Annotated in this window: 96 protein-coding genes, 1 tRNA gene and 2 pseudogenes (1 of these 99 cut by a window edge); 36 read left to right on the forward strand and 63 right to left on the reverse strand. The window is 70.4% G+C overall.

The annotated features are described in order from the left end of the window. Positions 1 to 66 (reverse strand): annotated as a pseudogene (locus O3W51_RS48410) (pyruvate formate-lyase-activating protein); its annotated part reaches 135 nt to the left of the window's first position; the annotation flags it as partial. Between O3W51_RS48410 and O3W51_RS48415 the strand changes: the two are divergent. Continuing rightward, the gene (locus O3W51_RS48415) at positions 31 to 153 is read left to right on the forward strand and encodes a hypothetical protein (protein WP_331284054.1); all 123 of its coding nucleotides are present in this window, start codon (positions 31 to 33) and stop codon (positions 151 to 153) included. The pseudogene O3W51_RS48410 and the gene O3W51_RS48415 overlap by 36 nt on opposite strands. A 170-nt stretch (positions 154 to 323) precedes the next feature. On the opposite strand, the pseudogene O3W51_RS48420 reads toward O3W51_RS48415, so the two are convergent. Continuing rightward, positions 324 to 419, reverse strand: a pseudogene (locus O3W51_RS48420) (hypothetical protein); the annotation flags it as partial. Between the two features lie 529 nt (positions 420 to 948). Between O3W51_RS48420 and pta the strand changes: the two are divergent. The 3 genes from pta (at position 949) to pyk (ending at position 5,736) form a co-directional block, all read left to right on the forward strand. After that, the gene (gene pta / locus O3W51_RS09160) at positions 949 to 3,060 is read left to right on the forward strand and encodes a phosphate acetyltransferase (RefSeq protein ID WP_138357117.1); all 2,112 of its coding nucleotides are present in this window, start codon (positions 949 to 951) and stop codon (positions 3,058 to 3,060) included. After that, positions 3,057 to 4,238 (forward strand): acetate kinase, encoded by a 1,182-nt coding sequence (locus O3W51_RS09165; protein WP_269285108.1) that lies wholly within the window; start codon positions 3,057 to 3,059, stop codon positions 4,236 to 4,238. The genes pta and O3W51_RS09165 overlap by 4 nt, the downstream gene beginning before the upstream one ends. 67 nt (positions 4,239 to 4,305) lie before the next feature. After that, positions 4,306 to 5,736 (forward strand): pyruvate kinase, encoded by a 1,431-nt coding sequence (pyk, locus tag O3W51_RS09170; RefSeq protein WP_138357119.1) that lies wholly within the window; start codon positions 4,306 to 4,308, stop codon positions 5,734 to 5,736. Positions 5,737 to 5,910: 174 nt separating this feature from the next. Here pyk and O3W51_RS09175 read toward each other — a convergent pair whose 3' ends face one another. The 4 genes from O3W51_RS09175 to O3W51_RS09190 all read right to left on the reverse strand — a co-directional run bounded on the left by O3W51_RS09175 (position 5,911) and on the right by O3W51_RS09190 (position 10,065). After that, a complete protein-coding gene (locus tag O3W51_RS09175) occupies positions 5,911 to 7,173 on the reverse strand; it encodes a hydrogenase expression protein HypF (protein ID WP_269285112.1) in 1,263 nt (420 codons plus the stop codon). Continuing rightward, entirely contained in the window at positions 7,163 to 7,750 is a 588-nt protein-coding gene (locus tag O3W51_RS09180) for a DUF6114 domain-containing protein (RefSeq protein ID WP_232485221.1), read from the reverse strand. The genes O3W51_RS09175 and O3W51_RS09180 overlap by 11 nt, the downstream gene beginning before the upstream one ends. A gap of 92 nt (positions 7,751 to 7,842) precedes the next feature. Further along, a complete protein-coding gene (locus tag O3W51_RS09185; protein ID WP_138357121.1) occupies positions 7,843 to 8,484 on the reverse strand; it encodes a DUF6230 family protein in 642 nt (213 codons plus the stop codon). Positions 8,485 to 9,090: 606 nt separating this feature from the next. Beyond that, positions 9,091 to 10,065 (reverse strand): tetratricopeptide repeat protein, encoded by a 975-nt coding sequence (locus O3W51_RS09190; RefSeq protein ID WP_138357122.1) that lies wholly within the window; start codon positions 10,063 to 10,065, stop codon positions 9,091 to 9,093. A gap of 273 nt (positions 10,066 to 10,338) precedes the next feature. Here O3W51_RS09190 and O3W51_RS09195 point away from each other — a divergent pair, with 273 nt between their 5' ends. After that, a complete protein-coding gene (locus O3W51_RS09195; protein WP_269285117.1) occupies positions 10,339 to 10,971 on the forward strand; it encodes a TetR/AcrR family transcriptional regulator in 633 nt (210 codons plus the stop codon). A 13-nt stretch (positions 10,972 to 10,984) separates the two neighbouring features. On the opposite strand, the gene O3W51_RS09200 is transcribed toward O3W51_RS09195, so the two are convergent. Both O3W51_RS09200 and O3W51_RS09205 read right to left on the reverse strand, forming a co-directional pair. Continuing rightward, positions 10,985 to 12,001, reverse strand: coding sequence for a GDP-mannose 4,6-dehydratase (locus O3W51_RS09200; RefSeq protein WP_269285119.1), 1,017 nt, complete (start codon positions 11,999 to 12,001; stop codon positions 10,985 to 10,987). Beyond that, positions 11,998 to 13,128, reverse strand: coding sequence for a UDP-N-acetylglucosamine--N-acetylmuramyl-(pentapeptide) pyrophosphoryl-undecaprenol N-acetylglucosamine transferase (locus O3W51_RS09205; protein ID WP_138357125.1), 1,131 nt, complete (start codon positions 13,126 to 13,128; stop codon positions 11,998 to 12,000). Before O3W51_RS09205 ends, O3W51_RS09200 begins: the two co-directional genes overlap by 4 nt. Positions 13,129 to 13,192: 64 nt before the next feature. Between O3W51_RS09205 and O3W51_RS09210 the strand changes: the two genes are divergently transcribed. Both O3W51_RS09210 and O3W51_RS09215 read left to right on the forward strand, forming a co-directional pair. Then, positions 13,193 to 13,891 (forward strand): response regulator transcription factor, encoded by a 699-nt coding sequence (locus tag O3W51_RS09210; protein ID WP_138357126.1) that lies wholly within the window; start codon positions 13,193 to 13,195, stop codon positions 13,889 to 13,891. Further along, positions 13,888 to 15,336 (forward strand): sensor histidine kinase, encoded by a 1,449-nt coding sequence (locus O3W51_RS09215; RefSeq protein ID WP_138357127.1) that lies wholly within the window; start codon positions 13,888 to 13,890, stop codon positions 15,334 to 15,336. The genes O3W51_RS09210 and O3W51_RS09215 overlap by 4 nt, the downstream gene beginning before the upstream one ends. Here O3W51_RS09215 and O3W51_RS09220 read toward each other — a convergent pair. The 9 genes from O3W51_RS09220 to murJ all read right to left on the reverse strand — a co-directional run bounded on the left by O3W51_RS09220 (position 15,333) and on the right by murJ (position 23,679). Further along, positions 15,333 to 15,497, reverse strand: coding sequence for a DUF397 domain-containing protein (locus O3W51_RS09220; RefSeq protein ID WP_138357128.1), 165 nt, complete (start codon positions 15,495 to 15,497; stop codon positions 15,333 to 15,335). The genes O3W51_RS09215 and O3W51_RS09220 overlap by 4 nt on opposite strands. 108 nt (positions 15,498 to 15,605) lie before the next feature. Then, on the reverse strand, positions 15,606 to 16,190 hold the full coding sequence (locus tag O3W51_RS09225; protein ID WP_269285121.1) for a Uma2 family endonuclease: 585 nt from the start codon (positions 16,188 to 16,190) through the stop codon (positions 15,606 to 15,608). A gap of 119 nt (positions 16,191 to 16,309) precedes the next feature. Further along, the gene (locus O3W51_RS09230) at positions 16,310 to 18,010 is read right to left on the reverse strand and encodes an acyl-CoA mutase large subunit family protein (RefSeq protein WP_138357130.1); all 1,701 of its coding nucleotides are present in this window, start codon (positions 18,008 to 18,010) and stop codon (positions 16,310 to 16,312) included. A gap of 149 nt (positions 18,011 to 18,159) precedes the next feature. Further along, positions 18,160 to 18,498 (reverse strand): DUF3817 domain-containing protein, encoded by a 339-nt coding sequence (locus tag O3W51_RS09235; protein WP_138357131.1) that lies wholly within the window; start codon positions 18,496 to 18,498, stop codon positions 18,160 to 18,162. Between the two features lie 62 nt (positions 18,499 to 18,560). Continuing rightward, on the reverse strand, positions 18,561 to 19,073 hold the full coding sequence (locus O3W51_RS09240) for a MarR family winged helix-turn-helix transcriptional regulator (RefSeq protein WP_138357132.1): 513 nt from the start codon (positions 19,071 to 19,073) through the stop codon (positions 18,561 to 18,563). 146 nt (positions 19,074 to 19,219) lie between these two features. After that, entirely contained in the window at positions 19,220 to 20,473 is a 1,254-nt protein-coding gene (locus O3W51_RS09245) for a L,D-transpeptidase (protein WP_244809436.1), read from the reverse strand. Between the two features lie 14 nt (positions 20,474 to 20,487). Continuing rightward, positions 20,488 to 21,420 carry a hypothetical protein gene (locus O3W51_RS09250; RefSeq protein ID WP_269285123.1) on the reverse strand — a complete coding sequence of 311 codons (933 nt, stop codon included), beginning with the start codon at positions 21,418 to 21,420 and terminating at the stop codon, positions 20,488 to 20,490. Beyond that, entirely contained in the window at positions 21,413 to 21,922 is a 510-nt protein-coding gene (locus tag O3W51_RS09255; protein WP_138357135.1) for a SigE family RNA polymerase sigma factor, read from the reverse strand. Before O3W51_RS09255 ends, O3W51_RS09250 begins: the two co-directional genes overlap by 8 nt. Positions 21,923 to 22,023: 101 nt before the next feature. After that, positions 22,024 to 23,679, reverse strand: a complete 1,656-nt coding sequence (gene murJ / locus O3W51_RS09260) for a murein biosynthesis integral membrane protein MurJ (protein ID WP_269285179.1) — start codon at positions 23,677 to 23,679, stop codon at positions 22,024 to 22,026. 301 nt (positions 23,680 to 23,980) lie between these two features. On the opposite strand from murJ, the gene O3W51_RS09265 reads away from it, so the two are divergent. Beyond that, complete coding sequence (locus O3W51_RS09265) at positions 23,981 to 25,165, forward strand: lipid II:glycine glycyltransferase FemX (RefSeq protein WP_138357136.1); 1,185 nt, start codon at positions 23,981 to 23,983, stop codon at positions 25,163 to 25,165. 83 nt (positions 25,166 to 25,248) lie between these two features. Here the strand turns inward: O3W51_RS09265 and O3W51_RS09270 are convergent, their stop codons facing one another. Beyond that, the gene (locus O3W51_RS09270; protein WP_138357137.1) at positions 25,249 to 26,547 is read right to left on the reverse strand and encodes an MFS transporter; all 1,299 of its coding nucleotides are present in this window, start codon (positions 26,545 to 26,547) and stop codon (positions 25,249 to 25,251) included. 70 nt (positions 26,548 to 26,617) lie between these two features. Between O3W51_RS09270 and O3W51_RS09275 the strand changes: the two genes are divergently transcribed. Next, positions 26,618 to 27,601, forward strand: a complete 984-nt coding sequence (locus tag O3W51_RS09275) for an ArsR/SmtB family transcription factor (RefSeq protein ID WP_138357138.1) — start codon at positions 26,618 to 26,620, stop codon at positions 27,599 to 27,601. Positions 27,602 to 27,610: 9 nt separating this feature from the next. Here the strand turns inward: O3W51_RS09275 and O3W51_RS09280 are convergent, their stop codons facing one another. The 3 genes from O3W51_RS09280 to O3W51_RS09290 all read right to left on the reverse strand — a co-directional run bounded on the left by O3W51_RS09280 (position 27,611) and on the right by O3W51_RS09290 (position 29,550). After that, positions 27,611 to 27,940, reverse strand: a complete 330-nt coding sequence (locus O3W51_RS09280; RefSeq protein WP_138357139.1) for an MTH1187 family thiamine-binding protein — start codon at positions 27,938 to 27,940, stop codon at positions 27,611 to 27,613. Next, positions 27,937 to 28,278, reverse strand: a complete 342-nt coding sequence (locus tag O3W51_RS09285; protein WP_138357140.1) for a DUF3817 domain-containing protein — start codon at positions 28,276 to 28,278, stop codon at positions 27,937 to 27,939. Before O3W51_RS09285 ends, O3W51_RS09280 begins: the two co-directional genes overlap by 4 nt. A gap of 69 nt (positions 28,279 to 28,347) precedes the next feature. Further along, positions 28,348 to 29,550 carry an RNA-guided endonuclease InsQ/TnpB family protein gene (locus O3W51_RS09290; protein WP_198357681.1) on the reverse strand — a complete coding sequence of 401 codons (1,203 nt, stop codon included), beginning with the start codon at positions 29,548 to 29,550 and terminating at the stop codon, positions 28,348 to 28,350. A 395-nt stretch (positions 29,551 to 29,945) separates the two neighbouring features. Between O3W51_RS09290 and O3W51_RS09295 the strand changes: the two genes are divergently transcribed. From O3W51_RS09295 to O3W51_RS09315, 5 genes are read left to right on the forward strand one after another with little or no spacing between them, the layout of a single operon-like run. After that, positions 29,946 to 30,755 carry a DUF2127 domain-containing protein gene (locus O3W51_RS09295; RefSeq protein ID WP_198357680.1) on the forward strand — a complete coding sequence of 270 codons (810 nt, stop codon included), beginning with the start codon at positions 29,946 to 29,948 and terminating at the stop codon, positions 30,753 to 30,755. 2 nt (positions 30,756 to 30,757) lie between these two features. Next, the gene (locus tag O3W51_RS09300) at positions 30,758 to 31,396 is read left to right on the forward strand and encodes an AIM24 family protein (RefSeq protein WP_138357143.1); all 639 of its coding nucleotides are present in this window, start codon (positions 30,758 to 30,760) and stop codon (positions 31,394 to 31,396) included. Continuing rightward, positions 31,396 to 32,046, forward strand: a complete 651-nt coding sequence (locus O3W51_RS09305; RefSeq protein WP_138357144.1) for an AIM24 family protein — start codon at positions 31,396 to 31,398, stop codon at positions 32,044 to 32,046. The genes O3W51_RS09300 and O3W51_RS09305 overlap by 1 nt, the downstream gene beginning before the upstream one ends. A gap of 5 nt (positions 32,047 to 32,051) precedes the next feature. Then, positions 32,052 to 32,840 (forward strand): AIM24 family protein, encoded by a 789-nt coding sequence (locus tag O3W51_RS09310; RefSeq protein ID WP_138357156.1) that lies wholly within the window; start codon positions 32,052 to 32,054, stop codon positions 32,838 to 32,840. 55 nt (positions 32,841 to 32,895) lie between these two features. Further along, entirely contained in the window at positions 32,896 to 33,372 is a 477-nt protein-coding gene (locus O3W51_RS09315) for a MarR family winged helix-turn-helix transcriptional regulator (RefSeq protein WP_138357145.1), read from the forward strand. Positions 33,373 to 33,451: 79 nt separating this feature from the next. On the opposite strand, the gene meaB is transcribed toward O3W51_RS09315, so the two are convergent. Both meaB and O3W51_RS09325 read right to left on the reverse strand, forming a co-directional pair. Next, on the reverse strand, positions 33,452 to 34,408 hold the full coding sequence (gene meaB, locus O3W51_RS09320; RefSeq protein WP_138357146.1) for a methylmalonyl Co-A mutase-associated GTPase MeaB: 957 nt from the start codon (positions 34,406 to 34,408) through the stop codon (positions 33,452 to 33,454). Positions 34,409 to 34,428: 20 nt separating this feature from the next. Further along, the gene (locus O3W51_RS09325; RefSeq protein ID WP_198357703.1) at positions 34,429 to 35,604 is read right to left on the reverse strand and encodes an acetyl-CoA C-acetyltransferase; all 1,176 of its coding nucleotides are present in this window, start codon (positions 35,602 to 35,604) and stop codon (positions 34,429 to 34,431) included. A 163-nt stretch (positions 35,605 to 35,767) separates the two neighbouring features. Between O3W51_RS09325 and mce the strand changes: the two genes are divergently transcribed. From mce to O3W51_RS09360, 7 genes are all read left to right on the forward strand, one after another. After that, positions 35,768 to 36,196, forward strand: a complete 429-nt coding sequence (mce, locus tag O3W51_RS09330; protein ID WP_138357147.1) for a methylmalonyl-CoA epimerase — start codon at positions 35,768 to 35,770, stop codon at positions 36,194 to 36,196. Between the two features lie 175 nt (positions 36,197 to 36,371). Then, entirely contained in the window at positions 36,372 to 39,923 is a 3,552-nt protein-coding gene (gene scy / locus O3W51_RS09335; RefSeq protein WP_443048259.1) for a polarized growth protein Scy, read from the forward strand. Between the two features lie 103 nt (positions 39,924 to 40,026). Further along, entirely contained in the window at positions 40,027 to 40,965 is a 939-nt protein-coding gene (locus tag O3W51_RS09340) for a cellulose-binding protein (protein WP_138357149.1), read from the forward strand. 115 nt (positions 40,966 to 41,080) lie between these two features. After that, positions 41,081 to 42,100 (forward strand): ABC transporter ATP-binding protein, encoded by a 1,020-nt coding sequence (locus O3W51_RS09345; protein WP_269285129.1) that lies wholly within the window; start codon positions 41,081 to 41,083, stop codon positions 42,098 to 42,100. A 2-nt stretch (positions 42,101 to 42,102) separates the two neighbouring features. Beyond that, positions 42,103 to 42,876: an ABC transporter permease gene (locus O3W51_RS09350; protein ID WP_138357151.1), complete on the forward strand. Its 774-nt coding sequence runs from the start codon at positions 42,103 to 42,105 to the stop codon at positions 42,874 to 42,876. Between the two features lie 110 nt (positions 42,877 to 42,986). Continuing rightward, positions 42,987 to 44,315, forward strand: a complete 1,329-nt coding sequence (locus O3W51_RS09355) for an ABC transporter ATP-binding protein (RefSeq protein WP_269285132.1) — start codon at positions 42,987 to 42,989, stop codon at positions 44,313 to 44,315. After that, positions 44,312 to 45,205, forward strand: coding sequence for an ABC transporter permease subunit (locus tag O3W51_RS09360; protein ID WP_138357357.1), 894 nt, complete (start codon positions 44,312 to 44,314; stop codon positions 45,203 to 45,205). Before O3W51_RS09355 ends, O3W51_RS09360 begins: the two co-directional genes overlap by 4 nt. An 11-nt stretch (positions 45,206 to 45,216) precedes the next feature. Here O3W51_RS09360 and O3W51_RS09365 read toward each other — a convergent pair whose 3' ends face one another. Beyond that, entirely contained in the window at positions 45,217 to 45,543 is a 327-nt protein-coding gene (locus O3W51_RS09365) for an ATP/GTP-binding protein (RefSeq protein ID WP_138357356.1), read from the reverse strand. Between the two features lie 195 nt (positions 45,544 to 45,738). On the opposite strand from O3W51_RS09365, the gene O3W51_RS09370 reads away from it, so the two are divergent. Next, complete coding sequence (locus O3W51_RS09370; protein WP_269285135.1) at positions 45,739 to 46,767, forward strand: LLM class flavin-dependent oxidoreductase; 1,029 nt, start codon at positions 45,739 to 45,741, stop codon at positions 46,765 to 46,767. Positions 46,768 to 46,806: 39 nt separating this feature from the next. Here the strand turns inward: O3W51_RS09370 and O3W51_RS09375 are convergent, their stop codons facing one another. Further along, positions 46,807 to 47,199 carry an SCO5389 family protein gene (locus O3W51_RS09375; protein WP_138357354.1) on the reverse strand — a complete coding sequence of 131 codons (393 nt, stop codon included), beginning with the start codon at positions 47,197 to 47,199 and terminating at the stop codon, positions 46,807 to 46,809. Positions 47,200 to 47,423: 224 nt separating this feature from the next. Here O3W51_RS09375 and nucS point away from each other — a divergent pair, with 224 nt between their 5' ends. Next, positions 47,424 to 48,086 (forward strand): endonuclease NucS, encoded by a 663-nt coding sequence (nucS, locus tag O3W51_RS09380; RefSeq protein WP_198357678.1) that lies wholly within the window; start codon positions 47,424 to 47,426, stop codon positions 48,084 to 48,086. A 93-nt stretch (positions 48,087 to 48,179) separates the two neighbouring features. Here nucS and O3W51_RS09385 read toward each other — a convergent pair whose 3' ends face one another. From O3W51_RS09385 to O3W51_RS09400, 4 genes are all read right to left on the reverse strand, one after another. Then, positions 48,180 to 50,615 (reverse strand): ATP-binding protein, encoded by a 2,436-nt coding sequence (locus tag O3W51_RS09385; protein WP_269285139.1) that lies wholly within the window; start codon positions 50,613 to 50,615, stop codon positions 48,180 to 48,182. 171 nt (positions 50,616 to 50,786) lie between these two features. Beyond that, the gene (locus O3W51_RS09390) at positions 50,787 to 51,086 is read right to left on the reverse strand and encodes an STAS domain-containing protein (protein ID WP_138355950.1); all 300 of its coding nucleotides are present in this window, start codon (positions 51,084 to 51,086) and stop codon (positions 50,787 to 50,789) included. Between the two features lie 130 nt (positions 51,087 to 51,216). After that, on the reverse strand, positions 51,217 to 52,065 hold the full coding sequence (locus tag O3W51_RS09395; protein ID WP_138355951.1) for a 3-hydroxyacyl-CoA dehydrogenase family protein: 849 nt from the start codon (positions 52,063 to 52,065) through the stop codon (positions 51,217 to 51,219). A gap of 80 nt (positions 52,066 to 52,145) precedes the next feature. Next, positions 52,146 to 52,691, reverse strand: a complete 546-nt coding sequence (locus O3W51_RS09400) for a TetR/AcrR family transcriptional regulator (protein WP_244809423.1) — start codon at positions 52,689 to 52,691, stop codon at positions 52,146 to 52,148. Between O3W51_RS09400 and O3W51_RS09405 the strand changes: the two genes are divergently transcribed. The 3 genes from O3W51_RS09405 to O3W51_RS09415 are packed head-to-tail and all read left to right on the forward strand — an operon-like array spanning position 52,596 to position 54,738. After that, positions 52,596 to 53,327 (forward strand): ABC transporter ATP-binding protein, encoded by a 732-nt coding sequence (locus tag O3W51_RS09405; RefSeq protein WP_381586219.1) that lies wholly within the window; start codon positions 52,596 to 52,598, stop codon positions 53,325 to 53,327. The two genes, O3W51_RS09400 and O3W51_RS09405, sit on opposite strands and share 96 nt — an antisense overlap. 14 nt (positions 53,328 to 53,341) lie before the next feature. Beyond that, the gene (locus O3W51_RS09410) at positions 53,342 to 54,151 is read left to right on the forward strand and encodes an ABC transporter permease (protein WP_138355953.1); all 810 of its coding nucleotides are present in this window, start codon (positions 53,342 to 53,344) and stop codon (positions 54,149 to 54,151) included. A gap of 14 nt (positions 54,152 to 54,165) precedes the next feature. Beyond that, the gene (locus tag O3W51_RS09415; protein ID WP_138355954.1) at positions 54,166 to 54,738 is read left to right on the forward strand and encodes a cob(I)yrinic acid a,c-diamide adenosyltransferase; all 573 of its coding nucleotides are present in this window, start codon (positions 54,166 to 54,168) and stop codon (positions 54,736 to 54,738) included. A gap of 219 nt (positions 54,739 to 54,957) precedes the next feature. Here the strand turns inward: O3W51_RS09415 and O3W51_RS09420 are convergent, their stop codons facing one another. Then, complete coding sequence (locus O3W51_RS09420) at positions 54,958 to 55,506, reverse strand: hypothetical protein (RefSeq protein ID WP_164293371.1); 549 nt, start codon at positions 55,504 to 55,506, stop codon at positions 54,958 to 54,960. A 154-nt stretch (positions 55,507 to 55,660) separates the two neighbouring features. On the opposite strand from O3W51_RS09420, the gene O3W51_RS09425 reads away from it, so the two are divergent. The 3 genes from O3W51_RS09425 to O3W51_RS09435 all read left to right on the forward strand — a co-directional run bounded on the left by O3W51_RS09425 (position 55,661) and on the right by O3W51_RS09435 (position 59,691). After that, entirely contained in the window at positions 55,661 to 56,872 is a 1,212-nt protein-coding gene (locus tag O3W51_RS09425; RefSeq protein ID WP_269285143.1) for a sensor histidine kinase, read from the forward strand. Continuing rightward, positions 56,869 to 57,519 carry a response regulator gene (locus O3W51_RS09430; RefSeq protein ID WP_198357675.1) on the forward strand — a complete coding sequence of 217 codons (651 nt, stop codon included), beginning with the start codon at positions 56,869 to 56,871 and terminating at the stop codon, positions 57,517 to 57,519. The genes O3W51_RS09425 and O3W51_RS09430 overlap by 4 nt, the downstream gene beginning before the upstream one ends. 150 nt (positions 57,520 to 57,669) lie before the next feature. After that, positions 57,670 to 59,691 carry a glycoside hydrolase family 18 chitinase gene (locus O3W51_RS09435; RefSeq protein WP_198357674.1) on the forward strand — a complete coding sequence of 674 codons (2,022 nt, stop codon included), beginning with the start codon at positions 57,670 to 57,672 and terminating at the stop codon, positions 59,689 to 59,691. Positions 59,692 to 59,877: 186 nt separating this feature from the next. Here O3W51_RS09435 and O3W51_RS09440 read toward each other — a convergent pair whose 3' ends face one another. From O3W51_RS09440 to O3W51_RS09560, 25 genes are all read right to left on the reverse strand, one after another. Further along, a complete protein-coding gene (locus O3W51_RS09440) occupies positions 59,878 to 60,330 on the reverse strand; it encodes a DUF2550 domain-containing protein (protein WP_138355959.1) in 453 nt (150 codons plus the stop codon). 97 nt (positions 60,331 to 60,427) lie between these two features. After that, positions 60,428 to 60,802, reverse strand: a complete 375-nt coding sequence (locus tag O3W51_RS09445; protein WP_187145018.1) for a F0F1 ATP synthase subunit epsilon — start codon at positions 60,800 to 60,802, stop codon at positions 60,428 to 60,430. Between the two features lie 164 nt (positions 60,803 to 60,966). After that, complete coding sequence (gene atpD / locus O3W51_RS09450; protein WP_269285147.1) at positions 60,967 to 62,409, reverse strand: F0F1 ATP synthase subunit beta; 1,443 nt, start codon at positions 62,407 to 62,409, stop codon at positions 60,967 to 60,969. A 5-nt stretch (positions 62,410 to 62,414) separates the two neighbouring features. After that, positions 62,415 to 63,341, reverse strand: coding sequence for a F0F1 ATP synthase subunit gamma (locus O3W51_RS09455; protein WP_138355962.1), 927 nt, complete (start codon positions 63,339 to 63,341; stop codon positions 62,415 to 62,417). A 2-nt stretch (positions 63,342 to 63,343) separates the two neighbouring features. Further along, complete coding sequence (gene atpA / locus O3W51_RS09460) at positions 63,344 to 64,915, reverse strand: F0F1 ATP synthase subunit alpha (RefSeq protein WP_138355963.1); 1,572 nt, start codon at positions 64,913 to 64,915, stop codon at positions 63,344 to 63,346. 124 nt (positions 64,916 to 65,039) lie between these two features. After that, positions 65,040 to 65,855: a F0F1 ATP synthase subunit delta gene (locus tag O3W51_RS09465; RefSeq protein ID WP_138355964.1), complete on the reverse strand. Its 816-nt coding sequence runs from the start codon at positions 65,853 to 65,855 to the stop codon at positions 65,040 to 65,042. Next, on the reverse strand, positions 65,852 to 66,397 hold the full coding sequence (locus O3W51_RS09470) for a F0F1 ATP synthase subunit B (RefSeq protein ID WP_138355965.1): 546 nt from the start codon (positions 66,395 to 66,397) through the stop codon (positions 65,852 to 65,854). Before O3W51_RS09470 ends, O3W51_RS09465 begins: the two co-directional genes overlap by 4 nt. A 33-nt stretch (positions 66,398 to 66,430) precedes the next feature. Beyond that, on the reverse strand, positions 66,431 to 66,667 hold the full coding sequence (gene atpE, locus O3W51_RS09475; protein WP_138355966.1) for an ATP synthase F0 subunit C: 237 nt from the start codon (positions 66,665 to 66,667) through the stop codon (positions 66,431 to 66,433). A gap of 66 nt (positions 66,668 to 66,733) precedes the next feature. Beyond that, the gene (gene atpB, locus O3W51_RS09480) at positions 66,734 to 67,549 is read right to left on the reverse strand and encodes a F0F1 ATP synthase subunit A (protein ID WP_187145017.1); all 816 of its coding nucleotides are present in this window, start codon (positions 67,547 to 67,549) and stop codon (positions 66,734 to 66,736) included. Positions 67,550 to 67,771: 222 nt separating this feature from the next. Beyond that, positions 67,772 to 68,185 (reverse strand): hypothetical protein, encoded by a 414-nt coding sequence (locus O3W51_RS09485; protein ID WP_138355967.1) that lies wholly within the window; start codon positions 68,183 to 68,185, stop codon positions 67,772 to 67,774. A gap of 261 nt (positions 68,186 to 68,446) precedes the next feature. After that, positions 68,447 to 69,751, reverse strand: a complete 1,305-nt coding sequence (locus O3W51_RS09490) for an MraY family glycosyltransferase (RefSeq protein WP_138355968.1) — start codon at positions 69,749 to 69,751, stop codon at positions 68,447 to 68,449. 160 nt (positions 69,752 to 69,911) lie between these two features. After that, positions 69,912 to 71,213: a serine hydroxymethyltransferase gene (gene glyA, locus O3W51_RS09495; protein WP_269285153.1), complete on the reverse strand. Its 1,302-nt coding sequence runs from the start codon at positions 71,211 to 71,213 to the stop codon at positions 69,912 to 69,914. 128 nt (positions 71,214 to 71,341) lie between these two features. Beyond that, a complete protein-coding gene (locus tag O3W51_RS09500; protein WP_138355970.1) occupies positions 71,342 to 71,980 on the reverse strand; it encodes an arsenate reductase/protein-tyrosine-phosphatase family protein in 639 nt (212 codons plus the stop codon). Beyond that, a complete protein-coding gene (locus tag O3W51_RS09505) occupies positions 71,977 to 72,624 on the reverse strand; it encodes an L-threonylcarbamoyladenylate synthase (protein WP_138355971.1) in 648 nt (215 codons plus the stop codon). Before O3W51_RS09505 ends, O3W51_RS09500 begins: the two co-directional genes overlap by 4 nt. Positions 72,625 to 72,682: 58 nt before the next feature. Beyond that, a complete protein-coding gene (gene prmC, locus O3W51_RS09510; RefSeq protein ID WP_138355972.1) occupies positions 72,683 to 73,528 on the reverse strand; it encodes a peptide chain release factor N(5)-glutamine methyltransferase in 846 nt (281 codons plus the stop codon). A 56-nt stretch (positions 73,529 to 73,584) separates the two neighbouring features. Then, positions 73,585 to 74,673, reverse strand: a complete 1,089-nt coding sequence (gene prfA, locus O3W51_RS09515; protein ID WP_138355973.1) for a peptide chain release factor 1 — start codon at positions 74,671 to 74,673, stop codon at positions 73,585 to 73,587. A gap of 108 nt (positions 74,674 to 74,781) precedes the next feature. Next, positions 74,782 to 75,009 (reverse strand): 50S ribosomal protein L31, encoded by a 228-nt coding sequence (rpmE, locus tag O3W51_RS09520; protein ID WP_138355974.1) that lies wholly within the window; start codon positions 75,007 to 75,009, stop codon positions 74,782 to 74,784. Positions 75,010 to 75,210: 201 nt separating this feature from the next. Then, the gene (locus tag O3W51_RS09525) at positions 75,211 to 76,332 is read right to left on the reverse strand and encodes an LCP family protein (RefSeq protein ID WP_138355975.1); all 1,122 of its coding nucleotides are present in this window, start codon (positions 76,330 to 76,332) and stop codon (positions 75,211 to 75,213) included. Positions 76,333 to 76,561: 229 nt separating this feature from the next. Then, the gene (rho, locus tag O3W51_RS09530) at positions 76,562 to 78,670 is read right to left on the reverse strand and encodes a transcription termination factor Rho (RefSeq protein WP_187145016.1); all 2,109 of its coding nucleotides are present in this window, start codon (positions 78,668 to 78,670) and stop codon (positions 76,562 to 76,564) included. A gap of 373 nt (positions 78,671 to 79,043) precedes the next feature. Continuing rightward, a complete protein-coding gene (gene thrB, locus O3W51_RS09535; RefSeq protein WP_138355997.1) occupies positions 79,044 to 79,967 on the reverse strand; it encodes a homoserine kinase in 924 nt (307 codons plus the stop codon). Positions 79,968 to 80,279: 312 nt separating this feature from the next. Beyond that, the gene (thrC, locus tag O3W51_RS09540) at positions 80,280 to 81,371 is read right to left on the reverse strand and encodes a threonine synthase (RefSeq protein WP_232485219.1); all 1,092 of its coding nucleotides are present in this window, start codon (positions 81,369 to 81,371) and stop codon (positions 80,280 to 80,282) included. A 6-nt stretch (positions 81,372 to 81,377) separates the two neighbouring features. Beyond that, entirely contained in the window at positions 81,378 to 82,670 is a 1,293-nt protein-coding gene (locus O3W51_RS09545) for a homoserine dehydrogenase (RefSeq protein ID WP_138355976.1), read from the reverse strand. A gap of 112 nt (positions 82,671 to 82,782) precedes the next feature. Beyond that, positions 82,783 to 84,174, reverse strand: coding sequence for a diaminopimelate decarboxylase (lysA, locus tag O3W51_RS09550; protein WP_138355977.1), 1,392 nt, complete (start codon positions 84,172 to 84,174; stop codon positions 82,783 to 82,785). Between the two features lie 14 nt (positions 84,175 to 84,188). Continuing rightward, a complete protein-coding gene (nrtL, locus tag O3W51_RS09555) occupies positions 84,189 to 85,208 on the reverse strand; it encodes an ArgS-related anticodon-binding protein NrtL (RefSeq protein ID WP_138355978.1) in 1,020 nt (339 codons plus the stop codon). Between the two features lie 113 nt (positions 85,209 to 85,321). Continuing rightward, positions 85,322 to 85,789 (reverse strand): response regulator, encoded by a 468-nt coding sequence (locus O3W51_RS09560; protein WP_244809421.1) that lies wholly within the window; start codon positions 85,787 to 85,789, stop codon positions 85,322 to 85,324. Between the two features lie 222 nt (positions 85,790 to 86,011). Between O3W51_RS09560 and O3W51_RS09565 the strand changes: the two genes are divergently transcribed. Continuing rightward, a tRNA-Arg gene (locus O3W51_RS09565) sits at positions 86,012 to 86,083 on the forward strand. A gap of 216 nt (positions 86,084 to 86,299) precedes the next feature. Here the strand turns inward: O3W51_RS09565 and O3W51_RS09570 are convergent. The 6 genes from O3W51_RS09570 to metK all read right to left on the reverse strand — a co-directional run bounded on the left by O3W51_RS09570 (position 86,300) and on the right by metK (position 96,198). After that, on the reverse strand, positions 86,300 to 87,982 hold the full coding sequence (locus tag O3W51_RS09570) for a hypothetical protein (RefSeq protein ID WP_198357672.1): 1,683 nt from the start codon (positions 87,980 to 87,982) through the stop codon (positions 86,300 to 86,302). Positions 87,983 to 88,067: 85 nt separating this feature from the next. Next, positions 88,068 to 89,513, reverse strand: a complete 1,446-nt coding sequence (gene ahcY, locus O3W51_RS09575; RefSeq protein WP_138355981.1) for an adenosylhomocysteinase — start codon at positions 89,511 to 89,513, stop codon at positions 88,068 to 88,070. Continuing rightward, entirely contained in the window at positions 89,491 to 90,414 is a 924-nt protein-coding gene (gene metF, locus O3W51_RS09580) for a methylenetetrahydrofolate reductase [NAD(P)H] (RefSeq protein ID WP_138355999.1), read from the reverse strand. Before metF ends, ahcY begins: the two co-directional genes overlap by 23 nt. A 65-nt stretch (positions 90,415 to 90,479) precedes the next feature. Beyond that, positions 90,480 to 93,968, reverse strand: coding sequence for a methionine synthase (gene metH / locus O3W51_RS09585; protein ID WP_443048260.1), 3,489 nt, complete (start codon positions 93,966 to 93,968; stop codon positions 90,480 to 90,482). Further along, on the reverse strand, positions 93,965 to 94,957 hold the full coding sequence (locus tag O3W51_RS09590; RefSeq protein ID WP_138355983.1) for a carbohydrate kinase family protein: 993 nt from the start codon (positions 94,955 to 94,957) through the stop codon (positions 93,965 to 93,967). The genes metH and O3W51_RS09590 overlap by 4 nt, the downstream gene beginning before the upstream one ends. Before the next feature lie 41 nt (positions 94,958 to 94,998). Then, positions 94,999 to 96,198, reverse strand: coding sequence for a methionine adenosyltransferase (metK, locus tag O3W51_RS09595; protein ID WP_138355984.1), 1,200 nt, complete (start codon positions 96,196 to 96,198; stop codon positions 94,999 to 95,001). A gap of 211 nt (positions 96,199 to 96,409) precedes the next feature. Here metK and O3W51_RS09600 point away from each other — a divergent pair, with 211 nt between their 5' ends. Further along, a complete protein-coding gene (locus O3W51_RS09600; RefSeq protein ID WP_198357670.1) occupies positions 96,410 to 96,976 on the forward strand; it encodes a hypothetical protein in 567 nt (188 codons plus the stop codon). Between the two features lie 216 nt (positions 96,977 to 97,192). Here the strand turns inward: O3W51_RS09600 and O3W51_RS09605 are convergent, their stop codons facing one another. Continuing rightward, a complete protein-coding gene (locus O3W51_RS09605) occupies positions 97,193 to 97,444 on the reverse strand; it encodes an acyl-CoA carboxylase epsilon subunit (protein WP_138355986.1) in 252 nt (83 codons plus the stop codon). A gap of 5 nt (positions 97,445 to 97,449) precedes the next feature. Further along, positions 97,450 to 99,078: an acyl-CoA carboxylase subunit beta gene (locus O3W51_RS09610; protein ID WP_187145015.1), complete on the reverse strand. Its 1,629-nt coding sequence runs from the start codon at positions 99,076 to 99,078 to the stop codon at positions 97,450 to 97,452. A gap of 294 nt (positions 99,079 to 99,372) precedes the next feature. Between O3W51_RS09610 and O3W51_RS09615 the strand changes: the two genes are divergently transcribed. The 5 genes from O3W51_RS09615 to O3W51_RS09635 form a co-directional block, all read left to right on the forward strand. Further along, on the forward strand, positions 99,373 to 100,266 hold the full coding sequence (locus O3W51_RS09615) for an ACP S-malonyltransferase (protein ID WP_232485217.1): 894 nt from the start codon (positions 99,373 to 99,375) through the stop codon (positions 100,264 to 100,266). Position 100,267: 1 nt separating this feature from the next. Continuing rightward, entirely contained in the window at positions 100,268 to 101,941 is a 1,674-nt protein-coding gene (locus O3W51_RS09620) for an AMP-binding protein (RefSeq protein WP_138355988.1), read from the forward strand. 22 nt (positions 101,942 to 101,963) lie between these two features. Further along, on the forward strand, positions 101,964 to 103,496 hold the full coding sequence (locus tag O3W51_RS09625) for an AMP-binding protein (protein ID WP_381586323.1): 1,533 nt from the start codon (positions 101,964 to 101,966) through the stop codon (positions 103,494 to 103,496). Further along, entirely contained in the window at positions 103,493 to 104,770 is a 1,278-nt protein-coding gene (locus O3W51_RS09630; RefSeq protein WP_138355990.1) for a type III PLP-dependent enzyme, read from the forward strand. Before O3W51_RS09625 ends, O3W51_RS09630 begins: the two co-directional genes overlap by 4 nt. Further along, the coding region (locus O3W51_RS09635) for an acyl carrier protein (RefSeq protein ID WP_269285171.1) at positions 104,770 to 105,705 on the forward strand (936 nt) is incomplete at its 3' end. The genes O3W51_RS09630 and O3W51_RS09635, both read left to right, overlap by 1 nt.

Genomic DNA, 105,705 nt, shown 5'->3' on the forward strand with positions numbered 1-105,705 from the left:
GCCGAGGAAGCCGGAGGTGTCCAGGGCGGTGTGCAGGCCGAGTTCGTGCCGGAAGCGGTGCAGCAGCTCACCGGTGAAGTCCGGCTGCAGCAGCGGTTCGCCGCCGCTGACGGTGGCGCCGCCGCCAGCGGCGGGGATGAACGGGGTGAATGAACGAGGCGGCCTTCTCGACGATCTCGTCGGCGGGGGTGCGGGTACCGCCGCGCATCGGCATGGTGTCCGGGCTGTGGCAGTACAGGCGGCTCAGCGGACAGCCGGCGAGGCTTGGGCATGATCGCGGGCTTGAGCGGGGCGTCGGTCCGCAGCCCGACGATCAGGTCGAGGTCCTCGTCGATGCAGCCGGGGGCGAACGCGTCGATGGCGGAGGGCGTCCGCACGTCCACGTCGTGGATGCCGCGGGCGATCTCCTGCGGGAGCATCCCCAGCACCCGGTGCCAGACCTCACCCGGTGCCAGACCTTCTCGGTACGCTCGGTCGGACCAGCCAGGAAGGAGCCGTCGCCCTCGTGGGGCGTGCAGTTCGACCGGATGACGTCACGGACGTCGACGGCGTCCCGCCACAGTCCGCCCCTGAAGCCCTCCCAGGGCGCGGGGGGCTGTGTCCCGGGTGCCCGGGCGGCTGCCTTCTCCGGCTGCGTCGCGGTCATGTCCGACTCACCTGTCCTTGCACTGGAGCTGTTCCGCTGGTGGACTTTTCCAGTCTCCTCCCGGTGTTTTCGCTGGTGAGCAGGCGAATGGCATCGTGGGGAGGGTCGAAGGGCACCTCCGCGCGGGCCCTGTGCCGGCAAGCGACGGCACCAGCGTCGCGTTAGCGTCTTGGAGTAGGTACGAACGGGAGAGCGGCCGCACCGGGAACGGAGCGCGGCACGAAGAGAGCAGTGGCGGGAAGCAGTGGTGAGCCGGCAGCGATGAGCAGCAACCCAGCGCGACGATGGATCGGAGAACGCGCGTGACGCGCAGCGTCTATGTAACGGGGATCGGCCGCGGCGACGGCCGCCAGGTGGTCGAACTGGGGGTGATGGAGCTCCTGACCCGCCAGGTCGACCGGGTGGGGGTGTTCCGGCCGCTGATGCACGACGGGCCCGACCGGCTGTTCGATCTGCTGCGCAGCCGCTACCGGCTGTCCCAGGACCCGTCCACGGTCTACGGCATGGGGTACGCGGAGGCGGCGGCCCTCCAGGCCGAGCAGGGGCGCGACGCGCTGACCGCCCGGCTGGTGGACCGGTTCCACGAGGTCGCCCGGGAGTACGAGGCGGTGCTGATTCTCGGCTCCGACTTCGCGGAAACGAATCTTCCGGCGGAGCTGGGCATCAACGCCCGGCTCGCCAACGAATGCGGCGCCTCCGTGCTGCCGGTGATCGGCGGCATCGACCAGACGGCCGAATCGGTGGTCGCCGAGGTCCGCAACGCCTACCTCGCCTACACCAACCTCGGCTGCGACGTCATCGCCATGGTCGCCAACCGCGTCGGCCCGGCGGAGGCGGACGAGGCCGGCCGCCGGCTCGCCCGCCGGCCCGAGGTGCCCGTCTACGTCATCCCCGAGGAGCCCGCGCTGTCGGCGCCCACCGTGGCGCAGATCGTCGAGGCACTCGGCGCGGACGTCCTGCTCGGCGATGACGCCGGGCTCTCCCGCGACGCGCTGGACTTCGTCTTCGGCGGCGCGATGCTGCCGGCCTTCCTGCCCGCGCTGACCCCCGGCTGTCTGGTGGTCACCCCCGGGGACCGCGCCGACCTCATCATCGGCTCGCTCGCCGCGCACTCGGCCGGTGCCCCGCCGATCGCGGGCGTGCTGCTCACCCTCGACGAGCGGCCGGGCCCGGACATCCTGGCGCTGGCGGCGCGGCTCGCGCCCGGCACCCCGGTGATCGCGGTCGCGGCCGGCAGCTTCCCCACCGCCGCCGAGCTGTTCGCGCTGGACGGCAAGCTCGGCGCGGGCACCCCGCGCAAGGCGGAGACCGCGCTCGGGCTGTTCGAAACCCACGTGGACACCGCCGAGTTGACGGAGCGGCTGTCGGTCGCGCGCAGCGAGCGCGTCACCCCGATGATGTTCGAGCACACCCTGATCGAACGGGCCCGCTCCCAGCGCCGCCGCATCGTGCTGCCGGAGGGCGCGGAGGAGCGCATCCTGCGCGCCGCCGAGGTGCTGCTGCGGCGCGGAGTGTGCGACCTGATCCTGCTCGGCGACGAGGACGCGGTCCGCAAGAAGGCCGCCGACCTGGGCATCTCCCTCGACCAGCCGGGCGTCACCGTCGTCGACCCGCAGACCTCACCGCTGCGGGAGCGGTTCGCCGAGCAGTACGCGAAGCTGCGCGCCCACAAGGGCGTCTCCTACGAGCTGGCCTACGACGTCGTCGCCGACGTCTCGTACTTCGGCACCCTGATGGTGCAGGAGGGCCTGGCCGACGGGATGGTGTCGGGCGCGGTGCACTCCACCGCGGCCACCATCCGCCCGGCCTTCGAGATCATCAAGACCGCGCCGGGCGCGGCGATCGTCAGCTCGGTGTTCTTCATGTGCCTGGCCGACAAGGTCCTCGTCTACGGCGACTGCGCCGTCAACCCGGACCCGGACGCCGAGCAGCTGGCGGACATCGCCATCCAGGCGGCGGCAACCGCCGCCCAGTTCGGTGTGCAGCCGCGGATCGCGATGCTGTCGTACTCCACCGGAACCTCGGGCTCCGGCGCGGACGTCGACAAGGTCCGCAAGGCCACCGAGCTGGTGCGCGAGCGCCGCCCCGACCTGGCCGTCGACGGTCCGATCCAGTACGACGCGGCCGTCGAACCGTCGGTCGCGGCCACCAAGATGCCGGACTCGGCGGTGGCTGGCCAGGCCACCGTGCTGGTCTTCCCCGACCTCAACACCGGCAACAACACCTACAAGGCCGTCCAGCGGTCGGCCGGCGCGGTCGCGGTCGGTCCGGTGCTGCAGGGCCTGCGCAAGCCGGTCAACGACCTGTCGCGCGGTGCTCTGGTCCAGGACATCGTGAACACGGTCGCCATCACGGCCATCCAGGCGCAGGGCGAATCCCCGGCGCGGCAGCAGGGCGAAGGAGACACCCAGTGAGCAGCCCCGCAGGACCGGCCGGCAGCCCCTCCCGCGTCCTCGTCCTCAATTCCGGCTCGTCCTCCGTCAAGTACCAGCTGCTGGACATGGCCGCCGGTCCCGGCGCGGACAGCCGGCTCGCCGCCGGGCTGGTCGAGCGGATCGGCGAGGGCGAGGTCGCCGACCACGACGCCGCCCTGCGCATCATCGCCGCCGAGCTGGACGGGCAGGGCCTCGGCCTGGACTCCTCCGAGCTGGCGGCGGTCGGCCACCGCGTCGTGCACGGCGGTACCCGCTTCACCGAGCCGACGCTGATCACCGACGAGGTCGTCGCGGCGATCGAGAAGCTGGTGCCGCTCGCCCCGCTGCACAACCCGGCGAACATCACCGGCATCAAGGTCGCCCGCGAGCTGCGCCCGGACCTGCCGCAGGTCGCGGTCTTCGACACCGCGTTCCACTCGACGATCCCCGAGCACGCCGCCCGGTACGCGATCGACACCGGGACGGCGGACCGTTACGAGATCCGCCGCTACGGCTTCCACGGCACCTCGCACGCGTTCGTCTCGCGCGCCGCAGCGGAGCTGCTCGGCAAGGAGTCGTCCCAGGTCAACGTCATCGTGCTGCATCTGGGGAACGGCGCCTCCGCCTCCGCGGTGGCGGGCGGAACCTGCGTGGAGACCTCGATGGGGCTGACGCCGCTGGAGGGTCTGGTCATGGGCACCCGTTCGGGCGATCTCGACCCGGCGGTAGTCTTCCACCTGGCGCGCGTAGGTGGAATGACGGTGGACGAGATCGACACCCTGCTCAACAAACGCAGTGGCTTGCTCGGCCTGTGCGGTGACAACGACATGCGCGAGATCGGACGCCGCATGGCCGAGGGCGACAAGGCCGCCCGGCTGGCGTTCGACATCTACATCCACCGCCTGCGCAAATACATCGGCGCGTACACCGCCGTACTGGGCCGGGTGGACGCCATCGCCTTCACCGCCGGGGTCGGGGAGAACTCCGCCGCGGTGCGCGAAGCGGCCCTGCAGGGCCTGGAGACCCTCGGTATCGAGGTCGACGCCGTGGGCAACGCCGTCCGCGGCCATGCCGCGCGGCTGATCTCCACGGACACCAGCAGAGTCGCGGTGGCCGTGATCCCCACCGACGAAGAGCTCGAGATCGCCCGTGCCACCTATGCGCTCGCCCAACGCTGACCTCGCTTCATACCCACGACGCCCCAGGAATATTCCGGAGCGGAACAAACCCGATAGGATTGCGCCCATGCGCCGAGCAAAGATTGTTTGCACCCTGGGACCCGCCGTCGACTCCTACGACCAGCTGAAGACGCTGGCCGAGGCCGGCATGAACGTGGCCCGTTTCAACTTCAGCCACGGAACTCACGCCGAGCACGAGGAGCGCTATCAGCGCGTGCGCAAGGTCGCCGAGGAGACCGGCCGTGCGATCGGCGTCCTCGCCGACCTGCAGGGCCCCAAGATCCGGCTGGCCAAGTTCGCCGACGGACCCGTCGAGCTGGTCTCGGGTGACGAGTTCACCATCACCGCCGAGGACGTCCCCGGCGACAAGACCATCTGCGGCACCACGTACAAGGGCCTGCCCGGCGATGTCAGCAAGGGCGACCCGATCCTGATCAACGACGGCAACGTCGCCCTGCGGGTCATCCAGGTCGAGGGCCCCCGGGTGCGGTGTCTGGTCGTCGAGGGCGGAGTGATCTCCGACCACAAGGGCATCAACCTTCCCGGCGCGGCCGTGAACGTCCCGGCGCTGTCCGAGAAGGACATCGAGGACCTGCGCTTCGCGCTGGCGATGGGCGTCGACATGGTCGCCCTGTCGTTCGTCCGCGACGCCTCGGACGTCAAGGACGTCCACCGCGTCATGGACGAGGAGGGCCGCCGGGTCCCCGTCATCGCCAAGGTGGAGAAGCCGCAGGCGGTCGAGAACATGGAGGCCGTGGTCATGGCCTTCGACGCGGTCATGGTCGCCCGTGGCGACCTCGCCGTGGAGTACCCGCTGGAGCGGGTGCCGGTCGTCCAGAAGCAGCTCATCGAGCTCTGCCGCCGCAACGCCAAGCCGGTGATCGTCGCGACCCAGATGATGGAGTCGATGATCACCAACTCGCGCCCGACGCGCGCCGAGGCCTCCGACGTCGCCAACGCGATCCTCGACGGCGCGGACGCGGTCATGCTCTCCGCCGAGTCCTCCGTGGGCAAGTACCCGATCGACACGGTCAAGACGATGTCCCGCATCGTCGAAGCCGCCGAGGAGGAGCTGCTCAAGCGCGGCCTGCAGCCGCTGGCGCCCGGCAAGAAGCCGCGCACCCAGGGCGGCGCCGTGGCCCGCGCCGCGGCCGAGCTGGCCGACTTCCTGGACGCCAAGACCCTGGTCGCGTTCACCCAGTCCGGCGACACCGCCCGCCGGCTGGCCCGCTACCGCGTCCCGGCCCCGGTGCTGGCGTTCACCACCGACCCCTCGACCCGCAACCAGCTCGCGCTGACCTGGGGCGTCGAGACGTACGTGGTCCCGTACGTCGACAACACCGACGCCATGGTGGACGTCGTCGACACCGAGATGCTCAAGCTCAAGGAGTACAACGCGGGTGACACCGTGATCATCACCGCCGGTTCGCCCCCCGGCGTCCCCGGCAACACCAACATGGTCCGGGTGCACCACCTGGGCGACGACATCCGCAAGTAGCCGCCCGGCACGCGACGCCGCCGCACACGGCGTCGCGGCACGGAGGTCGTGGCACGGAAGGTCGTGGCACGGAAGGTCGTGGCACGCAATGCGCCGAGGGCGCCGAACCCCTGACGGGTTCGGCGCCCTCGGCGTTTGTGCGGCTCCCGGACGGGTCTCTGGGGGCGCCCTCGGTTACGGGTAGGTGCCCTTGGTGATCGACTGGTGCAGGTTGCTGATGTGCAGCGTGCCGCCGAACTGTCCGGCCTGGCGGATCTTGACGTTCGTGAAGACCGCCAGCGGAACGTTGATCGGCGGGGGCGTGTCCGGGCTGAACGTCACCGGGATGAGGCCGAAGAGGTTGCCCTTCAGCTCCTCGGTGTACATCGTCACCGTGCCGTTCTGGATCGTGGACGTCGTGCCAGGACCCTGGACGTGGTGGACGTAGCCGGGGCCGTTGACGAGCTGGTGCAGATCCTTGATGTCCAGCGAGGACGCGGTGAACTTCAGGACCTTCTTCATCGTGCCGTTGGTCGTCCGGACCGTGACGATGCCCTTGTAGTCCAGGCCCTTCAGCGTCAGCACGCTGGATTCCAGGTACCAGGGCTGGTCCGGGAGCAGACCGTGCTCCGTCTCGTACGGCGCGTCGGCCAGCGCCTTGGCGTCGTGCGTCGGACACGGGAACGGGGTCTTGCCGTCCACGGTGGTCGGGGTGGCCGACGGGGTGGCGGTGGCCGACTTCTCGGCCGCCTTGGCCGCCGCGTCCGCCGCTGCCTTGGCGGACTTCGCCGCCGTGGTCGCCGTGGACGACGGCTTCGCCGCCGGTGCCTTGGCAGGAGTCGTGCTCGGCGCCTTGGGCGGTGCCGTCGTGGGTGCGGTCGTCGGCGGTGCCGTGGTGGGCGCCGTCGTCGGGGCGGCCGGCTTGTTCAGACCGAGGACGTCCTTGATCGCGTCACCGACACCCAGCGGGTCCCACGGGTTGTAGGACTTCGTCGGGCTCGGCGTCGCCTTCGGAGCCGTGCTCGGCGTGGCCGTCGGCCCGGTCTTCGGTGCGGTCGTGGGCACGGTCTTCGGCAGCGCCTTGAGGGCGCTCTTCGGCTCGGCCGTGCTCGCGGACGGGCTCGGCGAGGAGCTCGGCTTCGTGCTGGGCGCGGAGCTCTCCGTCGCGGAGGGCGTCGCGCTCGGCTTGGCTGTGGTGGCATCCGGTGCCGGCGTGTCGGACTGCGTGACACACGGACCGGGAGCGTAGGGGTTCTTCGGCATCTCGTCGGCGAGGGCGAGATGCGGGGTTATGCCCATGCCCATCAGTACCGCTGTGGGCATCGCGGCGATGGCTATCGCCTTGCCCGCGGGCATCTGGAGCTTGGTGAAGAGCGACTTCCTCGGCGCCGCGTGGCGCGGCACCAGTCTCGTACGGGGTCCGTCGCCGTCGGCCGGCAGAGCCTCGTCACCCCGCACTACGCCTCCCATGGTCGTCTGTGGTCACTTCGTCCACTCCGGCACCCGGCGACACCGAGTGCTTCTCCAGCTGTGGTGCGGGGTGGTACTCGGGCTCCGGGCCGGAGTCGTGGCCACCGGTCGGCGCACCGTCCGGCAGTTGGGCCGACTGACCGGGAGCGTCGGCCGCCGGAACTCCGGGCGCCCAGGCGATGCCGAGGGAACCGCCCACCAGGCCCAGCAGAAAGCCGATCAGGAATCCGCCGAAGTTGGACACGGGGATCGACACCAGTGCCAACAGGATCGCGGCGACACCCGCGAAGATGCGTACGACCGGCTGGAACCACATGGTCAGCCCGAGCACCATCAACAGGATGCCGATGATCAGCGACCCGGCGCCCGCCGTGGTGGACATCCGCACGGTGAGCTGGCCGAGGGTCAGGTTCGCGTACGGAAGGTACGCGATGGGGATGCCCCCCAGGAGGGTCAGCAGGCCCGCCCAGAACGGCCGCTGCCACCGCCAGTTACGGAAACGCGTGTGGGCGGTATGGAAGGCGTTTGGTTCGTGACCCTGCAGCCCTGTCGACTCGGCACTCATGGAACAGCTCCCTGGGACTGACTTTTTTGCGCAAGAAAGTTGGAGGGCGACCGGGTGAGGGGCGCAAACCCCTCACCCGACCGGTCAAGTGCCTAGTAGCACTCGTTACTGCCCTTCTTGACCGACAGGCTCAATCCGCTGAGCTTGAAGGTGCCCGCGCTGGTCGCCCAAGCGGTCTGCTGCACCTTGGTCAGCGTGGCCTCCTGGGCCTCCTGGGCGAAGGCGCCCGGGTTCTGCGGACCCTGGCCGGCCTTGTGCGGGCCGTCGATGCCCGTGGCGTCCTTGTTGTTGCCCGCCGCGCCTGCCGGAACACCGATGTTGATGTTCGTGAACGACGCGTCCGCGTTGAGCTGGTCCAGGTCGATGTACAGGTTCTCGGCGTGGACCGGCGTGCCCTTGCCACCGGCCTCCAGCCGCAGCGTCACATCGCCGAAGACCGGGACATGCGTGATAACGGACTGGCACATCTTGGTGATGTCGGCGGAGTGGAAGCCCGAGACCGCGACCGGCACAGTGGTGCCGCCGACCTGGGCGTCCATCGCGCCGTACTGGACGAACCCGAAGCCGTGCAGCTCGTCAGCGCTGACCTTGAAGTTCTGGCCGGACACTGCGAACGACGCGGCGAGCGCGCCCTGTGCGAGCGCCATGCCGATCACTGCCGTGGCAGCAATACCCGGCACCATGACAACGGCGAACCGCTTCCACTTGGTGCCGCCTCTAACGACCGACTCCATGACTTTCCTCCTGATCGGACGTACACATCCGGCCGGATATGGAGATCCGGGGCCGGGATGGGGAGAAGAGCTACGTCCTCGGGAAAGGGAGCGCCGTCATCGAAGGCCGGTCCGCGGGTATGCGGACGGCGCAGTCCGAATCATCAGCGATCACCCCCGAGCGACAACCACTGGCCACGCTCTCGCGCAACCTGCTGGACAGGCCCTGCTGGGTGGGCAGAGACCCCCCTGTCCGGAAGCGGCGGCAGTTACGCCGTGCACTTCCACTCGGTGGGGACCCTCCCCCGGCTACCGCTGGGGGTCGCCCCCAGCCGCACCAGCTGGCTGCCGGATGGTCGGGGGAACAGGACCGAGCTTGGCCGATGGTGGTCCATTCCCAGCCGCTGCACAAGAGGTCTCGTTACCAGCGAGTAACGGAAGGATGTCGAGAGCGCGATCATCAAACGTCGCGATATCACGCAGCGTAGTTGCGGCGAGGGCGTGAATGTCCGACAAAGAGAAAGATTTCCGGAAGAAAAGGGGTCACTCTCTTACCGGAAGTAACAGCGACCGCACTTCATCACGATTGCGTAAAGTGCGGTCGCCGTATCGATGAATCAGCTGCGGTCAGAACAGGACGCGAGCCAGTGCGACACGCGCTGTCACCACGCGGGGGTCGTCGGTGCCGATGACGTCGAAGAGTTCCAGCAGACGCAGCCGTGCCGCGTCCCGGTCGTCACCGGCCGTACGGCGCACGGTGTCCACCAGTCGCCCGAAGGCGTCCTCGACATGCCCGCCGACGAGGTCGAGATCCGCCGCGGCCAGCTGGGCCGGCACATCGGCGGGGTTGTCGGCGGCGGCCTTGCGGACCGCCTGCGGGTCGGCGTCCTGCACCCGCTGCAACAGTTCGGCCTGGGCCAGGCCGAGCTTGGCCTCGGCGTTGGCCGGCTCGTCCGCCAGCACATTCCGGTACGCCTGGACGGCGCCGCCCAGATCGCCCGCGTCCAGCGCGTCGTGCGCGGCGGACAGCGCCAGCTCCTGCGGAGTGGCGGGCCGGGGCTCGGGGGTGGCGGCGGCGGCCGGAGCCGCGCCCGCCTCGACCGGAGCGCCGACGATGCCGAAGCGCTGCTCGCCCACGGCGATCAGCTGGTCCAGCACCTCGCGGATCTGGTCGTCGGCGGCCGCACCCTGGAAGAGCGGCATCGCCTGACCGGCGAGCACCGCGAAGACGGCCGGCACGCCCTGGGCGCCGAACTGCTGGAACAGCAGCTGGTTGGCGTACACATCGGCGCGGGCCAGCAGGAAGCGGCCGGCGTACTCGCCGACCAGCCGTTCCAGCGTCTCGTTGAGCTGCTTGCTCTGCTCGGCCTGTTCGGCCCAGAAGCTGATGACGACCGGGACCTCGGAGGAGCGCTGCAGTACTTCGCTCTCGAAAGTCTCCTCGGTGACATCGATGACGAGCGGGGAGGCGGCGGAAGGGGCGGGGGCGCCGGCGTCCTGCCGTTGCGCCCTGGCCTGCTCGGCCTTCGCCTTGGCCTCACCGGCCGCCTTCAGCGCGGCGAGGTCGACCACGCCGCTCATGGACATGTTCCGTGGCTGCATGAGGTCAATCCTCCCCCCTCGTCGTAAAAAAGTGTGAACGGCCCCCGAACCGTCCGCCGGATCGCGGACAGCCGGGAGCCTCCACCGCCGTTCCAGAGTGTCCTTCTCGGCGTGGGTCCCCACCTGCGCCAGTGGTCATCGCTCTTTCGCTACGAGTCGTAGCGTAACTCCAAACTGTCCGGTCCCCGCAAGCTTCAACCCCGCGGGGCGGCGTGATCCCGGTCACGGAGCGGTCGCGGGCCACCCGGCGTACTGGCCGGTATGGTCCCAGCCATGCACAACGGCACTTCAGCGAAGAAGACGGGCCGCCCCCGCAGCGCCGACGCCGACCACGCGATCCTGGAAGCCACCAGGGCCGCCCTGGTCGAACTGGGCTGGGGCGGGCTGACGATGGGCGATGTCGCCACCCGGGCCGGCGTCGCCAAGACCACCCTCTACCGTCGCTGGGCGGGCAAGAACGAGCTGGTCGTCGATGCGGTCGCAGTGCTCTTCGACGAACTGGAGCTGCCCGACCGGGGAAGCCTCCAGGCCGACATCGAGGACGTGGTGCTGCAGTTCGCGGCGCTCCTGGCCCGCCCCGAGGCCAGGACCGCCCTGATGGCCGTCGTCGCCGAGTCCACCCACGACGAAGCCCTGCGGCGGCGGATCCGCGAGGCCATCGTGGACCGGCAGAAGTGCCTCGTGGTCCTCGGCCGCCGGCGCGCCCAGGAGCGCGGCGAACTCCCGCCGGACGGCCCGCCGCTCGGCCCCCACGGCACGGACACCGCCACCCAGATCGACCTCATCTTCGACGTCATCGCCGGCGCCGTCGTCCACCGCACCCTGGTCAGCGGCGAACCGGTGGACGCGGCCTGGGCCCGCACCTTCACGACGTTGCTGCTGGGCGGCCTGGCGGCCATCCGCTGACCCGGGGCCGCCTCTACACCTGGTAGCGGTCCGTCGCGAAGAGGTTCAGGTTCTCCGCGACCCACTCCGAGGTGCGGCGCAGTCCCTCCTCCAGGGACACCTGTGGCTCCCATCCCGCCCACTGGCGCGCCCGGGAGTTGTCCGACAGCAGGCGCTGGACCTCGCTGCCCGAGGGGCGCAGGCGGGCCGGGTCGACGACGATCTCCGCTTCTCGGCCGGAGGCGGCGATCAGGGAGCGGGCGAGGTCGCCGATGGAGACCTCGCGGCCGGTGCCGAGGTTGACGACCTCGCCGAGGGCCCGGTCGCAGCCGGCCAGGGCCAGGAAGCCGGCGGCGGTGTCGGTGGCGTAGGTGAAGTCGCGGGTCGGCGCGAGGGATCCGAGCCGGATCTGCCGGGCGCCGGAGTGCAGCTGGGCGAGGATCGCCGGGATGACGGCGCGCGCGGACTGCCGGGGGCCGTAGGTGTTGAAGGGCCGGACGACCGTGACGGGCAGCTCGAAGGAGTGGAAGTACGACAGCGCCGTCATGTCCGCGCCGATCTTCGAGGCGGAGTACGGGGACTGCGGCTGCAGCGGGTGGCTCTCGCTGATCGGCACGGTGAGCGCGCTGCCGTAGACCTCGCTGGTGGAGGTGTGGACGAGCCGGCGCACTCCGTGCCGCAGACAGGCCCCGGCGACGTTCTGGGTGCCGGCCACGTTCGTCTGCACATAGGCCTCGGGGGCCTGGTAGCTGTACGGGATGCCGATCAGTGCCGCGAGGTGGAAGACGGTGTCGCAGCCGTCGACGGCGTCCATGACGCGGCCCGCGTCGCGGACATCGCCCGCGAGCATCTCGACGGGGCTGTCCGGCCGCAGATAGCCGGCGAGGTGGCCGCGTTCGCCGTAGGGCTTGTAGTGCACCAGGGCGCGGACGTTCGCGCCGCGCTCGACCAGCAGGTCGACCAGGGTGCTGCCGATGAAGCCCTCGGCGCCGGTCACCAGGACGGTGCTGCCGGTCCAGTCGACAGGGTTCAAAGATGTGGTCGCTGTCATGCGGCGTTCCTCAGTTCGAGAGTCTTGGCGGCGAGCAGATCGGCCGCCCGGGCGTGGGTGCCGGGGTCGGCGGCGCCGCTCATCGCGGCGAGCCGGCGCGGGTCGCGCAGCAGCGGCTCGACGAGCGCGGCCAGCCGGTCGGCGGTCGCTTCGGCGTCGGGGAGCAGCACGGCGGCCCCGGCGTCGGACAGGACGCGGGCGTTGTGCGTCTGGTGGTCGCCGGGCGCGTGTGGATAAGGGACGAGCACGGCGGGCACCCCGGTCGTGGCCAGCTCGGCGATGGTCGCGGACCCGGCCCGGCAGATCACCAGGTCGGCGGCCGCGTAGGCGAGGTCCATCCGGTCCAGGTACGGGACGGCCTCGGCGACCGGGTTCCCGGCCAGCCGGGTCCTGGCCTCGGCGAGCGCGGCCGGGCCCGTCTTGATGAGCAGCCGTACGTCGTTCCGGTCCCGCCAGCGCGCGGCGAGTCCGATCGCCGCGTCGGTCAGCCGGGTGGCGCCCAGGCTGCCGCCGTTGACGAGGACCAGCCGGGCCCCGGCCGGTACGCCCAGCTCGGCGCGGGCCCGGCCGCGCAGGGCGGCCCGGTCCAGGGTGGCCAGCGGCCCGGACAGCGGCATGCCCACGGTCTCCGCCGTGCTGCCGGACGGCAGATGCGCGCGGCTGCGGTCGAAGGCCAGCGCGATGTTCGGGGTGAGCCGGGCCGCGAACTGGTTGGCGCGGCCCGGCACCGCGTTGGACTCGTGGACCAGGCTCGGCAGCCCCGCCAGCCGCGCCCCGAGGATCACCGGCGCGCTGGGATAGCCGCCCATCCCCACCGCGATCTGCGCGCCCTGCTCGCGCAGGATCGTCCGGCAGCGCACCGCCGAGCTCAGCAGCGCGGCCGGCAGCAGATAGCGGCGGGCGCCGAGCGACCGGTCGAACGGGATCATGTTGACCGTGTGCAGCCGGTAGCCGGCTTCCGGTATCAGCCGGGTCTCCAGCCCGCGTTCGGTGCCGACGAAGGTGACGACCGCCCGTGGATCGGCCCGGCGCAGCGCGTCGGCGAGTGCCAGTCCTGGATAGATGTGCCCACCGGTGCCGCCCGCCCCGATGACCACTGACAGTGGAATGTCCTGTGAGGTCCGCATGGCCGCAACGCTGACGGGACGGTCTAAGAGGGTTCTAAGAGCCCGGTTTGGGACCCTTGGGCCCATGGACACTGCACCACCGCCCGCCCGCATCCTCGTCGTGGACGACGAACCCGAGGTACGCGCCGCCGTCGAGGACGGCCTCACCGTCGAGGGCTACGCGGTGCGCGGGGCCGCCGACGGGCTCGCCGCGCTGTCGGAGGTGGCGGCCTGGCAGCCGGACGCGATCGTGCTGGACGTGATGATGCCGGTGCTCGACGGGCTGGCGGTCTGCCGGCGGCTGCGCGGGCTGGGCGACCGTACGCCCGTGCTCGTCCTCACGGCGCTCGACTCGGTGAGCGAGCGGGTCGACGGCCTGGACGCGGGCGCCGACGACTATCTCGTCAAGCCGTTCGCACTGGACGAACTGCTGGCCCGGCTAAGGGCGTTGCTGCGCCGGGCCGCGTCGGGGGGCGGCGAGGAACCGGAACTTTCGTACGCGGATCTGGTCGTCCAGCCGGTCACCCGCACCGGCAGCAGAGGCGGCCGCCCGCTGGAGTTCAGCCGTACCGAGTTCGCGCTGCTGGAGCTGCTGATGCGGCATCCGGGCCAGGCGCTGCCGCGCGAGGTGATCCTGGAGCGGGTCTGGGGCCATGACTTCGGCCCGGACTCCAACTCGCTGGCCGTCTACATCGGTTATCTGCGGCGGAAGCTGGAGGCGGGCGGCGAGCCGCGGCTGGTGCAGACCGTGCACGGCGTCGGCTACCGGCTGGACCTCGGGTGACGGGGACCCGCGGGATGGCGCGCTGGCGCCGGCACCGGCCACTGCGCACCCGGCTGGCGGTCGCGGCGTCCGCCGCCGTCGCCCTGGTCGCGGTCGGGGTCTGCGCGGCGGCCTTCTTCGTCATCCGCTACGAACTCGTCCACCAACTGGATCTGCATCTCACCCAGTCGGCGACGCTGGTCAAGCAGCAGCACCGCGGCGAGAGCCCGCAGGTGGTGGCCGGGGAGTGCGTGTTCCTGTCGGCGCCCGCCTGCTCGCAGATCGTCCCGGCGGACCCGGCGGCCGACCCGCGGGAGCCGTATCCGCTGCCGGTCTCCGCGCCGGTGCGGGAGGTCGCGGCCGGCGACCGTCCGGCGTACTTCAGCAACATCACGCTGTCCGGGCATCCGGCGCGGATGTTCACCAGCGGCTTCGGCGGCGGCCGGGCGCTGCAGGTGGCGGTGCGGTCCGACACCGTCGAGCAGGGCGTCCGGCAGGCCGCCTGGCTGCTCGCGGGCGTCGGCGGCACGGGGGTGCTGCTCGCCGCCCTCCTCGGCTACTGGGTCTCCCGGACGGGACTGGCGCCGGTCGCCCGGCTGACGGCCACGGCGGAGCGGATCGCCGCCACCCGGGACGCCCGGCACCGGATCGAGATCCCGGCCGGTCCCGAACACCGCCAGGACGAGGTCACCCGGCTCGCCACCGCCTTCAACACCATGCTCGGCGAGCTGGAGCAGTCCGTCATGGCGCAGCGCCGGCTGGTGGCCGACGCCTCGCACGAGCTGCGCACACCGCTCACAGCGCTGCGCACCAACGCCGACCTGCTGGCGCGCGCCGACCGGCTCACCGACGCCCAGCGGGACCGCGCCTCCGGCGCTCTGCAGCGGCAGTTGCGCGAGGTCACCCAGCTCGTCAACGACCTGATCGAGCTGGCGCGGGACGAGGAACCGCTGCCGCTGGTCGAGGACGTGGGCCTCGCCGACCTGGCGGGCCATGCCGTACGGGCCGCCCGCGGCCACTGGCCCGACGTCCCCTTCACCCTCGCCACGGACCCGGCCGCCGCGCAGGCGCACGTCCCCGGCGTCCCGGCCCGGCTCAGCCGGCTGCTGACCAACCTCGTGGACAACGCGGCCAAGTTCAGCCCGCCGGGAGCCCCGGTCGAGGTCGCCCTCACCCGGACCGGCTCCGGGTCCCGTCCCGGGGAGGGGGAGGTGGTGGAGCTGACCGTCCGCGACCACGGGCCGGGGATCGCCCCGCAGGACGCCCCTTACGTCTTCGACCGCTTCTACCGCGCGGACTCCGCCCGCGCACTGCCCGGTTCGGGCCTCGGCCTCGCCATGGCCCGGCAGATCGCCCACGCCCATGGCGCCACCATCACGGCGGAACCCGCACCGGGCGGCGGCGCCCTGTTCCGGGTGAGCTTCCAGGATCCGCCGCGACAGGACCGGGCTGAGGGCAAGCTCTAAGCCGTGTCCGGCTCCTCAGCGAACGCGTCGAACTCCCCCGCCTTGACGCCCTTCACGAACGCCTCCCACTTGGCGGGACTGGTGACGGCCACGATCTCCGGCTCGTCGGTCTCGCGGATGTAGATCATCCCGTCGTCTCCAACGGTCGCTTCGAGGGACATGTGCTGCCTTCCGGTCGTGCTCCATGGACGCGGCCATCGTGATCCAGATCCCCCGCCGGAAGCAACGCCCCCCGCTCCGCCCGCGAGCCGCCCCGGCACGCAGGTGCCTTACCGGCTGCCGGCGCCCGGCGCTCCGTACAACGGGAAGCCCTCCGTATCGACGTGCCATTCGCCCACCTGCACCGTCTCACCGAACAGGAACTCGACGCGGGCCGCATACCGCTGACCCTCCGGCGTGGAGCGCGGCTGGGACAGGACAAGACCGGTGCCCTTGCGGGGATCCACAAGCAGGTAGTAGGGGATACCCATCACCGCGTAGTCGCGGGTCTTGCCCTCGTAGTCGTTCTCCGGGTTCGACCTCGGTACGACTTCCACGACTGCCGTCACATCTGCGGGGTCAACGGTGTCGCCGTCCTCATCAAGGACATCCATGGGAAGGATCGTGATGTCCGGACGGCGCAGAGCTGCTGCCCCGCGCGGGTCCTCGATCTCGGCACCGGACTGCGCGATCACTCGCGGGGTCGTGCCCCTGAGCTGGTCGTTGAGCTGGTCAGCGATCTGGAACGAGATGAATTCATGCCGCTTCGCCGGGCTCGTTATCATGATGATCTCTCCGCCGCTGATCTCAACGGCCCAGGCTTCCGGCCTGGTGGACAACTCATCGGCGATAAGACGCATGCGGGCGTACTCCACGGCGGTCCCTCCAGCGGTGTTCTTCGAACCGCTTCCAGCCTATTCGCTGTGGTCGCGGAACACGCGCTCGTGGGCTCCGCTCCCCCCGTGCGGGGTGAAGCGGAGCCCCCGATCTCGGCTCAGAAGCGGGCCGGTTCTGTGTACGTGCCCCACTCCTCGCGCAGGACACCGCAGATCTCGCCGAGGGTGGCCTCGGCGCGGGCTGCCGCCAGCATCGGGACGATCATGTTCGAGCCGTCCCGGGCCGCGGCGAGCATGGCGGCGAGGGCCTCCTGGACGGCACTGTCGTCACGGGCCGCCTTGCGGGCGGCCAGCACGCGCACCTGCTCGCGCTCGACCTCGTGGCTGACCCGCAGGATCTCCAGGTCACCGGTGACCGAGCCGTGGTGGCAGTTGACGCCGACGACGCGCTTCTCGCCCTTCTCCAGGGCGCGCTGGTACTGGAAGGCCGACTCGGCGGTCTCGCCGGTGAAGTAGCCGTCCTCGATACCGCGCAGGATGCCGCTGGTGATGGGGCCGACAGAGTGCTTGCCGCTGGGGACCGCCTTCGCGCCGAGCGCCCTGATCTTGTCGAAGATCTTCTCGGCGTCGGCCTCGATCCGGTCGGTGAGGGCCTCGACGTACCAGGAGCCGCCCAGCGGGTCGGCGACGTTCGCGACGCCGGTCTCCTCCATCAGGACCTGCTGGGTGCGCAGCGCGATCTCCGCGGCCTGCTCGCTCGGCAGCGCGAGGGTCTCGTCGAGGGCGTTGGTGTGCAGCGAGTTGGTGCCGCCCAGGACGGCGGCCAGCGCCTCCACGGCGGTGCGCACGACGTTGTTGTAGGGCTGCTGGGCGGTGAGCGAGACACCCGCGGTCTGGGTGTGGAACCGCAGCCACTGCGCCTTGTCGGTCTTGGCGCCGTACTCGTCGCGCATCCAGCGCGCCCAGATGCGGCGGGCGGCGCGGAACTTGGCGATCTCCTCGAAGAAGTCGAGGTGCGCGTCGAAGAAGAACGACAGCCCGGGGGCGAACGCGTCGACGTCCATTCCGCGCGACAGCCCCAGCTCGACGTAGCCGAAGCCGTCGGCGAGGGTGTACGCGAGCTCCTGCGCGGCCGTGGAGCCGGCCTCGCGGATGTGGTAGCCGGAGACGGAGAGCGGCTTGTACGCGGGGATGCCCGTCGCGCAGTGCTCCATGAGGTCGCCGATGAGGCGCAGATGGGGCTCGGGAGCGAAGAGCCACTCCTTCTGCGCGATGTACTCCTTGAAGATGTCGGTCTGCAGCGTGCCGTTGAGCAGGGCCGGATCGACGCCCTGCCGCTCGGCGGCGACCAGGTACATGCAGAAGACCGGAACGGCCGGGCCGGAGATCGTCATCGAGGTGGTGACGTCGCCGAGCGGGATGCCCGCGAAGAGCACCTCCATGTCGGCGGCCGAGTCGATGGCGACACCGCAGTGGCCGACCTCGCCCAGCGCCATGCTGTCGTCGGAGTCGCGGCCCATCAGGGTCGGCATGTCGAAGGCGACGGAGAGACCGCCGCCGCCGGCCTCCAGGATCATCTTGTAGCGCTCGTTCGTCTGCTCGGCGTTGCCGAAGCCGGCGAACTGCCGGATCGTCCACGTACGGCCCCGGTAGCCGGTCGGGTGCAGACCGCGGGTGAACGGGTACTCGCCGGGCCATCCGATCCGCTCGAAGCCGTCCACGGTGTCACCGGGGGCGGGCCCGTACACGGGCTCGACCGGATCCCCGGAGAGCGTGGTGAAGTCCGCGTCCCGCTTACGAGCCGCGTCGTACCGGGCCTGCCAGCGCTGGCGGCCCTCTTCGATGCCTTCGGCGTCCATACCCTCGAATTTACTAGGACGTCCTAGTAAATGTCGATGGCAAACCGCCCACCCCTTGCGGGGAAGGGCGGTGCGATGCGTCACGTGCCATGTGTCACACCCCGTACGTCACGTCCAAACGTCACGTCCAAGGTGTCACACGACGGGCGTCAGACCTGGGCCGGCTCGCCGTTCGCGGCGACGACCAGCGGGGCCACCTCGCGCGTCACGTTGCGCTCGACGAAGAAGGCGGCGGTCGGGATCGTGCCCGCCAGCAGCACCCAGGCCAGCTTGCCCAGCGGCCACTTCGCCTTGGAGCCCAGGTCGAAGGCGAACACCACGTAGACCACGTAGAGCCAGCCGTGGGCAATCCCGACGGCGGTGACGAAGCCGGCCGCGCCGTTCATGTCGAGGAGGTACTTCGCGATCACGCCCAGGGTGAGGAGGACCAGCAGGACGCCGGTCACATAGGCCATCACGCGGTAGCGGGTCAGCGTCCCTTGTTTCATGGCATTGAGCGTAACCGGTGCGATTCCGGCGCCCTCACGCCCCTCCTCGAACGCCGGACGCTTCAGCGCCCGTCCTCGAAGTCGCCCGCGGCTATCCGCAGCGGGCGCAGCGACGCGAAGATCTCACCGCACTCCTCGGCGTCGTAGACGCCCAGGCCGAAGTCCATCGCCATCAGGTCCCGGGTGGCCGCGTCGACCACCTCACGGCCCTTGTCGGTGATGGAGGCGAGGGTGCCGCGTCCGTCGTTCGGGTTGGGGCGCTTGGCGACCAGGCCGGAGCCGACGAGGCGGTCCACGGTGTTGGTGACCGACGTGGGGTGCACCATCAGCCGCTCGCCGATCTTCGACATCGGCAGTTCGCCGGCCTTGCTGAAGGTGAGCAGCACCAGCGCCTCGTAGCGGGCGAAGGTCAGCCCGTACGGCTTGACGACGGCGTCCACCTGGCCCAGCAGGATCTGCTGGGCGCGCATGATCGAGGTGATGGCACCCATCGACGGAACGCGTCCCCAGCGCTGGGTCCACAGCTCGTCGGCGCGGGCGATGGGGTCGAAGGGCAGGCTCAGGGGCTTCGGCACGCCGATGAGCCTACCGGTCGGTCACATAGTGGGAGAGGCTGTCTCGTCCATCGGAACCGGAGACACCCGGGCCCGTTCGGGAACGGGTGCGAGCGCAGGCTCGGCGACCGGTTCCGGAACGGGCCCGGGACGGATTCAAGGACGGGTCAGGACAGGGCGCTCAGCTTCGCCCACGCCTCGGCGGTGAGGTTCCAGTCGCCGTAGCCGTTGCCCTTGTCGACGGTGGCGCGGGTCGATCCGGCGACCTCGACGACATCACCGCGGACGGCCTTGTCGAAGAACCACTTGGCGTCCGCGTCCGACATCCCGACGCAGCCGTGGCTGGTGTTCGCCTTGCCCATGTTGGCGTCGTTCCACGGAGCGGCGTGGACGAAGGTGCCCGAGGTGGTCAGGTGCACCGCCATCTTGACGTCCTTGTCGTAGAAGTCCGCGGCGTCCTTGTTGGTGGCGATGCCGACCGACGTCGACGTCATGTGGATCGTGGACTGCTTGCTGAGCACGACCATGCGGCCGTTCCAGGTCGGGAAGTCGCTCTTGCCCGCCGAGATGTTGATGACCTTGACGGTCTTTCCGTCCTCGGTGACCGTCATCTTCTTGGCGCCGATGTCGACCTTGGAGACCCGGGCGGTGCCGATGGTGAAGGTGGAGGTGACATCGCGGCGCAGGTAGCGGCCGCCGCCGGTGTCGAGGCCGCTGAGCTTGGCCGTCATCGTGACCTTGGTGCCCTTGGCCCAGTACGCGGCCGGCCGCCAGTCGGCGCGCTGGGTGCCGGTCAGCGGGTCGGTGATCCAGCCCCAGCTGCCCTGCACGGCGGGCGTCGTCGTCACGGACAGCTGCTTCTCGACGGCCGCGCGGTTGGTGACCGGCTTGTCGAAGGCGATGGAGACCGGCTGGCCGACGCCGACCACCGCGTTGCCCACCGGGGTGACGGTGACGCCGTTGGTCTTGGCCGCGGCCAGCGTGGTGAAGGTGCTGGTCTGCTCCTTCTGCGCGCCGGACTTGTCGGCCGCGGTGACCTTCACCGTGTAGGCGGTGCCGGGGGTCATCGTGCGGTCGGACAGCCAGCTGTGCTTGGTGGCGTCCAGCTTGCCGGTGACCTCCACGGCCTCGACGCCGTCGTTGCTCTTGGCCGCGGCGGTGACGGTCACCGCGCCGATGGTGCCCTCGGTCAGCGACACCTTCACCGGGCTGCCGGGGTCGACCCCGGTCTTGCCGTTGGCGGGCGACACGGTGACCGGCACGGCCGCCGGGGCGCCGGCGCCGCCCTTGTCACTGCCGCCCTTGGCGTTGTCATCACCACCGCTGCCGCCACAGGCGGTCAGCGCGACGGCCAGCAGGGCCGGCACGGCCAGGGCACGTATACGGGAAAAGGGAATGCGGGACGTTCGTATGGGTGTCACGGGAAATGTCCTCATCAGCAGCGGTCGGAAGAAGTCGGGGGGACGTAGTCCGGCGGGAACTTCGGATCGGGCGGCGGGACCGACGGGACGCCGCCCTCGGTCGCCGGGCCGGTGCCGCCGGCCGAGCCCCCGATCGAGCCCCCGGAGCCCCCGGCGAATGCGGACGACGGAGAAGTACTGGGGGTGGGGGTGGCCGGGACGGAGGGGGGAACGAGCTTCTCGAGGGACCGCGCCATGCACTGCACCGGCGTCCCGTCGAAGTACGGCGGATTCGGGCGCGCGCTCGCCGGCATGACCACCTGGAGCACCGACACGTACCGGCCCCGGTCCGCCAGCCAGACCTGGCTCACCTGGCTGCCCAGCTTCGTTGTCGCATAGACGCGGAACACGGTCTCCATGGTCCCCTCCTCCTTCCCAGTGTAGGCAGCAACTAGTCCGCATTTGCCCAATTCATCACGTATGCGGTTCAGTTCGGCAGCAGCCTTGGCCCCGTCACCAAGGTCATGGATCGCGTACCGCGCGCTGCTGTTCGCGTTCCCCTGATAGAAACGGACACTCGCCGAGGCCGGATCGTACAGCGACGTTCCGCAGTGCATGAGCGGGATCTTCGCCGAGACGTCCCCCGCGACGGTGCGCCAGTGCCAGTAGGAGTCCCAGGGCAGCGCGGTCGGCCGGAGCAGCGCGCCGGTCAGCGGCTCGGTCGGCAGCGGGTCCGGCGAGGGGGAACCACTGACCGCCGGGGGCTGCGCGCCGCTCTCCAGCCGGGGCAGGACCGCCCAGGAGCCGACGGCCAGCGCGGCCGCGGCCACCACGGCCACCGCGCCGACCCGGCGCCGGGCACGGCGGCGCTCCCCACGCCTGCGGACGTCCGCGGGGCCGGCGAGGAGGATCAGCGGCTCGGTGTCGCGAGCCAGGTCCCGGAGACGGTCGTCGAGCGGGTCAGCCATGGAGGGGCACCTCCTCTTCCTCGGTCAGCCGGTCGCCCAGCGCCCTGCGTGCGCGGCTGAGCCGGGTTCGTACCGCCGCGTTGGACACTCCGGTCTCCCGGGCGACCTCCTCGACCGGCAGGTCCATCAAATGGTGCAGCACGACGGCCGTGCGCTGCTCCTCGCCGAGCTCACGCAAAGCGGCGATCAGAGCCACCCGGTCGGGTGCCAGCGCGGGCGCGTCCGCCGGCACCCCGTACCTGAAGTGTGCCCGTACCCGGTTGCGTGTCTTGCGCCACGTGCTCACCGCCAGCCGCAGAGCCACCGTCCGCACCCACGGCGTCGGGTCCCCCTCGGCCGTGAGCTTCGCCCACCGCTGCCACGCACGGGCATACGCCTCCTGCACGGCGTCCTCGGCCTCGCCGAGATCGCCGGTCACCGCGTACACCGCGGCGACCAGGCGTTTCGCGGTGACGGCGTAGAACTCGTCGAAGTCGTCCTGCGGCGTCGCGCCCGGGCTCACACCCACCCCGGAGGCGCGTGTGTCGTACGGATGTTCAATGTCCCTCCCGCTACCTACACGCACGGCGGGCCCGAAAGGTGACAACGAAATCAGGAAAACTTTCAGCGGCCGGGCAGCCGCCGCAGGACCGGGGCGGCCAGCGACTGCACCTCGGTCAGCCGCAACGGGCCCGCCAGGACCAGAACGGAGCAGCCGAGGGCGGCGCCGCCGAGCAGCAGCCCGGCGCAGTCCCCGGCGAAGCCGGTGCCGAGCAGCCGCCCGCTGCTCTGCGCGATCCCGTACGCGGCGGCCGCGCCCGGCAGGCACGCGACGGCCAGCCGGACGTGCATGCCCAGGACCGCGGGCCGCCAGTTCAGCCGCCGGCGCAGCACCCAGGTGGTGCACGCCAGCCCGGCGCAGCAGGCGATGGCGTAACCGCCCGCCATGCCGGCCACGGCCCAGCGGGCCGGCAGCAGCGTGTACGAGGCGACGGCGAGCCCGGCGTTGACGGCGGCGATGACGACGTTGAGGAAGAAGGGCGTACGGGTGTCGCCGAGCGCGTAGAAGCCGCGGGCCAGCAGGTACTGGCCGGCGAAGGCCGGCAGGCCGAGGGCGAACGCCATCAGGATCCAGGCGATGGCCTGGGCGTCCGCGTCGGTGGTGCGGCCGTGCTGGAAGACGACCCCGGTGATCTGCGGGCCGAGCGCCAGGAAGGCCAGCACCGCCGGCACGATCGCGGCGGCCGAGCCGCGCAGCCCGTACGACAGGTCGGCGCCGAGCCGCGCGTGGTCGCCCTCGGTGGCGGCCCGGCTCATCCGCGGCAGCAGGGCGGTGACGAGGGAGACGGTGATGATCCCCTGGGGCACGACCCACAGCAGGTAGGCGTTGCTGTAGGCGGCGAAGCCGACACCCACGGGACTGCCGCCGGCCAGCGCGTGGGCACCGGCCGAGGTGGCGAGCCGGGTGACGACCCAGTAGGCGATCTGGTTGACGAAGACCAGCAGCAGCGTCCACCCGGCGGCCCGCATGGGCTGCATGAGCCCGGAGCCGCGCCAGTCGAAACGGGGCCGCCAGCGGAATCCGGCGCCGCGCAGGGCCGGGATCAGCGCCAGGGCCTGCACGGCGATGCCCGCGGTGGAGCCGAGCCCCAGGAGCAGCGCGTTGGCGTCGCTCATGGTGCCGGCGGCGGTCGTGTCGTGCGCGACCGCGAGGTACAGGCCGAACACCGCGATGACGACGACGTTGTTCAGGACCGGCGACCACATCATGGCGCCGAACCGGTCGCGGGCGGTGAGGATCTGGCCGAGCAGGGTGAACACGCCGTAGAAGAGGATCTGCGGCAGGCAGTACCGGGCGAGCGCGATCGTCAGGTCGCGCTGGGCACTGGTGAAGTCCGGCCCGTACGCGCTGACCAGCCAGGGGGCGGCGAGCGCGGCGCCGGCCGTGATCACCAGCAGCGCGGCCAGGCAGACGGTGAGCAGCCGGTCGGTGTAGGCGGCGCCGCCGTCGGCGTGCTCCTTGGCGGCACGCACCAGCTGAGGGACGAACACCGAGTTCAGCGCCCCGCCGATGAGCATGATGTACAGGATGTTCGGGACGGTGTTCGCGACGCTGAACGCGTCACCGAGCAGGGTGGTGCCGAGCGCGGCGGTGATGATGCCGCTGCGCACGAACCCGGTGGCGCGCGAGGCGAGCGAGCCCAGGGCCATGACGCTGCCGCTGCGTTTCAGCGAGGCCGCGGTGTCGGTCGTGGTGGAGGAGGCGGCGGCCGGCTCCATGGGAGCGGGAGGGGCTGCGGCTTCCGGCGGGCAGGGGCCGCCGAAGGGGGCGCTGCGCACCGCGTCCTGACCGCCGGGATCGCCGGTCCCCGCGTCACTGCCCACTGCTGATGTCACCCGTTGTGCTCCCCGGCCGGTCGCGGCCGTCGGCCGCGCAGACGCCGAAGTCTGCCCGTCCCGGGGCCGCTTGGGAAACCGGTGCGCGCTGTCGCGAACATCTCTGTCACATAGCGGTCCTGTGGGGCGTGAGAGAGGTGAGCGGGCCACCAGGCCCACCGCACCGCGGAGGACGACCTTGACGATGACCACCCACCAGGACGCCGCCCGCAACGCCCTCCCCGGCCCGGCGCCACGACTGCGACTGCGTCCCGTCCCGGAGGACGAACACCTGGCGTTCGTGCGGCGGCGCGGCCCGCGCTCGGTCAGTTTCCTGCAGAGCCCCTCCTGGGCCCGGGTCAAACCGGGCTGGTCGGCCGAGAGTCTGGGCTGGTTCGACGACACCGGGGCGATGGTCGGCTCGGCACTGGTGCTGTACCGGCAGCTGCCCGGCACCCGGAGATCGTTCGCGTACCTCCCGGAGGGCCCGGTGCTGGACTGGTCCGACCCGAACCTGGACCGCCTGCTGGAGCCGCTTCTGGACCATCTGCGCGGCACCGGCGCCTTCGCCGTACGGATGGGGCCGCCGCTGCCGTACCGGCGGTGGTCGGCGCGCACCCTCAAGGAGGCGGTGGCGCCCGGCCGCCGGATGGGCGACGTCCTGCCGGACCTGGTGGACCCGCTGGGCGCCGCGGTCGCCGACCGGCTGCGCGAGGCGGGCTGGCGGCGCGGCGGCGAGGACGGCGCCAACGGGGACGCCCAGCCCCGGCTGATCTTCGAGATACCGCTGGCCGGCCGCGGCCTCGACGACCTGTGGACCGGGCTGAACCAGGAATGGCGGCGGAACGTCAAGAAGGCAGCCAAAGCGGGGGTGGAGACCGCCGTCGGGGGCCTGGAGGAGATGGCGGCCTTCCATGAGCTGCTGGGCGTCACGGAGCGGCGCGACGGCTTCCGGCTGGGGCGCGACCTGGCCTACTACCGGCGCCAGTACGAGGTGCTGAACGCGGAACGGCCGGGCGCCATGCGGCTCTACACCGCCCGCCACGGCGGCGAGATCCTCGCCGCGCACACCCTGCTCGTCTCACCGGACGGGTCCCGCGTCTGGTACCAGACGGGCGCCTCCGCCGATCACCGCCGCGAGGTGCGGCCGAGCAACGCGCTGCAGTGGCGGATGCTCTGCGACGCGCACGTGCTGGGCGCGTCCGTGTACGACATGCGGGGCGTACCGGACAGCCTGGACCCGGACGCGCGCTCGTTCGGACTGTTGCGCTGGAAGCTCGGTACCGGCGGCGAGGCGGTGGAGACGCTCGGCGAGTGGGAGCTGCCGCTCCAGGGCGCGGTCAACAAGACCCTGCACCGGGCGATGAACGCGTACCTGGCGCGGCGCTGAACCGTACGGCGCCGGCCGGCCGGAACCGGCCGGTGCCCGGGAGGTGTTACGCGCGTCGACCAGCGGCAAAGGAATCTCCTGCCTCAGACCGCCTCCACCACACCGCGGCCGGTCGCCGCCACGGAGCGCAGCACCAGCAGCGTGCTCACCAGACCGAGACTCCCGGCGCCGGCGATCACGGCGTACGGCGGGGCGACCTCGGCGATCGCGCCGCCGATCGTCATGCCGAGGCCCTGGAGCGTCATCATGCCCGCGCCCAGCAACGACATCGCCTGGCCGCGCATCTCCTCCGGCACCGCCTCGACGAACCACTTGTCCATCCCGAGCGCGTAGGCGGAACACAGCCCCACCACCAGCATGATGCCGATGGCCACCGGCAGCGGCGGGTGGAAGGCGAACAGCACCATCGGCACCAGGGCCAGGCCGGCGAGCGGCATCGCGATCCAGGTGCGCGCGGCCGGTGACAGCAGCGTGCCGGCCGCCAGCTCGCTGATCACCGTTCCGGCCGGCATCGCCGCCAGCAGCAGACCGACCCCGGCGGAACCGGCGCCGGCCGCGGCGGCGAACGGTGTCGCCAGCCCCTCGGCCACCGCGAAGAACATCGGCGGCACCCACCACCACAGCAGCAGCGCCCGGATCCTGCGGTGGCTCAGCAACTCGCGGGCGCCGAGCAGCGACTGCCGCATCATCGAGCCGCTGCCGGTGACCCGCGCCGGCCGGTCCAGGGTGCCGAAGCGCAGCAGCGCGGCCGAGCAGAGGAAGGTCCCCACGGCCACGGTGAGCGCGGCGCGCGGCGACAGCACCACCAGCACCAGGCCGCCGATCCCGAACCCGATGATCTGCGCGCTCTGCGAGACGATCCTCAGCAGCGAACGGCCCAGGACGTACACATCGCCCTCCAGGATGTCCGCGAGGCTCGCGGCCCGCGTCCCCTGGAAGAGCGGCGTGATCATCGCAAGGACCGCCCGCAGCAGGAACAGCAGCGCCAGCGGCGTGAACGGCAGCGCGAGGACGCCGACGCAGGCCGCGCAGAGCAGGTCGCACGTCACGAGCACCCGGCGGGCAGGGTACCGGTCGGAGACCCCCGAGAGCAGCACCCCGCTGAGCGCGTACGGCAGCATGCCGAGCGCGAAGATCAGAGACGTCAGCAACGGGGACCCGGTGCGTTGGAACACCAGTACCGCCAGTGCGACCTCGGCGAAGAAGCTGCCGAACATGGACAGTACGTGGGCGGCGAAGATCGGCCGGAACTCACGGACCGCGAACACCGTGCGATATCCGACGGGCTGCGGCTCGACGGGATCGGCCGTCGTCCCCGCTGTCCCGTCGCACGTCGGCTCGTCACTTTTCTGAAGTCCCGAGTCTGAGTTTTCCGTTGTCATGGACGCAGCCTGGCGGACATCGGGACATGGCTTCTACTGTTTCGGCTGAAAACGAAACTTGGGAGACGTCATGCCGTTCCACATGCACTTCACGGCCGACGATGTGCTGTCCTCCCGGTTCGCGATCTCACCGCTCTGGGAGACCCAGGAGGCGATCCGTACCCTCCGGACACCCGCGCGCCAGGGGTACCACCTGCCGTGGCTGCGACAGGTCCGGTCGGTGGCCCGTGGGCTCGATCTCAGCCCCTTCGAGCTGGTGATGCCGCGGCGCGGCCACAACCCGGATTTCCTGTGCCCGCCGCCCGACGGGGTCTTCGCCACGATAGACGAGGAGCTGGCCCGGGTCCGCGGCACCGACCCGGCCGTGGCCCACGCGGACCTGGCCAGGGCGCTGGCGGTGATCCCGGGTGCCGCCGCCGACGAACGGGCCCGGGCGCTGCTCGACGACCCGGCGCGGACGGTGGACGAGCTCGCGGAGCTGATGGCCCGGGTCTGGGACACGCTCCTCGCCCCGTTCTGGCCCCGGATGCGCGCCGTGCTGGAGGCCGATGTGGCCTTCCACTCGCGCCGGCTGGCCGACGGCGGCCCGGAGCGGCTCTTCGCCGATCTGCACCCGAAGGTGAGCTGGTCGGACGGCACGCTCACGGTGGACCAGCGGACCGACCACGTCAGGACGCTGGGCGGCGAAGGGCTGCTGCTGGTGCCGAGCGTCTTCGTCCGGCCGGACGTGGTGAGCGGCTTCGACCCGCCCTGGCAGGCCACGATGGTCTATCCGGCGCGCGGCACCGCCACCCTGTGGACCGTGCCGGGCCCCGCGCCCGCCGAGCCGCTGATCCGGCTGCTGGGTCCCAACCGGGCGGCGATCCTCACCAACCTGGACGCGCCCGCGACCACCAGCGCGCTCGCCCGCCGTCACGACCTCGCGCTGTCGTCGGTCTCCGCGCATCTGTCCGTGCTGCGCGACGCGGGCCTGCTCACCTCGCACCGCGACGGCCACCGGGTGCTGTACGAAAGGACCCCGCTCGGCCTCACCCTCGCCACCGGCGGGGGGTAGCGGCGTCCGTCAGCTCCCGGCGGCGGGGGCCGCGGCGGAATCCGCGGCGGGAGCGAGGAACCGCTCGACGGTCTCGACCTTCGACGTCATCCCGTCCGTCACGCCGGGCCGGATGTCGGCCTTGAGCACGAGGGAGACGCGCGGCGCGCGGGCCTCGACGGCGGCGACGGCGCGCTTGACGACGTCCATCACCTCGTCCCACTCACCCTCGATGGAGGTGAACATCGCATCGGTGCGGTTCGGGAGACCGGACTCCCGCACGACGCGGACGGCGTCGGCGACGTACTCGCCCACGTCCTCGCCGACGCCCAGCGGGGAGACCGAGAAGGCGACGATCACGCGACGACGCCTTCCTGGCGGGCACGGGCGGCGATGATCTCCGACTCGGCCTCGCGGCGCAGCATGCGCTCGGCGAAGAAACCGCCGGTGGGGAGCACGGACAGCACCGCGTAGAGCGCGCCGCGGCCCAGCGTCCACTTGGCCCGGTACCAGGCCAGGGCCCAGAGGACGACGTAGAGGACGAACAGCACCCCGTGCACCATGCCCATGACCGGGACGGCGTTGAAGTCGGTGGTGCGCTTCAGGATCGAGCAGAGCAGCAGCAGGAGGAAGGAGACCGCCTCGGGGGCGGAGACCAGGCGGAGCCGGCGCAGGGCGGAGGCGGTCTTGATGTCCACGGATTCCTCATCATCGACGGGGGCGGTTCTTTTGACATCCTCCCCCTCCCAAGGAGGGGGATTCCTGGCTCACGTTGCCTGGCGGCCCGGCGGGCTATCAGGTCTTCCACGATCAACGCCAGCCGGGATGAGACCAGCCCGGACGAGCATCACGCGGGCGGAGTTCTTATCTCGGGGGGAGACGGCTCCGCACGCGGTGCAAGTGTAGGTACGTTCCGACAGCGGGAGTGCGTGCTTGGTTCTCGCTCCGCAGTGTCCGCAGTCCATGGTGGTGTGCGCGGGGTGCACCAGATGCAGGATGCGCTGGTGTTTGCGCGCCATGTTGATCAGTTCGTGCTTGGTGGCGGAGATCGCCGCGTCGGCCGCTTTGCGGGCCATGGTGGATTTGGCGAGGAACTTCGGCCGGAAGTCCTCCACCGCGAGCTGATCGAAATCCGTCACGGCACGCTTGGCCCACTTGCGGGCAGTGTCCTGTCGCTGCCGGGCGATCTTCTTGTGCGTGATCGCGGCCTGCCGCTTCGCCTTCCGGTATCCCTTCGAAGCGGCCTGCCCGCGCTTGGGCTTGCGGCGGGCCATCATCCGCTGATATCCGGCGAGCTTCCCGGCGGCCTTCTTGCCGTGCCCGGGATGGGGGAGGTCGTGGTCGTCGCTGGTGGTGGTCGCGGTTTCCTTCACGCCCCAGTCGATGCCGAGCGCGGCGCCGGTCGCGGGGAGCGGCTGCGCTTGTGTCTTGACGACGAAGGAGGCGTACCAGTGCCCGATGCTGTCGCGGTGGATACGCACGCTCGTGGGGTCGGCGGGCAAGTCCCGCGACCACACCACCGTCAGCGAAATACCCCCCGCGAGGTGCAGGCGTCCGTCCTTCAACCGGAAACCGCGCTGGGTGTAGTTGAGGGTCGGGTCGGCCAGGGCCTTCTTCTTGTACCGGGGCATCCCCGCGCGCTGCTTGACCGGCAACCGGGCCTTGATGTCCTTGAGTGCTTTGGCGCGGGACCTGGCAAAATCCCGGATGATCTGCTGCTGCGGAACGCTGCTGCCCTCGCGCAGCCATTCCTGACGGCTGCGGGCCTCGGTCAGCATCGCGTCGAGCCGGGCCGGACCACACTTCTCCTGGTCCCGGTATGCCTTCTTGGACCGGGCCGCGCACTCGTTCCAGATCCACCGGCACCGGTCCCACTCGCCCGACAGCGCGGCGAGCGCGGTGGACGACACGCGAAGCCGGTAGGTGCACCGGGCGTGCCCGGCGCCGTCGGCGGCGGCCGTTGTCGTCATGACGCGACCGTAGGGTCGCGTTTTTCGCTTCTCTGCTCGGATTCCCCGACGATCACACGAACGAGTGACCGATCGCACACGTATCGACCGGCTGTCCATCAACTCCGACATCCCGCACCTGCCGGGGTCGCCCTGGCCACTCCCGCCGATCCACCCGCCGGCGAATCGGTTCTCCCCGCCCCGCTACGCAGGAAGCCGGATTCCTCCCCGGCCTAGAGGCCTGGGCATCCTCCGGATGCTCTGTGAATGTGATCACAAGGCGGTCCATTTATCGCCGCCTCCTCCCCTGGGCCCGCCCCGGGGGTCGAGAACCGGAGGGAGGGCGATAGCGTCCCCCTCCACGTAGAACACGTGAAAGACACCGACGGACGACGACAACCGGGGGAACGGGACCGATGAAGTTCGACTGGGACCGGCGCCACTGCTCGCGCCGGGGCCACATCACCTACGCGCCGGACGAGCGCCATCTGCGCGAGCGGCTGCACGCCACCACGTCCGTCGGCGAGGTCTGGCGCTGTCTGCGCTGCGGTGACTTCGCACTGGGCGAGCCGCACGGCTCGGGGCCGGCCGACCAGGCACCCGAGGTACCGCGCGGGCGGGCGCTGCGCGATCTGTTCATCCTGCGCTTCCTGGCGGCCGAGCGGCTGGTGCGCGGCGTCTTCATCGTGCTCGCCGCGTGGGCGGTGTGGCAGTTCAGCAACTCCCAGGACTCCGTCCGCAAGCTCTTCGAGGATCAGCTCTCGGTCTTCGGCCCGGTCGCCAAGCACTTCCACTACGACCTGGAGCACTCCCCGGTCATCGACACCATCCGCAAGACCTTCGACTACAAGCACTCGACGCTGGTGATCGTCGCCGTCGCGCTGCTCGTGTACGCGCTCATCGAGATCGTCGAGGCGTTCGGGCTCTGGTGGGGCAAGCGCTGGGCGGAGTACCTGACGGTCGTCGCGACCGCCGCGTTCCTGCCGCTGGAGGTCTACGAACTGACCGAGAAGGTCAGCTGGGTCAAGATCGCGACGCTGACCCTCAACGTGCTGGCGGTGCTGTGGATCGCGCTGTCCAAGCGGCTGTTCGGGCTGCGCGGCGGCGTCGAGGCGTTCGAGGCCGAGCGCCGTGGCGCATCACTGCTGGAGGTCGAGGTGGCAGCCGGGGAAGCGCCTGTTCGCCCGATTCCGGTGACGGCTCCCGCACGGACGGATAGCGTCTGACCGTGGCCATGTTCCGATTGCAGGGCAGCAAAGTACTCGCCGTGGAGATGACCGGCGACGCCGTCAAGGCGAAGAACGGCGCGATGGTGGCCTACGACGGCCAGATGGCGTTCAAAAAGATGTCCGGGGGCGGTGAGGGGATCCGCGGCATGGTGACCCGCCGGCTCACCGGCGAATCCATGGAGGTCATGGAGGTGAAGGGGCACGGCACGTGCTACTTCGCCGACCGTGCGAGCGAGATCAACCTGGTGCGGCTGAACGGGGAGAAGCTCTACGTCGAGGCCAGCAACCTGCTGGCGACCGACCCCGGGCTGCGCACCGGCACCACCTTCACCGGGCTGCGCGGCGCGAGCCAGGGCAACGGCCTGTTCACCACGACCGTCGAGGGCGTCGGCCAGGCCGCGATCACCTCGGACGGTCCGGCGATCGTGCTGCGGGTCTCGGCGGGCATGCCGCTGCAGGTCGACCCGGGCGCGTACGTGGCGCACACCGGCAATCTGCAGCAGCACTTCCAGACCGGCATCAGCTGGCGGACGGTGATGGGCGAGGGATCCGGGGAGAGTTTCCAGATCCGTTTCGAGGGCGAGGGGCTGGTCTACGTGCAGCCCAGCGAGCGCAACACGATCGGGGGACAGCTCTAGTGCCGTTCACCAAGATCAATTCCAAGATGGTCGAGGCGCAGATCCTGCCCGGCCAGCGGCTGTTCAGCCAGCGCGGCGCGATGCTCGCCTACCGCGGCGAGGTGTCGTTCACGCCGAACATCCAGGGCGGCCAGGGCGGTATCGCCTCGATGATCGGCCGGCGGGTCGCCAACGAGGCGACGCCGCTGATGACCGTCGAGGGCCAGGGCTCGGTGATGTTCGGGCACGGCGGCCACCACATCCACACCATCGACCTGAGCGGCGAGACGCTCTACGTCGAGGCGGACCGGCTGCTGGCCTTCGACGGCACGCTGCAGCAGTCCACGATGTTCATGGGCTCGCAGGGCGGCGTCATGGGCGTGATCCGCGGCCAGGTCACCGGCCAGGGGCTGTTCACCACCACGCTGCAGGGCAAGGGCTCGGTAGCCGTCATGGCGCACGGCGGCGTCATCGAGCTGCCGATCACCCACCAGGGCCCGGTGCACGTCGACCCGCAGGCGTACGTCGCGCACCGCGGCGACGTACGCAACAAGCTGTCCACGGCACTGGGCTGGCGGGACATGGTCGGACGGGGCTCGGGCGAGGCGTTCCAGCTGGAACTGTCGGGCCAGGGCACGGTGTACGTACAGGCGTCGGAGGACAAGCTGTGACCGCGATGGCCGGTGGGCCCGTCATTCATGATCCGCACACGCTGCCGGTGGACGACAACGTCAACCCGTACGCGTTCAGCGTCGAGCTCAAGGGGCAGTGGTTCCTGCAGAAGGGGAAGATGATCGCCTATTACGGGCAGATCGACTTCCACGGCATCGGCCACGGCCGGCTCGACCGGCTGGTCGCCACCAACTTCCACTCGCCGCTGCACGCCGCGGACTGGGTGGTCGCCGAGGGCCAGGGCAAGCTGCTGCTCGCGGACCGGGCGTACGACGTCAACTCGTTCGACCTGGAGAACGGCAACCTGACCATCCGGTCGGGCAACCTGCTGGCCTTCCAGCCGGGCCTGGCGCTCAAGCAGTCGATCATCCCCGGCTTCCTCACCTTGATCGGGACCGGCAAGTTCGTCGCCGCCTCGAACGGGGCCGTGCACTTCGTGGAGCCGCCGATCCGGGTGGACCCGCAGGCGCTGGTCGGCTGGGCGGACTGCCCCTCCCCCTGCCATCACTACGACCACGGCTACATGCGCGGCGTCCTGGGCGGCCTGCGGGCGCTGACCGGGATCGGCGGGACGTCGGGCGAGGAGCACCAGTTCGAGTTCGTCGGGGCCGGTCAGGTGCTGCTGCAGTCCACCGAGGTCCTGATGCCGGAGACGGCGACCGGCGGCGTGCCGGCCTCCGCCGGGCCCGGCGTGCCGGGCGCGGGCGTGCCGGGGGCGCCGGGCGGCCAGCAGGGACAGGTGCCGCGGCTGCCCGGTCAGCTGGGCGATCTGCAGCGGCGCTTCGGGCTGTGACCGGTTGACTACGGGGGCCGTTCGTACGGTTTTCAACTACATGTAGAATCTTCACATGGAGACTGAGAACGGCACCAAGTGGCTCACCGAGGACGAGCAGCGCGCCTGGCGCACACATCTCGACGTCAGCCGACTGCTGATGCACCAGCTGGAGCGTGACCTGCAGCCGTTCGGCCTCACCAACAACGACTACGAGATCCTGGTCAACCTCTCGGAGTCCGACGACCGGCGCATGCGGATGAGCGATCTCGCACGCGTCACTCTCCAGTCCAAGAGCCGGCTCTCCCACCAGGTCACCCGGATGGAGAGCACCGGCCTGGTCCGCCGGGAGAACTGCGAGTCCGACCGGCGCGGGCTGTACGCCGTGCTCACGGAGCTCGGCTGGGACACGATGCGGAAGGTCGCGCCGCATCACGTGGCGTCGGTCCGGGAGAACTTCATCGGACTGCTGCCGGCGGCGGACCTGGCGGCGCTGCACAAGGCGCTGCTGCCGATCGCGGAGCACTTGCGTTCGGCGCGCGGCCGCAGTTGATTTCCTGCCCGAGGCGGGCTGGGTTTGCGGGCGGGGCCGGGCTCTCGCGTCACTGCCCCGCTGAGGTGGCGGCGGGAGCCTACGCCTGCGTGACGCTCTCGATCAGTTCGTCCGCCGCGGTGTAGGGATCCAGGTGGCCCGTGATGATCCGTTCCGCCAGGGCGTCGAGCCGCTGGTCGCCGTGCAGGTCGCCGATTCGCTCGCGCAGGGCGGTGACGGCGATGTTCTCCACCTCGTTGGCGGCACGGCGCCGGCGGCGGGCGTCCAGGACGCCGTGCTCTTCCATCCAGGCGCGGTGCTTCTCCAGGGCCTCGACGACCTCGTCGATGCCCTCGCTGCGGGCCGCGACGGTCTTGACGATCGGCGGCCGCCAGTCCCCCGGGCCGCGTGACTCGCCCAGCCCGAGCATGTGGTTCAGCTCACGCGCGGTGGAGTCGGCGCCGTCCCGGTCGGCCTTGTTGACCACGTAGACGTCGCCGATCTCCAGGATCCCGGCCTTCGCGGCCTGGATCCCGTCGCCCATGCCCGGCGCCAGCAGCACCACGCAGGTGTCCGCCTGGGCGGCGATCTCCACCTCGGACTGCCCGACACCCACCGTCTCGACGAGGATCACCTCGCAGCCGGCCGCGTCGAGCACCCGGATCGCCTGCGGCGCCGACCAGGCGAGGCCCCCGAGGTGGCCCCGGGTCGCCATCGAGCGGATGTAGACGCCGGGGTCGGAGGCGTGCTCCGACATCCGCACCCGGTCACCGAGCAGCGCGCCGCCGGAGAACGGCGAGGACGGGTCCACCGCCAGCACCCCGACCCGCTTGCCGCGCTTGCGGTACGCGGTGACCAGCGCGGATGTCGAGGTGGACTTGCCCACGCCCGGCGAGCCCGTCAGGCCGACCACGTACGCGCCGCCGGACAGCGGCGCGAGCGCGGCCATCACCTCCCGGAGCTGCGGGGACGCCCCCTCCACCAGCGAGATCAGCCGGGCCACGGCCCGCGGCCTGCCCTCCCGCGCCTGCTCGACCAGCGTGGCGACGTCCACCATCAGTGCTCCGTCTCTCGTTACTACTTGCCGGGGACGCGGATGATCAGGGCGTCGCCCTGGCCGCCTCCGCCGCAGAGCGCGGCGGCACCCGTTCCGCCGCCGCGCCGCTTGAGCTCCAGCGCGAGGTGCAGGACGACCCGCGCCCCGGACATCCCGATCGGGTGACCCAGGGCGATCGCACCGCCGTTGACGTTCACCTTTTCAGGTGTCACGCCGAGGTCCTTCATCGACTGCACGGCGACCGCGGCGAACGCCTCGTTGATCTCGATCAGGTCCAGATCCTGCACGGTCAGACCGTCCTTGGCCAGCGCGTGCGCGATGGCGTTGGAGGGCTGGGACTGCAGCGAGTTGTCCGGGCCCGCGACGTTGCCGTGCGCGCCGATCTCGGCGATCCACTCCAGGCCCAGCTCCTCGGCCTTCGCCTTGCTCATGACGACCACCGCGGCGGCGCCGTCGGAGATCTGTGAGGAGGTGCCGGCGGTGATCGTGCCGTCCTTGGCGAAGGCGGGGCGGAGCTTGGCGAGCGATTCCGTGGTGGTCTCGGCGCGGATGCCCTCGTCCTGGCTGAAGATCACCGGCTCGCCCTTGCGCTGCGGGATCTCGACGGGGGTGATCTCGGCCTCGAACAGGCCGTTCTTCTGCGCGGCGGCGGCGCGCTGGTGGGACTGGGCCGCGATCTCGTCCTGGGCCGCACGCCCGATGCCGAGGCGGGTGTTGTGCTTCTCGGTCGACTCCCCCATCGGAATGTTCTCGAAGGCGTCGGTGAGGCCGTCGTACGCCATCGCGTCGAGCATCTCGATCGCGCCGTACTTGTAGCCCTCACGGGACTTCGGCAGCAGGTGCGGGGCGTTGGTCATCGACTCCTGGCCGCCGGCGACGACGATGTCGAACTCGCCGGCGCGGATCAGCTGGTCGGCGAGGGCGATCGCGTCGAGGCCGGACAGGCAGACCTTGTTGATCGTCAGGGCCGGGACGTTCATCGGGATGCCGCCCTTGACGGCGGCCTGGCGGGCCGGGATCTGGCCGGCGCCGGCCTGCAGCACCTGGCCCATGATGACGTACTGCACCTGGTCGCCGCCGATCCCCGCGCGGTCCAGCGCCGCCTTGATCGCGACGCCCCCGAGGTCGGCGCCGCTAAAGGATCGCAAGGATCCGAGCAGCCTTCCCATGGGAGTTCTGGCACCTGCGACGATCACGGACGTACGTGGCTGGCTCATGGTGCGGCCCCTTCAGCAGAGGAAGAGAGAAGTTAACGAGGGTTACCGTCAATGTACTGAGCGGTAAGCGCGCGGTCATCGGGCGGAACGTGTGATCGCGCGCACGTTGCGTTACCGGGTCAGGTAGCGGTGCACTGTTCCCATGCTGACTCGCATCGACCACATCGGTATCGCGTGCTTCGATCTCGACGCCACCGTCGAGTTCTACCGCGCCACGTACGGCTTCGAGGTCCACCACTCCGAGGTGAACGAGGAGCAGGGCGTACGGGAGGCCATGCTCAAGATCAACGAGACCTCCGACGGCGGCGCCTCCTACCTCCAGCTCCTGGAACCGACCCGCGAGGACTCCGCGGTCGGCAAATGGCTGGCAAAGAACGGCGAGGGCGTGCACCACATCGCCTTCGGCACCGCGGACGTGGACGGCGACGCCGCGGACATCGCGGGGAAGGGCGTCCGGGTGCTCTACGAAGAGCCGCGAATCGGCTCCATGGGGTCACGGATCACGTTCCTGCACCCCAAGGACTGCCATGGTGTCCTCACCGAGCTGGTCACCGCCGCCAAGGACCACTGACCCCAGCCCCCCTTGGGCCGGTAGAGTGGCCCAGCCGACGGGTGGGCGTGGGGTACCGGCCCGCTCCACGGCGTGGATCAGACACACTTCTCCGTAGGGCTCTGTGCGAACAGGGCTCCGGAGAGTCTCACCCGGTTGGCGGGTGAGAACGCCAGGGGACGGATGGGACCGCGGAGTGCGGGGCAACGACCGCTACGAGGCCGACGATCACCTCTCGCTGTTCGAAGCTGAGATGGAGCGGCTTCGCACCGAGCGGGGTAAGGCCGTCGAGCACGCCGACGACCTGGGCTACCAGGTCGAGGTTCTGCGCGCCAAACTTCACGAGGCACGCCGCAATCTCGCCGCCCGCCCGGCCTACGACAACATCGGCCACCAGGCCGACCAGCTGCTGCGCAACGCCCAGATCCAGGCGGACCAGCTGCGCACCGACGCGGAGCGCGAGCTGCGCGAGGCGCGCGCCGCCACCCAGCGCCTGCTGCAGGAACAGGCCGAGCGGCAGTCCCGCTTCGAGGCCGAATGGCATGCCGAGGCCGTCGCCCGGCGCCGTCAGCTCGACGAGGAGCTGGGCGAGCGCCGGGCCACCGTCGAGACCCACGTCAACGAGAACGTGGCCTGGGCCGAGCAGCTGCGGGCCCGCAGCGAGTCCCAGGCCCGCCGGCTGCTGGACGAGACCCGCGCCGAGTCCGAGGCGGCGCTCGCCGCCGCCCGCGCCGAGGCGACCCGGATCGCCGAGCAGACCCGCGAGCGGCTCACCGCAGAGGCGGAGTCCGCGAAGTCCGAGGCCGAGCAGCTGCTGCGGCGGGCCAGGACCGATGCGGAACGGCTGCTGAACGCGGCCTCCAACCAGGCGCAGGAAGCCAGCAGCCAGGCCGAGCAGCTGCGCACCTCCACCCTCAGCGAGTCCGACGCGGCCCGCCAGGAGGCCACCGAGCTCACCCGGCTCGCCCAGGAGCGGATGCGCGAGGCGGACGATTCGCTGCGCGAGGCCCGCGCGGAGGCCGACCGGCTGCGCGAGGAGGCCAACACGGCCGCCTCGAAGCGGCTGTCCACCGCCGAGGCCGAGAACGAGCAGCGCACCCGTACCGCCCGCGCCGAGATCGCCCGCATGGTGACGGAGGCGACCAAGGAGTCGGAGGCCGCCAAGGCCGAGGCCGAGCAGGTCCGGGCCGACGCGGTCGCCGAGGCGGAGCGGGTCAGGGCCGAGGCCCAGGAGACCGCGCGGTCCGCCGCGTCCGAGGACGCCGCGGCGCAGCTGGCCCAGGCGGCCAGGAGCGCCGAGGAGGTGCTGACGACGGCGTCCCAGGACGCCCGGGCCACCACCCGGGCGGCCGCCGAGGAGGCCGAGCGCATCCGCGGCGAGGCCGAGGCGGAGGCCGAGCGGCTGCGCGGCCAGGCCGAGGCGTCCGCTCAGGAGCTGCGCGGCGCCGCGCAGGACGACACCGAGGAGTACCGGGCCAAGACCGTCGAGCTGCAGGAGGAGGCGCGCAGGCTGCGCGGCGAGGCCGAGCAGCTGCGGGCCGACGCGGTCGCCGAGGGCGAGCGGATCCGCGGTGAGGCCCGCCGTGAGGCCGTCCAGCAGATCGAGGAGGCCGCCAGGACCGCCGAGGGCCTGCTGGCCAAGGCGAAGGCGGACGGCGACGAGATGCGCCAGGGCGCGTCCGCCGAGTCCGACCGGATGCGGGCCGAGTCCACCGAGCGTGCCTCCGCACTGAACAAGAAGGCCGAGGAGGCCCTGGAGCGGGCCCGCGCCGAGGCCGACGCGCTGCGCGGCGAGGCCGAGCAGCAGGCCGGCCAGGTCAAGGACGACGCCGAGGCCGACGCGCTGCGGCAGCGCGGCGAGGCCGAGCAGACCGCGCTGCGGCTGCGTGCCGACGCCGAGGCGGACCTGGTGCGGCTGCGCGAGGAGGCCGAGCAGCGCGTCACCACCGCCGAGCAGGCGCTGCGCGACGCCCGTGGCGAGGCCGAACGGCTGCGCCGCGAGGCCGCCGACGAGGCGGAACGGCTGCGGAACGAGACAGCGGAGCGGGTCCGGGTCCTGCAGGAGCAGGCCGAGGCCGAAACGGTACGGCTGCGTGACGAGGCCGCGGCCGACGCGTCGCAGACCCGCGCCGAGGCCGAGACGATCGCGGTGCGGCTGCGTACCGACGCCGCGACCGAGGCCGAACAGCTGCGCACCGAGGCGCAGGAGACCGCGGACCGGCTGCGCTCGGAGGCCGCCGCGGCCGCCGAGCGGACCGGCACCGAGGCCGGCGAGGCGCTGGCCGCCGCCCAGGAGGAGGCGGCCCGCCGCCGCCGCGAGGCCGAGGAACTGCTCGCGGCCGCGCGCGGCGAGGCCGATCAGGAGCGGGCCCAGGCCCGCCGCGAGAGCGAGGAGCTGCTCGCGTCGGCCCGAACCCGGGTCCAGGAGGCCGGGGTCGAGGCCGACCGGCTGGTCGCCGAGGCCGAATCGCGTGCCACCGAACTGGTCGCCGCCGCCGAGCAGACCGCTCAGCAGGTCCGTGACGCCGTCGCGCATCTGCACGAGCAGGCTGCCGAGGAGATCGCCGGACTGCGCTCCGCCGCCGAGCACGCCGCCGACCGGCTGCGTACCGAGGCCCAGGGCGAGGCCGACCGGCTGCACGCGGACGCCAACTCCGAACGGGAGCGGGCCGCCGAGGACGCCGCGCGGGTCCGCCGCGACGCCAAGGAGGAGACGGACGCCGCCAAGTCGCTGGCGGAACGCACCGTTTCCGAGGCGATCGACGAGTCCGAGCGGCTGCGCACGGAGTCCCGTGACGACGCCAACCGCCGCCGTACCGACGCTGCCGGCCAGGCCGACCAGCTGATCACGAAGGCCCGCGAGGAGGCCGAACGTCTCGGCATCCTGGCCAAGGACGCCCTGGACACCGCCGAGCGCGAGTCGGAGGCGACCCGCGCGGAGGCCGACCGGATCCGCGACGAGGCCCGCGAGGACGCCAACCGCCGCCGCAGCGAGGCCGCCGAGCAGGCGGACGAGCTGATCGCCAAGGCGCAGGCCGAGGCGCTTCGGATCGGCGCCGCCGCCGAGGAGCAGTCCGACACGATGGTCGGTGCCGCCCGCACCGAGGCCGAACGGATCTTCGCCGAGGCGACGCTGGAGTGCAACGGACTGGTCGAGCGGGCCCGTACGGACGCGGACACCCTGCTCGGCGAGGCGCGCCGGGACGCCACGTCGATAAGAGAACGCACCGAGGAACTGCGCAACCGCGTCGAGACCGAGGTCGAGGAGCTGCACGAGCGGGCCCGCAAGGAGTCCTCCGAGCAGATGCGGACAGCCGGCGAGCGGGTCGACAAGCTGGTCGCGGCCGCCACCGAGCAGCTCACCGAGGCCGAGGCGAAGGCCGAGGAGCTCAAGTCCATGGCCTCGTCCGAGGCGAGCAAGGTACGGATCGCCGCCGTGAAGAAGGCCGAGGGGCTGCTCAAGGAGGCCGAGCAGAAGAAGGCCGACGCGGAGCGGGATGCCGAGCGGATCAAGGGGGAGGCCCGTGCCGAGGCGGAGCGTACGGTCACCGAGGGGAAGCGCGAGTTGGAGATCCTGGTGCGCCGCCGACAGGACATCAATGCCGAGATCTCCCGTGTCCAGGACGTCCTGGAGGCGTTGGAGTCATTCGAGACCCCTGGAGCCGGGAAGAACGCGGTGACCGCCGGTGCGGGGGCCGGAACCACCCGTTCGGGGGGCAAGCGCAACGACGATGCTCCACTCGATTGAGCGGACATTCTCCATACCTAATAGGCAATGGCTCGGTGACACGCCGTCCGGGCCCCTAGGATTCCCTCTATCACCTCACCCGGTCTGAATTGACAGGAACCCCATGAGTGACACCTCCTCCCCCTTCGGCTTCGAACTCGTTCGGCGCGGATATGACCGCGGTCAGGTGGACGACCGCATCACCAAGCTCGTCGCCGACCGTGATAGCGCACTGACCCGGATCACCGCGCTGGAGAAGCGCATCGAGGAGCTACACCTCGAGACCCAGAACGCGCAGGCGCAGGTCAACGACGCGGAGCCGTCGTACGCCGGCCTCGGCGCCCGCGTCGAGAAGATCCTCCGCCTCGCCGAGGAGGAGGCGAAGGACCTTCGTGAGGAGGCCCGCCGCGCGGCCGAGCAGCACCGCGAGCTCGCGGAGTCCGCCGCCAACCAGGTGCGCAACGACGCCGAGACCTTCGCCGCGGACCGCAAGTCCAAGGCCGAGGACGAGGGCGCCCGGATCGTCGACAAGGCGAAGTCCGACTCCACGCAGCTGCGTGGCGAGGCCCAGAAGGACGCCCAGGCCAAGCGCGAGGAGGCCGACGCCCTCTTCGAGGAGACCCGTGCCAAGGCCGCCCAGGCCGCAGCCGACTTCGAGACGAACCTGGCCAAGCGCCGCGAGCAGTCCGAGCGTGACCTGGCGTCGCGTCAGGCCAAGGCCGAGAAGCGCCTGGCGGAGATCGAGCACCGCGCCGAGCAGCTCCGCCTCGAGGCCGAGAAGCTCCGTACCGACGCCGAGCGCCGCGCCCGCCAGACGGTGGAGACGGCCCAGCGCCAGTCCGAGGACATCGTCGCGGACGCGAACGCGAAGGCCGACCGGATCCGCAGCGAGTCCGAGCGCGAGCTGGCGGCGCTGACCAACCGCCGCGACAGCATCAACGCCCAGCTGACCAACGTCCGCGAGATGCTGGCCACCCTCACCGGTGCGGCGGTGGCCGCGGCCACCGGCCCGGCCGACGAGGAGCCGATCTCCCGCGGCGTCCCGGCACAGCAGAGCAGGTAACACCACAAAAGCGGGCACACCCCTCCCGCTGATCCCCCATCACCAGAAGCCCCCGTCCTCCTCGGATGGGGGTTTTTGGCGTGACGGGCGTCCGGGCGGACATTACGTTGGGACAATGATTGAACTGCAGGGGCTCACCAAGCGGTACGGGGACAAGACCGCTGTCGACCACCTCACGTTCACCGTGCGCCCCGGCGTGGTGACCGGCTTCCTCGGGCCGAACGGCGCGGGCAAGTCCACGACCATGCGCATGATGCTGGACCTGGACAACCCGACCGCGGGTGATGTGCGCATCGACGGAAAGCACTACCGGGCCCTGAACGAGCCGTTCAAGTACATCGGCGCCCTCCTGGACGCGAAGGCCATCCACGGCGGCCGCACCGCGTACAACCACCTGCTGTGCCTCGCGCAGTCCAACCGCATTCCGGCCACCCGGGTCGCCGAGGTGCTGGAGACCGTTGGCCTGTCCTCGGTCGCCCAGAAGCGGTCCAAGGGCTTCTCCCTGGGGATGGGCCAGCGGCTCGGCATCGCGGGCGCCCTGCTCGGTGACCCCGAGATCCTGATGTTCGACGAGCCGGTCAACGGGCTCGACCCCGAGGGCATCCACTGGATCCGCAATCTGATGAAGGATCTGGCCGCCCAGGGGCGTACGGTCTTCGTCTCCAGCCACCTGATGAGCGAGATGGCGCTGACCGCCGAGCACCTGGTCGTCATCGGCCAGGGCCGGCTGCTCGCGGACACCTCGATGGCCGACTTCATCGCGATGAACTCCCGCTCGTACGTCCGGGTCAGGACCCCTGATCCGGAACGGCTGCGGGACGCGCTGGCCGCCGCGCAGATCACCCCGGTGGTCACCGGCGACGGCTCCTTCGAGATCGAGGGCGGCGATCCCGCGCGGATCGGCGAGCTGGCCGCGAAGCACCAGCTGACCCTGCACGAGCTGAGCCCGCAGCGGGCCTCACTGGAGGAAGCGTTCATGCAGCTCACCGCCGACTCGGTGGAATACCACGCGGGCGGGCACCTCGCCGGCGACCCGGCCGGTGCGGTACCCGTCACGGACGGCGCCGCCCCGCAGTGGGGCGCCGGCTGGTCCGGCGGCAAGGACAGCACCCCCAGCACCGGAAAGGAGTCCTGACCATGGCGGCTCCCGGCGCGGTCCTGCAGTCGGAATGGACCAAGATCAGGACGGTACGGTCCACGGTGTGGACGCTGGCGCTGGCGTTCCTCGTCACCGTCGCCTTCAGCGCGATCATCTGCGCAGTGGTGAACAGCCAGTTCAAGACCTTCTCCGCAGAGGAGAAGCTCACCTTCGACCCCACGGGCACCAGCTTCGCCGGGATTCTGCTCGGCCAGCTCGCACTGGTCGTCTTCGGTGTCCTGGTGATCGCGAGCGAGTACAGCTCGGGCATGATCCGTACCTCGCTCGCGGCGGTCCCGCAGCGTGCCTCGTTCTACTTCTCCAAGGTCGCCGTCGCCGGAGCGCTCGCCCTGGTGGTCGGCATGGCCACCAGTTTCATCTCGTTCTTCCTCGGCCAGTCGCTGCTCGGCAGCCACAAAGCGTCGATCGGCGACCCCGGCGTCCTGCGCGCGGTGATCGGCACCGGCCTCTACATGACGCTCCTGGTGCTGTTCTGCGTGGGCGTCGCCACGATGCTGCGCAGCCCGATGCTCGGGCTGGGCATCCTGATGCCGTTCTTCTTCCTCGTCTCGCCGATCCTGTCGGCGGTGCCGAAGGTGAAGACGGTGGCGAAGTACTTCCCCGACCAGGCAGGCCGCCAGATCACCACCGTGGTGCAGGTGGGCGACAACGCCGCGCCGTACGGCCCCTGGGCCGGATTCGCGATCATGGCGGCATGGGTGGTGGCCGCGCTGCTCGGCGGATATCTGATTCTCAAGAACCGTGACGCGTGAGCGGTACCGGCACGGGTACCGGAAGTGCACCCCTGCTGGAACCGTTCGGGCCCCTGTAGCCTCCTAAACCTCACGGGGGCACGTGCCCCGGTTGAAGGCGAGGGGCAAGCATGATCGAGGCAACGGGCCTCACCAAGCGCTATGGCGCCAAGACGGCTGTGTACAACCTGTCGTTCCAGGTCCGATCGGGCGCCGTGACCGGCTTCCTCGGACCGAACGGTTCGGGCAAGTCCACCACCATGCGGATGATCCTGGGCCTGGACGACCCGTCGGCCGGCCGTGTCACCATCGGCGGCCAGCCGTACCGGCAGCTGACCAACGCCCCCCGCAGGGTCGGTGCGCTCCTCGACGCCAAGGCCGTGCACGGCGGCCGCAGCGCGCGCCAGCACCTGCTGTGCCTGGCGCAGCTGTCCGGCATCCCGGCCCGCCGGGTGGACGAAGTGCTGGGCGTCGTGGGGCTGCAGGACGTCGCGTCGCGCCGCTCCAAGGGCTTCTCGCTCGGCATGGGCCAGCGGCTCGGCATAGCGGGCGCCCTGCTCGGCGACCCCGAGGTGCTGCTCTTCGACGAACCGGTGAACGGCCTGGACCCCGAGGGCATCCTCTGGGTCCGCAACCTCATGCGGAAGCTCGCCGCCGAGGGCCGCACGGTCTTCGTGTCGAGCCACCTGATGAGCGAGATGGCGCTGACCGCCGACCACTTGATCGTGATCGGCCGCGGGCAGCTGCTCGCCGACATGAGCGTCAAGGACTTCATCGCCCGCAACTCGACCGCGCACGCCACGGTCCGCACCCCTGACGACGCCGGGATGCGCGAGAAGCTGTCGAAGGCACTCAGCGAGGCCGGCGGCCTCGTGCAGCCCGAGCAGGACGGCGCCCTGCGCGTCACCGGCCTGGAGCTGCCGCGGATCAGCGACCTCGCGCACGAGATCGACGTACGCCTCTGGGAACTGTCGCCGCACCAGGCCTCGCTGGAAGAGGCGTACATGCGGATGACCAGCGGCGCGGTGGACTACCGCTCCACGGAGGACCTGCGCCAGGGGCTGCAGCAGCCCGCCCCGCACCCGCAGCAGGGGTACCAGCAGGCCGGTTACCCGCCGCAGGGGCAGTACCCGCAGGGCGGCTACCCGCCGGCCGGTTACCAGCAGCAGGCGCCCGCCGGCTGGGGTCATCCGCCCACGCAGCAGGCCCAGCAGCAGCTCTACACCCAGCCGTCGGCGCAGCCCGCCCAGCCCTACGCGCAGCCGTACGGGCAGCAGCCGGCGGGACCGCCGCCGCAGCCGTACGCGGCGACCACCGCCGTGCCCGCGCAGCCGCCGGTCGCGCCTGCCGCCCCGGCCGCGCCGGCTCCCCCGGCCGCTCCCGCCGCTCCCGCCGCGCCCCCCGTGGTGCCGCCCACCGCTCCCAGCCTCAACAAGTCCGACAGCGAGGACGCCCGATGACCGCCCCCGTCCCCGCCCCCGGCGCTCCCTACGCGTACGCCCAGCAGTACACGTCGCCGATCCCGGTGCAGAACACCACGCTCGCGCACGCGCTGAAGTCCGAGTGGACGAAGATCCGCACGGTGCGCTCCACGGTGTGGACGCTCAGCGTGATGCTCGCCGTCGTCATCGGCATCGGCATGCTGGTGACCCTGGCGATGACCCACAGCGACTACGTCGGGGCGCCGCTGCTCAGCGGCGGCCTGTTCGGGCTGATGCTCGGCCAGCTCGCGGTGATCACCCTCGGCGTCCTGGTGGTGACCTCCGAGTACAGCACCGGCATGATCCGTACGACGTTCACCGCCTGCCCGAGCCGGTCCCGGGTGCTCACGGCCAAGGCGATCGTCTTCTTCGGCCTGTCGTTCGTGACGACGACTGCGGCCTGCGGGATCACCGCGCTCATCAACTCCGCGGCCCTGTCGGACCAGAAGGTCCCGTCCTCCGCCTACGAGGACTCGGTGATGCGGGATTCGATCGAGGCCGGCAAGGTCGTCGCCCACGGCGGCCAGTGGCTGGGCGCCACCGTCGGCGCCGGTCTGTTCGTGGCGCTGCTCGGTCTGCTCTCGCTGGCGATCGGCACCCTGCTGCGGCACTCGGCGGGCGCGATCACGGCCATGATGGGCGTGGTGCTGCTGCCGCTGATCCTCGCGCTCTTCATGTTCGCCGAGAGCATGCACTCGCTGCGCGACTTCCTGATCAAGTACTCGGCGCTCAACGGGCTCGCGTCCATGTACCGGATCCCGATGGACGGCGGCACCAGTACCGGCTGGCCCGGCCTCGGGCTGCTGGCGATCATCACGGCGATCGCCCTGGGCGGCGCCTACGCGGTACTGGCCAAGCGCGACGTCTGACAGCGCTTTTTTCAGTAGCGCGGTGCGTTACGGGACCGCTGCACCCTCGTGGTGCGGCGGTCTTTCGCGTTCCAGCACGCCCGGTGCCAGTGCCGGCGGTCGTCGACGCCCCCGCCGTACTCCGGCCAGGCCACCAAGTGGCCGACGGCGGGCGGAATCTCCTGGTCGCAGCCCGGGCACCGGTAGCTCTTGCCCGCGGCACTTCCGGCGATCGGCCGAACCGACCACTCCTCGCCCTGCCAGGTCTCGGTACGCTCGGGGCCGCGGCCCGAACCCGACTCCCCGGGACGGTCGGCGGGGCTGTCACCACCGCGCGGGTGGTTTCGACGCGGCGACATGGGACACCTCGCGGTTCGGTCGGATCGGGGCAGCTCGTCCCAGAGTACGCGGCGGGTCATGAGGCGGACGTACCTCCGATCCCGCTCCCACCTGGCCCTGTCCGACATCCACTGCCGAAAATCATGAAATCGCTGCGGTAGGCCGTGCCTTTGGCACGTGTCAAGCGTTAGTGCCTGTAGAGGAGGGAGTGACCAATGCGTGTTGGGACTTTTGTTCTCGCGGCTCAGTTCCCCGGCCAGGGCCAGGGTGAGGTGCTGCACCGGGCCGTACGGTCGGCCGAGCTGGCCGAGTCCGCGGGGCTGGACGCCGTATGGCTGGCCGAGCACCATTTCGTTCCGTACGGAGTCTGCCCGTCCGCGGTGACGCTCGCTGCGTTTCTGCTGGGTCGCACCAGCACCATCGGGGTCGGCACGGCGGTCAGCGTGTTGCCGACCGCCCATCCGGTGGCGCTCGGCGAGCAGGCGGCACTGCTGCACATAGCCTCCGGCGGCCGTTTCACCCTCGGTGTCGGGCGCGGCGGCCCCTGGGTGGACCTGGAGGTCTTCGGCGCCGGCATCGAGGCCTTCGAGCACGGCTTCCCGGAATCACTCGACCTGCTGATGCGCTGGCTGCGCGAGCCCCGGGTCGGGGCGGACGGGCCGCGCTACGCGTTCCGCGAGGTGCCCGTCGTCCCGCGCCCCGACGAGCTCGACGAGCCGGGACCCCCGGTGGTGGTCGCCTGCACCTCCCCCAACTCCGTCCGGCTGGCCGCGGAACGCGGTCTGCCGATGCTGCTCGGGATGCACTGCGGCGACGAGGAGAAGGCCGGGATGGTCGAGCTCTGGCAGCTCACGGCGCGGGCCGCGGGGCTCTCCCCCGAGGTCGTCGCGGCGGCCGGCGCCGAACATGTGTCGGCGGGCGTCGTCCAGATCGCCGACAGCCGTGAGGACGCGGTCGAGGCGCTGGTCAAGGCGATGCCCGGCTGGATGCAACGCGGGCTGGCGGCCCATCAGACCGTGGACGGCAGCGCCCGCGCGATGCGGAACCCGCTCAGCTACACGGAGTTGCTCTGCGATCTCCACCCGGTGGGTACGGCCCAGCTCTGCGCCGACCGGCTGGCGGCCACCTCCGAGCGGACCGGGATCACCCGCTTCGCACTGCTGGTGGAGGGTTCGGGAGATCTGGCTGTCACCGAGGAGAACGTCATGCGACTGGGCAGCGACGTGCTCCCGCAATTGGCCTGAACCGGAGGCGGGAGCACGTGAACCGCTGTCACACGAGGATCAGCAGTCCCTGAACTCCGGTGACTGGTTGAGCAGTTGGGAGCGAACGGATGTAAACTTCCCGTAACTCCCGTCAACGGCCGGGTCGAGCGGGAAAACCGCTACCCGGTGGCAGTTCTGGAACGCGAGTCGGACCCCGAAATGGCGCTGCAGGGCACCGCGTATCGCGTCACTCGCCAGCGCGCGCAGCAGTTGACCGCGCGCCTGTTCGTCCGGCGGCGGCACCTGGTTGTCGGCGAAGGAACCACCGTCAACCTTGAGTTGCGCCACCAGTGAACTGATCATCTCCCATGCGTACGGCAGGGAGGTCCGGACGCAGTCGACGAATTCCTTCTCGTCGACCTCGCCTCGCTCGGCCTGTTCGAGGAGGGCCGGTGAGACGTCGAGCGACATGGGTACTCCTCTCGTGACCCCGCGATGTGCGGGGCCAGACGGACATGGACCGGAAACCGGCCGAGCTTCTCCCGCACGACGGCTTCCACATACAACGGTAGGCGGCACGGTCCTGGCGCACCAGGAGGTAGCGCCCACAACCGGCCAATTTTCAACAGTCGCCCGGACCCTCCTCTTGAGGGCGAATCGCGCACGGGGCGGGGCGTCGAGTAGCGTTGCCCACCATGCGCCTCGTCATTGCCCGCTGCTCCGTGGACTACGCGGGCAAGCTCTCCGCCCACCTTCCGTCGGCGACCCGTCTGCTCCTCGTGAAGGCTGACGGTTCGGTCTCCATCCACGCCGATGACCGCGCCTACAAGCCGCTCAACTGGATGTCCCCGCCGTGCACCCTCAAGGTGGGCGACGACGGTGTCTGGACGGTGGTGAACAAGGCCGGTGAGCAGCTGATCATCACCATCGAGGAGGTCCTCCACGACTCCTCGCACGAGCTCGGGATCGACCCCGGCCTCATCAAGGACGGCGTCGAGGCCCACCTCCAGGAGCTGCTCGCGGACCGCATGGAAGTACTGGGTGCGGGCTGGACCCTGATCCGGCGCGAGTACATGACGGCGATCGGCCCGGTCGACATCCTCTGCCGGGACGCCGAAGGCGTCACGGTCGCGGTCGAGCTCAAGCGGCGCGGCGACATCGACGGCGTCGAGCAGCTCACCCGCTACCTCGAACTCCTGAACCGCGACCCGCACCTCGCCCCGGTGAAGGGCGTCTTCGCCGCCCAGGAAATCAAGCCCCAGGCCCGCGTCCTGGCCACCGACCGCGGCATCGGCTGCGTCGTCCTGGACTACGACGCGATGCGCGGCATCGAGGACGACAAACTCCGCCTGTTCTGATCGCAGGCCGTTCCGCTCACGAGCGGATCACGCTAGGCGCGCTGGGCCCCGACCCGGGCGAACGTCCGGGGGCCGGGGCCTTCGCGTTACGTCCTAGCCGCCAGTGCCGCCGGACTGCGGTTCCGTGGTCGGCGGCGTGGTGGGCGGAGTCGTCGGAGGTGTTGTGGGCGGCGTGGTCGGAGGTGTTGTGGGCGGAGTCGTCGGCGGCGTGGTCGTATGCGTCGGCGAGCCTGAGCCGCCGCCTGTCGTGCCCGGCCTGGTGGACGGCGTGTGTCCCGGCGTCGAGGACGTCTGACCGCCGTTGCCCGGCACCGACGACGTGCCGCCGGACGTGACGGGCTGCGTGGTCGCGGTGGCGCCCTTCGAGGGGGTGCCCGGCTTCGGGGAGGTGGCGCCGTCCGTGGTCTGCTCGTCGGCGGGGAGGCCCGCGTTCTGGTCGTCCGGTTGGGCGGACTCGACGGGCTTCACGTTGTTCGGCACGTTGCGGTTCTCGCTGCTGCCCGCCGAGGTGCCGAGCGTGACGACCGTGCCGATGATCGCCGCCAGTGCGGCGCCCGCGCCCGCGGCGAGGAGGTTGCGGCGGGAGTTTCCGAAGACGGTCCGTGCGGTCCTGCGGGCCGGCGGGCCGCCCGCGGCGAGCCGCTTGCTGATGACCGTGACGGGCGGTTCGTAGGAATCGCGGCCGGGCGCGGCGGACGCCGCGAGGTGCGAGTCCGGGCCGGCGCCGGGTATCTCCAGGCCGGCGCCCGGCAGCGTGAGCGCCACGGAGCCGCTGGAACGGTCGTTGACGAGCGCGAGGGTCCTGCGGCCCACCAGGGTGCCCTGGCGGTCGGCGAGCGCCCCGCGCAGGGCTATGGAGGCCTCCAGCTCGGCCCGGGCCCGGTCGAGGCTGCCGGTGCAGAGTGCGAGGACGCCCAACTCGTGATGGAAGTACGCCTCTTCGGCCACTTCCCCGGCCAGCCGGGCCGATTCCTGCCCGATCCGTAGTGCCCGCTCCCAGGCGCTCCAGTGCAGCGCGCCGGCGAACGCGGGGGCCGCGGTGCGGGCGAGGAGGACGGCGTTGCTGGGGTGTCCGGCGTCGCGGCAGGCGGCCATCGCGGCGAGGATCGCCTCGGCCTCGGTGGCGGCCCGCTCGGGGGCGACCGAGGGGTGGCCCGCCCACCAGGCGTAGTGCTGGGCCGCGGCGAGGGCGAGGGCGGTGTCCTCCGCCTCCGTGGAGAGTCCTACGGACAGCTGCTGACGCACCCCGGCGGCGAGCCGGTAGTGCGAGGCGACGGGGACGGCGAGGCCGCAGGCGGCTATCTCGCCGAGCGCGGCGTCACCGTGGGCGTCGCCCACGAGCGCGGGCAGGTGCGAAGGGTGCGGGCATTCGCCGTCGAGCGCGACGGCGAAGTCCAGCGCCTGCTGGGCCGCCTCGCTCAGCCGGGACGCGAGCAGTTCGGCGGGCGCGGCGCTCTCGGCGAGCGACGGCAGCGGTATACGACCGGCGGGCTCGGCGTCGAACGGGCCGTCGGCCTCGGGCCCTGAGCCCGAGGTCCAGACCGAGTCGTCCCACTCCTGCTCGGCCTCGATCGGGTTGCGCAGGACGTCGCGCTGCCGCAGCAGCGCACCGGCCTGGAAGAAACGCAGCGGCAGACCCTCGGACTCGAACCACAGGTCTGCCGCCCAGGCGGCCTCCTCCTCGTCGAGCGGGCGCTCCACGACGTGCTCCAGCAGAGCCAGGCACGCGACGCGGGTGAGGCCGGGCAGGAAGACCTCTTCGATCAGCGAGTCGGACGCGGGGGCGGCGACGTCCGGGGTCGCGGTGATCAGGAAGGCGCACTCCGGCACGGCGTTCAGCAGCTCTTCGAGCGCGGCGCCGCCGAATTCCAGGTCGTCCAGGACGACGATCGCGCCGACGTCGCTCAGCAGCTCCAGGAGCCGCGGGCGGTCGGGGCGGTACCCGTCGACCTCGTAGACGAGGGAGAAGAGGTCCTGCAGCAGGTCGGCGGAGGTGCGGCGGTAGCCGGACAGCCGCAGTATCCCGTCGGGCGCGAGGTCGGCGCAGGCGTCGGCGACGACGTCCAGCAGCGAACTGCGGCCGGCGCCGGAGGGGCCGGTGACCCGCACGGAGCGGCCGCGGGCGAGCAACCGGACGAGCCGCTCCCGTTCCTCTTCGCGCTCCAGCAGCGGCAGCTCGGGCGCACGCGGGCCCGGGGGCAGCTGCGGGCGGCGGTCCTTCGCCTGCCGCAGCCGGTCCTGCGGGGTGCGGCGCGCGGGAGCGCGCCGCTCCTCCGGCGGGCACTGCGCGACCTCGCTGCCGGCCACCGGGTTGACGGTGAGCAGGAAGTCGCCGGCGACCACCTGGACGACCCGGGCGGGACCGGGGCGACCCGGGTCCCCTTCGGGCCACAGGGTCTCCCCGCCGAAGACGGGGGCAGGCTCGCGCGGCGGGCGCGGTATGCGCGCCAGCGCCATGGTCTCGTCGGCGGCACCCGTCTCGGGCTCTGGTACCGCGAGATCGTCTGGTCGACCGGAGTGTGGGTCCATTGTTTCCGCCCCCCATATGCGTCGCGTACGGGGTCGTGTCGGACCACCGTAGTCCGCTTAGCCGGACCGGTCCGGTTCCCCTCCTCGACCCACCGAGTGGCAGGCCGGAAACCGAACTCTAAAGCCCCGGACAGTATTGCCGAAGGGCAGGGGCGTTGCGCTCCCCTTACATCACCTTTCAGCCTCGATCGCCAGGATTCGGTGCAGTCGTGTGGCTACGAGCAGCCGCTGCATCTGTGGCGGAACGCCCCGCAGCACGAGCCGTCGGTTGACCCGGCCCGCCCTTCGGTGCGCTCCCATGATCACGCCCAGCCCCGCGGCGTCCCACGAATCCAATGCTGTCAGGTCCAGCACAAGATCGCCGCAACCGGAGTCCACGGCGGTGTGCAGGACGGTACGGGCGTCCGCCGCGCTGCGGACGTCGAGACGGCCTCCGACGACCAGCTCGGCATGGTCGCCCTGGATATGCATAAATCGCTCCCGTTGGAGTGATGGTGTGATGGGTTCCGCGATGGCTCACCACAACTGACGGTTCGTCGCATATAAACGTTGCCGTCTGTGAGCGAACCGATACCGAATTCACTCCTGGGAGTGAAAAGGGTTAGTACGTGTAGAAGCCCTGTCCGCTCTTCCGGCCCAGATCGCCGGCGTCGACCATGCGGCGCATGATCTCCGGTGCGGCGAACTTCTCGTCCTGCGACTCGGCGTAGATGTTGCCGGTGGCGTGCAGCAGGATGTCGACGCCGGTCATGTCCGCGGTGGTCAGCGGACCCATCGCGTGGCCGAAGCCGAGCTTGCAGGCGATGTCGATGTCCTCGGCCGACGCGACCCCGGACTCGTAGAGCTTGGCCGCCTCGACGACGAGCGCCGAGATCAGCCGGGTGGTGACGAAGCCCGCCACATCGCGGTTGACGACGATGCAGGTCTTGCCGATCTCCTCGGCGAAGGCCTTGGCGGCGGCCAGCGTCTCGTCACTGGTCTTGTAGCCGCGCACGAGTTCGCACAGCTGCATCAGCGGTACCGGCGAGAAGAAATGGGTGCCGACGACGCGCTCCGGGCGCTCCGTGACCGCCGCGATCTTGGTGATCGGGATGGCGGAGGTGTTGGAGGCGAGGATGGCGTCCTGCCGGGCGATCTTGTCGAGCGCCCGGAAGATCTCCTGCTTGACCTCGATCTTCTCGAACACCGCCTCGACGACGATGTCGGCGTCGGCGACGGCTTCCAGCTCGGTGGTGGCGGTGATCCGGGCGAGCGCCGCCTCGGCGTCCTCGGCGGTCATCTTCCCCTTGGCGACGAACTTCCCGTACGAGGCCTGGATACCGCTCAGACCGCGGGCGAGCGCCTCGTCCGTGACGTCACGCAGCACCACGTCGTAACCGGCTGCCGCCGATACCTGGGCGATGCCGGAGCCCATGAGACCGGCTCCGATGACGGCGAGCTTCTTCGCCACGACACACACCTTTACGTTCGGGGATTCTGGCCGGACCTTAACGCCCGCTCACACCCCGGCGCAGTAGGAAGAGAGGCGGGTCACTCTGTGTCTTTCGTCGCATAGTTGAGGATCTCGTCGCTCAGCAGGGCTTCCATGGCGTCCAGTTTGACCAGAACCGCCCGCGAGACCTCGTTGGGCTCGCCGCCGTCGGCCATCGCGCGGCCGATGCCGCGCATCACCGTGTTCTGCAGCCAGGCGATCTGACCGGCTACCAGTTCGGGCATCAGATCGCCCCGGTCCGCGCCGGTTTCCCGCTCCAGGGTGCGGGTCAGGTCGTCCTGCGCGAGGTTCTGCATCCGCCAGACCTTGGCCATCAGCGTGGGCGAGGAGTGGCAGATCCGCATGAAGCCGGCGTAACCGGGGATCAGGCCGAGCGAGGGCGAGACCATGACCAGCTCGTCGCGCAGCGCGCGGACGACGGCTCCGGCCGCGGACTCGCCGGGCCGCCGGCCGCGCACGATGCCGGAGAGCCGCTCCACGACCGCGTCGTGCCGGTCGAAGAACAGGTCCGCCTTGTCGGGGAAGTAGTTGTAGACGGTGTTGACCGACACATCGGCCGCGTCGGCGATCTCGGCGATCGTCACCCCCTGCGGATGCTCACCACGCTCCTCGCCCCCACCGGCGGCAGCGCCACGGTCGCCGGCCGCGATCTCGCCCGCGACCCCTCGGGGGTGCGTGAGCGGATCGGCTACGTCGCCCAGGCCGGCGGCGTCGACCCGGCGATCTCGGTCCGCGAGGAGCTCGTCACCCAGGGCCGGATGTACCGGCTGGCCAAGGACGAGGCCACCGCCCGCGCCACGGAGCTCGCCGGCCAACTCGGCCTCGACGGGCTGCTCGACCGCAAGTGCGCCGCCCTGTCCGGCGGTCAGCGCCGCCGGCTGGACATCGCCATGGGACTCACCCACCGGCCGCAGATCCTCTTCCTCGACGAGCCGACCACCGGACTCGACCCGGGCAGCCGGGCCGACCTGTGGGACCTGGTGCGCACCATCCGCGCCGAGCACGGCACGACGGTCTTCCTCACCACCCACTACCTCGACGAGGCGGACGCGCTCGCCGACCGGCTGGTGGTCGTCGACCACGGACGGATCGTCGCCGAGGGCACCCCGCGGGCCCTCAAGGCCGAGTACGCCGGCTCGCCCGGCGCGACGCTGCAGGACGCGTTCCTCGCCATCACCGGGCGCAGCGCGCCCCAGGACACCACGCCCGTCGCCGTCTGATCCGGAGCCCCGCCATGTCGTCCACCACCGTCACCGCCCCCGCCCCCACGACCAGCCCCACCGCCCGGCTCTCCCATCTGCTGTCCGACACCGCGCTGATCTTCAACCGCTATCTCCGGCAGACCGTGCGCTCCCGTCTCGGGCTGGTCTTCGGTCTGCTCATGCCGCTGCTCTATCTGTTCTTCTTCGGGCCCCTGCTGCGGGACCTGCCGCTCGGCGGCAAGGGCGACGCCTGGCAGACCCTCGTACCCGGCCTGATGATCCAACTCGGCCTGTTCAGCGCCGCGTTCTGCGGATTCGCCATCCTGATCGAGAAGCAGAACGGGATCGTCGAGCGGATGCGGGTCACACCGGTCAGCCGGCTCGCGCTGCTGCTGGGGCGCACTCTGAAGGACGTGCTCCTGCTGCTCGTCCAGTCGCTGGTCCTGGTGCTGGCCGCGGTGGCGCTGGGGCTGCGCACCCCGGTCCTGGGCGCGGTCGTCGGCTTCCTGTTCACCGGGCTGCTGACGATCTCGCTGGCCTCGCTGTCGTACGCCTTCGCGATGCGCGTCAACACCCCGCAGGAGTTCGCCCCGGTCATCAACGCCGTCAACATGCCCGCGATGCTGCTCTCCGGCCTGCTGCTCCCGATGTCGCTGGCTCCCCAGTGGCTGAACGTCGTCTCGCACTTCGTGCCGTTCCGCTATCTCGTGGACGCCGTCAGGGCCGCCTTCGTCGGCGACTACTGGACGGGCACGGTCGGCGTGGGCGCGCTGGTCGCCGTCGCGTTCGCGGTGGTGTCCGTGACGGTGGGCACACGGGTCTTCACCAGAGCCGGTGCGTGACTACGCTCGGCCGTATGGTCAATCTGACGCGCATCTACACCCGCACCGGGGACACCGGCACGACCGCCCTCGGTGACATGAGCCGCACCGCCAAGACCGATGTACGGATCTCGGCCTACGCGGACACCAACGAGGCGAACGCCGCCATCGGGGTGGCCATCGCGCTGGGCTCACTGCCGGCGGAGGTCTCCGCGGTCCTCACCCGAGTGCAGAACGATCTCTTCGATGTCGGTGCGGACCTCGCCACGCCGGTGGCCGAGGACCCGAAGTACCCGCCGCTGCGCGTCGAGCAGTCGTACATCGACAAGCTGGAGGGCGACTGCGACCGCTTCCTGGAGGAGCTGGAGAAGCTCCGCAGCTTCATCCTGCCCGGCGGGACGGCGGGGGCGGCCCTGCTGCACGCCGCCTGCACGGTGGTCCGGCGCGCGGAGCGCTCGACGTGGGTGGCGCTGGAGCAGTACGGCGAGATCATGAACCCGCTCACCGCGACGTACCTCAACCGGCTGTCGGACCTGCTGTTCATCCTGGCGCGGACGGCCAACAAGGAGCACGGCGACGTGCTGTGGGTGCCAGGCGGCGAGCGCTGACCGCCGTGGGAGGCGGCGGCGATGAGGCAGACCCCGACCAAGCTCCTGCAACCTACGGGCACACGGTGCCCAGCGCCGCGGAAGAGGCCCGACTGCGCGACCGCATGACCTCGCGCCACCGCGCCGCCTACGAGAGGGACCACGGTCCGTTCGCGGACCGGGAGCGGGAAACGGCGGCCGGCATCTGGTCACGGGCGGAGAGTGCCGAAGGGTGAGAGCTCACCCGCGGATCGCGGCGCGCTCGCGCTTCGGCCAGATCGTGTAGCTGGCGGCGATGACCAGGTTGATGCCGGTGATCATCGCCATCCGCAGCTGCCACTGCGTCAGCGCGGCCGTCCGGTCCGCGTCGCCGACCGCCCGGACGGCCGCCTGCAACAGCACCACGGCGATGACCGCCGCGAGCGCCGTGCGGGCGAGGATCCGCCACTCGTGGACAGCGCGCGCCCTGCCGTACTTGGGCGCCCCGGCCGGCTTCGGTCCGCCGGCGAAGCGGTGGGCGAAGTGGCCGTCGGCCCACGTCACCATGGAGTGGCCGTAGGCGATCGAGAAGCCGATGTAGGCGGCGGCCAGCCCGTGCTTCCAGTCGGCGGTGGCGCCCGCGCGCAGGTCGAGGACGGTGGCGGCGAGCAGCACCACGTCCACCAGCGGCACGCAGGCCAGGACCACCGCACCGGCCTTCGGCCGCCGCAGCGGATAGCGCAGGACGAGCCCGGCCGCCAGCACCAGCCAGAAGCCGATCTCGCACGCGACGATCACGGTGATGATCATTACCTGACACCTTTCCCTCGATTTCCTCCAGCCTCGCGGGCGTCCCGCCCGGTTACGTCGTCGCGCCTGACGATCCGCGTCTGCATCCTTCGATGTACCGGTCTACGACCGGCGGACGACGCCCGGACCCCCCGCGGCATGCTGTGATGGAGGCATGCCGCTCGCCCTCCCCCGCCCGCACCCGGTCGATGTGCGGATCGCCGCCGCCGGGCTGCACGGCGGGCTGGTGATGTGGTCGTTCGGCCTCTACACGCATTCGGGCCGGGCGCCGCAGGTCCCGGCCTGGGGGACGTTGCTGCCGCTGGCGCTCATGGCCGGCTGCGAACTGCTGCGCCGGGTCGCCCCGCTGGTGGCGATCATCACCGGCGTCGTCGCCCTGACCGCCGACATAATCATCGGTTCGCTGCTGGTCACGGTGCTGATGTTCACCGACGTCGTCTACGCGGCCGTGCTGTACGGCCCGAAGCGCATGACGCGGTCGGTGCCCGCCGTGAGCATCGTCATCACGACGGCGATCACCATCACCCTCGCGCTGACCCAGCGCAACGCGCAGGCGCTCTCCGGCGGCCTGATCTGCGCGCTGATCTCGGTGGCCCCGGCCTGGAGCGGGATCATCGTCCGCCAGCACCGCGACACCGCGGACGCGGCGACGCTGCGGGCCGAGCAGACGACGCTGCTGGCCGAGCTGGACCGGCAGCAGGCGGTGACGGCGGAGCGCGCCCGGATGGCGCGGGAGCTGCACGACATGGTCGCCAACCACCTCTCCGCGATCGCCATCCACTCCACGGCCGCGCTGTCGATCGACAAGCGCGAGGGCCCGGCGCGTGACGCGCTCGGGGTGATCCGGGAGAACAGCGTCCAGGGACTCTCCGAGATGCGCCGGCTGATCGGGCTGCTCCGGGACACCGAGGGGGACGCGGCGCCGGCCGCCGCGCCCACGCTGAAGGCGCTGGACGCGCTGCTGGAACACGCCCGCGTGGGCGGCGCCGAGAGCGGGCAGACGTTCGCCCTGCGGGACGACCGCCCGCACGACGCTCCCCCGCTGTCGACCCCCGTCGAGCTGGCGGCGTACCGGATCGTGCAGGAGTCGCTGACCAACGCGCTCAAGCACGCGGCGCCCGGCGAGGTCCTGGTCGTGCTGGAGCAGGACGAACGGGCCCTCACCGCCACCGTCAGCAGCCCGTTCGGCGACCGGGACGGTCCGCGCGCGCCCGGTTCCGGTTCGGGTCTGATCGGTATGCGGGAGCGGGCGGAGCTGCTCGGCGGCTCCTTCGAGGCGGGCCTGGAGCAGGCCGCGGACAGTGACGGCAAGGTGTGGCGGGTGCGGGCGGTCCTGCCCTTCGACGGCGGGGGACGAGCAGGATGATCCGTGTGGTGGTCGCCGAGGACCAGAGTGCCGTGCGCGCCGGGCTGGTGATGATCCTGCGCTCCGCCCCCGACATCGAGGTGGTCGGCGAAGCCGCCGACGGCGAGGAAGCGGTGCTGCTGGCCCGTGAACTGCGCCCTGACGTGGTGCTGATGGACATCCAGATGCCACGTCTCGACGGCGTCGAGGCCACTCGGCGGGTGGTCGCCGAGCAGCTCGCGGACGTCCTGGTGCTGACCACCTTCGACCTGGACGAGTACGTCTTCGGAGCGCTGCGCGCGGGCGCCGCCGGCTTCCTGCTCAAGGACACCGACGCGGAGCGGCTGCTGGAGGGGGTGCGGCTGGTGGCGCGCGGCGATGGGATGATCGCCCCGGCGGTCACCCGGCGACTCATCGGAGCGTTCGCCGGGCAACCGGCGAAGCGGTCCGTCGACCCCGCCGTTCTGGACGTTCTGACCCCCCGTGAGCGCGAGGTGCTGGCGTGTCTCGGCAGCGGGCAGTCGAACGCCGAGATCGCGGTGCGGCTGGAGATGGCCGAGGCGACGACGAAGACGCACGTCAGCCGGATCCTGGCGAAGCTGGAGATGCGCAGCCGGGTCCAAGCGGCGGTACTGGCACAGGAGTTGGGTATGGTCCAGACCTCTTGACCTATGGTCCAGACCTTTCTACGCTCACTCACACAACAGATGGTGAGCGGACCATGACAATCACGCGATGAAACACCGTCGGAATGACTGTCGGGCGTGCTCTCCGGGCGGCGCAGGTTCCCCCCTTCCCCCCAACCTCGAGGAGCACCCTTGAGAACAGGAACCGCACAGCTCATCCGGCGCAGATCAGCGGCGGTCGCCACCGCGCTGCTGCTCCCGCTGGCCGCGATCGTGGGCCTGGCCACCCAGGCGAGCGCGGCCGCGGCCGCCACCGCGACCTACGCCAAATCGTCCGACTGGGGCACCGGATTCGGTGCCGGCTGGACCATCAAGAACACCGGCACGACGACGATCACCTCCTGGACCGTCGAATGGGACTACCCGACCGGCACCTCGGTCACCTCCTTCTGGGACGCGACCGTCACCCACACCGCCAACCACTGGACCGCCAAGAACGTGGGCTGGAACGGCACCCTCGCCCCCGGCGCCAGCGCGAGCTTCGGCTTCAACGGCGCGGGCTCCGGCAGCCCGAGCGGCTGCAAGGTCAACGGCGGTTCCTGTGACGGCGGTACGGTGCCGGGCGACAACCCGCCCTCCGCCCCTGGCGCCCCCACGGCCAGCGGCATCACCAACACCTCCGCCACCCTGTCCTGGACGGCGGCGACCGACGACAAGGGCGTCAAGAACTACGACGTCATCCGCGACGGCACCACCGTGGCGACCGTCACCGGCCTCACCTACACCAACACCGGTCTGACCGCGGGCACCGACTACATCTACACCGTCAAGGCCCGCGACACCATCGACCAGACCGGCCCGGCCGGCAACGCGACCATCGTGCACACCACCGGCGGAGGCGGCGGCGACCCCGGCAGCACGTACGCCAAGGTCGGCTACTTCGTGCAGTGGGGCATCTACGGCCGCGGCTACACCGTGAAGTCCCTGGTCAGCACGGGCGCGGCGGCGAAGCTCACGCACATCAACTACGCCTTCTCCAACATCGACCCGACCAACCTGACCTGCATGAACGGCGTCACCAAGGCCACCACCAGCAACCCGGAGGACCCCAACCAGGGGGACGGCGCCGGTGACTCCTGGGCGGACTACGAGAAGGGCTTCAGCGCCGGCGAGTCCGTCAACGGCAGCACCGACACCTGGGACCAGCCGCTGGCCGGCAACTTCAACCAGATCAAGCAGCTCAAGGCCAAGTACCCGAACCTCAAGGTCAACATCTCGATCGGCGGCTGGACCTACAGCAAGTACTTCTCGGACGCCGCCAGGACCGCGGCCTCGCGGCAGAAGTTCGTGCAGTCCTGCATCGACATGTACCTCAAGGGCAATCTGCCCGTCAGCAACGGACGCGGCGGCCCCGGCTCCGCGGCCGGTGTCTTCGACGGCGTGGACATCGACTGGGAGTGGCCGGGCTCGCCCGACGGGCACCCCGGCAACCACTACTCCACCGCGGACAAGGCCAACCTCACCGCTCTGCTGGCCGAGTTCCGCACCCAGATGAACGCGCTCACCACGACCACCGGGAAGAAGTACCTGCTCACCGCGTTCACCCCGGCCGACCCGGCCAAGGTCGACCTCGGCTGGGACATCAGCGCCAACGGCATCTTCAAGTCGATGGACTTCGCCAACGTCCAGGGGTACGACTTCCACGGCTCCGGCAGCGACAACAGCTGGGAACCGCTCCGCACCGGCCACCAGGCCAACCTCTATCCCGACACCCAGGACCCGTACACCACGCACTTCAGCGTCGAGGGCGCCGTCAACAAGTACCTCGGCGCCGGCGTCAGCCCGCGCCAGCTCACCATCGGCCTCGCCTTCTACGGGCGCGGCTGGCAGCAGGTCACCGACGGTGGCGTGCACGGTGAATGGCAGGCGGCCAACGGGGCCGCGCCCGGCCAGTTCCCCGAGGAGTCCGGCACCCGCGGCTACAGCAACCTGATCGCCTCGGTCGGCGGCCTCACCGTCTACCACGACGAACAGTCCGTGGCGACGTACGGCTACACCGGCGCCAACGGCCAGTGGTGGAGTTTCGACGACACCTGGTCGATCGGCAAGAAGAGCGCCTGGATCAAGTCCAAGAACCTGCTCGGCGCGATGATCTGGGAGATGTCCGGTGACACCGGAACCCTCATGACGTCCGTGGACAGCGGGCTCAAGTAGAAGCCCCCCGGCCGGGGCCCGACACGCCGCCCGTCGTCCCCGGCCGGGGACACACAGAAAAACCCTCAAGCGCCGGGCGGGCTGATCATTCAGCCCGCCCGGCGCTCGAGGGCAAAAGCACTAAGCCACATTGACCCTCCCCCAGACTCCGTCCGGGGGTGCCCCCATACAGCGAGGCCCCTCTATTTAAGCCACATTGACTCGCTGGCCGGGAGGCGCGGCCTCCAGCCAGGCCAGGAAGCCCGTCAGGGCGTCCTCGCTCATCGCCAGCTGCAGCCGGGTGCCGCGGTGCGCGCACAGCAGCACGGTGGCGTCGGAGAGCAGTGCCAGCTCCTCCTGGCCCTGCGGGGGCCGACGGCTGAGCACCTCGATCGCGGGACGGTCCAGCACGCGCCGCGGCCGCGGCGAGTACGAGAAGACCCGGAACCACTCGATCCGGTCACCGCTGTACCGGGCCACACCGTAGACCCAGCCCTTGCCGGTGGACTCGACCTCTTCCCCGTCGGCCGGGGCCGGTCGCAGACTGCAGTCGAAGGTGCCGCCGGGGCGCTGGATCAGCCGCCGGCGGAGCCCGAAGACGAACAGTCCCAGCAGCGCCGCTGCCACAATCCCGCCACACACCTGAAAAGCGAGGATCACGCCCACCGACCTCCTCGCCTAGGAATGGCTACTGCCCTTACTGTGCCGGAGCCGCGGACCGCCCCATGGGCTGTCCGCGGCATCCAGGTATATCCGCTCAGTGACCGCTCGAAACGGCGGCCAGCCGGACCTCGGCGCGCCTTTCGGCGGCTGCGTCGGTGTCGGCCTTGGAACGCTCCAGAGCCCGCTCGGCACGCGCGACATCGATCTCGTCGGCGAGCTCCGCGATCTCGGCGAGCACCGAGAGCTTGTTGTCGGCGAAGGAGAGGAATCCACCGTGTACGGCGGCGACCACGGTGCCACCGTCGCTCGTACGGATCGTCACGGGACCGGACAGCAGCACACCCAGCAGCGGCTGGTGTCCCGGCATGACGCCGATGTCACCGGACGGCGTGCGCGCGATGACCATGGTGGCTTCGCCGGACCAGACACTGCGGTCCGCTGCGACCAGCTCGACGTGCAGCTCAGCCAAGACGGCTCCTCGGTTCGGCACCCACCGCTTCCGGCGGGTGTTGGGTCAAAGAATAGTGGAGGTTTCCCCGGCGTTACCGCCAAGGACCCGCTCCCGCGGGTGCGCAGGGGGTGAAAGGTGCTGTCGTACGCACCGTCCACCCCCCGCGCGTCGTGCCGCCGGACTCAGCTGACGCCGAGCTCCTTGGCGTTGCGCACCAGGTCCTCGATACCGCCGCACATGAAGAACGCCTGCTCGGGGAAGTGGTCGTAATCACCATCGGCGATGGCGTTGAACGCCGTGATCGACTCCTCGAGCGACACGTCGGAGCCGTCCACACCGGTGAACTGCTTCGCCACGTGGGTGTTCTGCGACAGGAAGCGCTCGATCCGACGGGCGCGGAAGACGGTGAGCTTGTCTTCTTCACCCAGCTCGTCGATGCCGAGGATCGCGATGATGTCCTGGAGGTCCTTGTACTTCTGCAGGATTCCCTTGACGCGCATGGCGCAGTCGTAGTGGTCCTGCGCGATGTAGCGCGGGTCCAGGATCCGGGACGTCGAGTCCAGCGGGTCGACCGCCGGGTAGATGCCCTTCTCCGAGATCGGACGCGACAGAACGGTCGTCGCGTCCAGGTGGGCGAAGGTCGTCGCCGGGGCCGGGTCGGTCAGGTCGTCCGCGGGGACGTAGATCGCCTGCATCGAGGTGATCGAGTGACCGCGGGTCGACGTGATGCGCTCCTGCAGGATGCCCATCTCGTCGGCCAGGTTCGGCTGGTAACCCACCGCGGACGGCATACGGCCGAGCAGGGTGGACACCTCCGAGCCCGCCTGGGTGTACCGGAAGATGTTGTCGATGAAGAAGAGCACGTCCTGGCCATGAACATCGCGGAAGTACTCCGCCATGGTCAGACCGGCAAGCGCCACGCGAAGACGGGTGCCCGGGGGCTCGTCCATCTGGCCGAAGACCAGCGCGGTCTTGTCGATGACGCCGGACTCGGTCATCTCCTCGATGAGGTCGTTGCCCTCACGGGTACGCTCACCGACACCCGCGAACACCGACACACCGTCGTGGTTGTTGGCGACGCGGTAGATCATTTCCTGGATCAGCACGGTCTTGCCGACACCGGCACCACCGAACAGACCGATCTTGCCGCCCTTGACGTACGGGGTCAGCAGGTCGATGACCTTGACGCCGGTCTCGAACATCTCGGTCTTGGACTCGAGCTGGTCGAAGGCCGGGGCCTTGCGGTGGATCGGCCAGCGCTCCGTGATCTCGACCGTGGACGGGTCCACGTTCAGGATCTCACCGAGGGTGTTGAACACCTTGCCCTTGGTGACGTCGCCGACGGGGACGGTGATGCCCGAGCCCGTGTTAATCACCGGGGACTGGCGGACCAGACCGTCGGTGGGCTGCATCGAGATGGTGCGGACCAGGCCGTCACCCAGGTGCTGGGCGACTTCCAGGGTCAGCGTCTTCAGCTTGCCGTCCTCGGCCGGGTCAGCGACCGTGACGTGCAGAGCGTTGTAGATCTCCGGCATCGCGTCGACGGGGAATTCCACGTCGACGACCGGGCCGATGACCCGAGCGACGCGGCCAGTAGCCGTGGCCGTTTCAACAGTGGTGGTCATAGTGGTTAGTCACTCCCCGCGCTAGCGTCGGCGAGGGCGCTCGCGCCACCGACGATCTCGCTGATTTCCTGGGTGATTTCGGCCTGGCGGGCCGCGTTGGCAAGCCGGGAGAGCTTCTTGACGAGGTCTCCGGCGTTGTCGGTCGCCGACTTCATCGCGCGACGGCGGGCAGCGTGCTCGGAAGCGGCGGCCTGCAGCAGTGCGTTGTAGATCCGGCTCTCGACGTACCGCGGCAGCAGGGCGTCGAGGACGCCCTCGGCCGACGGCTCGAAGTCGTACAGCGGCAGGATCTCTCCCTTGCCGTGCGACTCCTCCTGCGCCTTCAGCGCCTCCGTGTCGAGGCTGAGCGGAAGCAGGCGGTTCTCCACCGGCGACTGCAGCATCATCGAGACGAACTCGGTGAACACGATGTGGATCTCGTCCACACCGCCCTCGGCCGTGTCCTGCTGCACCGCCGCGATCAGCGGTGCGGCGATCGCCTTGGCGTCCCCGTAGGACGGCTGGTCGGTGAAGCCCGTCCAGGACTCCACGACCTTCCGCTCACGGAAGTTGTAGTACGCGACGGCCTTACGGCCGACGAGGTACGAGTCGACCTCCTTGCCCTCCGAGCGAAGCCGCTCGGTGAGCCGGTCCGCAGCCTTGATCGCGTTGGACGAGTACCCGCCGGCCAGGCCGCGGTCGCTCGTGATGAGCAGAACCGCGACCCGGGTGGGCGACTCGACCTCGGTGGTCAGGGCGTGCTTGGTGTTGGAGCCCGTGGCGACCGCGGTCACCGCGCGGGTGAGCTCGGTCGCGTACGGACCCGATGCCGCCACCTGACGCTGCGCCTTGACGATGCGCGAGGCGGCGATCATCTCCATCGCCTTGGTGATCTTCTTGGTCGCGGTTACCGACTTGATGCGACGCTTGTAGACCCTGAGCTGGGCTCCCATGCTCAGCCCTCACCCAGGAGCTTGCCGTCCGACGTCTCAAACTGCTGCTTGAAGGTGGCAACGGACTCGGCAAGCGCCTGCAGCGTGTCGTCGGACATCTTGCCGCCCTCGACGATGCTGTTCATCAGGCCCTTGTGCTCGCGGCCCATGTAGTCGAGGAGCTCCCGCTCGAAGCGGCGGATGTCCTCGACCGGGACGTCGTCCATCTTGCCGGTGGTGCCGGCCCAGACGGAGACGATCTGGTCCTCGACCGGGTACGGCGCGTACTGGCCCTGCTTCAGCAGCTCGACCATGCGCTTGCCGCGCTCCAGCATGCTCTTCGACGCCGCGTCCAGGTCGGAACCGAAGGCGGCGAACGCCTCCAGCTCACGGTACTGGGCGAGGTCCACGCGCAGTCGGCCGGAAACCTGCTTCATGGCCTTGTGCTGCGCGCTGCCGCCGACTCGCGAGACCGAGATACCGACGTTCAGCGCCGGGCGCTGGCCCGCGTTGAACAGGTCGGACTCCAGGAAGCACTGGCCGTCGGTGATGGAGATGACGTTGGTCGGAATGAACGCCGACACGTCGTTCGCCTTGGTCTCGACGATCGGCAGACCGGTCATCGAACCGGCGCCCATCTCGTCGGAGAGCTTCGCGCAACGCTCCAGCAGACGCGAGTGCAGGTAGAACACGTCACCCGGGTACGCCTCGCGGCCCGGCGGGCGGCGGAGCAGCAGGGAGACGGCGCGGTAGGCGTCGGCCTGCTTCGACAGGTCGTCGAAGACGATCAGGACGTGCTTGCCCTGGTACATCCAGTGCTGGCCGATGGCCGAGCCGGTGTACGGGGCGAGGTACTTGAAGCCGGCCGGGTCGGACGCCGGAGCCGCGACGATCGTCGTGTACTCGAGAGCGCCCGCCTCCTCCAGCGCACCGCGCACGGACGCGATGGTGGAGCCCTTCTGGCCGATGGCGACGTAGATGCAGCGGACCTGCTTCTTCGGGTCGCCGGAACGCCAGTTGTCACGCTGGTTGATGATCGTGTCGACAGCCAGGGCGGTCTTGCCCGTCTGGCGGTCGCCGATGATCAGCTGACGCTGACCGCGGCCGATCGGCACCATCGCGTCGACGGCCTTGAGGCCGGTCTGCATCGGCTCGTGCACCGACTTACGCGCCATGACGCCGGGAGCCTGCAGCTCCAGGGCGCGACGGGCGTCCGTCTCGATCTCGCCGAGGCCGTCGATCGGGTTGCCGAGCGGGTCGACGACCCGGCCCAGGTAACCCTCGCCGACTGCGACGGACAGGACCTCTCCGGTGCGTCGCACCGGCTGGCCCTCCTCGATACCGCTGAACTCGCCGAGGACGATAGCGCCGATCTCGCGCTCTTCGAGGTTCAGCGCGAGACCGAGGGTCCCGTCCTCGAACTTCAGCAGTTCGTTCGCCATGGCCGAGGGAAGACCCTCGACCTTCGCGATGCCGTCACCGGCCTCGCTGACCGTGCCGACCTCCTCGCGCGAGGCGGCGTCCGGCTGGTACGACTGGACAAAGGTCTCCAGCGCGTCCCGGATCTCCTCCGGCCGGATCGTGAGCTCCGCCATCTGGGTTCCCTGCTCTCCTTGTTGGGCCCGAAGTTTCCTGCGGGTGCCTGGGGGTCGTCCCCGGCAGGCACCTCGCTACGGCCCAACTCGGGCCGCGGTCATGCTCTTGAGTTGGTGGCTGGTCTCAGCCGGCCATCCGCCGGGCCGCCTCTTCGAGACGGTCGGCGATGGTGCCGTTGATGACCTCTTCGCCTACGCGCACCGTGATCCCGCCGAGGACCGTGGGGTCCACGTCGAGGTTCAGGTGCACCTGCCGGCCGTACAGCTTGGCCAGCGCGGCGCCGAGGCGCTGCTTCTGCTGGTCGGTCAGCGGTACGGCCGAGACCACCACCGCGACCATCCGATTACGGCGGGCGGCTGCCAGCTTGGACAGGGCTTCGAGCCCTGCTTCCAGGCTACGTCCCCGCGGGTGGGTGACAAGCCGGGCGACCAGTCGCTCGGTGACCGGGCTGACCCGGCCGTCGAGCAGTGAGCGCAGCAGCTCGGCCTTGGCCGAGGTCACCACGACCTTGTCGGTCAGCGCGGCCCGCAGCTCGCTGCTGCCGGAGACGATCCGGCCGAAGCGGAACAGCTCGTCCTCGACGTCGTCGAGAGCGCCCGCGCGCTGGGCGGCGACCAGGTCCGCGGCGTAGGAAAGCTCCTCCACCGCGTCCGTCAGGTCACGCGACCGGGACCAGCGGGAGCGGACCAGGCCCGACACGAGGTCGAGGGTCTCTCCGCCGATCTGGCCGCCGAGCAGTTGCTCGGCCAGTCCTGCCTTGGCCTCGCCGGTCTTCGCCGGGTCGGTCAGGGCACGCCGCAGCGATCCCTCGCGGTCGAGCAGCCCCGTGACGGAGGCCAGCTCTTCCCCGAGCTTCGCCGCGTCGACGGACGTGTTGTCCGTCAGCGCGTCGAGCTGCTCGCGTCCGGCGGCCAGTGCCTCGCGGCTCGCGCCGTTCATCGCGTGGCCTCGGCCTTCTCCTCGAGCTCGTCGAGGAAACGGTCGATGGTGCGGCTCTGCCGGGCGGTGTCCTCGAGGGACTCGCCGACGAGCTTGCCGGCCAGGTCGGTGGCGAGCTTGCCCACGTCCTGGCGCAGCGCCTGCGCGGCGGCCTTGCGGTCGGCCGCGATCTGCGCGTGGCCGGCCGTGACGATGTCCTCGCGCTGCCGCTGGCCTTCCGCGCGCATCTCGGCGATGAGCGCGGCGCCCTGCTCCTGCGCCTCCTGGCGCAGTCGCGCGGCTTCGTGCCGGGCCTCGGAGAGCTGCTCGCGGTACTGCTCGAGCGTCTGCTGCGCCTCGGCCTGGGTGGCCTCGGCCTTCTCCATGCCGCCTTCGATGGCCTCGCGGCGCTCGTCCAGAACCTTGTTGATGTTCGGGAGGAGCTTCTTGGCAAGGAAAATGAAGACGATGGCGAAGGCGATCAGCCCGATGATGAGCTCGGGGATCGGCGGGATGAGGGGGTTTTCCGCCTCCTCCGCAGCGAGCTGAACCAGGGGGTTCACATCAGTGCCTTTCGTCGAAGATGCGTCGGCTGATTACTTGCCGAACACGAACGGCATGACGATGCCGATCAGCGCGAGTGCCTCACAGAACGCGAAGCCGAGGATCTGGTTCTGACGGATCAGGCCGGCGGCCTCGGGCTGGCGGGCCAGGGCCTGCGTGCCGTTACCGAAGATGATGCCGATACCAATGCCGGGGCCGATGGCCGCGAGGCCGTAGCCGATCGAGCCGAGGGAGCCGGAGACGGCAGCGAGGTTCTCCACAGCGGACATGCTGTTTCTTCCTTCTCTTTCACAAGCCGGTGGGGGTTGGCCACCGGACGTCTGGGTGGGATGGGCTCAGTGGTGCTCGGCGAGCGCGCCCTGGATGTAGTTGGCGGCCAGGACGACGAAGACGTAGGCCTGGACTGCCTGGATGAAGAGCTCGAAGGCGGTCAGCACGATCACCATCACGAACGAGACACCGGCGTAGGCGATACCGACATCGTTGAGCAGGTACCAGCTGGCAATGGTGAACATCAGCAGCAGCAGGTGGCCGGCGAACATGTTCGCGAAGAGCCGGACCGTGTGCGTGAAAGGACGCACAAGGACGTTCGAGAAGAACTCGATGCCGACGGCCATGGGGAGCACCGCGCCGAGCGACTTGTCGTAGCCGGTGATGTTCTTCAGTCCGCCGACGAAGCCGTGCGTCTTGAAGGTCAGCGTCATCCAGGTGACGTAGACGATCGCTGCCATCCCTGCGGGGAAGGCGATGATCGATGTCACCGGGAACTGGGCGACCGGAACGATCGACCACAGGTTCATGATCCAGACCATGAAGAACAGCGAGACCAGCAGCGGAACGTACTTCTCGCCCTGCTTCTTGCCGAGCGACTCGTAGACGATCCCGCGACGCACGAAGTCGTATCCGGCCTCGCCGATCATCTGCAGCTTGCCCGGGACCAGCTTCGGCCGGTTGAAGGCCGCCCAGAAGAATCCGACGACGACGACCGTGCTCAGCAGAGCAAGCAGCATCGGCTTGTTGAAGTCGAAGCTGCCGATACTGAAGATCGGTTCGAAGACGAAGGAGTGCAGACCCGGGGAGGGGAAGCCGCAGTGGCTCGAGTCGAAGATGTGGCAGTCGGTCTCGAAGGCGAGAACCTGGTCAGCACTCACCGCGAGCTCCTTCAGCGTGGCACATGGGTAGGGCAACCTCGATGTGTCGGCGCGGCGTGCAGCCACGGAACGGCACTGGACTGGTCTTGCAGATGTGGGGGCGGCGCATCGGCTTCGAGCCGAGAGGCTGAGCAGGCAATCTCGCCGCCCGCGCCAGCTCTGCCGCAGTTGAGACCGGACGATAGCAAATGAGCGGCGACGCCTTTACCGCGCCCCTACCATTCACGACGTGGACCCTGCGGAATCCGGGTCCACGTAGAAGATCTTGGCCTTCATATGAGCGCGAGCCTGGGCAAGGATCCAGACCAGGGACGCAGCGAGCACCGAGAAGGCGAAAGTCGGCAGGTCGAACAGCGTGGTGTGCTTGAACAGCGCAAGGATGATCGCGAGCACCAACAGCTGAGTCGTGTAGAGCATCAGGCCCATGGCCTGGAACAGATGTGGCAGGGACCTCGCGGTCCGCTGCAGCGCGAACAAGCCAATACCCATGAAGATCATGACGATCACAGCACCGAGGGCGCCGCCGATCGCTCCTTTGCCACCGGTGACCATGCCACCGACAGCGACAGCGATGACGCCGGCCGCAACGGTGGGGACAGCGCAGTGAAGGAACGTTCGGACGTCGTTGGACTGCATGGTGGCAGCTCCTCCGGCGGGAGTTGGGGGAAAGCGGCTGGTCGTCGGAGACGAGCGTAGACCCGGACCGAGGACGTGCCTCACGCCGGAAGACCGTCGCACTAGGGTCTTTCGGCTTGTTTCCCGGGTTTCGTGAACGGTATCACAAAGTATTTGATGCGGTCTTTACCTTGTAAGTGTGCTGCCTGTCACACGGAAGGAGTAGTCGGCGTGTCGTCCGGCTGACGTCCAACTCGGCGTCTGGTAGAGGCGCACAGCCGATTACCTGCGGCTGTCGACCGGGCGTCGGTCGGGCAGCCGGGAGCGGTCGCCGATGGCCGTCGAACCGTGCACGCCGGCCGCTCCGCCGGCGCGGATCAGCTGCTCGGCGGCGAGCTGCGCGGCCTGCGTCGTCCGGCGCTTGCGGCGGTAGCGCGGCGGCACGAACGCCTCGGCCCAGCGCGGTGCGCGCGGCCGGAACCGCGGCAGCAGCAGCACGACCAGGCCGACGGCGCTGAGGACCATGATCACCAGCACGATCCACAGGCTGGAGGAGTTGAGCGAGAAGGCGACCGCGCCGAACGCGATCAACGCCGACCAGAAGTACATGATCAGCACGGCCCGGCTGTGCGAGTGGCCGATCTCCAGCAGCCGGTGGTGCAGATGTCCGCGGTCGGCGGCGAACGGCGACTGCCCGTTCCAGGTGCGGCGCACGATGGCCAGCACCAGGTCCGCGGCCGGGATCGCGATCAGGGTGAGCGGCAGCAGCAGCGGCATGTAGACCGGCACCATGAAGTGCACGGTCTCCCGGGTGGACCCCGTCATGTCGGTGATGGCGTCCGGGTCCACCTGGCCGGTGATGGAGATCGCGGACGAGGCGAGGACCAGGCCGATCAGCATCGAGCCGGAGTCGCCCATGAAGATCCGGGCCGGGTGCAGGTTGTGCGGCAGGAAGCCCAGGCACATCCCGATGAGGATCGCGCTGAACAGCGTCGCGGGGGCGGCCGCCTCGACGCCGTAGCCGTACCACATGCGGTAGGCGTACATGAAGAACGCGATGGCGGCGATGGCGACCATGCCGGACGCCAGGCCGTCGAGGCCGTCGACGAAGTTGACGGCGTTGATGGTGATCACGACCAGCGCGACGGTGAGCAGCGTGGACTGGATCGGCGAGAGTGAGACGGTGCCCACACCGGGGACCGGCAGCCACAGGATCGTCAGACCCTGCAGCACCATGACGCCCGCGGCGATCATCTGGGCGCCGAGCTTGATCAGCGCGTCCACGCCCCACTTGTCGTCCAGCACGCCCAGCAGCCAGATCAGGCCCGCTCCGGAGAGCAGCGCCCGCGGCTCGTTGGACAGCTCGAAGACGCTGCTGAGGTTCCACAGATGGGAGGAGACCAGCAGACCCGCGCACAGCCCGCCGAACATCGCGATCCCGCCGAGCCTGGGTGTCGGCTCCCGGTGCACGTCCCGCTCACGGATCTCCGGCATGGCGCCGGCCGCGATCGCGAACTTCCGCACCGGGCCCGTCAGCAGATACGTAACGGCGGCGGTCACACAAAGCGTCAGCAGATACTCGCGCACAGGGCTGCCTCCGGCAGGGTCGGCCGGACGAAGCGGTGCTTCAGGGGCGTCGGGCAGGTCCTCACAGCGTCACACCTTAGTGGCGTCGTACTCCCAGCTGCGAACATCTGCGAAGACTCACAGATACCGGCCCGCGGTTCCAGTGTCGCGGGACGGCCGGTCACGCCGGGTACGGCGGGAAGCCTCCGACGAACTGCGCGACCTCGGCGGCGAGCCCCTGCTCCTCGCGCAGCGCCCGGGCGATCAGGGGTGCGACCTGCGACATCTCCGGTTCCGCCATGCCCTGGGTGGTCACCGCGGCGGTACCGATCCGGATGCCGGACGCGATGTCGGACGGCTGCGGATCGTACGGCAGCGCGTACTTGTCGAGGACGATTCCGGCGGCGGCGCAGCGTCCTCGCGCCTGTACTCCGGTGACACCCAGCGGAGTGACATCGGCGGTGATCAGATGGGTGTCGGTACCGCCGGTGGTGATCGTCATCCCCTCGGCGGCGAGCGCGTCGGCCAGCAGCCGCGCGTTGGCGACGACCTGGTGGGCGTACGCGGCGAACGCCGGGGTCGCGGCCTCGGCGAAGGCCGCCGCCTTCGCGGCGATGGAGTGCAGATGCGGGCCGCCCTGCGAGAACGGGAAGACCGCCCGGTCGATGCGCTGGGCGAGATCGGCGCCGCACAGGATCAGCCCGCCGCGCGGTCCGCGCAGCACCTTGTGGGTGGTGGCGCACACCACGTCCGCGTACGGCACGGGGCTGGGCGCGGCACCGCCGGCGACCAGGCCCAGGGTGTGCGCGGCGTCCACGATCAGATACGCGTCGACCTCGTCGGCGATCTCCCGGAACGTCCGGTAGTCGATGTGCCGGGGGTACGCGATGGCGCCGCACACGATCGCCTTGGGACGGTGCTCCCGGGCCAGCGCCCGTACCTGGTCGTAGTCGATCAGTCCGCCGCCGTCCGGGGCACCGGGCGGCGTCACCCCGTAGCCGACGAAGCGGAACCAGCGGCCGGAGAAGTTCGCCTGCGAGCCGTGCGTGAGGTGGCCGCCGTGCGGCAGCGCCATCGCGAGCACCTTGTCACCGGGGACCAGCAGCGCCGCGTACGCGGCCAGGACGGCCGAGGACCCGGAGTACGGCTGCACGTTGGCGTGCGCGGCGCCGAACAGGCAGGTGGCACGCTCCACCGCCAGCCGCTCCGCCACGTCGACCAGTTCGCACCCGGAATGGTGACGGCGGGAGGGATAACCCTCGGCGTACTTGTTGGCGAGCGGCGAGCCGAGCGCGGCGAGGACGGCGGACGAGGTGAAGTTCTCCCCCGCGATCAACTGCAGCGTGGTGCTCTGCCGTTCCAGCTCGGCGAGCAGCACACCCGCCAGCTCCGGGTCCTGCCGACGCAGCGCGTCGAAGTCCGGTTGCCACGTCTGGGCGGCGGGCCGCAGCGGGGTGGGTGAAGTCGTTTCGGCGACCGGCATGGCTGGACTCCCGCAGGAGGGTCGGGTTACTGCACCCAACTGTAGGGGCGCCGCCGCCGCGGCGCCCGGCGAGCGGAGCATCACGTGCCGGATCCGGCCGCGCCCGGCCTGCCGGGGGGCTCGGGGCCCTACCGGGGGGTCGGGGTACGGATTCCGGTCAGCGCGGTGACGACCGGGTCGAGGGAGCTGTGGATCTCCTCGCCGATGCTGCGGAAGAACCCGATCGGGGCGCCGTAGGGGTCGTAGACCTCGTCGGCCTCGGCGCTCGGGGCCAGCAGCCAGCCGCGCAGCGCGGCGGCGGCACGGACCAGCGCGCGGGCACGGTCGGACACACTGCCCTCGGGGAGGGTCGCGGGATCTATCGCCCGCACCAGCCGGGTGAACTCCTTCAGCGTGAAGGTGCGCAGCCCCGCCGCGTGCCCCATCGAGATGACCTGCGCGCGGTGGTCGCGGGTCGCGGTCAGCACCAGGTCGGCGTCGATGACGTGGTCGTCGAGCAGCTCACGGCCGATGAACCCGGACGCGTCGGCGCCGTACTCGGTGAGGACGGCGGCGGCGTGCGCCTCCATGGGCGCGCCTTCGTGCCCCCAGGTGCCGGCGGACTCGACGAGGATCCCGTCGGCACCGTCACCGAGGCGCAGCGTCAGCTCATGGCGGGTCAGCCGCTCGGCGATCGGCGAGCGGCAGACATTGCCGGTGCAGACGTGGAGGATGCGGAAGCGGTCATCGCGCTGACCCGGTATGCCACGCCTTTCGGGCGCGGTCAATTGCGCTCCTCCAGGTCGGGTACGACCTCTCGGAGCTGGTCGGCGCTGATCGCGCCGGCCCGCAGCAGCACCGGGATCTTGCCGGTCACGTCGACGATGGACGACGGGACGGTGGCGGGCGTCGGCCCGGCGTCCAGGTACACCGCGACGGAGTCGCCGAGCATCTCCTGGGCGGCGTCGCAGTCCTCGGGGGAACGGTGGCCGGTCAGATTGGCGCTGGACACCGCGAGCGGGCCGGTGGCGGTCAGCAGTTCGATCGCGACGGGGTGCAGCGGCATCCGGACCGCGACGGTGCCGCGGGTGTCGCCGAGGTCCCAGTTCAGGGACGGCTGGTGCTTGGCGACGAGGGTGAGCGCGCCGGGCCAGAAGGCGTCGACGAGCTCCCAAGCCTGCTCGGAGAAGTCCGTGACCAGGCCGTGCAGCGTGTTCGGGGAGCCGACCAGCACCGGGGAGGGCATGTTGCGGCCCCGGCCCTTGGCCTCCAGCAGATCGCCGACGGCCTGTGCGTCGAACGCGTCCGCGCCGATGCCGTACAGGGTGTCGGTGGGCAGCACGACGAGCTCACCACGCTTGATGGCGGACGTCGCTTCGCGCAGTCCGGCGGCGCGGTCGGTCGCGTCCGAGCAGTCGTAACGCCGTGCCATTAGCTGACCTCCAGGCTGTGCGCCGCTGCGGCGCCGTGCGTGCAGTTGACCCGCGTCATCATGGCGTCGCCTTGCGGGCCGTGGTGAAGCGGGGCCGGTTGTTCAGGTCGGGGTGGTCGGCGGCGTCGGCCCAGCCGGCGTCCTCCTTGAAGATCCACGGAACCTGACCGCCCTGGGAGTCCGCGTGCTCGATCACGACGACGCCGCCCGGCCGCAGCAGCCGGTGCGCCGTGCGCTCGATGCCGCGGATGGTGTCGAGGCCGTCCTCACCCGAGAAGAGGGCAAGTTCGGGGTCGTGGTCACGCGCTTCGGGCTGTACGTACTCCCACTCGGTGAGCGGGATGTACGGCGGATTGCTGATGACGAGGTCCACCTGGCCGTTGAGCTCGGGGAACGCGCTGAGCGCGTCGCCGTGCTCCAGCTGGACCTTGCTTCCTTCGATGTTCTTGCGGGCCCATTCCAGGGCCTTCTCCGACAGCTCCACGGCGTGCACGCGCGACCGCGGCACCTCCTGGGCCAGGGCCAGCGCGATGGCGCCGGAGCCGGTGCACAGGTCGACGATCAGCGGCTCGGCCACGTCCATGGCCCGTACGGCGTCTATCGCCCAGCCGACGACCGACTCCGTCTCGGGGCGGGGGACGAAGACGCCCGGCCCGACCTGGAGCTCCAGATACCGGAAGAAGGCGCGCCCGGTGATGTGCTGGAGCGGTTCGCGGGCCTCGCGGCGGGCGACCGCCTCCCAGTAACGGGCGTCGAATTCGGAGTCGGCGACCGAGTGCAGCTCGCCGCGCTTGACGCCGTGCACGTACGCGGCCAGTTCCTCCGCGTCGAAACGCGGGGACGGCACGCCGGCGTCGGCCAGCCGCTGGGCGGCCTGCGCCACCTCGGCGAGCAGCACGTTCACTGATTGCCCTCCTGTTAGCTCGCGCTGTGGCTGGTCAGCCGGCGCTTCGGCTGGTGTCAGCCGGCGTCGCCGGCCGCGGCCAGCTTGGCGGCGGAGTCGGCATCGACACACGCCTGGATCATCGCGTCGAGGTCCCCGTCGAGGACCTGGTCCAAGTTGTACGCCTTGAAGCCGACGCGGTGGTCCGAGATGCGGTTCTCGGGGTAGTTGTACGTCCGGATCCGCTCGGAGCGGTCCACCGTGCGGACCTGGCTGCGGCGCGCGTCGGAGGCCTCCTGGTCGGCTTCCTCCTGCGCGGCGGCGAGCAGCCTGGAACGCAGGATACGCATCGCCGACTCCTTGTTCTGGAGCTGGCTCTTCTCGTTCTGGCAGGAGACGACCAGACCGGACGGCAGGTGCGTGATGCGCACCGCGGAGTCGGTGGTGTTGACGGACTGGCCGCCGGGGCCCGACGAGCGGTACACGTCGATGCGCAGATCGTTCGGGCCGATCTCGACCTCGACCTCCTCGGCCTCGGGCGTGACGAGCACGCCGGCCGCGGAGGTGTGGATCCGGCCCTGCGACTCGGTGGCGGGCACCCGCTGCACGCGGTGCACGCCGCCCTCGTACTTCAGCCGGGCCCAGACGCCCTGGCCGGGCTCGGTGGCACCGTTGCCGCCCTTGGTCTTCACCGCGACCTGGACGTCCTTGTAGCCGCCGAGGTCGGACTCGTTCGCCTCGATGATCTCGGTCTTCCAGCCGACGCGCTCGGCGTACCGCAGATACATCCGCAGCAGGTCGCCGGCGAACAGCGCGGACTCCTCGCCGCCCTCTCCGGCCTTGACCTCGAGGATGACGTCCTTCTCGTCGTGCGGGTCGCGCGGTACGAGCAGCAGCCGCAGTTTCTCGGTCAGCTCGGCGCGCTGCTTGTCCAGCAGCTTGAGCTCGGCCGCGAAGTCCGGATCGTCCTGGGCGAACTCACGGGCGGTCTCGATGTCCTCGCCGGTCAGCTTCCAGGAGCGGTAGGTGCCGATGATCGGCGTCAGTTCGGCGTAGCGCTTGTTGAGCTTGCGGGCATTGGCCTGATCCGCGTGCACCGCGGGATCGGCGAGCCGCTTCTCGAGGTCGGCGTGCTCGCCGATCAGTTCCTCGACTGCCTCGAACATTGCTGTGCCTCTCCTGAACAACCCTGGACTGCTATCGGTACCGGACGACAAAGCGCCGGTCCGGTCCCCCGAGGTGTCGGGAGACCGAGAACCGGCGCTTTCGGGTCGCTACTTCTGGGCGGACCCGGCGGCCTTCTTGCCGAAGCGGGCCTCGAAGCGGGCCACGCGGCCACCGGTGTCGAGGATCTTCTGCTTGCCCGTGTAGAACGGGTGGCACGCGGAGCAGACGTCGGCGCGAATCACGCCGCTCTTCTCGGTGCTGCGGGTCGTGAACGACGCGCCACAGGTGCAGGTGACCTGGGTCTCGACGTACTCGGGGTGGATTTCGCGCTTCAAGGGATGCTCCTAGGTTCGGGAGGGCGCCGGGTCGTGGAGCGGGTTTGCGTCACGTGAACCGGGGCCAGCGGTCCAGTCTGCCAGCACCGGCCGCATCTCCCAAAACGAGAGGCGGCCGGATTTCATTCCCGACGGCCCCGCACGGTCCGGAAAAGGCCCGGAACCGGTGCGGGAACCCGTTCGAGGGGTTCGGGAACGGCTTCAGGAACCGGTTCCGACGACGCCCTTGGCATCGGTCTCGTCGGCGGCGGAGCCCTTGGTGGCGGCGGCCGGTATCGGCAGGTCCGCCTTGAGCGTCTGCCAGACCAGGGCGGCCTGCGAGTCCATCGGCTCGACGCGGTTCGCGTCGCTCTTGGCGTACTGGACCGGCAGCGTCACCATGTTGATGTTCTCGGACTTCAGGCCCTTGAGGCTCCCCGCCAGGCTCTTCAGACCACTGATGGAGGCCAGGTCCGAGTCCGTGGTGATGGCCTTCGTGGCCTTGTCCGCGACCTTGTAGAGCCGCGTGGGGCTCGACAGCAGGCCCAGGCCGTTCACCCGGTCCATGAGCGCCTTCATGAACGCCTGCTGCAGCTGTATGCGGCCCAGGTCGCTGCCGTCGGCCACCGCGTGCCGGGTGCGGACCAGGCCGAGCGACTGCTCGCCGTTGAGCGTGTGGGTGCCGGCCGCGAGGTCCAGGTGGCTGGACGTGTCGTGGATCGCCTTGCTCGTGGTGACGGGGACCCCGCCCAGGGCGTCGATCAGGCCCTTGAAGCCGGTGAAGTCGACCTCGATGTAGTGGTCCATGCGGATACCGGTCATGGACTCGACGGTCTTGACCGCGCACGCGGGGCCACCGACCGAGTACGACTCGTTGAACATCACCTTGTTCACCGCGGGCGAGGTGCCGCCGCCGGTCCTGGCGCACTCCGGGCGGGTGATCAGGGTGTCGCGCGGGATGCTCACCACGCTGGCCGTCTTGTGGCCCTCGTAGAGGTGCACGATCATCGCGGTGTCGGAGCGGGCGCTGCCCTCGTCCGTGCCGTACTTGTCGTTCGCGCCGGCGCGGGAGTCGGAACCGAGGACGAGTATGTCCTCCGAGCCGTTGTCGACCTGCTCCGGCCGGTTGTCACCGAGCGCCTGGTTGATGTTGACGCCCTTGATGTTGCCGTTGAGCTTGAAGTACAGGTAACCGGCGCCCGCACCGCCCACGACGACCAGTCCCGCCACGGCCCAGACGGCTATTCGCAGCAGGCGGCGGCGCGGGGCCGTCCGCCGGCGGCGGCCGGAGGCGTGCTGGGAGCCGCCGTTCGTCCCCCGCGTATCGCTCGTGTCGTCCGCCATGGCCTCAGTCCTCGTCCGTCGTCGGTGTGCTGCTACCCCCAGCTGTGTCGCTCAGGCGTGGCTTGTCTTGTATGTCAGACGGCGAACCGCCCGACGTGGTTCCTGGCGAGTGTGCACGCCGCACATAAGAACGGGCTCCCAGGGACCCCTTCCGGGGAGCCTGAGAGCCCGTTCCGAGCCTCCTGAGGCCCTTCTGTGACATACGTCTCGGAAGGGTCCCGAGCCCGGGTCAGTCGTTGCTGTTGCCCGGGGTCGTCTTGGCGATCTGCATCAGGAACTCGGCGTTCGACTTCGTCTGCTTCATCTTGTCCAGCAGCAGCTCGATCGCCTGCTGCGAGTCGAGCGCGTGCAGCACCCGGCGGAGCTTCCAGACGATCGCGAGCTCGTCGCGGTCGAGCAGGATCTCTTCCTTACGGGTACCGGACGGGTCGACGTCCACCGCGGGGAAGATGCGCTTGTCGGCGAGCTTGCGGTCGAGCTTGAGCTCCATGTTGCCGGTGCCCTTGAACTCCTCGAAGATCACCTCGTCCATGCGCGAGCCGGTCTCGACCAGCGCGGTGGCCAGGATGGTCAGCGAGCCGCCGTCCTCGATGTTGCGCGCCGCACCGAAGAAGCGCTTCGGCGGGTAGAGCGCGGTCGAGTCGACACCACCGGACAGGATGCGGCCGGAGGCCGGCGCCGCGAGGTTGTACGCGCGGCCCAGACGGGTGATCGAGTCCAGCAGGACGACCACGTCGTGACCCAGCTCGACGAGACGCTTGGCGCGCTCGATGGCCAGCTCGGCGACGGTGGTGTGGTCCTCGGCGGGACGGTCGAAGGTCGAGGAGATGACCTCGCCCTTCACCGACCGCTGCATGTCGGTGACCTCTTCCGGACGCTCGTCGACCAGGACGACCATCAGGTGGCACTCGGGGTTGTTCACGGTGATCGCGTTGGCGATCGCCTGCATGATCATGGTCTTACCGGTCTTCGGCGGGGCCACGATCAGACCACGCTGGCCCTTGCCGATCGGCGCGACCAGGTCGATGATCCGGGTCGTCAGCACACCCGGGTCGGTCTCCAGGCGGAGCCGGTCCTGCGGGTACAGCGGGGTCAGCTTCTGGAACTCCGGACGGCCGCGGCCGGAGTCCGCCGCCATGCCGTTCGCCGAGTCCAGCCGGACCAGCGCGTTGAACTTCTCGCGGCGCTCGCCGTCCTTGGGCTGGCGGACGGCGCCGGTGACGTGATCACCCTTGCGCAGACCGTTCTTGCGGACCTGGGCGAGCGAGACGTACACGTCGTTCGGACCCGGCAGGTAGCCGGACGTCCTGATGAACGCGTAGTTGTCGAGAATGTCCAGGATGCCCGCGACGGGGATCAGGACGTCGTCGTCGTTGACCGTCGGCTCGTTGCCGAACTGCTGCTGCTCATCGCGGCGGTTGCTGCCCCGCCCGCGGCGGTCGCGGTAACGGCCCCGACGGCGGCCGCGGCCGTCACCGAACTCGTCGTCGTCCTGCGCGTTCTGACCCTGGCTCTGGTCACGGCCCTGACCCTGGCCGCCCTGGCCCTGGTCGCGGCCCTGGCCCTGGTCGCGGCCCTGGCCCTGGTTCTGGCCGCCCTGGCTCTGGCCCTGCGGGCTCTGGCCCTGGCCGCCGCCCTGGTTGCCGCGGTTCTGGCGGTTGCCGCCCTCCGCGCCGCCGCCCGCGGCGGCCGCGCCGTTCTCGTCGCCACGGTTGTTGCGGCGCTCGCGCTGCCGCTCCTGCCGCTCGCGGCGGTCGTTCTGCCGGTCGCCGCGCTGGCCGCGCTGGCGGTCCTGGCGCTCCTCGCCGGCCGCGGTCCTGCCGTCGGCGGCGGGCTTGCCCTCGGCACCGTCAACTGCGGCCTCGGCGCGCTCGCCGGCCCGCTCGTTCCTGGCAGCCTTGGGCTGCTCACCGGCGGGCTGGCCGGGAATTTCGATCTGCTTCGCCTCGGACGGCGCGGCGGCGGCCGGAGCCGCGACAGCGGGCTCGGAGCTCTCCACCGTGCGGGCCCGGGAGGTCGCCCGGCGCTTCGGCTTCTCGGCAACGGGCTCGGCGGTCGCCGTCCCGGCTACCGCGGCGGCCTTGGGAGCGCTGGTGGCCGCACCCTTGCCGGCCTGCGTCTCCTTGATCGTCTCGATCAGCTGGCTCTTGCGCATCCGCGCGGTGCCCTTGATACCGAGACCGGAGGCAAGCTGCTGCAGCTCTGCCAGGACCATGCCGTCGAGGCCGGTCCCCGACCGGCGGCGCTTGGGGGCAGCACCGGTGGCAGGCGCGGCAGCGGCGTCCGGAGCGGGCGCGGCGTCTGCACGCACGCCCATCAGATCGGTGGTGTCGCTCACGAAGGGTCCTTCCCTGGAGCGGACGTCGGCCTGTCTGGCTCGGCGACCGGTTGTGCTGTCCGGATCTGGGCGTTTCCGCTGCTCAGAGCCGGGGCGATGGTCCGCCTGATGGCGGCAGAAATACCTACATGGTTCCGGCGCGAAGGTTCAAGGAGATAATTCGCGCCGACTCCGGAGCGTGCTCGACACTGCTTAGGCAGGATGCTCAGGCAGTGTGGGAGGCTCCCGGAAGAGTGGCGGTCCCCAGAAGGGACACAGATCACTTCTGCGTGCACTTCGGCACCATTCGTATGCATGGGCCGTCGAGTGCAGGCTTGACATTAACACTACCGGATCCAACAAACATTCCCCCTCTCTCCAACCGGCAATCGTGTCACTGCCCCACTGCCAGGGGCAGTACACAGGCCCCTGCCGCGTCGAGGGCCAGACGGTTCGCCGCCCACCCCTCGCCCGCGAGCCGGGAGACTTTGTCCGCGGCGCCTTCCTCGGTGAGCGCGAGGACCGTGGGCCCCGCTCCCGAGATGACTGAAGGGACGCCGTCGGCACGCAGCCGGTTCACCAGAGCCACACTTTCGGGCATGGCGGGAGCACGGTAGTCCTGGTGCAGCCGGTCCTCGGTGGCGGGCAGCAATAGCTCGGGACGGCGGGTGAGCGCCTCCACCAGCAGCGCCGCGCGGCCCGCGTTCACCGCGGCGTCCACATGCGGGACGGTGCGCGGCAGGAGGCCGCGGGCGACCTCGGTCAGTACCGGCTTGGACGGTACGAACACCACCGGGACGACGGAGGCCGCCGGATCCATCCGGATCGCGCGGGCGGCACCGGACTCGGTCCAGGCGAGGGTGAAGCCGCCGAGCAGACAGGCGGCGACGTTGTCGGGGTGGCCCTCGATCTCGGTGGCCAGTTCCAGCAGCGCGGCGTCGTCGAGACGCTCGGGGCCGCCTATCGTCACGGCGCGGGCGGCCATGATCCCGGCGCAGATCGCGGCGGACGAGGAGCCCAGGCCGCGGCCGTGCGGGATGCGGTTGGCGCAGACCACCTCGAGGCCGCGCGGCTGTCCGCCGAGCAGATCGAAGGCGGTCCGCATCGAGCGCACGACCAAGTGCTTCTCGTCGCGGGCCAGATTCTCGGCGCCCTCGCCGGCGATGTCGACATGCAGCCCGGAGTCGGCGACCCGGACCACGACATCGTCGTACAGGCCCAGCGCCAGGCCGAAGGCGTCAAAGCCGGGCCCGAGGTTGGCGCTGGTCGCGGGGACGCGCACTCGGACCGCGGCGGCGCGGAACGCGGGACCGGCCATCGTTCGACGATTCTCCTTGTGCTGGTGTTTGTTCTGGTGCAGGTGGTGCTCGTTGCGCTGGTGCCTGTTGTGCAGGTGCTTGTTCCGGTGCGAAGGGCGGTTCTGCCCCGGAATGCCAGCCATCGGCGGTGTACGGCGGGGCTGCGGTGTGCGGCAGGAGCGGCAATGCCTGTGGCATGAGCCGGATCGGCGCACTGCGGCGCCGCTGGGGTCAGCCTATCGAAGGAAGGTTCTGCTGCGACATAGGGCGCACGAACAGCGCGTGATGCGTGTCGCGAGCTTCTTCGTGCGCCCCTTCGCCACGGCGCCGCGTCAGACCAGCCCGAGCTTCTCGGCCGCGGCGTCGGCGTCGACCGCCACGGTGACCGGCTGGGGCGCTCCGGCGACCGCCCAGTCCGGGTCCTTGAGGCCGTTGCCGGTCACGGTGCAGACGATCCGCTGACCCGGGTCGACCTTGCCTTCTTCGAGCGCCTTGAGCAGACCCGCGACGGAAGCGGCCGAGGCGGGCTCCACGAAGACGCCCTCCTTGGCGGCCAACAGTCGGTACGCGGAGAGGATCTGACGGTCGGTCACCGCTTCGATCAGACCGCCGGACTCGTCCCGCGCCTCCTCGGCGAACTGCCAGGAGGCGGGGTTGCCGATCCGGATCGCGGTCGCGATGGTCTGCGGGCTGCGCACCGGAGCGCCGTTGACGATCGGAGCGGAACCGGACGCCTGGAAGCCCCACATGCGCGGCTTGCGGGTGGAGATGCCGTCGGCCGCGTACTCGCGGTAGCCGCGCCAGTACGCCGTGATGTTGCCCGCGTTGCCCACCGGAAGCAGGTGAATGTCGGGCGCGTCGCCGAGCGCGTCGACGATCTCGAACGCCGCGGTCTTCTGGCCCTCGATACGTACCGGGTTGACCGAATTGACCAGCGCCACGGGGTACTTCTCCGACAGTCCGCGGGCCAGGTCCAGGCAGTCGTCGAAGTTGCCGTCGACCTGCAGGATCTTCGCGCCGTGGATCAGCGCCTGGCCCATCTTGCCGAGTGCGATCTTGCCCTGCGGCACCAGGACCGCGCAGACCATTCCGGCGCGCACCGCGTAGGCGGCCGCCGAGGCGGAGGTGTTGCCGGTGGAGGCGCAGATGACGGCCTTGGCACCCTCCTCCTTGGCCCGGGTGATCGCCATGGTCATCCCGCGGTCCTTGAAGGAGCCGGTGGGGTTGGCGCCCTCGACCTTGAGGAACACGTCGCAGCCGGTCAGCTCGGAGAGCAGCTGGGCGGGAACGAGCGGAGTGCCACCCTCCAGGAGCGTGACGACCGGGGAGTCCGCCGAGACCGGCAGCCGGCTGCGGTACTCCTCGATGATGCCGCGCCACTGGTGGGTGCCGGACATTCGGGGGTGGTCGGTGACAGCGTTCATAGTGGGTTACTCCCCTTCCACGCGCATGATGCTGGCGACACCGCGCACGGTGTCGAGCTTCCGCAGTGCTCCGACGGTCGCCGACAGGGCGGCGTCGGGCGCACGGTGAGTGACGACGACGAGGGACGCTTCGCCGTCCTTGCCCTGCTGGCGGACCGTGTCGATCGACACGTCGTGTTCCGCGAAAACGGTGGCGACCTGGGCGAGAACACCCGGTTTGTCCGCCACGTCAAGGCTGATGTGGTAGCGGGTGACCACATCGCCCATCGGGCTCACCGGCAGTTGCGTGTACGCGGACTCGCCGGCGCCTGTGGTGCCTGCCAGTTTGTTGCGGCAGGCGGCCACGAGGTCGCCGAGTACGGCGGAGGCGGTGGGTGCGCCGCCCGCGCCGGGACCGTAGAACATGAGCTGACCCGCGGCCTCCGCCTCGACGAAGACCGCGTTGTACGCCTCACGGACGCTCGCCAGCGGGTGGCTGAGCGGGATCATCGCCGGGTGGACCCGGGCGGTGACGGACCTGCCGTCGACGCTGCGCTCGCAGATGGCCAGCAGCTTGACGGTGCAGCCCATCCGCTTGGCGGACGCGATATCGGCGGCGGTGACCTCGGTGAGGCCCTCGCGATACACATCGTCCATGGTCACGCGGGTGTGGAAGGCGATCCCGGCCAGGATCGCGGCCTTGGCGGCGGCGTCGAAGCCCTCCACGTCGGCGGTCGGGTCGGCCTCGGCGTAGCCGAGTGCGGTGGCCTCGTCGAGCGCCTCGGAGTAGCCGGCGCCGCTGGAGTCCATCTTGTCGAGGATGAAGTTCGTCGTGCCGTTGACGATGCCCATCACCCGGTTGATCTTGTCGCCGGCCAGCGACTCGCGCAGCGGGCGGATCAGCGGGATGGCACCGGCCACGGCGGCCTCGTAGTAGAGGTCGACCTTGTGCGCGGCGGCGGCGGCGTGCAGCGTCGCGCCGTCCGCGGCGAGCAGCGCCTTGTTGGCGCTGACCACGGACGCGCCGTGCTCGAAGGCGGTGGTGATGAGGGTGCGGACCGGTTCGATGCCGCCGATCACCTCGATGACGACGTCGATGTCGCCCCGTTTGACCAGGGCGGTGGCGTCGGTGGTGAGCAGCTCGGCGGGCACTCCGGCGCGCACCCGGTTGGGGCGCCGCACCGCGATGCCGGCCAGCTCGACCGGGGCTCCGATCCGCGCGGCGAGATCGGCGCCCTGCGTCGTCATGATGCGCGTCACCTCTGAGCCGACCACACCACAGCCCAGCAGCGCCACCTTCAGCGGACGCGTACGCATCATCCGACCTCGTTTCTCACAGCTCTCGGGGTGGGACCAGTCTCACGCACCGGACGCGAGAATCCATCCCGTGTCCGGTGTGTGAGATCAGCCCCGCTATTTTTGAGATTTCACGTCAGCCGACGTCAAGACGCAGGAGATCGTCCTCCGTCTCCCGTCGCACGATCACCCGCGCCCCGCCATCATTCACGGCCACCACGGGCGGCCGCAGAGCATGGTTGTAATTGCTCGCCATGGAACGGCAGTACGCCCCGGTCGCCGGAACCGCGAGCAGATCGCCGGGCGCGAGGTCGGCGGGCAGGAACGCGTCCTTGACGACGATGTCGCCGGACTCGCAGTGCTTGCCGACGACCCGCGCGAGCATCGGCTCGGCCGTGGACGTCCTGGACACCAGGGAGACGCTGTACTCGGCGTCGTACAGCGCGGTGCGGATGTTGTCGGACATCCCGCCGTCCACGCTCACATACGTCCGCAGACCCTCCAGCGGCTTCACGGTGCCCACCTCGTACAGCGTGAACGCCGTCGGGCCGACGATCGCCCGGCCCGGCTCCACGGACAGCCGCGGCACGCCCAGCCGGTTCGCCTCGCACTCACGGGTGACGATCTCCCGCAGCGCCCTGGCGATGTCGTGCGGCTCGGCCGGGTCGTCCTCCGAGGTGTAGGCGATGCCGAGGCCGCCGCCCAGGTCGATCTCGGGCAGCTCCACACCGTGCTCGTCACGGACCTCGGCGAGCAGCGACACCACGCGGCGCGCGGCGACCTCGAAGCCGGCCATGTCGAAGATCTGCGATCCGATGTGCGAGTGGATGCCGACCAGGTCCAGCGCGTCGAGCTTCAGGACCCGGCGCACCGCCTCGGCCGCCTGCCCGCCGGCGAGCGCCAGCCCGAACTTCTGGTCCTCGTGCGCCGTCGCGATGAACTCGTGCGTGTGCGCCTCGACACCGACGGTCACCCGGATCTGCACCCGCTGGCGCTTTCCGAGCCGCTCGGCGACGTGCGCGACCCGGACGATCTCCTGGAACGAGTCCAGGACGATCCGCCCGACACCCACCTCGATGGCGCGCTCGATCTCCTCCAGCGACTTGTTGTTGCCGTGCAGCGCGATGCGGTCGGCCGGCATCCCCGCCGACAGCGCCACCGCCAGCTCGCCGCCGGAACACACGTCGAGGTTGAGCCCCTCCTCGAACAGCCACTTCACGACCGCCCGCGACAGGAACGCCTTCCCCGCGTAGAACACGTCCGCGCCCTCGCCGAACGCGTCGCGCCAGGCGTGGCAGCGGGCCCGGAAGTCCTCCTCGTCGAGGAAGTAGGCGGGCGTGCCGAACTCCTCGGCGAGATCGCGCACGTCCAGGCCGCCGACCTCGGCCGCACCGTCCGTGTTGCGGGTGACCGTACGGGCCCACACGCGCGGATCGAGGACGTTCAGGTCGGCGGGGGGCGCGGTGTAATGCCCCTCGGGCATGACGTCGGCGTAGCGGGGCCCGGCGGGGTGGGCGGATCTACTCACGGGGCTCTGTCTCCTCAGAGGTGTTCTGGCGCGCTGATGCCGAGCAGGTCCAGGCCGCCTGCCAGCACCGTGCCGGTCGCTTCGGCGAGCGACAGCCGGACACGGTGGGCGGCCAAGGGTTTCTCGTCGCCGCGCGGCAGCGGCGGGCACTCGTCGTGGAAGCGGAGGAAAGCGTCGGCGAGCCGTTCCAGATGGCGGGCGACCCGATCGGGGGCGCGGTGCCGGGCAGCGGTCTCTACGACACGGGGGTAGTCGGCGATCAGGCCGAGGAGGTCCGTCTCCGCGGGATGGTGAAACGTACCGTCCGAAGCGTCTGAGGAGGGTTCGATGCCCAGATCGTGGGCGTTGCGGAGCAGTGCCCGGCTGCGGGCGTGCGCGTAACGGACCCGGAAGAGCGGATTGCCGGAGCGCTGAGAGAGCAGGACGGCGGGATCCAGGGACGGTGTGTCGTCGGCCGGGGGGCGCAGTAGCGCCCAGCGGGCGGCGTCGGGGCCGAGGAGCTCGCAGAGCTGGGCGGCGGTGGCGCCGGCGGGACGGACGGAGACGGGTTCGGGGGGTGCGGGTTCGGTGGGGCCTTCAGCCCCGGTATTGGCACCGCAGGAACGCAGCAGCCGCTCCAGCGCCTCGGCGGTGACCGCCGCGCGGGGCTCGCCGTCATGGACGGGTGTCACGTTCGTGCCGGCGAGGGAGTCGCCGTGGCCGTAGGCCGCGCCCCGCTCCAGCACCTTGCGCACCACGTCCCCGTAGGCCGCCGCGTCGAGCGTGATGTTCAGGAAGCCGGGGCCCGCGATCACCACCTGAGCGATACCGGGTTCCGTCGCCAGCCGCTTGCGCAGCACCTCCGCGACCTCCCGCGGGGGGCACCCCGCGGCGCCCGCGAGCTGCAGCGCGACATTCGTCGCGTAGTCGCCGCACCCGGGCCGGGGTGGACGCTGCACGCTGATCCGGTCCGGCACCGTCACCCGCAGCTCATCGGCCGCGACGGCGCGGCGAACCGTGCTCAGAACAGCACGGGAGAGCTCAGCGGGGGTCACACGGAAAGGGTAGGCGAGGAGGGGGGTGCCCATGCGACCGGGTTTCGCCGCCCTCCACTCTTTCGCGAGCGGTGAAGGCGCCGGACGGGGCGGGCGTCACCCCACCCGCAACGTCAGCCGCAACCGGTACCGGGGGCCGCGGCCGCCTGGCCCTCGGTGGGCGCGCCGGCGGACGATTCACCACCGGGAGCGCCGGGGGCGCCCGGTGCGCCATGGGCCAGCCGCCGCACCATGTTCACCAGATCGGAGGGCTCGAACGGCTTCCCCAGGAACGCGTCCACCCCGGCCGCCACGCCGCGCTCGACCTCGAGCTGGGTGCACGCGCTGACGATCGCGATCCGTATGTCCCGCGTCCGCGCGTCGGACCGCAGCCGGGCCGCCGTACGCAGTCCGTCCAGCCGCGGCATCACCACATCGAGCGTGATCACATCGGGCTGCACCCGGTGGACGATGTCCAGGCATTCGGCACCATCAGCCGCGGTCACGACCTCGAAGCCCTCCAGCTCGAGATTGACCCTGATCAGCTGCCGGATGACCTTGTTGTCGTCGACCACAAGGACCCGGCCGGACACGCCCGGCACATCTCGAAGAGTAGGCGGGGCCATCGCGATCCGTCCGCGTTTTGCCCACTTCTTCCCCGTGAGAGGGAGCTTTCCGAACCCGCCCCCGCCCACCGCACCCCATGCGCTAAAGCCCTCCCCTACGACCCCCACCCCCTTCGGGCCAACACCCCAAAACCCTGTACCCAGGCACCATGCACAAGCTGGTAGGGTTTCACCCGTCACCGCTACTGCGGACGACACGCCCCCGTAGCTCAGGGGATAGAGCATCGGCCTCCGGAGCCGGGTGCGCAGGTTCGAATCCTGCCGGGGGCACTTCGCAAGAAGTGTCCGAGGACCCCGTAACCAGCGGAAACGCTGGGGACGGGGTCTTCGCGTATCTCCAGCCATATCCAGCCGAACGCCCTTCCGGGCAGACCTGTGTCGTCAGCGGGCGAGCTGTCGTTGCGTCATGCGGGCGGCGCCAGGAGGCGGATAGCGATCGGCATTCCGGATGTCCGGCGGGAGCAGTCGGGGCCTGGGTGTTCATGGTCAGGGCGTCGGGGTGAGGCGGGGGCCGCAGGGGTGGGTGGGGGTGGTGGCGCGGAGGTGGGTGGAGCGGGGGATGGCGGGGAGGGTGGTGTGTTGGAGGGCCGTGAGGCGGGTGGGGTCGGGGACGGCGGCGCGGCGGATCCAGTCGCCGGTGTCCGTCCGGGTGGAGAGCGGCACGTAGCCGTGGGCGGTGAGGGCTGCGGGGGTGAGGCCGGAGATGGCCGGCCAGGGGTGGTGGACGTGGATGAACGTGGGGCGCACGGTGTCGAAGACGTAGCTGCGCAGGCGGCTCGTGTCGTTCGCCGCGTAGGCGTCCGCGATGGCCGGGTCGGTGAGGCCCGCGAGGTCGGTGATGCGGAGCCGGCTGGTCAGGAGGGTGCCGCCGAGGTCGGGGAGCAGGAGGCCGGCGTCGGGTGGCAGGGCGAGCCGGTCTGCGTAGGTGTTGAACAACCGTCCGTAGCGGTCGGCGACGTAGCACATCGACAGCGTCGGGTCGGCCTGGAACTCCGCCGCGCGGGGCCGCTGTCCGGCCAGTGACAGGACGGATCCGACGAGGAGCGCCGACGCCAGGACCGCGCGTCCGCGCGGCCGTTCACGGTCCCATACGGTGACGGCGGCCAGCGCGCCGGCGAAGGCCGCGAGCGTCCATACCGGGGTCGCGAAGCGGTAGAGGGCCATCCAGTCGCGCTGCAGCGTCCCGTAGGCGGTCAGGGCAAGGGCGAGCGGGACGAGCACGGCGAGCAGCGCTCGGCGGCCCGGACCCGGGCGGGCGAGTGCGGCGGCCGTGCAGCCCAGCGCGGCGAGGACCAGGGTCCAGCCCGCGAAGGAGAGCAGCTCGGTGGTGCGGGCGAGGCCGGCCAGGTCCGGTGCCCGCTGGGCCTTCGCGACCGCGGTGTTGGGGACCCAGCGGCCGAACTCCGCATGCCTCCAGAGCAGATGAGTCGCGTAAGGGAGAGCGATGGTCGCTGTCGACAAAGCGATCGCACGAGCCATGCGCCGCCGGCGCGCGAGCAGCAGCGTCGTCAGGGGGTACGCGGCCGCGTAGATGATGCCGTCCGGGCGGGTGAGCGCGGCGAGCAGCGCGAGGAGGCCGGCCACGACGGCGGTGCCCGGCCGCAGCAGGGCGTCGCGGGCGACGGACCGGGCCAGCAGGGCCGCGAGGGTCGTGACGGCGAGGCCGTACAGCGGGTTCTCCAGTCCGGAGAACAGCCAGACCACCAGCGAGACGTTCCCGGCCATCGCCGCACCGGCGAGCAGCGTCACGGTCCACCCCCGCCCCGGCAGCACCGCCCGCGCCGCGAACGAAACCGCGGCCAGCATGCCGATCACGCACAGCAGCGCCAGCGCTTTGGGGAACCACACGAGGTCCGAGACCCCGAACAGCGCCCCGTGGTCGAACAGCCGCAGCCGCCGCCCGGCCACCAGCAGCGCCAGCCACGCCGGGTTGGAGTACCCCTCCACCGGCGGGGCACCGGCTTGCTGGGCCGGGCCGTACCCCTCGTCGATGCTGCGCGCGTAGGCGTACGTGATGGCCGCGTCGTCGACGATCCACTGCCCGAGCCGCAGCGCCTGCACCCCGACGAGGACGGCGCCCGCCAGGACCGCGGCCGGATCGGCGAGCGACCTCACGAGAGGGACGAGGAGGTTGAAGCGCGGCAGCCAGGACTGCGAGGTTCCGTTCACATGGAGATGAACCCCGCAGCGCCCGTCACGTCACGCCCTCCACCCACCGGTACCGGGTGGATCAGTGGCGATATCAGGAGTGGTGTCAGTAGCGGTAGTGGTCCGCCTTGTACGGGCCTTCGACCGGGACGCCGAGGTAGGCGGCCTGCTCCGGGCGCAGGGCGGTGAGCTTCACCCCGAGGGCGTCGAGGTGGAGGCGGGCGACCTTCTCGTCCAGGTGCTTGGGGAGCACATAGACACCGATGGGGTAATCGGCGGTCTTGGTGAAGAGTTCGATCTGGGCGATCGTCTGGTTGGCGAAGGAGTTCGACATCACGAAGGACGGGTGGCCGGTCGCGTTGCCGAGGTTCATCAGGCGGCCCTCGGACAGCACGATGATGGTGTGCCCGTCGGGGAACTTCCAGGTGTGGACCTGGGGCTTGACCTCGTCCTTGACGATGCCGGGGACCTTGGCGAGGCCCGCCATGTCGATCTCGTTGTCGAAGTGGCCGATGTTGCTGACGATGGCCTGGTGCTTCATCTTCGCCATGTCGGCGGCCATGATGATGTCCTTGTTGCCGGTCGTCGTCACGAAGATGTCACCCTCGGAGACGACCTCCTCCAGGGTCGTGACCTGGTAACCGTCCATCGCCGCCTGCAGTGCGCAGATCGGGTCGATCTCGGTGACGATCACCCGGGCGCCCTGGCCGCGCAGCGACTCCGCACAGCCCTTGCCGACGTCGCCGTAGCCGAGGACGACGGCGACCTTGCCGCCGATCAGCACGTCCGTGGCACGGTTGAGGCCGTCGATGAGCGAGTGGCGGCAGCCGTACTTGTTGTCGAACTTCGACTTGGTGACGGAGTCGTTGACGTTGATCGCGGGGAAGAGCAGGCCGCCGTCGCGCCGCATCTCGTAGAGCCGGTGGACGCCGGTCGTGGTCTCCTCGGTGACGCCCTTGATGAGGGCCGCCGTGGTGGTCCACTTGCCGGGGCTCTCCGCCTGGGTGCGGCGCAGCAGGTCGAGGATGTAGCCGTACTCCTCGGAGTCGCCCTCGGCGGAGTCCGGGACCGCGCCGGCCTTCTCGAACTCGACGCCCTTGTGGATCAGCAGCGTGACGTCGCCGCCGTCGTCCAGGATCATGTTCAGGCCGCCGTCGGGCCAGGTGACGGCCTGCTCGGCACACCACCAGTACTCCTCCATCGTCTCGCCCTTCCAGGCGAAGACGGAGGTGCCCTGCGGGTCCTCGGGCGTGCCGGTCGGGCCGACCGCGACCGCCGCCGCCGCGTGGTCCTGGGTGGAGAAGATGTTGCACGACGCCCAGCGGACCTCCGCACCCAGCGCGACCAGGGTCTCGATGAGGACGGCGGTCTGGATCGTCATGTGCAGCGAGCCGGTGATCCGCGCGCCGGCCAGCGGCTTGGACGCCGCGTACTCGGCGCGGATCGACATCAGACCGGGCATCTCGTGCTCGGCCATGATGATCTCCTTGCGGCCGTAAGCGGCGAGGGAGAGGTCCGCGACCTTGAAATCAGCGGCGGTGAGGGACGGCATCTGCGCTCCTTGTGTTCTGGTGGATCTCAAGCGTCGCGGTGGACCGGTTGAGGGTGATGTAGTGCAGGCCGGGGGCACCGGCGTCGAGCAGGCGCTGGGCCAGCCGCGTCGCGTGGTCCACCCCGATCCGGTGGGCGGTCGCCGGGGCGTCCTGCGCCGCCGCCAGCTGCTCGGCCAGCGCCGGCGGGAAGGTCGCGTCGCTCAGCTCCGCGAAGCGCCGGATCTGCCGGACGTCGGTGGCGGGCATGATCTCCGGGATGATCGGGGTGTCGCATCCCGCGGCGGCCACCCGGTCGCGCAGCCGCAGGTAGTCGTCCGCGTCGAAGAACATCTGGGTGATGGCGTAGTCGGCGCCCGCCCGGCACTTGTCGACGAAGTGCCGGATGTCGTCGTCCCAGTTCAGGGAGCGGGGGTGGCGTTCGGGGAAGGCCGCCACGCCGATGCTGAAGTCGCCGATGGAACGGACGAGTTCGACGAGGTCCGCCGCGTGGTCCAGGCCTCCGGGATGCCGCTGCCACGGGCCGCGCGGGTCGCCCGGCGGGTCGCCGCGCAGGACGAGGACGTCGCGGATCCCGGCGTCCGCGTACCGGCCGACGATCTGCCGCAGCTCCGCCACCGTGTGGCCGACCGCGGTCAGATGGGCGACCGGGCGCAGCGTCGTCTCGGTGGCGATCCGCCGGGTGACGTCCACGGTCCGGTCGCGCGAGGAGCCGCCGGCGCCGTAGGTGACGGACACGAAGGTGGGACCGACGGCCTCGATACGGCGGACCGCGTCCCACAGGACGCGCTCGCCCGCGTCCGTCTTCGGAGGGAAGAACTCGAACGAGAACGTGCGCTGCCCGGCGGCGAGGACATCGCGCAGGTTGTTACTGGTCGTCGGCGCATTCACAACGGGGGTCATAGCGGGGGTCATAGCGGTGATCAATGCGGTGGTCAATGCGGTGGTCATAGCGGGGACGGTCCTCCTCACGCCTTGTAGTAGCTGGCTTCCGGGTGGTGGATGACGATCGCGTCGGTGGACTGCTCCGGGTGCAGCTGGAACTCCTCGGACAGGACGACGCCGATACGTTCCGGCTTGAGAAGGTCCATGATCTTGGCGCGGTCCTCCAGGTCCGGGCAGGCCGGGTAGCCGAGCGAGTAGCGGCAGCCCTGGTACTCGGTGCGGAACATCGCGTCCAGGTTGTCCGGGTCGGCGCCCGTGATCCCCAGTTCGGTGCGGATCCGGGCGTGCCAGTACTCGGCCAGCGCCTCGGTCAACTGGACGGAGAGACCGTGCAGTTCGAGATAGTCGCGGTAGGCGTTGGCGGCGAACAGCTCGTTCGCCACCTCGGAGACCCGGTTCCCCATGGTCACGACGGTGAGCGCGATGACATCGGGCTCACCGCTGCCCTCGGGGCGGAAGAAGTCCGACAGGCAGAGGTGCCGGTCGCGGTGCTGGCGGGGGAACGTGAAGCGGTGGCTCTCGCCGCCGGTCTTCTCGTCCAGGATGATCAGGTCGTCGCCCTTGGACACGCAGGGGAAGTAGCCGTAGACCACGGCCGCCTCCAGCATGTTCTCGGTGTGCAGCCGGTCCAGCCACATCCGCAGCCGCGGCCGGCCCTCCGTCTCGACCAGTTCCTCGTACGAAGGCCCGCCGCCACGGCCGGACTTCAGGCCCCACTGGCCCATGAACGTGGCCCGCTCGTCCAGCCAGGAGGAGTACTCCGCGAGCGGAATGCCCTTCACGATCCGCGTCCCCAGGAACGGCGCCTTCGGGACGGGGTTGTCGGCGGCCACGTCGGAGCGGGCGGGCAGCGGTTCCGGGGCCACCGGGCCGCGTGCGGGACGGTCCACGGCGGCCACGCGGCGCTGCTTGAGCTCGGGAAGGGTGGCGCCGGGGACGCCGCGCTTGACGGCGATCAGCGCGTCCATCAGCCGCAGGCCTTCGAACGCGTCGCGGGCGTAGCGGACCTCGCCCTCGTAGATCTCGTGCAGGTCCTGCTCGACATAGGCGCGGGTCAATGCTGCGCCACCCAGAATGACGGGGTAGTCGGCGGCCATCTTGCGCTGGTTGAGCTCCTGCAGGTTCTCCTTCATGATCACGGTGGATTTCACCAGGAGACCCGACATCCCGATCACATCGGCCTTGTGCTCGGTCGCCGCGTCCAGGATCGCCGCCACCGGCTGCTTGATGCCGAGGTTCACGACGTTGTAGCCGTTGTTGGACAGGATGATGTCGACCAGGTTCTTGCCGATGTCATGGACGTCGCCACGGACCGTGGCCAGCACGATGGTGCCCTTGCCGTCGGCGTCGGACTTCTCCATGTGCGGTTCGAGGTAGGCGACCGCGGTCTTCATGACCTCCGCGGACTGCAGCACGAACGGCAGCTGCATCTGACCCGAACCGAACAGCTCACCGACGACCTTCATACCCTCCAACAACGTGTCATTGACGATCCGCAGAGCCGACTGAACGGTCAGCGCCTCATCGAGATCCTGCTCCAGACCGTTCTTCTCCCCGTCGATGATCCGCCGCTGCAACCGCTCGTCCAGCGGCAGCGCAGCCAGTTCCTCCGCACGGCCGGCCTTGACGGACTTCATGTCGACGCCCTCGAACGCCGCCAGGAAAGCCTGCAACGGGTCATAACCCTCACGACGCCGGTCATGGACCAGATCCAGCGCGATCTCCCGCTGCTCCTCAGGAATGCGGGCGATCGGCACGATCTTGCTGGCGTGCACGATCGCGGAGTCCAGGCCGGCGTCCACACACTCGTTCAGGAAGACCGAGTTCAGCACGACACGGGCGGCCGGATTCAGGCCGAAGGAGATGTTCGACAGACCCAGCGTCGTCTGCACCATCGGATGGCGGCGCTTCAGCTCACGGATCGCCTCGATCGTCGAGATCCCGTCCTTGCGGGACTCCTCCTGACCGGTCGCGATCGTGAAGGTCAGACAGTCGACGAGGATGTCCGATTCAAGGATGCCCCAGTTGGTGGTCAGGTCCTCGATGAGCCGCTCCGCGATGGCGACCTTGTGCTCCGGGGTGCGGGCCTGGCCCTCCTCGTCGATCGTCAGCGCGATCAGCGCGGCACCATGTTCGGCCGCCAGCGCCGTGATCTGCGCGAACCGGGACTCGGGACCGTCACCGTCCTCGTAGTTCACGGAGTTGATGACCGCCCGACCACCCAGCTTCTCCAACCCCGCCCGCAGCACCGGGACCTCGGTGGAGTCCAGCACGATCGGCAGCGTCGACGCCGTCGCGAAACGGCCCGCGACCTCGGCCATGTCCGCGACCCCGTCACGCCCGACGTAGTCCACGCACAGGTCCAGCAGGTGCGCGCCCTCGCGGATCTGGTCGCGGGCCATCTCGACGCAGTCGTCCCAGCGCCCTTCGAGCATCGCCTCACGGAACTTCTTCGAGCCGTTGGCGTTCGTCCGCTCACCGATCGCCAGATACGACGCGTCCTGCCGGAACGGGACGGTCTGGTAGAGCGAGGCGGCGCCCGGCTCGGGGCGCGGGCTGCGCTGCACGACATCCAGGCCCCGCACCCGCTCCACGACCTGGCGCAGGTGCTCGGGGGTGGTGCCGCAGCAGCCGCCGACCAGCGACAACCCGTACTCGCCCACGAACGTCTCGTGCGCGTCCGCCAGTTCCTCCGGCGACAGCGGGTAGTGCGCACCGTCCTTGCCCAGCACCGGCAGGCCGGCGTTCGGCATGCAGGAGACGGCGATACGGGCGTGCCGGGCAAGATACCGCAGGTGCTCGCTCATCTCGGCGGGGCCGGTGGCGCAGTTCAGCCCGATCATGTCGATGCCGAGCGGCTCCAGCGCCGTCAGCGCCGCGCCGATCTCGGAGCCGAGCAGCATCGTGCCCGTCGTCTCCACCGTGACCTGGCAGATCAGCGGCAGGTGGATGCCCGCGGAGCTCATCGCCCGCCGGGCGCCGACGATGGCGGCCTTGGTCTGGAGCAGGTCCTGGGTGGTCTCCACCAGGATCGCGTCCGCGCCGCCCTCGATGAGGCCGGCGACGTTCTCCTCGTAGCCGTCCCGCAGCAGTGCGTAGGGGGCGTGGCCGAGGGTCGGGAGCTTGGTGCCCGGCCCGACGGAGCCGAGCACCCAGCGCGGCCGGTCGGGCGTGGCGAAGCCGTCCGCCACCTCGCGGGCCAACCGGGCACCGGAGACCGAGAGTTCATGAATGCGGCCGGGGATGTCGTACTCCCCCAGTGCCGCCAGGTTCGCCCCGAAGGTGTTGGTCTCGACGCAGTCGACACCCGCCGCGAAGTACTCCTCGTGCACCGACCGGACGATGTCCGGCCGGGTGACGTTCAGAACCTCGTTGCACCCCTCCAGGTTCTCGAAGTCGTCCATCGACGGGTCCTGCGCCTGGAGCATCGTGCCCATGGCGCCGTCGCCCACCACCACCCGCGACGCGAACGCGTCCCGCAGCAGCCGCACCCTCTCCTGGCTCACGCTCACAGGGACCTCGCCAGGTAGGACAGCCGCGGTTCGAGCTCGGTGGCGGACTCGGTGCCGTAGCCGGTCCGCAGCCGGGTGAGGAGGTCGGTGCGGTCCAGGTGGTACTCCTGGGTGCCGACCGATTCGAGGACGACGGTGGCCAGGGCGCAGCCCAGTTCGGCCGAGCGCCGGAGGGTGAGATCCCAGGTGACGCCGGCCAGGAACCCGGCGCGGAAGGCGTCGCCGACCCCGGTGGGTTCGGTGGCGCCGGTGGTCGGGGCGGCCGGTACGAGGAGCGGTGCCTCGCCCGCGCGCTCGATGCGGACACCCTTGGCGCCGAGCGTGGTGATCCAGGTGCCGACGTGCTGGAGCACCTGGTCGGCGCTCCAGCCGGTGCGTTCCTGGAGGAGCGCCGCCTCGTACTCGTTGCTGAAGAGGAAGCGTGGGCCATCGAGGAGCAGCCGTACCGGCTCCCCGTCCAGCCGGGCGAGTTGCTGCGAAGGATCGGCCGCGAAGGGAATGCCCAGCTCACGGCATTCTGCGGTGTGCCGGAGCATCGCCTCGGGGTCGTTGGGCGCGACGACGACCAGGTCGAGGGCGCCGGCGCGTTCCGTGACGGGGGCGAGGGCGATCCGGCGGGCCTCGGCCATGGCGCCCGCGTAGAACGTGGCGATCTGGTTCTGCACCGAGTCGGTGGTGCAGACGAAGCGGGCCGTCTGGTGCTCGTGGGAGACCTGGACGGAGTCGGTGTCGACGCCGTGCTGCTTGAGCCAGACCTGGTAGTCGGCGAAGTCCGGGCCGACCGCGCCGACCAGCACCGGGGCGAGGCCGAGCTGCCCCATGCCGAAGGCGATGTTGGCCGCCACCCCTCCCCGCCGGACCTCCAGGGTGTCGGCGAGGAAGGACAGGGACACGTTCTGGAGCTGGTCGGCGACCAGGTGGTCGGTGAACCGACCGGGGAAGACCATCAGATGGTCGGTTGCGATGGATCCTGTGATGGCGGTGCGCATCTCAGTCACTCACTCCTCCGGTGCTCTTCCTCGGCCGGCTGTCAGAGACCGGCGGCCTGGCGGAGTTTGGCCGCCCGGTCGGTGGACTCCCAGGTGAAGTCGGCGTCCGTCCGGCCGAAGTGGCCGTAGGCGGCGGTCTGCGCGTAGATGGGCCGCAGCAGGTCGAGGTCACGCACGATGGCGGCCGGGCGCAGGTCGAAGACCTGGCTGACGGCGTCCTGGATGCGGGCCACGGGGATGGTCTCGGTGCCGAACGTCTCGACGAACAGCCCGACGGGGGCGGCCTTGCCGATGGCGTAGGCGACCTGCACCTCGCAGCGCGTCGCCAGATCGGCGGCGACGACGTTCTTGGCGACCCAGCGCATCGCGTAGGCGGCGGAACGGTCCACCTTGGACGGGTCCTTGCCGGAGAACGCGCCGCCACCGTGCCGGGCCATCCCGCCGTACGTGTCGACGATGATCTTCCGGCCGGTCAGCCCGGCGTCACCCATCGGACCGCCGACCTCGAACCGTCCGGTCGGGTTGACGAGGAGCCGGTAGCCCTCCGTCGACAGCGTGAGGCCGAGGGCTTCCAGCTCGGGCTCGACGACGAACTCCCGGATGTCCGGGGCGAGCAGGGAGTCCAGGCTGATGTCGGGCGCGTGCTGGCTGGAGATCACGACGGTGTCGAGGCGGACGGCCTTGCTGCCGTCGTACTCGATGGTGACCTGGGTCTTGCCGTCCGGGCGCAGATACGCCAGCCGGCCGCTCTTGCGAACCGCGGAGAGCCGGCGGGAGAGGCGGTGGGCGAGGGCGATGGGCAGCGGCATCAGCTCGGGGGTGTCGTCGCACGCGTAGCCGAACATCAGGCCCTGGTCACCGGCGCCCTGGCGGTCGAGGTCGTCCTCGCCGCCCTCCACCCGCGACTCGTACGCGGTGTCGACGCCCTGCGCGATGTCCGGGGACTGTGCACCGATCGAGACGGACACACCGCACGAAGCCCCGTCGAACCCCTTCGCGGAGGAGTCGTACCCGATATCCAGCACCGTCTGCCGCACGATCGCCGGGATATCGGCATACGCGGACGTGGTGACCTCACCGGCGATATGTACCTGACCGGTCGTGATCAGGGTTTCGACGGCGACCCGGGCGGTGCGGTCCTGCCCGAGGAGTGCGTCGAGGACGGAGTCACTGATCTGGTCGGCGATTTTGTCGGGGTGTCCCTCGGTAACCGATTCCGACGTGAAAAGGCGGCGGGCCATGGATTCCTCCAGATGCGTATCCAACGCTCCGGTGGACCGTGGAGCGATATCCACGAGAGCGTGCGATCGGCTCCTTGCGGACGGCTAAAGCGAAACCTGTGCACGGCCCGCCCGACGGGGGTAGCCTTTTTTGATGCCCTTGCGGGCTGTGGATCGCTTTAGGGGCGCTTTAGTCCCGCCTGTCGCAATGGATGCGAGAAAGGAGCTATCCATGACCCGCTACCTCATCAGCTTCCTCCCGTGGATCGCCTATGCCTTCGTCGCCACAAGCGATGACTGGCGCAAGGGTGCACTGGTCGGGCTCGGGATCGCCACAGTGGTGATCTGGCGCGATCGCAAGTCCGGCAAGAACTGGGACGAGATGGTGATCGAGACCAGCGCGTTCGTGTTCTTCGCGGGGATCGCCTGGCTGTCCTACGCGCAACCGGACTCGGATCTGGTCCGTTACGGGCCGGCTCTTGTCGACGCATGGCTCGCCCTGACCGCCTGGGGCTCGCTGCTCATCCGTCGGCCGTTCACCCTCGGCATCGCACGCAAACTCGTACCGGAGAAGGTCGCCCGCACGGAGGCGTTCTACCGGACCAACGCCGTCATCACGCAGGTGTGGGGGCTCGCCTTCGCGGCCGCCGCCGTCGTGCTGGCCTTCATCATCCACGCCGACGCGCACGCGACGACGCCCATGATCGTCGTCAAGGTCGCCAGCTTCGTGATTCCCGTGCTCTTCACGATCCGCTACCCCAAAGCCGTCGCCGCGCGCCGAGCGCACCAGACGGCCTGACCCCAACCCGCGCCAACGCTCCCCCCACCGTCCCACCGCCTCAGTGAGTGAGGCGGTGGGTTCAGTGTTGCCCGCCCGTTGCCCGCCCTTGCCCGCCCGTTGCCCGGCCCAGCAGTTCAGCGCTGCGGACCGCACGCTGCGGACCCATACGGTGGACATACGGCTGTGCCCCGGATCCGCAGCGGATCCGGGGCACAGGCGGAGAGTTCGTGGCTGTCAGCCGTAGGCCCAGGCGCCCGGCGGGCTGTAGCTGTCGGGGGTCCAGCGCGGCGGCCGGCTGCTCTGGCCGCCGCGCCCGCCCTGGTCGTCGTCGGCCACGGCCTTCTGCCGGAGGACCGCGAGCAGGGCGACCGTCGCGGCGGCCACCTGTTCGTCGTCCGGCTCGCCGCGGACGAACTGGATGAGCAGTTCGTCCGCGGCCACGTCTGCTGCCGGCTCCTCTGCGGCCGGTGCGCCCGGTGTCGTCATCGCCGTCACACCGGCGGGTTTCCGTGCTTGCGGGACGGGAGCGTGGCGTGCTTCGTGCGGAGCATCGCCAGCGAGCGGATCAGCACGGAACGGGTCTCCGCCGGGTCGATGACGTCGTCGACGAGGCCGCGCTCCGCCGCGTAGTAGGGGTGCATCAGTTCCTCCTGGTACTGCTTGATGCGCTCGGCGCGGACCGCGTCCGGGTCGTCGGCCGCGGCGATCTCGCGCCGGAAGACGACGTTGGCGGCGCCCTCCGCACCCATGACCGCGATCTCGTTGGTCGGCCAGGCGAAGGACAGGTCGGTGCCGATGGACCGTGAGTCCATGACGATGTACGAACCGCCGTAGGCCTTGCGGAGGATGACCTGGATGCGCGGCACGGTGGCGTTGCAGTACGCGTACAGCAGCTTCGCGCCGTGCCGGATGATGCCGCCGTGCTCCTGCGCGCTGCCGGGCAGGAAGCCCGGCACGTCGACGAGGGTGACCAGCGGAATGCTGAACGAGTCGCACATCTGGACGAAGCGTGCGGCCTTTTCCGACGCGTTGATGTCCAGGACGCCCGCCAGTGAAGCCGGCTGGTTGGCCACGATGCCGACCACCTGGCCGTCCAGCCGCGCCAGCGCACAGACGATGTTGGTGGCCCAGGCGGCGTGCACCTCGAAGAAGTCGCCGTCGTCGACGATCTCCTCGATCACCGGCCGGATGTCGTAGGCGCGGTTGGCGTCGGCCGGCACCAGTTCCAGCAGCGACTCGTTGCGGCGGTCGGCCGGGTCGGCCGTCGCGACGGCCGGCGGCAGTTCCCGGTTGTTCGAGGGCAGCAGCGAGAGCAGATAGCGGACTTCGGCGAGGCACTCGGCCTCGTCCTCGTAGACGAACTGCGCCGCGCCGGAGATCGACGCGTGCACGTCGGCGCCGCCGAGCTGGTCGTGGGAGATCTTCTCGCCGGTGACGGCCTGCACCACATCGGGCCCGGTGATGTACATCTGCGAGGTGCCGCGCACCATGAAGACGAAGTCGGTGAGCGCCGGCGAGTAGGTGGCGCCGCCCGCGCACGGGCCGAGCATCACGCTGATCTGCGGGATGACACCCGACGAGCGGACGTTGCGGCGGAAGATGCCGCCGTATCCGGCGAGTGCGGTGACGCCTTCCTGGATCCGGGCCCCGGCGCCGTCGCTGAGGCTGACCAGGGGTGCGCCGGCCGATTCGGCCAGGTCCATCACCTTGTGGATCTTCTCGGCGTGGGCCTCGCCCAGCGAGCCGCCGAAGATCCGGAAGTCATGGGCGTAGACGAAGACCGTGCGGCCCATGACCTCGCCCCAGCCGGTCACCACACCGTCGGTGTAAGGGCGCTTGTTCTCCAGGCCGAAGCCGGTGGCACGGTGCCGGCGCAGCGGTTCGATCTCGGTGAACGTGCCCTCGTCGAAGAGCAGTTCCAGCCGCTCGTGGACGGTCAGCTTGCCCTTGGCCCACTGCTGCTCCGTGGCACGCGGGCCCGGTCCGTCCCTGACCGTCTGTTTGACCAGGTTGAGCAGCGCGACCCGGGACCGCGGGTCCTGGCGGGGTGGCGGGAGCTGTCCCGTCACCGGGGCCAGCGTCTGCGGCCGGGTCGAGGTCATGTCCTCGGCAATGGTCATGGTTCGGTTCACCCATCCACTCGGTCAGGTCCACTCGGTCAGGCGATCGAAGCGATTTCGGAAACAGCCTGAACCTCATTGAAGCCGTGGCTTCGAAGCAGGTGCCACAGCGTCGACCCCCTACCCTCTGCCCGCCCACCCCTATTCCCAGTCCGGTATGGGTGTTGCTAAGGGGCGCGGGCGGGGAGACATAGGGGTTACTCCCCCTTGCGACAGCCCGTAGAAAAGACCGGACGAGGCCAGTTCGCGACAAGGCGGGTTTCAGCGATGACTACGGCAATGGTGTTTCCAGGAATGGGTCCCACCCGTTTCTCCGACCTGGGCAGGTTTCTGCTTCTGAATACCTTTGCCCGAGATCTGCTGCCGATCGCCGACGAGGCCCTGGGCTACTCGGTGTTCGACCGGTTCCGCGAGTCCGGCGAGGATTATTCGGAGGCGGCGCAGGTCGCCTTCATGGTTGCCTCCACGGCGCTCGCCCAGTGGGCCCGCGCCGAACTGGGCGCCGAGGCCGAGATCTGCGCGGGACCCAGCTTCGGCGAGAAGCCGCTGATGGCGTTCTGCGGTGCGCTGGACTTCCCCGACGCGGTGGTGATGACGGCCCGGCTGGCCCGTTGCACCGCCGACTACTTCGCCACCGAGCACCGGGACGTGGTCACCCAGTCCTTCGTCCGGGCCCCCGTCGACGGGCTGCGTGAGCTGCTCGCCGGGATGGACGAGCGGGGCGAGTGGTACGACCTGTCCTGCCGCCTGGACAAGGGCTTCGAGATGATCTCGCTGCGCGAGGAGCATCTGGAGGCGTTCACCGGACGGTTGCGGAAGATCGGTTCGCTGCCGCTGTACGCGATGCGCCCGCCGATGCACTCCTCGCTCTTCACCGGGCTGCGCGACCGGGCGGCCGTCGAGGTCATCGACGCCCTGCCGCTGCGCGACCCCGATCTGCCGGTGCTCGCCGACCAGGACGGCCGGCTCATCGACACCGCCGAGGGGCTCAGGACGATGCTCCGGGACCACTTCGTGAAGCCGGTCGACTGGCCGGCGGTCCTCGCCGAGCTGGGCCGGCGCGGGGTGACGCGGCTCGTGGTGGCCGGCCCCGACGCCCTGTTCAGCCGGGTCGAGTGCGCGGTGCGCAACTTCGACGTCGTCCTGGCCGATCCGAAGCACGCGATGCGTCCCAAGGCAGGTGTCTGACATGAGCGTCATCACGGAGACGGGATCGACGACCGCAGCGGCGGAATCCACCGGACCGACGGCGGCCGCCCTCGACCACACCCTGCACGGCCGGTTCCTGCGCGGCCTCGCGATCGCCCCCGACCGCCCGGCCTTCCGGGTCGGCGGCGTGGACGTCAGCTACACCGAGGCCCACGAGCGCGCCCTCGCCTGGGCGGGTGCCCTCCGGCACGCGGCTCCCGCTGGATCCGGAGGACCGCGCGTCGTCGCCATCCTGGCCACCAAGACCCCTGAGGCCTACATCGGACTGCTGGCCGCCCTCTACCTGGGCGCCGTGGCCGTCCCGGTGAACCCGGACTTCCCCGCCGCCCGCAACCGTTCGATCCTCACGGCGGCCGGCGTCGACGCGGTGATCACCGACCGGCGCGGACTGGCCGCCCTCGACGTCCTGACGGCGGACCAGGACGACCGCGACGCCGCGGACGGCCCGCTGCTCGTGCTCGTCCCGGGCGCGGAACCGCGCCCGGACGTCATCACGGCCACCCCGCGGGAGACCGCCCTCGCGGCGCCGCTGCCGGCCGACGCCGAGGACACCGCGTACATCCTGTTCACGTCCGGCTCGACCGGCCGCCCGAAGGGCGTGCCCACCAGCCACCGCGCGGCCGACAGCTACTTCCGCACGCTGGACGCGCGGTACGGCTTCGGACCCGACGACGTGTTCTCGCAGACCTTCGACCTGACCTTCGACTGCGCCATGTTCGACCTGTTCTGCGCCTGGGGCGCGGGCGGCTGTGTCGTCCCGATCCCGATGCAGGCGTACCGGGACCTGCCGGAGTTCCTGGCCGAGCAGCGGATGACGGTGTGGTTCTCGACCCCCGGCGGCATCGCGCTGGCCCGCCGCACCGGCGCCCTGTCGCCGGGCGCGCTGCCCGGGCTGCGCTGGAGCCTGTTCGCGGGCGAGCCGCTGCACCGGCAGGACGCGGAGGACTGGCTGCGGGCCGCACCGCAGTCCGTGGTCGAGAACCTGTACGGGCCGACGGAGCTGACGATCACCGTCACCGCGCACCGGCTGTCGCCCGGGACCCCGGACGAGCGGTACGTCAACGGCGTCGTCCCGATCGGCCCGGTGCACGAATCGCTCGGCCGGCTGCTGCTCGCTCCGGACGGATCGGTGGACGCCGGAACCGACGGTGGCGGGAGCGAGGCCGCTGAGGGCGAACTGTGCATCACCGGGCCGCAGATGTTCTCCGGCTACCTCGACCCTGCCGAGGACAAGGGCCGCTTCCTGGAGCACGACGGACGGCGCTGGTACCGGACCGGGGACCGCGTACGCCGGTACCCGGACGGCGAGATCGCCTACGTGGGGCGGGCCGACGACCAGGTGCAGGTGCAGGGCTGGCGGGTGGAGCTCTCCGAGGTCAGCCACAGCGTGCGCCGGCTGCCGGGGGTCGAGGACGCCGTCACGGTGGCCGCGGCCGTCGGAGGCAGCCATGAGCTCGTCACGTTCTACACCGGTGAGCCCGCCGCATCGGCCGACCTGGCCCGCCGGTTGACCGCGGACCTGCCGAAGGCGATGGTCCCCCGGCTCTTCCAGCACCTGGAGGAGTTCCCGATGAACCCCAACCGGAAGATCGACCGGTCCACTCTCAGGTCCCGCGCCGAGGCGCTGCTGGACCGCGGCCGGATTCGCAGCTGACAAGGAGATGACCGTGACCACCGTGGACACCGTGAGCGACCACACCGACCGCGCCGCCGACACCCGGCGGCTGCTGCACGAACTGCTGGACACGACGGCGGCCCTGCGGCCCCGGAACATCGCCGTACGCGACTCCAGGGACGCCTGGACCTGGGAGAACCTGGTCCAGCAGAGCCACACCGTGGCCGGCTGGCTGCGCGAGCAGGGGGTGGGCCCGGGCGACCGTATCGTCGTCCGGCTGCCGAACGTCCGCGAGATGGTGGCGCTGCTCTACGCCGCCTCCCGCGTCGGGGCGGCCCTCGTGCCGATCAGCGCGGAGATGAAGGAGTTCCACCTCAAGGCCGTCATCGCCAACTGCGAGCCCCGCGTGGTCGTGGTCGTGGACGGCCTGGCCGAGGGTGTGCAGGCGTTGACGGAGGTGCCCGTGCACGAGGTGGGCGCCCTCTGGGCCGCCGCCACCGACACGGAGGTGCGCGTCACGTCCGAGGCGACATCGGTCGACTCCCCCGCCGTCCTCATCTACACCTCGGGCAGCACCGCCACCCCGAAGGGCATCGTCTGCCCGCACGCGCAGATGTCCTTCGCCGCCGACGCCATCAACCAGGTGCTCGGCTACCGCGGGGACGACGTCGTCTTCTGCCGCGTCCCGCTCTCCTTCGACTACGGCCTGTTCCAGGTGCTGCTGACCTGCCTGTCCGGCGCCGAACTCGTCCTCGCCGACGGGGAGGCCGACCCCAAGCTGCACATCCTGATCCGCGAGACCGGCGCGACCATCCTGCCGCTCGTCCCCTCGCTCGGCGGCCCGCTGATCCGGCTCGCCGAGCGCGACCCGCGCCCGACCAAGCTGCGGATGTTCACCAGCACCGGCGCCGCGCTGGAGCAGCGGATCATCGACGGGCTGTGGCGCTGCTTCCCCGACGCCCGCGTCGTCCGGATGTACGGCATCTCCGAGTGCAAGCGGATCACCGTCATGCCGCCCGACGAGGACCGTACGCGGCCCGGCTCGTCCGGCCGCCCGCTCCCGGGCACCCAGGTGACCATCCTCGACGAGGAGGGCAACGAGGTCCCGGCCGGCGGCAGCGGCGAGATCACCGTCACCGGACCGAACGTCATGGCCGGCTACTGGCGGCTGCCCGAGATCACCGCCCGCACCTTCCGCACCGACCCGGAGACGGGCGTCACCCGCCTGCACACCGGTGACTACGGCTCGCTGGACGCGGACGGCTATCTGTACTTCGAGGGCCGCCGCGACGACATGTTCAAGCGCAAGGGCATGCGGGTCAGCACCATCGAGATCGAAGCCGCCGCCATGGACATCCCGGGGGTGCGGAACGCCGCGGCCCTCAAGCCGACCGCCGACCGCGACCTGCTGCTGTTCGTCGCCGCCGACCTGCCGCCGCAGACCGTGCTGCGCGAGCTGGCGCAGCGGCTCGAGGCCGTCAAGGTCCCGTCGCTGTGCAAGGTCATCGACGACTTCCCGCTGACCGCCAACGGCAAGAACGCCAAGCAGCAGCTCGAGGCGCTGCTCGTGGCGGAAGAGCTGGCCGCAGGATGACCATCACCGAGGCCACGGCCGTTGTGACGGACGAGGTGCTGGTCGCGCGCTACGGATCACCGCTCTACGTCTACGACCTGGACCGGGTCATCGCCGCCCGCGACGATCTGCGGGCCGCCCTGCCGGAGCAGTTCACCCTCTTCTACTCCCTGAAGGCCAACCCGCACCCCGGGCTGGTCCGCGCCCTCGGCGAGGGCGACGGGGCGTGCCGCGCCGAGGTGTGCTCGACCGGCGAGCTGGCGTCCGCGCTCGAAGCCGGTCACCGCGCCGACCGGATCCTCTACTCCGGTCCCGGCAAGACGGCGGAAGAGATCTCCGTCGCGCTGACCGCGGGCGTCCGCACCTTCTCCGTCGAGTCGCTCGGCGACCTGCAACGACTGGGCGCGCAGGCGGTACTCCACGGCACCACCGCCGACGCCCTGATCCGCGTCAACAGCGCGGCGGCCGCGGCCACCACCAGCATCCGGATGACCGGTACGCCCTCCCAGTTCGGCTTCGACGCGGAAGGTCTCTCCGACCTGCTGCCGGAGATCCGCGCGGTGGAGGGGATCCGTGTCGCGGGCGCGCACTTCTTCCCCCTCAGCAACTCCAAGGACGAGGCGAGTCTCATCGCCGAGTTCCAGGAGACCATCCGCGGAGCGGCCCGCCTGGAGGCCGAACTCGGCACGCCACTGAGCCTGTTGGACATCGGCGGGGGCTTCGCCGCCCCGTACTCGGTGCCCGGGAGCCGGCCCGTCTACGGGAATCTGCGCGCCGCACTGGAGGAGACCCTCGACGAGCACTTCCCGCGGTGGCGGCAGGGCGTCCCGGAGATCGCCTGCGAGTCGGGGCGCTATCTGGTCGGCGACAGCGGCCGGCTGCTGACCACGGTCACCAACGTCAAGCAGAGCCGCGGCCGGACCTTCGCGGTGCTGGACGCGGGCATCAACACCCTCGGCGGCATGGCCGGTCTGGGGCGGCTGCTACCGCTCTCGGTCGAGCCCAAGGCCGGCCGGCGGGACGGCGGCGGCGAAGCGGCGGAGGAGACCGTCGTGACCCTCGCCGGGCCGCTGTGCACCCCCGGTGACCTGCTCTCCCGGTCCGCCCGCATGCCCCTCCCGCGGCCCGGCGACGTGATCGCCGTACCCAACGTGGGCGCGTACGGGCCCACCGCGAGCCTGCTGCTGTTCCTCGGCCGTCCCGCGCCGGCCGAAATCCTGCTCAGAGCCGGTGAAGTGACGTCGGCATCGCGCCTGATCTCTTCCCGCGCAGAAATCGACACTGGAGTTCAGTGATGAGCGAGTCCGCATCCCACGAGTCCACCGCAGACGGCTCCGCCGTCGATCCGGCCGACCGGGCCGAGCTGGTCGATCTGGCCGCACTGGCCGGCCTGGCCGAGGCGGAGCAGTACCGACGCCTTCTCGCGGTGGTCCGAAGGGAGGCGGAAGCGGCGCTGCGCAAGGCCGGTCGGGAGGGGCAGTTCCCTCTCGACCTGTCGCAGCCGTTCCTGCAGCTCGGCTTCGACTCGCTGGCCGTCGTCGATCTGCACCGCCGGCTCAGCGACGCGACGGGTCTCGACCTGCCGATCACCATCGCCTTCGACCACCCGACGCCGACCGCGCTGGCCAGGCAGCTGATGTGGGAGATCTTCGGCGTCCGGTTCGACGGCCGTACGGCGGGCGAGGTCGCTTCGCGTCAGGCCGACCCTGCTGTGGGCTCGGCTTCCGGCTCCGGTTTCGACGAGCCGATCGCGATCGTCGGGATGGCGTGCCGCTACCCGGGCGGCATCAGCTCGCCCGAACAGCTGTGGGACCTGGTGGTGTCGGGCCGGGACGCCATCGGCACGCTGCCCACCGACCGCGGCTGGGACGTGGAGGGCCTCTACGACCCGGATCCGGACGCGCCTGGCAAGACGTACACGCGGGAAGGCGGTTTCCTTTACGGAGCGGCCGAGTTCGACGCCGACTTCTTCGGCATCAGCCCGCGCGAGGCCGCCTCCATGGACCCGCAGCAGCGCCTCACCCTGGAGACCTCCTGGGAGGCGTTCGAGCGGGCCGGCATCGACCCGGCCGGGCTGCGGGGATCGGCGACCGGCGTCTTCGTCGGGGCCGAACCGCAGGAGTACGGGCCCCGGCTACACCAGGCGCCCGAGGGCTACGAGGGCTATCTGCTCACCGGCAGCGCCACCAGCGTGATCTCGGGGCGCGTCGCTTACACCCTGGGCCTGGAA

The sequence above is a fragment of the Streptomyces sp. H39-C1 genome (assembly GCF_027158125.1).
Classification (GTDB): domain Bacteria; phylum Actinomycetota; class Actinomycetes; order Streptomycetales; family Streptomycetaceae; genus Actinacidiphila; species Actinacidiphila fildesensis.

Bases quoted from the DNA above. Each gene is read 5' to 3' on its own strand.
- pyk (WP_138357119.1), top strand. From the start codon at position 4,306: ATGCGCCGAGCAAAGATTGTTTGCACCCTGGGACCCGCCGTCGACTCC.
- O3W51_RS09180 (WP_232485221.1), bottom strand. From the start codon at position 7,750: ATGAGTGCCGAGTCGACAGGGCTGCAGGGTCACGAACCAAACGCCTTC.
- O3W51_RS09185 (WP_138357121.1), bottom strand. From the start codon at position 8,484: ATGGAGTCGGTCGTTAGAGGCGGCACCAAGTGGAAGCGGTTCGCCGTT.
- O3W51_RS09190 (WP_138357122.1), bottom strand. From the start codon at position 10,065: ATGCAGCCACGGAACATGTCCATGAGCGGCGTGGTCGACCTCGCCGCG.
- O3W51_RS09195 (WP_269285117.1), top strand. From the start codon at position 10,339: ATGCACAACGGCACTTCAGCGAAGAAGACGGGCCGCCCCCGCAGCGCC.
- O3W51_RS09200 (WP_269285119.1), bottom strand. From the start codon at position 12,001: ATGACAGCGACCACATCTTTGAACCCTGTCGACTGGACCGGCAGCACC.
- O3W51_RS09205 (WP_138357125.1), bottom strand. From the start codon at position 13,128: ATGCGGACCTCACAGGACATTCCACTGTCAGTGGTCATCGGGGCGGGC.
- O3W51_RS09210 (WP_138357126.1), top strand. From the start codon at position 13,193: ATGGACACTGCACCACCGCCCGCCCGCATCCTCGTCGTGGACGACGAA.
- O3W51_RS09220 (WP_138357128.1), bottom strand. From the start codon at position 15,497: ATGTCCCTCGAAGCGACCGTTGGAGACGACGGGATGATCTACATCCGC.
- O3W51_RS09230 (WP_138357130.1), bottom strand. From the start codon at position 18,010: ATGGACGCCGAAGGCATCGAAGAGGGCCGCCAGCGCTGGCAGGCCCGG.
- O3W51_RS09235 (WP_138357131.1), bottom strand. From the start codon at position 18,498: ATGAAACAAGGGACGCTGACCCGCTACCGCGTGATGGCCTATGTGACC.
- O3W51_RS09250 (WP_269285123.1), bottom strand. From the start codon at position 21,420: ATGGCTGACCCGCTCGACGACCGTCTCCGGGACCTGGCTCGCGACACC.
- murJ (WP_269285179.1), bottom strand. From the start codon at position 23,679: ATGGAGCCGGCCGCCGCCTCCTCCACCACGACCGACACCGCGGCCTCG.
- O3W51_RS09265 (WP_138357136.1), top strand. From the start codon at position 23,981: ATGACCACCCACCAGGACGCCGCCCGCAACGCCCTCCCCGGCCCGGCG.
- O3W51_RS09270 (WP_138357137.1), bottom strand. From the start codon at position 26,547: ATGACAACGGAAAACTCAGACTCGGGACTTCAGAAAAGTGACGAGCCG.
- O3W51_RS09275 (WP_138357138.1), top strand. From the start codon at position 26,618: ATGCCGTTCCACATGCACTTCACGGCCGACGATGTGCTGTCCTCCCGG.
- O3W51_RS09290 (WP_198357681.1), bottom strand. From the start codon at position 29,550: ATGACGACAACGGCCGCCGCCGACGGCGCCGGGCACGCCCGGTGCACC.
- O3W51_RS09295 (WP_198357680.1), top strand. From the start codon at position 29,946: ATGAAGTTCGACTGGGACCGGCGCCACTGCTCGCGCCGGGGCCACATC.
- O3W51_RS09310 (WP_138357156.1), top strand. From the start codon at position 32,052: ATGGCCGGTGGGCCCGTCATTCATGATCCGCACACGCTGCCGGTGGAC.
- O3W51_RS09315 (WP_138357145.1), top strand. From the start codon at position 32,896: ATGGAGACTGAGAACGGCACCAAGTGGCTCACCGAGGACGAGCAGCGC.
- meaB (WP_138357146.1), bottom strand. From the start codon at position 34,408: ATGGTGGACGTCGCCACGCTGGTCGAGCAGGCGCGGGAGGGCAGGCCG.
- mce (WP_138357147.1), top strand. From the start codon at position 35,768: ATGCTGACTCGCATCGACCACATCGGTATCGCGTGCTTCGATCTCGAC.
- O3W51_RS09340 (WP_138357149.1), top strand. From the start codon at position 40,027: ATGAGTGACACCTCCTCCCCCTTCGGCTTCGAACTCGTTCGGCGCGGA.
- O3W51_RS09345 (WP_269285129.1), top strand. From the start codon at position 41,081: ATGATTGAACTGCAGGGGCTCACCAAGCGGTACGGGGACAAGACCGCT.
- O3W51_RS09350 (WP_138357151.1), top strand. From the start codon at position 42,103: ATGGCGGCTCCCGGCGCGGTCCTGCAGTCGGAATGGACCAAGATCAGG.
- O3W51_RS09355 (WP_269285132.1), top strand. From the start codon at position 42,987: ATGATCGAGGCAACGGGCCTCACCAAGCGCTATGGCGCCAAGACGGCT.
- O3W51_RS09360 (WP_138357357.1), top strand. From the start codon at position 44,312: ATGACCGCCCCCGTCCCCGCCCCCGGCGCTCCCTACGCGTACGCCCAG.
- O3W51_RS09365 (WP_138357356.1), bottom strand. From the start codon at position 45,543: ATGTCGCCGCGTCGAAACCACCCGCGCGGTGGTGACAGCCCCGCCGAC.
- O3W51_RS09370 (WP_269285135.1), top strand. From the start codon at position 45,739: ATGCGTGTTGGGACTTTTGTTCTCGCGGCTCAGTTCCCCGGCCAGGGC.
- O3W51_RS09375 (WP_138357354.1), bottom strand. From the start codon at position 47,199: ATGTCGCTCGACGTCTCACCGGCCCTCCTCGAACAGGCCGAGCGAGGC.
- nucS (WP_198357678.1), top strand. From the start codon at position 47,424: ATGCGCCTCGTCATTGCCCGCTGCTCCGTGGACTACGCGGGCAAGCTC.
- O3W51_RS09385 (WP_269285139.1), bottom strand. From the start codon at position 50,615: ATGGACCCACACTCCGGTCGACCAGACGATCTCGCGGTACCAGAGCCC.
- O3W51_RS09390 (WP_138355950.1), bottom strand. From the start codon at position 51,086: ATGCATATCCAGGGCGACCATGCCGAGCTGGTCGTCGGAGGCCGTCTC.
- O3W51_RS09410 (WP_138355953.1), top strand. From the start codon at position 53,342: ATGTCGTCCACCACCGTCACCGCCCCCGCCCCCACGACCAGCCCCACC.
- O3W51_RS09415 (WP_138355954.1), top strand. From the start codon at position 54,166: ATGGTCAATCTGACGCGCATCTACACCCGCACCGGGGACACCGGCACG.
- O3W51_RS09420 (WP_164293371.1), bottom strand. From the start codon at position 55,506: ATGATCATCACCGTGATCGTCGCGTGCGAGATCGGCTTCTGGCTGGTG.
- O3W51_RS09425 (WP_269285143.1), top strand. From the start codon at position 55,661: ATGCCGCTCGCCCTCCCCCGCCCGCACCCGGTCGATGTGCGGATCGCC.
- O3W51_RS09430 (WP_198357675.1), top strand. From the start codon at position 56,869: ATGATCCGTGTGGTGGTCGCCGAGGACCAGAGTGCCGTGCGCGCCGGG.
- atpD (WP_269285147.1), bottom strand. From the start codon at position 62,409: ATGACCACCACTGTTGAAACGGCCACGGCTACTGGCCGCGTCGCTCGG.
- O3W51_RS09455 (WP_138355962.1), bottom strand. From the start codon at position 63,341: ATGGGAGCCCAGCTCAGGGTCTACAAGCGTCGCATCAAGTCGGTAACC.
- atpA (WP_138355963.1), bottom strand. From the start codon at position 64,915: ATGGCGGAGCTCACGATCCGGCCGGAGGAGATCCGGGACGCGCTGGAG.
- O3W51_RS09465 (WP_138355964.1), bottom strand. From the start codon at position 65,855: ATGAACGGCGCGAGCCGCGAGGCACTGGCCGCCGGACGCGAGCAGCTC.
- atpE (WP_138355966.1), bottom strand. From the start codon at position 66,667: ATGTCCGCTGTGGAGAACCTCGCTGCCGTCTCCGGCTCCCTCGGCTCG.
- O3W51_RS09485 (WP_138355967.1), bottom strand. From the start codon at position 68,185: ATGCAGTCCAACGACGTCCGAACGTTCCTTCACTGCGCTGTCCCCACC.
- glyA (WP_269285153.1), bottom strand. From the start codon at position 71,213: ATGCCGGTCGCCGAAACGACTTCACCCACCCCGCTGCGGCCCGCCGCC.
- O3W51_RS09505 (WP_138355971.1), bottom strand. From the start codon at position 72,624: ATGGCACGGCGTTACGACTGCTCGGACGCGACCGACCGCGCCGCCGGA.
- prfA (WP_138355973.1), bottom strand. From the start codon at position 74,673: ATGTTCGAGGCAGTCGAGGAACTGATCGGCGAGCACGCCGACCTCGAG.
- O3W51_RS09525 (WP_138355975.1), bottom strand. From the start codon at position 76,332: ATGGCGGACGACACGAGCGATACGCGGGGGACGAACGGCGGCTCCCAG.
- thrB (WP_138355997.1), bottom strand. From the start codon at position 79,967: ATGGCCGGTCCCGCGTTCCGCGCCGCCGCGGTCCGAGTGCGCGTCCCC.
- thrC (WP_232485219.1), bottom strand. From the start codon at position 81,371: ATGAACGCTGTCACCGACCACCCCCGAATGTCCGGCACCCACCAGTGG.
- O3W51_RS09545 (WP_138355976.1), bottom strand. From the start codon at position 82,670: ATGATGCGTACGCGTCCGCTGAAGGTGGCGCTGCTGGGCTGTGGTGTG.
- ahcY (WP_138355981.1), bottom strand. From the start codon at position 89,513: ATGCCGTCCCTCACCGCCGCTGATTTCAAGGTCGCGGACCTCTCCCTC.
- metF (WP_138355999.1), bottom strand. From the start codon at position 90,414: ATGACCCCCGTTGTGAATGCGCCGACGACCAGTAACAACCTGCGCGAT.
- O3W51_RS09590 (WP_138355983.1), bottom strand. From the start codon at position 94,957: ATGCGCACCGCCATCACAGGATCCATCGCAACCGACCATCTGATGGTC.
- metK (WP_138355984.1), bottom strand. From the start codon at position 96,198: ATGGCCCGCCGCCTTTTCACGTCGGAATCGGTTACCGAGGGACACCCC.
- O3W51_RS09600 (WP_198357670.1), top strand. From the start codon at position 96,410: ATGACCCGCTACCTCATCAGCTTCCTCCCGTGGATCGCCTATGCCTTC.
- O3W51_RS09605 (WP_138355986.1), bottom strand. From the start codon at position 97,444: ATGACGACACCGGGCGCACCGGCCGCAGAGGAGCCGGCAGCAGACGTG.
- O3W51_RS09610 (WP_187145015.1), bottom strand. From the start codon at position 99,078: ATGACCATTGCCGAGGACATGACCTCGACCCGGCCGCAGACGCTGGCC.
- O3W51_RS09615 (WP_232485217.1), top strand. From the start codon at position 99,373: ATGGGTCCCACCCGTTTCTCCGACCTGGGCAGGTTTCTGCTTCTGAAT.
- O3W51_RS09620 (WP_138355988.1), top strand. From the start codon at position 100,268: ATGAGCGTCATCACGGAGACGGGATCGACGACCGCAGCGGCGGAATCC.
- O3W51_RS09630 (WP_138355990.1), top strand. From the start codon at position 103,493: ATGACCATCACCGAGGCCACGGCCGTTGTGACGGACGAGGTGCTGGTC.